This window comes from Amycolatopsis jejuensis (assembly GCF_000717335.1).
GTDB lineage: Bacteria > Actinomycetota > Actinomycetes > Mycobacteriales > Pseudonocardiaceae > Amycolatopsis > Amycolatopsis jejuensis.
Genome location: NZ_JNYZ01000019.1, coordinates 1 through 115343, shown reverse-complemented (window position 1 = coordinate 115343; position 115343 = coordinate 1). Strand labels below are relative to the sequence as shown.

Here is a 115343-nt window from a genome sequence, read left to right as displayed (position 1 = left end):
CTGGTGTACCGGTTCGCCTCGCGGAACTTCAACCCGCTGGTGGCTACGTGCGGGAAAGTGACCGTGGTCGAGGCTGAGCAGGTGATTTCCGATTATCTCGATCCGGAGTCGGTGGTGACGCCTGGGTTGTATGTGCAGCGGTTGATTCAGGCTACTGCGCGGGAGAAGCAGATCGAGAAGCGCACTGTGCGGGCGCGTGAAGGGGTGTCGGCGTGAGCTGGAGCCGGGATGAGATGGCGGCGATCGGTGCCCGGGAATTGCGGGACGGGGATTATGTGAATCTCGGGATCGGGATTCCCACCCAGGTGGCGAATCATCTGCCACCGGGGGTGCACGTCACATTGCACAGTGAGAACGGGATTTTGGGGTTGGGGCCGTTTCCCTGGGAGGGGGAGGAGGATCCTGATCTCGTCAATGCCGGGAAACAGACGGTGACTTTGCAGCCCGGGGGGAGTTTTTTCGATTCTGCCGAGTCGTTCGCGATGATTCGCGGGGGGCATCTCGACTTGGCCCTGCTGGGGGCGTTGCAGGTCGGGGCCAATGGGGATTTGGCCAACTGGACTGTCCCTGGTGCGTTGGTCAAGGGGATGGGTGGGGCGATGGATCTTGTCGCCGGGGCTCGGCGAGTGGTGGTGTTGACTGATCACGTTGCCAAGGACGGGTCGCCGAAAATCGTTTCCCAGTGCACGTTGCCGTTGACCGGGACCGGGGTGGTGAATCGGATCATCACCGACCTGGCGGTGCTGGACGTTACTCCGGATGGGTTGCGGTTGGTGGAGACCGCGCCGGGAGTGTCGGTGGATGACATCCGCTCCCGCACCGGCGCCCCGATCGCCGCTTGAGTGGTCCGTGAAGGGAACCATGACGGAATAGGATTCCCTCATGGTTCCCTTCACGGACTTCACCGGGCGGGCAGGATGCGGCCGCTGACATCGCCGAAGCTCAGCCGGCTCCCGTTGGCTGCCGGTGCCGAGGCGGTGATGGTGATTTCGTCGTTGTCGTCGAGGAAGGTTTTTGGTTTTCCGTTGATGGTTATGGGGGTTTTGCCGCCCCAGCTCAGTTCCAGGAAAGAGCCTCGTTGGTCTTGGTTCGGGCCGGAGATGGTGCCGGAGCCGTAGAGGTCGCCGGTGCGGGCGGAGGCTCCGTTGATGGTCAGGTGGGCCAGCATTTGGGCGGGGGACCAGTACATTTCCCGGTATGGGGGGTGGGCTACCGGCTGGCCGTTCCAGGTGACAGTGAGGTCGATGTTCAGGCCCCACGGATCCGTTTCCCGGAGGTAGGGCAGGGGTTTCGGGGTGGTTTGGCCGGGTAGGGGGACTCGCGCGTTTTCCAGGGCCAGGATGGGGACTACCCACGGGGATATCGAGGTGGCGAAGCTTTTGCCGAGGTTCGGGCCCAAAGGTACGTATTCCCACGCTTGGATGTCGCGGGCGGACCAGTCGTTCAGGATTACCGCGCCGAATACATGCTGGGCGAAATCGTCGGGGCTGATGGGGGTGTTTGCGGGGGTTCCGGTGCCCACGATGAAGCCCAGTTCCGCTTCGATGTCCAGGCGTTGGCTCGGGCCGAAGACCGGGCCGTTTTCGCCCTTGCGCTGGCCGCTCGGGCGGACGATGTCCCGGCCGGAGACGTACACCGTTCCGGCGCGGCCGTGGTAGGCCACCGGGAGGTGTTTCCAGTTGGGCAGCAACGGTTCTGCGTCTGGGCGGAACAGGCGGCCTACGTTCGAGGCGTGGTGTTCCGAGGCGTAGAAGTCGACGTAATCGGCGACTTCGATGGGGAGGTGCAGGGTGACGTCGTCCACCGCGTGTAGTGCTTCCGCGGGGACGTCGCCGGTGATCAGGTCCTGGATTTGCGCGCGGGCGGCCACCCAGCGGTCGTAGCCCTGCGCCATAAAAGGGTTGAGGGAACCTGCGGCGAAGACCGGGTCGTCCAGTACCGCCGAGAGGTCCAGTACGTGCTCGCCCACCCGCACGCCTGCTCGCGGTGTGCCTCCACCTGCCGAGAAGATGCCGTACGGCAGGTTGTCGACGCCGAAGAGGGAGCCGGGTGGGATGTCGGGCACGGTCATGCGGGGGCTCCGATCAGGCCTAGATCCGTGAGTTCGGTGAGGGGGTCGGTGATGCTGCAGGTGCCGAAGGAGGTGAACTGGGCGCGGGCTGCGGCCAGGCGCTCCGGTGTCAGAGCGGCTACGTGCTTGGCAACGGCGGCGCCATCGCGTTCGGCCAGCAGGTCTACGGCGTCTTCGCCGCGGGTGATCGCTTCGGTGGCCAGGAGCAGGTTCAGGAAACCGTGCTGTTCGAAGCCCGTGGTGGGGTCGGTGTTGCGGATGGCGTGGTGGAGTCCGGCAGTTGCTTTGAAGGGGACACCTGCCTCGACGGCTGCGCGGATTGCGGCGGCCAGTTCGGCCTCATCCGGGTAGTACTCCGCGGAGGTGCCTCCGGTGCGGAACTTGGCCTTGTACGGAGTGCCGGACAGTGCTTGCAGCAAAGGGATCCGGCGGTCGTCGCGCGGGATTTCCACGGCGATCGGGGCCGGGCAATCGGCAATCGAGGACAGGAATTCGCCGACGCCGGAGGGTACGGCGACTTCCAGCATCTCGACTGTCACCGGCAGGTCGGCGACAGTGGCGAGCGCGGGTGCGATGCCGTCGGGGCCGCCGGGGAAGGTGATCGCGAGTGGCAGCGGCGTTTCCCGGCCCCTGACCAGGGTGGCGAGTTCTCCCAGCCCGGACGCGGCGATCACCAGCGGGCCGACCATCTCCGCGTACCAGGCGGCGGTGTGCCGGTCATGGGCGGTGATGGCGTCCGGCAGCGGGGCGAGGCCAGGGGGGAAGACTGCTGCGTCGTCCAACAGGCCGTCGGTCAGCGCGGTCATGACAGCGGCCCCCGGCCTGCCCAGGTCCAGGCGTAGCCGGGGTCCTCGCTGGCGAAGCCGCCTTCGCCGAGTTCCAGGGGGCGGAACGTGTCCACCATGACGGCCAGCTCGTCGAAGAATTCCACGCCCAGCGAACGTTCCACCGCGCCCGGCTGCGGGCCGTGGCTGTGCCCGCCGGGGTGCAGGCTGATCGACCCCTGCGCGATGCCGGAACCCTTGCGGGCCTCGTAGTTTCCGCCGCAGTAGAACATCACCTCGTCGGAGTCCACATTGGAATGGTAGTACGGCACCGGCACCGACAGCGGGTGGTAGTCGACCTTCCGGGGTACGAAATTGCAGATCACGAAGTTGTTGCCCTCGAACACCTGGTGCACGGGCGGCGGCTGGTGCACGCGGCCGGTGATCGGTTCGAAATCCGAGACATTGAACGTGTACGGGTAAAGACAGCCGTCCCAGCCGACCACGTCGAACGGGTGCGTCGGGTACACGTACCTGGTGCCGGTGACGCCACGCGAGCCGCGGTGTTTCACCAGCACCTCGACGTCGGTGCCTTCGGCCAGCAGCGGTTCAGCCGGTCCGTGCAGGTCACGTTCGCAGTACGGCGAGTGCTCCAGCAGCTGGCCGTAGCGCGACAGGTACCGCTTCGGCGGCGCGATGTGCGAGTTCGCCTCGATCACGTAGGCACGCAACGGTTCCGGACCCTTGGGTACCCAGCGGTGGGTGGTCGCGCGGGGGAGGATGACGTAGTCGCCGGTGCGGGCGGGCAGCGCGCCGAACACGGTCTCGACGATCGCCTCGCCGGACTCGACGTACACACATTCGTCGCCGATTGCGTTGCGGTACAACGGCGAAGCCTCACCTGCGGCGACGTAGGAAATCCGCACGTCGCCGTTGCCGAGCACCAGCCGGCGGCCGGTGACGACGTCCGCGCTCTTCCACTCCTGGCCCGCGAACAGGGTGTGCAGCTTCAGGTGCCGCGGCATCAGCGGGCGGTTCTCGGTGAGCGTCTGGTCCGGGAGGTCCCACGGCGTCGCATCGACGATCGCCGACGGCACCCCGCGGTGGTACAGCAGCGACGAATCGGACGAGAAGCCCTCCTCGCCCATCAGCTCCTCGGAGTAGAGCCCGCCTTCGGGGGTGCGGTGCTGGGTGTGCCGCTTCGGCGGGATGCTGCCCGCGCTGCGGTAGTACGCCATGGGTCGCCTCCTTGAAACCAAAGATAGTTAATATGTGAACTACTTTGGGTCCAGCCTAGTCCAGGACGGGAGCGGGTGGAAGGGGTCAGCGGCGGGTGGCGAACCCGGCACGCGCGGTGATGAGCTTGTCCAGCAGCATCACGAGGACCCGCTGCTCGGCCTCGGTGAGCACCTCGACCCAGCCCGCCTCGCGCTCGTTCTGCGCCTCGAACACCTGGAGCATCTCGGCGTGCCCGCCCTCGGTGAGCGAAAGCTGCACCGACCGGCCGTCGCGCGCGGCCGGGGTCCGCGCCAGCAAACCCTCGCCGACCAGGGTTTTCGCCAGGTTCGACACCGCGGCCCGGCTCATCCCGGTGAGCCGGGCGGCCGCGGACGGTTCCATCGGCCCGGCCAGCCACACCACGAAGAGCAGCCGGAACGCCGACCACGAACGTCCGCGCGGCCGGTGCACGGCGGATTCGAAGTCGTAGGTGACGAGGTTCGACGCCCGGTTGAGAGTGAGCAGCACCTCGGTCGCGAGCTGGTGGCGGAACCCGTATTCCTGCGCCAGCCTGCGGTTGGCCAGCGCGACGAACGACCAGAAGTCGAGCGAGTCGGGGTCGGGCGGCGCGACGGGGTCCGGCATGCCGAGCACTGTAGCCGCGCCGCCGGGATAGTCAAACCCGAAACTAGTTCCGGCTCAGACGGTCGGGATGATGCCGCCGTCCACCCGGTACTGCGCGCCGGTCAGCCAGCGCGCCCGGGCGGAGGCGAGGAAGGTGATGAGCTCGGCGGCGTCCTGCGGGGTGCCCGGACGGCCCATCGGCACGTTCAGCCTGTCCACCAGGTCCTGCTGCACCTGTTCGACGGTCACGCCACGGTTCTCGGCCATCTCCCGGTGGTACGCGAGCGCTCCCTCGGTGGCGATGAACCCGGGCAGCACACACACCACGCGCACGCCGAGCGGTCCGATCTCGGCGGCCAGCGACCGGCTGTAGGAGTTCAGCGCCGCCTTCGCCGCCGCGTAGGAAGCCTGCCCGGGGATCGGCGTGTGCGAGGTGATCGACGAGACGTGCACGACGACCCCGTCGTGGCGCTCGACCATCCCCGGGACCAGGTGGCGGTCGAGCCGGACGGCGGCGAGCAGGTTCATGTCCAGGTCCGTGGCCCACGACGAGCCGGGCCGGTCGAGCGCGGCCGCCGGCGGGGTCGTCGAACCGGCGTTGTCGACGAGGATGTCGATGCCCCCGGCGCGCTCGAGCACTTCGCGTGCCAGCGCCGCCGCACCGTCCTCAGTGGACAGATCGGCCCGGATGAACGTCGCGGGAAGGTCTTCGGCAGGGTCGGTTCGCGAAGCGGTGAACACGGTGGCCCCGGCCGCGGCGAAACGGCGTACGGTGGCTTCCCCCAGCCCGCGGCTGCCCCCGGTGACCAGCACCCGGCGTCCGGACAATCCCTCGTCGGCGGTCATGGCCGCAGGCTAGCGAGGAGCGCGCGGTCACCGTCCGACGAGGCCCGCTTCGTGCGCGAAAAGCCCGGCTTGCGTCCTGTTCGTGCACCCGAGCTTGACCAGCATCCGCGACACGTAACTCTTCACCGTCGCCTCGGCCAGGTGCAGCCGGGCCGCGATGTCCGCATTGGACAGTCCTTCGCCAAGACAGGCCAGCACGTCGCGTTCGCGCTCGGTCAGTTCCGCAGTGCGGCGACGGGCTTCGTCGTCGCGCCGGTGCGCGTCGGACGACAACGCGACCAGCCGTCGTGCGGCCGAGGGCGACAGCACGGTGTGCCCGTCCGCGGCGACGCGCACGAGGCCGATCAAGTCCTCCGGCGGCGTCGATTTCACCAGGAATCCCGAAGCGCCTGCCCGGAGCGCGCGGAGGACGTACGTGTCCGCATCGAACGTCGTGAGCGCCACGACCACCGGCGGTTCCGGCAGCGCACAGATCCGTTCGATCGCGGTGAGCCCGTCGACGCCCGGCATCCGCAGGTCCATCAACACGACCGCGGGCCGGTGCCGGATGACCTCCTCGACCGCCTCCGCGCCGTCCTGCGCCTGCGCGACCACCTCGATGTCGCCCGCCGAGCCGAGGATCGTGCGCAGGTGCGCGCACACCATCGGCTCGTCGTCGGCCACCACGACCGTGATCACCGTGCCGCACCCTCCGTGGTCGGGACGTAGGCGGGCAGTATGGCACCGACCCGGAACCCGCCGCCCGGCGCCGCACCCGCTTCGAAAGTCCCGCCGACGAGTTCCACCCGCTGCCGCAGCCCGCTCAGCCCCGCTCCGGAGCCGCTGCCCGCGAGCGCCGGATCGGGCGGCCGGGCCGCGCGGGTGTTGGTGACGGTCACGTCGAGCCCGCCGGGGTGGTACCGCAGCGAAACCGCGGCCGAGCAGCCCGGCGCGTGCTTTCGGATGTTGGTGAGCGCTTCCTGTACCACCCGGTACGCGGTGCGGGCGACGGTCGGCGACACCGACGTCCGGTCGCCGGTCACCGAAAGCTCCGTCGCGACACCGACGGCCGTCGACTCCGCCACCAGGTCCGAGACATCCGTGGGCTGCGGCGGGCTCGGCTCCGGCGGTTCGGCCCCCGGGCCGTTCCGCAGCACGCCGACGAGGTCGCGCAGTTCGTCGAGCGCGTGCGCGCCCTCGCGCCGGATGTCCTCGGCCGCGGTCCGCACGGCCGGATCGGCGGACGTCACGCCGAGCGCTCCGGCATGCAGCACCATCAGGCTGAGCCGGTGGGTGACCACGTCGTGCATTTCCCCGGCCAGCCGGCGGCGTTCCTCCGCACGGGCCTGTTCGGCGAGCAGAAGCTGCTCGCGTTCCGCGCGGTCGGCCCGGTCCCGCAACGACCGCAGCAGCTGCCGCCGGGCCTCGAAATACAGCGAGATCGCCACCGGCAGCGCGGTGCTCAGCAGGCCGAACGGCGTCGTGTTCCAGGCCGGGTTCCACGGTCGCGTGGCCAGCAGCGCGAGGATTCCGGCAATCCACAGCAGCCGCCGCCGGTCCACCCGGCAGACGAGCTGCGCCAGCACCACCGGCGTGATCGTCGGCACCGTCATCAGCGTCGGCTGTTCGGTGGGGACGAGCAGGCCGGGGGAGACGAGGTCGGACGCAAGCATCGCCGCGGACACCACGATCAGCAGCCCGGCGACGACAGTCGGGTACCGCGGCAGCAGCAGGAGCGACAGGTCACAGCTAAGTTCCAGGACGAGCAGCGCGTTCGGCCCGAGGAACCCGGTGGTGGGCCCGGCGGCGAGGAAGAGCCCGACGTCGAGACAGGCGAAGGCGAGCGTGGCGGCCGCGAGCCAGATCCAGTCGGCGGGCCGCGGCCAGACGGATCCGGTCACCCCGGACACGGTATCCGCTCGTCCCGTGCCACCCGGCTCGATTACCACCGAAAGTTGTCGCCTTGATCGGCTTTGGTCGGTGGAGGACGCTACCGATCACGCTTACGCCACGCGGTCCCGCTGCGGTGCACTCGACCCCATGATGATCGAGGGGACCGCGCCGCCGTTCGCCCGGCTGCCGGTGCTGGCGGTCGCCGCGGCGGTCGCGGCGGTGCTGGTGGCGATGAGCATGCGGGATGCGCACGGGTTCGACGAGCTGTATTTCCTGGTGGCCGGTCGAGATCACCTGAGCTGGGGGTATTTCGACCAGCCACCGCTGGTCCCGCTGCTGGCCGGCACGCTCGACCGGTGGTTTCCCGGGTCGCTGCTCGCGTTCCGGCTGCCGATGGCGCTCGCCGCGGCAGCCGGGGCGGTGGTGACCGCACTGATCGCTCGCGAGCTGGGTGGCGGCCGTGGAGCGCAGGTGATGGCGGCTGGCGGGTACGCGACTTCGGGGCTGGTGATCATCAGTCACTGGGTTGCCACGTACGCGCTGGACCCGTTTTTCTGGACCCTTGTGGTGTTCTTGCTCGTGCGCTGGACCCGCACCCGGCGCGACGGCCTGCTCGGGTGGGCCGGAGTGGTCACCGCGGTGTCGCTGCAGACGAAGTTCCTGATCCCGGCGCTGTGGGGCGCGGTCCTGGTTTCGGCGCTCGTACTCGGTCCACGAGACCTCGTGCGGCGCCCGAAACTGTGGCTGGGCGCGTTGATTGCGGTGGTGGCCACGGTGCCCGCGCTCGTCTGGCAGGCCACGCACGGCTGGGCGTACACGCGGATGGGCGAGGTGGTCGCGGCGGAGTTCCCGGGGTACCTCAGTTTCGCGCGGGACGGCTTGCTCGGCGCAGGCATCGGGGTGGGCGTTCTCGCGCTGCTGTACGGGATGTGGCGGCTGCTGCGGTCTTCGGACGTTCGCTACCTGGCGGTGGCGTTGTTGCTGGTCGTGGTGGTGATCGTGCTGACGCACGGCCGCGCGTACTACTTGATGAGCCTGTACGCGCTGCCGTTCGCCGCGGCCGCGACGGAGCTGTCGCGGCGGAATCTGGTGCGCTGGTGGAAGATCCCGGTCGGGATCGCGTTCGTCTTGTCGGCCGCGGTCACCGTGGCCGGGCTCGGCACCGCGTTCGCCGCGGGAGAGACGGCGCAGCGGCAGGTGGCCGACGGCGTCGAGAAGGCCTACCTTGCGCTCCCGGAACCAGTGCGCCGTCAGACCACGGTGTACGCGGAGATCTACCCCTTCGCCGCGGCCGTCGAGTACTACTGCGGACCTTGTTCTGTCTACAGTGGACACCGAGGGTACTGGTATTTCGGCCACCCACCGGATTCCGCACGGAACGCGCTCTTCGTGGGCTTCGACCCGGCGCTGCTGCGGCCGTACTTCTCCTCGGTGACCGAGGTGGTACCGGGCCTGATGTGGCTGTACACCGGGCGTAACCAGCCCTGGGAAGCGATCTGGCCGGAAATACAACGGCAGTGACGCTTCGGCGGCCACCGAAACGTCAGCCTCGTACGGTGACAGCCATGACCTCCTTCGCCGCCCTGCACGTGCCTGGCCGACCGCTGTTACTTCCGAACGTCTGGGAGTTCGGCTTCGCCGCTTCGCTCGCCGCGGCGGGCTACCCGGCTGTCGGCACCACGAGCCTCGGCGTGTCCGCAGCCGCCGGGCTTGCCGATGGCGCACCGGCTTCGCGCGCCGCGACCGTCGCGCTGGCCCGGACGCTCGCGCCCCTTGACTTGCTGGTCAGCGTCGACATTGCCGACGGCTTCAGCACCGATCCGGCAGCCGTCGCCGACCTGGTCGCCGAGCTCGCCGAAGCCGGTGCCGTGGGGGTGAACCTCGAAGACAGCCGCGCTGACGGCACTCTCGTACCCCTCGACGTCCAGCTCACCTTGCTGCAGACGGTGCGCGAGCGGGTCCCGGGCATCTTCCTCAACGCCCGCACGGACACGCAGTGGCTCGGCGCCGGGCCGGTCAGCGAGACAATCACCCGAGCCCGGATGTACGCCGATGTGGGCGCCGACGGCGTGTTCGTACCCGGTCTCGCCGAACCCGCGGACGTGACAGCGCTCGTCGAAGCCGTCGAGGTGCCGGTGAATCTCCTTTACCTGCCAGGCAAAGTGACGTTATCCGGCTTGGCTTCCCTTGGCGTGGCAAGGGTGAGCCTCGGTTCGACGCCGTATCGGGTGTCCCTTGCCGCTGCGCTGGCCACAGTGGACGCCGTCCAGAACGATGCCGAACTGCCGCTGGCTCCGCCGTCCTACGGCAATGTCGTGGCGCTGCTTCCGGAGCATTCCTCGTAGCCTGGCGGCATGACCTTCGCCGTTCCCGCCGGATACCTCAACACGCCCAGCATCGGAATCCCGCCGGCCCCCGTCGCGGACGCGGTCGCAGCGGCGGTCGAGCAATGGCGCGGCGGGCAGGCGACGCCGTCTGGCTTCGATGCGTCCGTCGCCCGGTCTCGTGCCGGATTCGCGCAGCTGGCCGGGGTCCCGGTGGAGCGGGTGGCGATCGGCGCGTCGGTGTCACAGCTGGTGGCGAACGTCGCGGGCGGGCTGAAGCCGGGTGCGCGCGTGCTGGCAGCGGAGGGCGATTTCACCAGCGTCACGTTCCCGTTTGCGCAGCTCACCGACGTCACCGAGGTACAGCTGGGCAAACTGGCGGACCACGTCGAAGGTCACGACCTCGTCGCGGTCAGCCTGGTGCAGTCCGCCGACGGCGCCATCCTGGACACGGCCGCCCTGCGCGCCGCCGCCGAGGCCGCGGACGTCCCCGTGCTCCTCGACGTCACCCAGGCCGCCGGCTGGCTGCCGCTCGACGTCGAGTGGGCGGACTGGATCGTCTGCGCCGGTTACAAATGGCTGTTCTCCCCGCGTGGCTGCGCCTGGCTCGCCGTGCATCCGCGAGCCGCCGAGCGGACCCGCCCGGTCGCCGCGAACTGGTACGCCGGCGACGATCCGTGGTCCACGGTGTACGGAATGCCACTGCGGCTGGCCGGGGACGCGCGCGCGTTCGACCTGTCGCCGGTCTGGCTGTCGCACATCGGCGCCGCGGAAGCCTTCGCCCACCTGGCGTCCCTCGACCTCGCGGCGGTGCGCGAGCACAATGTGGGGCTGGCGGATTCCCTGCTCAGGGCGGTCGGGCTCGAACCGCGGGGGAGCGCCATCGTGTCGCTGGCGGCCGATCCCGCGCGGGTCGCCGGAGCCGGGGTGGTGGCGAGCGTCCGCAACGGGCGGGTGCGCGTCGGTTTCCACCTCTACAACGGGCCTGACGACGTCGAACGCGTTCTCCGTGCATTCGGCTGAGCCTCCCCGAAGCGGTGAACTACGGTGTTCGGGTGGCCAACCCGCACTTCACCCCCGGCCCCTCGGACACCGCCCCGCTGGCGCCGGTGCCCGGCGGGCCGACCCGTCCGCCCGGCAACCGTGCCCTGCTGCTGCGCGGCGCCGGGCTCGTGGCGATCGCCGTGGTGGCCGGGCTCGTCTGGTTCCTGATCCGGCACGACAGCACCCCGGACCAGCCCGTCGCCCGGCCGGCGGAGACCAAGCCGGCGTTCGACTTCAAGCTCGTCGAAGGCCCGGCCAAGGCCACCGACTGCGCCGCCAACGCCTACTCCGGGGCGAAGAAGTACTTCCAGGACAACCCGTGCACCTCGCTCTCGCGGGCGTTGTACACGGTGCAGTCGGGCGACGCGAAGGCGCTGGTGTCGGTGGTGCTGGTGACGATGCCGAGCGCGGAGAAGGCCACCGAACTCAAGCAGCTCACCGACCGCGACGGCACCGGCAACGTAAGCGACCTGGTCCGCGACGGCACCTACCACGAATCCGGCGCACCGAAGCTGAGCGGCGAACAGGCAGACTACGAATCCCAGACCTCGGGCGCGGACGTCACCCTCGTGCTGACCGACTTCTACGGCGGTCACCGCGATCCCCAGCTGCTCAACCGCATCGCCAAGAACGCGCTCAAGCTGTCCGGCAACCTCCGCTGACCCTGATTGGCGTCAGGTGGGTAGCGCGACCGCAGTGGGTTTCTTGCCCGCTTCCTGCCGCGAGGGCGTGCCTCGTCGCGGGGCCGCGGTGGTGGCTTTGGCGCTCGCCACGAGCGAAGCAGCCGACGCGGTGTCCGTGACCGGCTTCGCCGGGAACACATTGAAATTATCCAGCAAACTCCGCTGAACCGGTTAGCTTCAGCCGGGTTGACTCAGCCAGCCTGACCAGGCAGCGCAACCGCAGCGGGCTTTTCGCCCGCTTCCTGCCGCCAAGGCGTCCCTCGTCGCGCAGCCGCCACCAGGGCCTGCACCGCCATCTGCCGTAACCCGGCGTCGTCGGTATGGGTAACCACGCCCAGCCACGCGGCCGCCGTGTCACCCTCGGCGCTCGCCACCAGCGAAGCGGCCGACGCGGTATCCGTAACAGGCTTAGGCGGCACGTACGCGGCTTCGGGCGCGACAGGCGTTGCGGAAGCCGTGCTGATCATCTGCGTGACCGCGTCGCGGCGCGCGGTGTGTTCGGCCCGCCCAGACTTGAGCGCGTCCCCGAAATCGCCCGGAAGGAACGCCGTCACGAGCCCGTACACCCACAGCGCGGCGTGCTCGGCGGCGAGCGCCTTCTGCAGCGGGTCGACGGCTTCCTGCGCCACCGTTCCCGAAGGCGCGGCCACTGGCTTCGCGTCCTCGCCCGGACCCAGCTGTGGCGCGATCCGTTGCAGGCCCGCGCATCCCGCGGCCACCGAAGCGACCAGCCCCGCCCGGTACGCGGGCAGCGCGGGCACCATGTCCTCCGCCTGCTTGCGCGCAGCCGCCAGCCGGTCCTTGAACCCGCCGAAATCGGCCGGGGCAGGCGGGACCGAGGGCGTCGAAACCGGCCGGTTCAGCCGGTCGACCTCGGCCTTCAGCGCGGCCGCCTGCGCTGCGCGCGCGTCGGCGAGCTGGCCCGCCGCATCCCCGCCTGCAGGGAGCTTCCGGGCTGCGGCGGCGTCCGCTTCCGCCATCGCCAGCAGCGGCGCGAGGGGGTCGGGACTTTCGTCGTAACCACCCGAGCAGGCGGCGAGCACGGCAGGGACACCCAGAGCACCCAAGGCACCCAGGCGCAGCACCCCGCGCCGGGAGAGGTCGGTCGATCGTGCGGTCACGTCGGCCCATCCTGCCAGGCCCGCCGACGGCACCGCCGCTCGCGCGTCCCCGCGGGTGCGCAGGATAAGCTTGACCTTCACCGACCATCCGGCCGAACAGGAGTGCTCCACGTGACCGACGAACTCGCCAGCCGGCTGCAGCCGATCGTGGCCGCAGCCGTCACGACCGCGGGTTTCGACCTCGACTCGCTCGAGGTCCAGCGAGCCGGAAGGCGCCAGCTGGTGAAGGTCGTCGTCGACTCCGACGACGGGGTCGGGCTGGACGAGGTGGCCGAGGTCAGCCGCACCGTCTCGGCCGCCCTCGACGAGAACGAGCACGTGCTGGCGAGCGCCTACACGCTGGAGGTCACCTCCCCGGGACTGGACCGGCCGCTCACGCAGCAGCGGCACTGGCGCCGCGCGCGGTACCGGCTGGTCAAGATCACCCCGGTCGAAGGTTCCGCGTACCTCGCGCGGGTCGGGCACGCCGGAAAGCAGCGCGTGCGGGTGCTGGCCGAGGGCCGGATCAAGGACGTGCACTACCAGTCCGTGGCCAAGGCGGTCGTGGAGGTCGAGTTCAAGCAGCCCCCTGCCGACGACCTCAAGGTGCTGGCGGACGACGCCGACCACACTGCTGCCGCGACGGAGAAGGAGGAGTCGAAGTGAACGTGGACATCGCCGCGCTGCGGGCGATCGAACGGGACAAGGACATCCCCTTCGACACGGTCATCGAGGCCATCGAGACCGCGCTGCTCACCGCGTACAAGCACACCGAAGGCCACCAGCCGCACGCCCGCATCGACATCGACCGCAAGACCGGGCTCGTCCGGGTCCTCGCGCACACCCTCACGCCCGAGGGCGAGGTCGACGAGGAGTGGGACGACACCCCCGAGGGCTTCGGCCGGATCGCCGCCACCACCGCGCGCCAGGTCATCCTGCAGCGGCTGCGCGACGCCGAGCACGAGAAGACCTTCGGCGAGTTCTCCGCGAAGGAGGGCGAGATCGTCGCCGGGATCGTGCAGCGTGACGCGCGGGCCAACGCCCGCGGCATGGTCGTGATCCAGGTCGGCGGAACCGAAGGCGTGCTGCCGCAGGCCGAGCAGGTCGCGGGGGAGTCCTACGAGCACGGCACCCGGATCAAGGCGTTCGTCTTCGGGGTGTCGCGCAGCAACCGCGGCCCGCAGATCATGCTGTCGCGCTCGCATCCGAACCTGGTGCGCAAGCTCTTCGCGCTCGAGGTACCCGAGATTGCCGACGGCACGGTCGAAATCGCCGCCGTCGCGCGTGAGCCGGGGCACCGGTCCAAGATCGCGGTGCGCTCCACCGTGCCGGGCGTCAACGCGAAGGGCGCCTGCATCGGCCCGATGGGCGCGCGCGTGCGCAACGTGATGAGCGAGCTGGCCGGCGAGAAGATCGACATCATCGACTGGTCCGAGGATCCGGCGCGGTTCGTCGGGAATGCCTTGTCGCCGGCGAAGGTTGTGTCCGTCCGTGTCGTGGACGAACGCGCGAAGACGGCCCGGGTCGTGGTGCCGGACTTCCAGCTGTCGCTCGCCATCGGCAAGGAGGGCCAGAACGCGCGGCTCGCGGCCCGGCTCACCGGCTGGCGCATCGACATCCGCAGCGACGCCGCCCCCGCCGAACCGCAGAGTGAGCAAGACCACGCCGGCCAGGCGCGGCCCGCCGCGGCAACCGGTTCGGCCGACTGAAGGTGCAGGCGCTAGACTCGACGAAGGTTCAAGACCCGCGACGGGCCATCTCCGACCTCCAGCGTCACCGGCACCTCCCGGTACGCACCTGTGTCGGCTGCCGGAAGCGGGCCTTGGCCGGCGAACTGCTGCGCGTGGTCGCGGTGGACGGGCGGCTCGCCGTCGACGAAGGTCGGCGGCTGCCGGGCCGGGGTGCGTGGCTGCACCCCGGGCCGCACTGCCTGGCCAGGGCCGAGCGGAAGCGGGCGTTCCCGAGGGCCCTCCGGGCTGCGGGCGCGCTCGACGCCGCGAGGCTGCACGAGCACGCGGCATTCGCCGCCGACATCGGTTCCGGGACGTTCCCGGGGCCGCGGGAAACAAGGAAGCAGGTCGACCCGTCATGAGTCAGCCGTGAAGCTGAAGCCATGAACGCGCGACGATAAGGACGAGGTCAGCGGGTCACCGCCTGGCCTCCCCTAGATGAGGAGAGCTGTGCCAGGCAAGGCCCGTGTCCACGAGCTCGCAAAGGAGCTCGGTATCACCAGCAAAGAAGTTCTCGCGAAGCTCAAGGAGCAGGGCGAGTTCGTGAAGTCCGCGTCGTCCACCGTCGAGGCGCCCGTCGCCCGCCGGCTGCGCGACGCGTACCCCGCCAAGGGCGGCAAGAAGCCCACGCCGGGACCTCGGCCCGCTCCGGCGCCGCCGTCCGGCGGCAGCACGCCCCGGCCCCCGCAGCAGAACGCGGCGCCGCAGGCTCCCGCCCAGCAGCAAGGGAAACCGGCGCCGCAGGCCGCGAAGCCGGCCGGCCCGGGTGGCCGTCCCGGCCCGGGACCGCGTCCCGGACCGCGCCCGCCCGCGCCGTCCCCTGCGCAGCAGGTCCCCGCGGCGAAGGCCGAGCCCGCTGCACCGGCCGCTCCGGCCGCTTCGGCCGCGCCCAAACCGGCGCCGAAGCAGCAGGACTCGTCGGCAGGCTCGGTCGTGCCCCCGAAGCCGCAGGGCCCCAAGCCCAGCGGCCCGAAGCCCGGTCCGCGCACCCCGCGGGTCGGCAACAACCCGTTCGGCGTCGGCTCCGGTGCCCCGGCCCCGCGTCCGCCCGCCCCGCGTCCCGGCGGTGGCCAGGGCGGCGGCGGTGACCGGCCGCCGCGGCCCGGTGGTGGCGGCGACCGGCCTGCCCCGCGTCCCGGCGGTGGCGCCGGCGGCAACCGGCCCAGCCCGGGCAACATGCCCCCGCGGCCGAACCCCGGCATGATGCCGGGCCGGACCGCCCGTCCGGCCGGTCCTGGCGGTCCCGGTGGCCGTGGTGGCCCCGGCGGCGGTCGTGGCGGACCCGGTGGTGGCGGCGGCCGTCCCGGTGGTGGCGGCGGCGGTTTCCGCGGCGGTCCCGGTGGTGGCGGCGGTGGCGGCGGTTTCCGTCCCGGTGGCGGCGGCGGAGGCGGTGGCTTCCGCGGTGGTCCCGGTGGCGGTGGCGGTGGCGCCCCGGCCGGTGGCGGCGGCGGTTTCCGCGGTGGCGGCGGCGGTCGTGGCGGCCCCGGTGGCCGCGGCGGCACGGCCGGTGCCTTCGGCCGTCCCGGTGGACCCTCGCGCAAGGGCCGCAAGTCGAAGCGGCAGAAGCGCCAGGAGTACATGGACAACATGCAGGCGCCCAGCGTCGGCGGCGTCCGCCTGCCCAAGGGCCAGGGCGAGACGATCCGGCTGCCGCGCGGTGCCTCGCTCACCGACTTCGCCGAGAAGATCGACGCCAACCCGGCTTCGCTGGTGCAGGTGCTCTTCCACCTCGGCGAGATGGTCACGGCAACGCAGTCGGTGTCCGACGACATCCTCGAGCTGCTCGGCGGCGAGATGAACTACGTCGTCCAGGTCGTCTCCCCCGAGGAGGAGGACCGCGAGCTGCTCGAAACCTTCGACATCACCTACGGTGAGGACGAAGGCGGCGAGGAAGCCCTGCAGGTCCGCCCGCCGGTCGTGACGATCATGGGTCACGTCGACCACGGTAAGACCCGGTTGCTGGACACGATCCGCAAGACGAAGGTCCGCGAGAGCGAGGCCGGCGGCATCACCCAGCACATCGGTGCCTACCAGATCGAGACCGAGCTCGAGGGCACCCCGCGGCTGATCACCTTCATCGACACCCCGGGTCACGAGGCGTTCACCGCCATGCGTGCCCGAGGCGCGAACTCCACGGACATCGCGGTGATCGTGGTGGCCGCCGACGACGGCGTCATGCCGCAGACGGTGGAGGCGATCAACCACGCGCAGGCCGCCAAGGCCCCGATCGTGGTCGCGATCAACAAGATCGACAAGGAGGGCGCGAACCCGGACAAGATCCGGCAGCAGCTCACCGAGTACAACCTCATCGCCGAGGAGTACGGCGGCGACACGATGTTCGTCGAGATCTCCGCACGGGAGAACATCAACATCGACGGGCTGCTCGAGGCGATCCTGCTGACCGCGGACGCCGCGCTGGACCTCCGGGCCAACCCGGACATGGAGGCCCAGGGTGTCGCGATCGAGGCACACCTCGACCGCGGCCGCGGCCCGGTGGCCACGGTGCTGGTGCAGCGCGGCACGCTCCGGGTCGGCGACTCGGTCGTGGCGGGCGACGCGTACGGCCGCGTCCGCCGGATGGTCGACGAGCACAACGAGGACGTCACGGAGGCCCTGCCCTCGCGTCCGGTCCAGGTCATCGGGTTCACCTCGGTACCGGGCGCGGGCGACACCTTCCTGGTGGTCGACGAGGACCGCGTCGCCCGGCAGATCGCCGAGCGCCGCTCCGCGCGCACCCGCAACGCGCTCAACGCGTCGCGGCGCAAGCGGGTCAGCCTCGAGGACCTCGACTCCGCCCTGAAGGAGACGAGCAGCCTCAACCTGATCATCAAGGGTGACAACTCGGGTACGGTCGAGGCGCTCGAGGCGGCACTGCTGCAGCTGGACGTCGGCGAAGAGGTCGAGCTGCACGTGGTCCACCGCGGCGTCGGTGGCGTCACCGAATCGGACATCGACCTGGCGACCGCGTCCGACGCGATCGTGCTCGGGTTCAACGTCCGGGCACAGGGCAAGGCGACCGAGCGGGCCGCCCGCGAGGGCGTCGACGTCCGCTACTACACGGTCATCTACCAGGCGATCGACGAGATCGAGCAGGCTCTGAAGGGCATGCTCAAGCCGGAGTACGAAGAGGTCGAGCTGGGCCGCGCCGAGGTCCGCGAGGTCTTCAAGTCCTCCAAGATCGGCACGATCGCCGGTTGCCTCGTCGTGTCGGGCGAGATCCGCCGCAACGCCAAGGCCCGCCTCCTGCGCGACGGCGCCGTCGTCGCACAGAACCTGCCGGTCGGCTCGCTGCGGCGGTTCAAGGACGACGTGGTCGAGGTCCGGGAAGGGTACGAGTGCGGCCTCACGCTGGGCTCGTACAGCGACATCAAGGTCGACGACGTGATCGAGACCTACGAACAGCGGGAGAAGCCCCGTGCGTGAGTGACCGGTCCGGGGTGCTTTTCACGGGCACCCCGGACCGCTCTCGCGGCACAACTTCGCTGCCTATGTTTGTCGGAGCCCTGGAGCTCGACCTGTTGCTCGACGACGTGCATTCGCTCAAGCAGAAGCGATCCGTGGTGCGCCCGGTGGTGGCCGAGCTGCGGAAGCGGTTCGACGTGTCCGTCGCCGAGGCGGGCCACCTCGACCTGCACCGGCGCGCGCTCATCGGCGTCGCCGCGGTCGCTGCCGGTGGCGAGCACGTCCGGGACGTGCTCGACTCGTGCGAGCGATTCGTGGCCGGCCGCCCGGAGTTCGCGCTGCTGTCCGCGCGGCGCCGGCTGCTCGGCCCCGACGACTAGAACCACGGAAACATCCGAAGGAGACCACAGCCATGGCCGATCCCGCTCGAGCCCGCAAGCTCGCCAAGCGGATCTCGCAGATCGTGGCCTCGGCGATCGAACACGACGTCAAGGACCCGCGGCTGGGAGCGGTGACCATCACCGACGCCCGCGTCACCGCGGACCTGCACGACGCCACGGTGTACTACACGGTGCTCGGCGAAAGCATCGACGCCGCACCGGATTTCGCGAGCGCCGCAGCCGCGCTGGAAGCCGCACGCGGAGTCCTGCGCACCAAGGTGGGGCAGGGCACCGGAGTCCGCTACACGCCCACGCTCACCTTCGTCGCGGACAGCGTCCCGGACGACGCCCGCCGCATCGAGGAACTGCTCGCGAAGGCCCGCGAGGCCGACGCGGAGGTGGCCCGCCAGGCCACCGGCGCCCAGCACGCGGGCGAGCCAGACCCGTACAAGGCCCCTCGTGCCGAGGACGACGAGGAGCCCGCAGAAGAGGAGACGCGCGGCTGAAGCGATGCGGTGGAGTCCCGGTGTCACGCGACGCGGAGTGCTGCTCGGCAGTGCCGCGGCGGTCCTCTCCGCCTGCTCCGGGCGCTCCGCCCCGGTGGCTCCGCCGTCCGCGCCTGCCCCGCCCTCCCGCCCGCCGGCCCTGACCGCACCGGTCACGATCACCCGGCAGCACTCCGCCGCCCGCGGCCGCGAGGTCGACGTCGTGCTCGTCGTGCCCGAAGGCGTCCCCAGTACCGGCTTGCCGGTCTGCGCCGCCCTGCACGGCCGCGGCTCGACCGCGCGCACGTTCCTGGATCTCGGCCTGCCCGCGGCCCTCACCGCCGCGGTGCGGTCCGGGGTACCGCCGTTCGCGGTCGCCGCAGTCGACGGCTCGCACTACTGGATCCCCGACGGCGCCGACGATCCGCACCGCATGCTCACTGACGAACTCCCCGGCTGGCTCGCCTCCGCCGGACTCCGCCCGATGACCGGCGCGATGGGCATCTCGATGGGCGGCTTCGGCGCGTTGAACCTGGCCCGGCGTCGCCGCGATGTGACCGCGGTGGCCACCTGCAGCGCAGCCCTGTTCCGCACCTGGCCGGAAGCCCGCGCCCGGCACATCTTCCCGTCACGGGACGAGTGGGCGGCCGTGGAACCGTTGCAGCACCTGACCGATCTCCCGGCGACCGGCCTCGGCGTGTGGTGCGGCGCGAGCGACCCGTTCGCGGCGGCCAACCGGAAACTGATCGAGGGGGCGCATCCGGAGGAAGCGCGGGTTTCCCCGGGTGGACACACGGGGGAGTACTGGCGGAGCATCCTGCCGGAGGTGCTGCGGTTCCTGGGTCCGCGGCTGTGATCTAGCCGGGTTTGCTCGCCACCACCAGGTCCCGCACGATCGCCTGGTCCACCCGATGCGCGAAATCGTCATACGGCCCACCGGACCGGACCTCGAGCCCGGCGCGTTCCAGGATGGTCACCAGGTCCGCGCGCGGCAGCACATGCGTATTCCACGAGATGCCCAGCGCGCCGCCCGGTCGCAGCACGCGGGTCCACACTGGGACCGCTGCGGCGAGGAGGTCGCGCGGGCTGCGGGCCAGGTCGGCCTCCCGGTGGCTGCCGTGCTGGACGCCGTACGGGGCGTCGGTGACCACGAGGTCCACAGAGGACGGACGGAGTACCTCGTCGGTGGTGAGCGTGTCCGCGTTGAGGTAGCTGAGCTTGCGAGTCCGGCCGGCTTTGTAGTCGTCCTTGCCGAAGGCGTACTCGACGTCGAGGCGGCGGCCGAGGCGGACCTTGTTGCGGCGCAGCTGCCCGGATTCCGCGGTGTGCTTCACGCGTTTCGTGCGCAGCCACGTCTTCACGAACTGTTCGTACGCCTCGAAATCGCGGCCGTCGACGTCGAGGCCGGTCGCGTCGAAGCCGTACATCATGGCCTGGTTGAGGGTGGTTCCGCGGCCGCACAGCGGGTCGAGTACGTGCAGCGGACGGTTCGGCCAGTCCGCGGGATGCGCGGTCGCCAGGAGAGTGAGGTTGAGCAGGAGTTTGGTGAACTGCTCGTTGGTTTTGCCCGGGTACTTCTGGATCGTGAGCAGGTCGGAATCCGCTGCGGCGAGCGGATGCACGGGGACCGGCCGCAGCAGGTCGCCGGTGAGTTCGAAGAGGGCGTAGAGCGAGGACAGGTTCGACAGCAGGGTCAAGTCCCGCTCGCCGAGCGGTTCCGTCGAGGTGAACTTCACGTACCCGACGCCGCCGAGCTCGATCTCCTCGATCGCGGTCACGTCGGCGTCGAGACCCGCGCCGAAAGCCGCCAGCTCGGCGCGCAGCAGCGCCGGTGACGACGCGGCGTACACGCGGTTGGCGGACGGTAGATTGAGGATCACGTACTCGGGCATCCCGCAGAGCGTAGCGTGACGCTTTGTGACAGGTATCCAGGAGGACATCGAGGCCGCCGCCGCGCTGCTGGCCGCGGCCACCGACGTGACGCTGCTCGGGCACGTACGCCCCGACGCGGATGCGCTCGGCAGTGCGCTCGCCCTCGGCCACGTGCTGCACCGGCAGGGCGCGCGAGTCCGGGTTTCGTTCGGCGAGCCGGACGAGGCACCGGAAACGCTGGCCTGGCTGGACGCCGACGGCCTGCTGACCCCCGCCGACGCCCTGCCCCCGACCGACGGCCTCCTGGTCGCCCTCGACACCCCCGCTCCCGCACGCCTCGGCCGGCTCGCCCCGCGGGTCGCCGCCGTGCGGGCGGCAGGCGGATCGGTGCTGGTGGTGGATCATCACGCGACCAACGCGTACTACGGCACCCACCACGTCGTCGACGAATCCGCCGAAGCCACGGCTGTGCTCGTGACGCGGATCATCGAGGCAATGGGCGCCGAACTCGACGAGCCCGCCGCGCGCGGCCTGTACGCCGGGATCGTCACCGACACGAGCGGTTTCCGCCGCGCGAGCCCGGAGACCCACCGGATCGCCGCCCGCTTGCTGGAGGCAGGGGTCGACCCGTCAGAGGTAGCGCGCCGGATCATCGACGACCACCCGTTTGCATGGCTGCCCATGCTGTCGGCGGTCCTGTCGGAGGCTCAGCTGGAACCCGAAGGGGCACAAGGGTTCGGCTTCGTGCACACCGTGGTCCGCGCGGCTGAGGTGGCGTTGGTGCGGAGCGAGGAAGTGGAGTCGGTGATCGACGTGGTCCGCGCAACCCGGGAGGCAGGCGTGGCGGCAGTCCTGAAAGCCGCGGGTCCGGTCGACGGGAGTCCAGTGTGGACGGTGTCCCTGCGCTCGGCGGGTGACGTGGACGTGTCCGCAGCCGCCGCAGAACTGGGCGGCGGCGGCCACCGAATGGCGGCGGGCTGCACGGTGACGGGAAGTGCGGAGGAGGTCCTGGCCCTCCTGCGAGAGGCATTGGGGCGGGCACCACTGCTGCGTGCTTCGTAACCGGCCGTTTGGGGGGTCTTCCTGACCAGGGTGTGGTGCCGGGCCGGGTTTTTGCTGTTGCGGGTTTGGTAGCTGGGGCGGGTTGTCGGTTGGGCGCCGCTGCATGCTTTGTTATCAGACGGCGCGTTGTCGGTTGGGTGCCGCTCCTTGCTCCGTGATGAGACGGCGTGTCGTCGGTTGGGTGCTGTTGCTTGGTTCGTGACCAGATGGCGCGTTGTCGGTTGGGTGCTGTTGCGTGCTCAGTGACGAGATGGCGGGTTGTCGGTGAGGCGCTGCTGCGTGCTCAGTGACCAGATGGCGCGTTGTCGGCTGGGCGCTGCTGCGTGCTCCGTGATGAGACGGCGTGTCGTCGGACTGGATCTGCAAGCCAGCCCGCACGCGTGCCGACTCGCCCGGCTCCTCATCGAGGGCCCACAAGCCTCACCAGTCCCACGAGCCCGGACAGCCTCATGAGCCCCAGCATCCCCACGAGCCTCGCCGCACATGAGCCCCATGGTCAAGCAGCCCTTCGCACGAGCTAGACGAATCCCCCCGCGCCCCCGTCACCGGACGCTGACCGAGGTCGCCCGTTCAAGCCGCGAACACAGGCCCTCTCGCCCTGGAACCTGCCCGTCATTCTGCCCACGCGGTTCCCGGTTAGCGGTTGTGCTCGCGGCCCCGACGGGTGGTTCGTCCGCGGATCCCGGCCAGCAGCCCTCCTCGGTCTTGGCCCGGAACCCCGGCGGTGATTCCGCCCCACGGTTCAGCCAGTGGTCATGCCCGCGATCCCGGCGGATGATCCCGCGCCGAAACCCCGCTGCGAACCCAACCTCTCGACCCGACCCATCCGGCGCTCACCACCCGGTCCGCCAGCCCCACCACACCCAAGATCACCCCCGGCGATCCTGCCCTCCGGAATTGTCGGTGCCGGTCGCTAGGCTCCTTTGCGTGTCCGAAGAAACCACGGTCTCCGCTGCTCGCGGTGACCGCATTCCGCCCCGCCGGGTGTTCGGGCTCGCCGTGCCTGCGCTCGGCGTGCTCGCCGCCGAACCGCTCTACGTGCTGGTCGACACTGCTGTCGTCGGGCATCTCGGGGCCTTGCCGCTTGCCGGGCTTGCGCTCGGCGGGGTCGTGCTGTCCCAGATTTCCACGCAGCTCACCTTCCTGTCGTACGGCACCACCTCCCGCACCGCCCGGCTGCACGGCGCCGGCCGCCGCAACGACGCCGTCCGCGAAGGGGTGCAGGCCACCTGGCTTGCGGTGCTGGTCGGGCTGGTGCTGCTGGTCGCGGGGCAGTTGCTGGCCGGGCCGATCGCGCGGGCGCTGTCTGGCAGTGACGAAATCGCCGCGTCGGCCGTGTCGTGGCTGCGGATTGCGTTGTTCGGCGCGCCGCTGATCCTGATCACCATGGCCGGCAACGGCTGGATGCGCGGCGTGCAAGACGCAGCCCGACCACTGCGCTTTGTACTGGCGGGCAACGGGATTTCGGCGGTGCTGTGCCCAGTGCTCGTCTACCCAGCGGGGCTGGGTCTGGAGGGGTCCGCGATCGCGAACGTTGCGGCGCAGGTCGTGTCCGCGTCGCTGTTCATCGCCGCGCTGGCGCGGGAACGCGTGCCCCTTCGGCCGGATTTCCGCGTGATGCGGGCACAACTGGGCCTCGGCCGCGACCTCGTGTTGCGCAGCTTCGCGTTCCAGGCATGCTTCGTGTCGGCCGCCGCGGTGGCGGCCCGTACGTCCACCGAGGCGGTCGGCGCACACCAGGTCGTGCTGCAGCTCTGGACGTTCCTCTCCCTGGTCCTCGACTCGGTCGCCATCGCCGCGCAATCGCTCGTCGGCGCAGCGCTGGGCGCAGGAGCGGCCCGGCAGGCCCGCGGGGTCGCGACGCAGATCACCGGATACGGCCTGGTGTTCGGCTGTTTCCTGTGCGCGCTGTTCGCCGGATTGTGGAGCGTCCTGCCCCACGCGTTCACCAGCGACCCGGGCGTACTGGGCGAAATCCCGCACGCATGGTGGTTTTTCGTGGCACTGCAACCGATCGCCGGAGTGGTCTTCGCCCTCGACGGCGTCCTCCTAGGCGCAGGCGACGCCGCCTTCCTCCGCACCGCGACGCTCGTCAGCGCGGCCGTCGGCTTCCTGCCGCTGATCTGGCTGTCGCTCGCACTGGGCTGGGGACTGAGCGGAATCTGGACCGGCCTGTCACTCTTCATGGTGCTCCGGCTGGCCGCAGTGGTAGCCAGATGGCGCTCCGGCCGATGGGCGGTGGTGGGCGCGATCAGACAGGCGTGATCCGAGCTTGGCCGCCGCCGGGGACAAGTGGGGAGGGTCCGGAGAGCGACGCGCTGTACCGGTGGGGTGCCGGAGCCTGCGTGCGGTACCGCGCGGGAGGGTGCCCGGTTGGCGTGTGCGGGTCGCCGCTGGTGCTAGGCCGAGTGCGGTGGCGTGGCGACCGAAGCCAGGTGCCTGGGCGTGGCGAACATGCGCGGGTGCCCGGTGGCGCTGGGCCGACGTGCGGTGACGTGGCGAGCCCTGCCGAGGCTCCTGGGTGTGGCGGTCGCGCGGATGGCCGGAGGCGCAGAGACCGGCGCTGTGCAGTGCGTTCATCCGGGCCGGCTGCCCGGACTCAGCCGGAGTAGGGCCCGGACGTGTGCCCGCCCTCGCCCAAGCCGCCCGGGTCCCCGCCGAAGTCCTTGCCTGAGCTCTCGCCGTGCGGAGCAACCCCCCCGGCGATGGCTGTGGGCAATCCCACCTGGCAGCGCGCTATGGAAAGCCGTCGCTGAGGCGATACAACCATTGAGGCGGCAGCGTCGTCGTCCGGAACCCGAGAATCCGAAACCGAGAACCGAAAACGACACCCACAACTCAGACGCTCGCTCGCCTGCTCCCGGGAGGAACCCTTGTCGCCCGCCGGTCGCGCTTCTGTCCGGTCCTGGCTCATCTGGCTCACCGCCGTTGCGGTGTACCTGCTCGCCGTCTTCCATCGCACCTCCTTCGGCGTCGCCGGGTTGCAGGCGGCGGAACGGTTCGGCGTCGGGTCTGCTGCGCTCGGTGTCTTCACCGTTCTGCAAGTCGGCGTGTACGCGGCCATGCAGATCCCCACCGGAGTCCTCGTCGACCGCTTCGGTTCGCGCCGCGTCCTGACCGCCGCCGTGCTCATTCTCGGCAGTGGGCAGCTCCTGCTCGGGCTCGCCGACAGCTATGCGCTCGGCCTCGTCGCGCGCGGCGTTCTCGGGCTCGGCGACGCGCTCACCTTCGTCAGCGTCCTCCGGCTCGTCGCCGCGCACTTCCCTGCGCACCAGTACGCCCTCATCGCCTCCTTCACGTCCGCCGTCGGCTACATCGGCAACCTCGCCGCCACCGTCCCGCTTACGCTCCTTCTCGACGGTCCCGGATGGACAGTCACCTTCCTCGCCGCCGGCGCCGTCACCGTGCTCTACGCGGTCCCGGTCGCGATGCGCGTGCGCGACACCCCGGCGGGCGCGCCCGAATCAGTGCGGGAATCCGTGCCCGCAACCGAACTCGCGCGGCGGGTGCGCGTCGCCTGGCGGATACCGGGGACTCGGCTGGGATTCTGGGTCCACTTCACCACGATGTTCGCGCCCAACGTCCTCACGCTCCTGTGGGGCGTCCCGTTCCTGGTGCAGGGACAGGGTTTCCCGGCCGCGACTGCGAGCGCGATGCTCACAGTCTTCGTGTTCGGCTCGATGGCGGGCGGTCCGCTGCTGGGCGCGGTGATCGGCCGCCGCCCGTCGTTGCGGATGCCGCTGGTCGGCGGGTACCTCGGCGGCGCGGCGCTCGTCTGGGCGGTGCTGCTCGGCTGGAACGGCCAGGTCCCGGTCGGCGTTCTGGTACCTGCGTTCGCGTTCCTCGCCCTCGGCGGCCCGGCGTCGATGATCGGGTTCGCGCTGGCCCGTGACTACAACCCGCTGTCCCGCGTCGGCACCGCGACCGGCGTGGTGAACGTCGGCGGCTTCGTCGCGACCACGGTCACCGCGCTCCTGATCGGCGTCCTGCTCCAGGCGACCGGCGGCAACTTCCGGATCGCGCTGCTGTCCGTCGTCGGCGTCCTGGCGCTGGGTACCTTCCGGATGCTCGTCTGGTGGCGCCGGGCGCGCGCCTGCGTGTTCGAGGCGGAGGCCCGCGGCGAAGCCGTCCCGGTCCGGATCCACCGCCACCGCTGGGACCGCGAACCGCAGGAGGCGCTGGCCTGACCCGACAAGCCAACCCCGGCCCGGCCCCCGGACCGCCGTGTCACAAGCCGACCCCGACAAGCCGACCCCGACAAGCTGACCCCGGCACCGAGCTGACCCCGGCCCGAGCCGACCCCGGCATCGCCCAGCACCATCCGCCGGACCGCCGCCGCCACAACCCGACCCGACCCAACCCAACCGCCCCCAGAGCCACCTTCCCGCCCGCTATCCGGCGCTGGGTAGGGTTTCCGCCGTGTCCCGCCCGAAAGAACCGCGTCGCCCCGCCGCTGCACCCGGACTGCTCATCGTCGACAAACCGGCGGGGATGACGTCGCACGACGTGGTCGCCAGGGCGCGGCGGATCGTGGGTACCCGCAAGGTCGGCCACGCCGGCACGCTCGACCCGATGGCGACCGGCGTGCTCGTGCTCGGCATCGAACGCGCGACCAAGCTCCTCGGCCACCTCGCCCTCGACCGCAAGACCTACCTCGCCACCCTGTCCCTCGGCCGCTCCACCACCACCGACGACGCCGAGGGCGAATCCCTCACCGACGCTGCCCCCGAAGCCCTCGAAGCCGTCACCGACGGGCAGATCACCGAAGGCGTCGCAGCGCTGACCGGTGATATCCAGCAGGTCCCCAGCGCCGTCTCCGCGGTCAAGATCGACGGCAAACGCGCCTACGCCCGCGTGCGTGCCGGGGAAGACGTCGTGCTCCCGCCGCGGCCGGTCACCGTGCACCGGTTCGACGTCCTGGACCTCCGCCGCGAGGACGACCGGATCGAGCTCGACGCCGTCGTCGAATGCTCGTCCGGTACCTACGTCCGCGCGCTGGCCCGCGACCTCGGCGCCGGGCTCGGCGTCGGTGGGCACCTGAAAGCGTTGCGCCGCACCACAGTCGGCCCGTTCACGCTCGCCCGCGCCCGCACTCTCGACCAGCTCGAGGAGACCCCCGAGCTTTCGCTGGACCTCGACGCCGCGGTCGCCGCGGCCTTCCCGAGGCGGGACCTCGACGCCGCCACCGCACGCGCGGTCCAGTACGGCAGGCGCATCCCCGCGGGCGGCATCGACGGCACGTACGGCCTCTTCGACCCGGACGGGCACGTGCTCGCGCTCGCCGCCGACACCGAGGGAGTGACCCGCTCGGTGGTGGTACTCCTGCCCGCATAGGGTGGGGGCAAAGGCACCGGCGCGGGGAGAGTTGACGGCAGTGCAGCGGTGGCGTGGTCTCGGGGATCTACCCGGCGGGTGGGGACGGTGCGTCGTCACCATCGGCGTGTTCGACGGCGTGCACCGCGGGCACCAGGAGCTGATCAAGCGCACTGTGCGCGCGGCCGCCGAACGCGGCGTGCCCAGCGTGGTGCTCACCTTCGACCCGCATCCGTCCGAAGTCCTGCGCCCGGGCAGCCATCCCGCGCAGCTCACCACGTTGCGGCGCAAGGCCCAGCTGGTCGAGGGGCTCGGCGTCGACGTGTTCTGTGTCCTGCCCTTCACCCTCGAACTGTCGCGGCTCACCCCGCACGAGTTCGTGCACGAGATCCTGGTCGACCGGCTGCACGCGGGGGCGGTGCTGGTCGGCGACAACTTCACCTTCGGCGCCAAGGCCGCTGGCAACGTCGCGCTGCTGCGCGAGCTCGGCAAACGCTTCGGCTTCGTGGCCTACGGCGCCGAGCTGCAAGGCCGTTCGCTGGCCGAAAGCGGCGAGGACGCCAACGACATCACCTTCTCCTCCACGTACGTCCGCTCGTGCATCGACGCCGGTGACGTGGTCGCCGCGGCCGACGCGCTCGGCCGTCCGCACCGGCTCGAAGGCATCGTCGTCCGTGGCGACGGCCGGGGCCACGACCTCGGTTATCCGACCGCCAACCTGTCCACCGCGCGGTTCGCCGCAGTGCCCGCCGACGGCGTGTACACCGCCTGGTTCACCCGGCTGTCCGATCCGGACCGGCGGCTGCGCGCGGCGGTGTCGGTGGGCACGAACCCGACGTTCTCCGGCCGCGAGCGCACGGTGGAGGCGTTCGTGCTGGACGTCGACGAGGACTTCTACGGCAGGCATGTCGCGCTGGACTTCGTCACCCGGTTGCGGGACCAGGAGCGGTTCGGCACGCCGGACGGCCTGGTCGCCCGGATCGACGAGGACGTGGTCCGGACCAGGGAGGCACTCGGGTCGGACGGCTGACCGCCCGCCCGGAGCGGGGGAAATCGGGCGTTCGGGCCGTGCCCGGGCGCGCCGGGTGGCAAGATGACCCCGGCGGCACCGGCGTGGCGAGCACGTCCGCGCGGCAGCCGCCGCGGGACGACAGTGCTAGGGGAGCGGAGCAGGTGGAGGACCACAAGATCGTCCAGCGGAACGTCGCGCTGCAGCGGGAGTGGTACGGGGAGCCGCTGGGGGATCGGGTGCGCCGGCTGGTGGTGGCCTTCGACGTGTCGCAGGCGTTCCTGGCCGAGGTGCTCGGGATCAGCGCGCCGATGCTGAGCCAGGTGATGAGCGGGCGGCGGGCGAAGATCGGCAACCCGGTGGTGCTGGCCCGGATGATCATGCTCGAACGCAAGATCCTCGTGCCCGAGGTCGCCGCGGGGGACCGCGACGCCATGCAGGCCGCGCTGGAGGACGTCCGCGATTCCCGGCCCACCGTGGGCCGCGACAACATCCCGGTCAGCTCCGACGAGAAGGCCCTGCTGGCGTCCATTCGCGACATTGCCGAGGAGGAGGACCTCGGCGAGGCCGCGAAGGTGCTGGACGAGGAGTTCCCGGCGATCGCCGATCTGCTCCGCCGCGCGGGAGCGGCAGGCGAGTAGTCCGTGCGGCTGTTCTCCGCGCTGGTGCCGCCCGCCGACGTCGTGGCGGAAGTGGCCGCCGCGCTCGGCGACCGCGACGACGCCCTGCGCTGGTCCGCTCCGGAAGACTGGCACGTCACGCTGGCCTTTTACGGCGAGGCCGACCTCGCCGAGCGCACTGCATTCCTGACCGAAGCACTCGACGGTCGCCCGCCGATCGACCTGCGCCTCGCCGGAGCGGGAACATTCCCGGGCGTCCTGTGGTTGGGAGTGACGGGGGAAGGCCTGGCCGAGCTGGCGGAAGCCGCGGGAGCACAGGAGTACCGAGCGCACGTCACGCTGGCCCGCTATTCGCGCGAACACCCGGGCCTGGCAAAGCGGTGGGAGAAGCGGCTCACCGGGTTCGAAAGCCGGAGCTGGACCGCGGACGAGGTCGTGCTGATGCGCGGTGGCAGGCCGTATCGCACGCTCGCGACCAGGTCTCTGCACCGTGCGTGAAGGCCTGACGCACCCTGCTGGTAACCTCGGCAATCGGGTCCGGCTGCAGTCCGTGGCGGCCGTGACCGGCTCACCCGGCCGCGTGGTGCGGTACGGGCCCCACGGCACCTAGGTACAAGGAGCAACACCAGTGGCGCTGTCCACCGACGAGAAGAAGACGATCCTCGCCGAGTACGGCTTGCACGACTCGGACACCGGATCCCCCGAGGCCCAGGTCGCTTTGCTGACCAAGCGCATCATCGGCCTCACCGAACACCTCAAGACCCACAAGCACGACCACCACTCCCGCCGCGGGCTGCTGCTGCTGGTCGGCCGCCGCCGCCGGCTGCTGAACTACACGGAGAAGGTGGATGTGGCGCGGTACCGCGAGCTGATCAAGAGGCTCGGGCTGCGTCGCTGACGCGGACGACGAGGGGGAGTGGCTGACGGCCGCTCCCCCTCGCTGCAAAAACAGGCGCGAGCGCGCTGGAGGAGAAGACTTCGCCGGTCCTCGGTAGTGGTTCCCGGGTACGGACCCGGGGGCTTCGATCGAAGACCGGCCGCACTCCTCGAGCGTCCCCGGCGAAACGGGTCCCACGATGGGAGACTCGCGCCACGGAGAAGGAACCAAAGAGGAGATTGACCCTATGACCGACTCCACCGGAGTCACCGTGCACGAAACCGAAGCCGTTCTCGACAACGGCCGGTTCGGCACCCGCACCGTCCGGTTCGAGACCGGCAGGCTGGCCAAGCAGGCCGCCGGCGCCGTCGTCGCGTACCTGGACGAGGAAACGATGCTGCTGTCGGCGACCACGGCGTCGAAGCACCCGAAGGAGCACTTCGACTTCTTCCCGCTCACCGTGGACGTCGAGGAGCGGATGTACGCCGCGGGCCGCATCCCGGGCGCGTTCTTCCGCCGCGAGGGCCGCCCGTCGACCGACGCGATCCTCACCGCCCGCCTGATCGACCGCCCGCTGCGCCCGTCGTTCGCCGACGGCCTCCGCAACGAGATCCAGGTCGTCATCACGGTGCAGAGCCTCAACCCGGACGACCCGTACGACGTGCTGGCGATCAACGCCGCGTCGGCCTCCACCCAGATCGCCGGGCTGCCGTTCTCCGGCCCGGTCGGCGGCGTGCGCGTCGCGCTGATCGAGGGCCAGTGGGTCGCGTTCCCGACCTGGTCACAGCTGGAGAAGGCCACGTTCAACATGGTCGTAGCGGGCCGGATCGTGGGTGACGACGTCGCGATCATGATGGTCGAGGCCGAGGGCACCGAGCACACGCTCGACTTGATCGCCGCGGGCGGCACCGCGCCGGACGAGACCACGGTCGCCCGTGGCCTGGAGGCCGCAAAGCCGTTCATCCGTGCGCTGTGCGAGGCCCAGCAGCGCCTGGCCGCCGACGCCGCCAAGCCGACCGGCGAGTTCCCGGTGTACCCGGCCTACCAGCCGGACATCTACGACGCCGTCGCCGCGATCGCCGCCGGCGACCTGGCCGCTGCCCTGCAGATCGCCGGCAAGCAGGACCGCGACAACGCCACCGACGCGGTGAAGACCGCGGTGCTGGAGAAGCTCGGCCTCGGCGATGGCGAGGCTTTCGAGGGTCGCGACAAGGAGGTCGGCGGTGCGTTCAAGGCGCTGACCAAGAAGATCATGCGCAAGCGGGTCCTCACCGAGAAGATCCGCATGGACGGGCGTGGCCTCACCGACATCCGCCAGCTCTCGGCCGAGGTCGCGGTGATCCCGCGGGCGCACGGCTCGGCGCTGTTCGAGCGCGGCGAGACCCAGATCCTGGGCGTCACCACGCTGAACATGCTCCGCATGGAGCAGCAGATCGACTCGCTCTCCCCGGAGACGCACAAGCGGTACCTGCACCACTACAACTTCCCGCCGTTCTCCACCGGCGAGACCGGCCGCGTCGGCTCGCCGAAGCGGCGCGAGATCGGCCACGGCATGCTCGCCGAGCGCGCGCTGGTGCCGGTGCTGCCGAAGCGCGACGAGTTCCCGTACGCGATCCGCCAGGTCTCCGAGGCGCTCGGCTCCAACGGGTCCACCTCGATGGGCTCGGTCTGCGCGTCCACCATGGGCCTGTTCAACGCCGGGGTGCCGCTGAAGGCGCCGGTGGCGGGCATCGCGATGGGCCTGGTGTCCGACGAGGTCGACGGCGAGACGCGCTATGTCGCGCTCACCGACATCCTCGGCGCCGAGGACGCGCTGGGCGACATGGACTTCAAGGTCGCCGGCACGAAGGACATCATCACCGCGCTGCAGCTGGACACCAAGCTCGACGGCATCCCGTCCGAGGTGCTCGCGGCCGCGCTGAACCAGGCGAAGGACGCCCGGCTCACCATCCTGGAGGTCATCGCCGAGGCGATCGACGGCCCGGACGAGATGAGCCCGTACGCCCCGCGCGTCACCAGCGTGAAGATCCCGGTCGACAAGATCGGCGAGGTCATCGGGCCGAAGGGCAAGATGATCAACTCGATCACCGAGGAGACCGGCGCCGACATCTCGATCGAGGACGACGGCACGATCTACGTGGGCGCGGCCGACGGCCCGTCGGCGGAGGCGGCGATCGGCAAGATCAACGCCATCGCGAACCCGCAGCTGCCGAAGGTCGGCGAGCGCTTCCTCGGCACCGTGGTGAAGACGGCCGCGTTCGGCGCGTTCGTCTCGCTGCTGCCGGGCAAGGACGGCCTCGTGCACATCTCGAAGCTGGGCAACGGCAAGCGGATCGCGAAGGTCGAGGACGTGGTGAACGTCGGCGACAAGATCCGCGTCGAGATCGCCGACATCGACAACCGCGGCAAGATCAGCCTGATTGTCGTCAAGGAAGAGGACGCTGCTGCGGCGGCGGCCCAGCCCGCCGAGGGCGAGGCCGCGGCCGAGGAGAAGGCCGAAGCCAAGTAAGGCCGCTTCACACGGCGCAAGGTCCGGGAAGGCCCCCTCTCCGCCGGGGAGGGGGCCTTCCCCGCAGGTGAGCAAAGGAATCCCGTGGCACGGCAGGTTTCCGGGCACGAGCAGCCCGTCGGCACCACCCGCACGCTCGAGTCCACTGTGGATGGTGCGGTCGTCAAGCGGAGTGTGCTGCCGGGCGGTCTGCGGGTGATCACCGAGCACGTGCCCGCGTCGCGGTCGGCGACGGTGGGGCTGTGGGTCGGCGTCGGTTCGCGCGACGAGCCGTCCGCGGTCGCCGGTGCCGCGCACTACCTGGAACACTTGCTGTTCAAGGGAACCAGCCACCGCGACGCCACCCAGATCGCGGAGGAGATCGACGCGGTCGGCGGCGAGTTCAACGCATTCACCGCGAAGGAACACACCTGCTACTACGCGCAGGTCCTCGACGCCGACCTGCCGCTCGCGCTCGACCTGGTCACCGACGTCGTCTTCGACGCGCAGTGCACCGACCGCGACATGAACACCGAGCGCAGCGTCGTGCTCGAAGAGATCGCAATGCGCGACGACGACCCCGAGGACCTGCTGCACGAGACGTTCGTCGGCGCGATCCTCGGCGATCATCCGCTCGGCCGTCCGGTGCTGGGTACCGAGAAGTCGATCACCGACATGTCGCCGGTCGCGCTGCGCGGTTTCTACCGGCGCCGGTACTCGCTGCCGCGGATGGTGCTCGCGGTGGCCGGGAACGTCGACCACGCGCAGGTCCTGCGGCTGGTCCGGCGCGCGCTGCGGGACCGGCTCGACGGCGCCGCCACTCCGGTCGCGCCGCGGACCGGCCGCGCGCGGCTGCGGGCCATCCCGAAGCTGGCGCTGCACCCCGACGACACCGAGCAGGCACACGTGATGCTCGGCTTCCGCGCGCTGCCGCGGCACGACGAGCGCCGGTTCACGCTGTCGGTGCTCAACGCGGCGCTGGGCGGGGGCATGAGCTCCCGGCTGTTCCAGGAGATCCGGGAGCGGCGCGGGCTCGCGTACCAGGTCTATTCGTCCGTGGCGAGCTACGCCGATCTGGGGCACATGTCGGTGTACGCGGGCTGTCAGCCGGAGCGGCTCGGCCAGGTCGCGGGCGTGATCCGCGAGGTGCTCGACGCGGTCGCGGCCGATGGGCTCACCGACGCCGAGGTCGCGCGGGCCAAGGGCCAGCTGCGCGGCGGGCTCGTGCTGGGGCTGGAGGACACGTCGTCGCGGATGTCCCGGATCGGCAAGAACGAGCTCAACTACGCCCGGTACCTGGGCGTCGACGACACGGTCGCCCGGATCGACGCGGTGACCACCGAAGAGGTGTGTGCGCTCGCTCGCACTCTGCTGCGCCGTCCCGGCGGGGTGTCCGCCGCGGCGGTGGTGGGGCCGTACGCTCACGCCGACGACCTGCCCGACGATCTGCACGAGGTGATCGCGTCATGACCGAGTCCCCGATCCGCGTCGGCGTGCTGGGTGCACGCGGCCGTATGGGCGCGACCGTGGTGAAGGCCGTCGAAGGTGCCGCGGACCTGGAACTGGTGGCCGCGCTCGACACCGGCGACGACTTCGCCTCGCTGGCCCGCGCACAGGTGGTCGTGGACTTCACGCATCCCGACGCGGTGATGGACAACCTGCGGTACTTGGTTTCCCGCGATCTGCACGCGGTCGTCGGCACCACCGGCTTCAGCGAGGAGCGGCTGGCCGAGCTGCGTGGCCTGCTGGCGGACAAGCCGTCGCTGGGCGTGCTGATCGCGCCGAACTTCGCACTCGGCGCGGTGCTGGCCATGCGGTTCGCGGCGCAGGCGGCGAAGTACTACGCCTCGGCGGAGATCATCGAGCTGCACCACAACCGCAAGGCCGACGCCCCGTCCGGTACGGCCGCGCACACCGCGCGGATGATCGCCGCCGCACGCGCTTCCGCCGGTGTCGCACCGGGTTCGGACGCCACGACGTCCGAATTGGACGGTGCCCGCGGCGCGTCGGTCGAGGACGTCCACGTGCATTCGGTCCGGCTGCCCGGTTTGGTGGCGCACGAGGAAATCCTGTTCGGCGGCGAGGGTGAGACCCTCACCATCCGGCACGATTCCCTCGACCGGACGTCGTTCATGCCCGGCGTGCTGCTCGGCGTGCGTTCGGTGGTGGCGCGCCCCGGCCTCACGGTCGGCCTGGAGAACGTGCTCGACCTGTGAAGGCCCGCAATGTCGCGCTGCTGATGACCGCGGCGCTGGTGGTGTACCTGGTGCTGCTGGCGAGCCGGGCGGTGGCGCTGCTGCGCACCGGGACCCCGGCCGGCATCGCGCTCGGCATCGGCGTGTTCCTGTTGCCGCTGCTGGGGATCTGGATCGTGGTGGTCACCTGGCGGTCCGGGGTGCAGATCCAGCGGCTGTCGCGGCAGCTCGACGCCGAGGGCGGCCTGCCGGACGTTTCGGACCTGCCGCGCCGCCCGTCCGGCCGGGTGGACCGCACCGCCGCGGACGCGTGGTTCGAGCAGCGCCGCGTCGAGGTGGAGGCGAACCAGGAGGACTGGCGGGCCTGGTACCGGCTGGCGTATGCGTACGACATCGCGGGTGACCGTCGGCGCGCTCGGGCGACGATGCGCAAGGCTGTGGAGCTGGAAGCGGCGGAGCGGAAGTAGCAGCCCGCCCGCTCCGCTTCGGCTCGCCCGCGGCAAAGCACCCCAATGTGGCATTGGGTGCATGCGACGCACCGAATGCCACATTGGGTGCATCTGACGCACCGAATGTGGCATTGGGGCGATCAGGGTCAGTGCAGCCACCCGGCGAAGATCGCCGGGGAGGCAGCGAGCAGGCTGAACCGGAGCCAGCGGCCGGCGAGACCGGCGGCGAGGAAGGTGCTCAGCCGCATCCGCACCATCCCGGCGAGCACGCTGGTCGCCATGAACGGCGGCAGCCCGATCACCGAGCTGACCCCGTACGTGCCCGCCATCCAGTGCGGGTGCCGGTGACAGCGTTCGCGCAGCGCCTCGACCTTGCTGCGGAGCACCTTCGTACGCCGCTGCCAGCGGACGCGCCGTGGGGTGAGCGGGCGTTCGCGGTGCAGCCGGTCGTGCAGGAAGCGCGGCAGCCGGATCGAACCGCGCGCGGCCAGGTAGTACAGGAGTTTCCCGGCCATCTGGCCGACCGCGACGGCGCCGCCGAGCCAGAGCCAATGGACGTCGTGCTGGCTCGCGCACAGGCCGAGCACGAACAGCTCGGCGTTGACCAGCGGCACGATCGCCGAACCGAAGGCGACGCCGAGGGTCACGAGCAGCCAGCCCATGGGGTCCCCTTCCTGTCGCCCGTTCCACGCTAGCAGCTGTCACGAAAAGGTCACGGGGGTTGGCCCTACCCTTTCCCCGGGTGGTGACACCCGAAGATCACCTGGTCGTCCGGTGCCGGACACCTTGTCCTGCCAAGATCGGACCCGTGCCGATCGCCGACCGTTTTGCCCGACTGTGCACCGCGATCGTGGCGATTCTGCCCTTCGGGCTCTCCCGGATCGTCGCGCCGAGCTTTCTCGGGTTCGCGGTGATCAACGGCTTCACCTTCGGGGTCGACCTGCTGTTGCTGACGTTGTTCCACGGCGGGCTCGGGTGGCCGGTGTGGCTGGGGATCAGCCTCGCGTACGTGATCGCGTTCGGCCTGAGCTTCGTACTGAACCGCACGTTCAACTTCCGCTCGCATGCGCCGGTCGGCCGTCAGACGGTGCTGTACGCCGTGGCGATTGCCGTGAACTACGTGGCTTTCCTGCTCGGGCTGGGGGCTGGGTTGTCCGCGCTCGGCATCGAGTACCACGTGTCGCGGATCATCGCCGGGGCGTGCGAGGGCGTGTTCATGTACTCGGTGATGCGCTGGGTCGTGTTCGCGAAGCAGGCCGAGCCGGTCAGCGCGTGAGTTCGAGTTCCAGGGTGCCGGTGAGGCGGACCTCGCGCAGCGTGCCGCGGCCGGTGTCGAGGGTGCGGACGGTGCCGTCGGGGGACCAGCCGGCGCGGCGGTAGAAGCCGAGCGTGGCGTGGTCGGACTGGGCGACCCAGGTGATGCCGCGGTCGAGGCCGTCCGCGCGCAGATCGGCGGCAGCGGTGGCGAGCAGGCGCCCGGCATGGCCGCGGCGGCCCCAGCGCGGCTCGACCACGAGCGATGCGATCAGTCCCGGCGCGTCCTGCGGCGGGGACCCGTCGGCTCCCGCCGCTTCGTCCTCCGGTGCCCGGCCCGCGACGCAGTAGCCGACCGTGAAGGTGCCCTCGGTGGCCAGGTAGACGCGGGAATGCGGGTACACGATGGTTTCGGTCCAGGTGCCTTCGAGGTCGGCGCTGTCGAGCTCGTCGATGGCTTCGGTGCCGAGGAGGCTGGCGTACGCCGCACGCCAGGTCAGCCGCTGGATGCGGGCGATCTCGGCGGCGTCGGACGGCTTTGCGGGGCGGACTTCGGCGGCACTCACGCGGGCAATGTACCGAAACTGTCGGGGGTGGCTGGCACCATGGCGGCATCATGCAGACGATCAGCCTTTCCACCGCCCGCCGCACCGCACTCGCCGCGCAGGGATTCGCCGACCCCCGCCCGGCCGCCGACCCCACCCGGCGGCACCTCGCCAAGGTGCTGTCGCGCGTCCAGCTGCTGCAGCTGGACTCGGTCAACGTCGCCGTGCGCGCGCACTACATGCCGCTGTTCTCGAGACTGGGCGCATACGACCCGGCGCTCGTCGACGATGCGGCCTGGACCCACCGCGCCCGCCGCCCGCGGCTGCTCGTCGAGTCATGGGCGCACGAGGCAAGCCTGCTCCCGATCGAAGACTGGCCGCTGCTCCGCTCGGGCGCGAAACGCGACGGCTGGTGGCGGCATTACACGAAGGTCGTCGACACCGTGCCGGGTTTGCTCGACGACGTGCTGGCCGTGGTCAAGGAACACGGCCCGATCGGCGCTGGTGGGATCGAGAAGGCGCTGGAGGCTGGTGCGGTCCGCCGCGCCCCGGGTTCGTGGTGGGAACGCTCGGTGGTGAAGAAGGCGTGCGAGTACCTGTTCGGTCTCGGCGAGCTGACCACCGGCACGAGGCGATCGTTCGAGCGGCTCTACGACCTGACCGAACGCGTGGTGCCCCCGGAAATCCTTTCCCGCACGGTCTCTTCGGCCGACGGCGCACGCGCGTTGATCGACCGCTCGGCGCGCGCCCTGGGCATCGCCACGGAAACCGACCTGCGCGACTACTACCGGCTGGGCCCGGACGTCACCCACGCCGCCGTCCAAGAGCTGGTCGAAGAGGGCGTCCTCGAGCCAGTTCAGGTGGCGGACTGGCGCGCCGTGGCGTACCGGCACACTTTCGCCCGCACCCCGCGCTCGATTTCCGGACGGGCCTTGCTGTGCCCGTTCGACCCGCTCATCTGGGAACGCGCCCGCACCGAGCGCCTGTTCGGCTTCCGGTACCGCATCGAGATCTACGTCCCGGAACCGAAGCGGGAGTACGGATATTACGTATTCCCGTTCCTCCTGGACGGTGCCCTGGCGGCCCGGGTGGACCTGAAATCCGACCGAGCGTCGGGCGTACTGCGTGTACAAGGCGCATTCGCCGAACCGGACACCGCACCCGGCCGGGCAGCCACGGAACTGGCAGGCGAACTCCACACGATGGCGGCATGGCTGGGTCTGGAATCGGTCGCAGTGGGGGAGAGGGGGAATCTGGCGAAGGCATTACGCCGAGCGGTGAAGTGAGCCGGGGTTTCGGTTTGGGTTAACCGCGAACCGCGAACCGCGAACCGCGAACCGCGAACCGCGAACCGCGAACCGCGAACCGCGAACCGCGAACCGCGAACCGCGAACCGCGTGTGCCTTCCTGCCCCTGCCGGGTCGCCGTTACGTTGTGCTCGGGTGCTCGGGTGCTCGGGTGCTCGGGTGCTCGGGTGCTCGGGTGCTGCGGGCGACGCGCTCCGCCCCGTGAACGCGCACTCCACGCCATCGCCCGATGCGCCGGGCCTGAGGTCTGGTCGGCCGCCTGTTTCTGTTGCCACGTACGGCAAGTGGCGTCGATGCCTGCTGCCATGCTTCCGGAGTGTCGCGCAGATCGCTGGCTCGCGCCGGTACCGAGCGCTGTTCCCAGGTTCCGTGATTCCCTGCGCCTGCCGAGATTGCGTCCTTGCCGGGCTATGCAACGTCGCCGCGTCCAGCGTCTTGCGGCGGTGCTTGACGCTGCCTCCGTCGCAGCCTCGTGCTGATGCGCCCGTCATGTCGCCCAAACCTTTACCGTGGTGCCATGGCGGGCCCTTCCTGCGATTCAACCGGCTCTCGCTGCGGTCGCCGCCTGCCGTCCCGTCGCAGTCGGCCGGTCCCTGCCGCGTAGCCCCGCCCTGCCTGGCGCCGTTGTCCCACGGGGAGCCAGTTCTGCCGAGCCCGCCATGCGCCGGGTCTCGGCCCGTTCCGGTGTGAAATACCGGCCGCAGCGCGAAGCGGCGGGCCGCCCGGATGTCCGGTGCGGCCCGCCGCCTCCCCCTTGCAGCCGTCCGCTCGGCGCACCCGGGGGTGTGGGGTGGCGGGTGTGCTCGCCGCCGCGGACGGGGTGTTCGGTGGGTGCGGGGGTGTCAGCCCGCCGCGCGGGTCACGACTGCGTTGCCGGTGCCGGTGCGGGCGCGGACCTTCAGCGCGACCACACCCTCTGGCGGAGTGTCCGATACGTCCAGTTCGCTCGACACTCGCCCCGCTGCCGACGCCAATTCCACCTCTGCTCGGACGCCGCCGCGGATGCCCACGCGCACTTCACCCGATCCGGTGATCAATTCGAGCGATCCCGAAGCCGCTTCGGCCACCGACAGGTCCCCGCTGCCAGTGCGGGCCATCACGTCACCTGTGACGGCGCCCAGCCACACGTTGCCGGTCCCGGTGGCGAGCGTGGCCGATCCCGCGATCGACGACGCCTCCACCGAACCGCTTCCGGACCTCAGCTGCAGCCCGGCGAGGGTCGGGCCGAGCTTGATGGTCCCGGTGCCCGTCCGGACGGTTGCCGCGCCGTCCGCGCGTTCCAGCGACACCTCGCCCGAACCGGTGAGAATGTCCGCGCGACCTGCGGCGCCGCTCACCCGGACGTCCGCCGACCCGGCGCGCACCTCGAGATGCGACCCCGCCGGCGCGCGCACCGTCACCGCCACCGGGACGTTCCGCAACTGCCAGGCCTTCGCCGCCCGCACGACGACCCGGTTGCCCGTCTTCTCGATCCGCGCCTGCCGCACCGCGTCGGCCGCCGAGTACTCCGGCAGCCCCCCGAACTGATCCCCGAACCGCTCACCGACCCACGACAGCAGACTGCTGACCCCATTCACCCACGACGGCTGCTCACCCGAGTCGTGCTCGAGCCGCACAGTCACGCCGGGCTCCTGCCCGAGCACGACCTCGACGCGCCCGATCGTGACCCCGAGGTCCAGCTCCACCGGTCCGTCGGCCTCGAAATCCTGCACCCGCACGGAGGGTCCGTGATCCGGCCCGGGTCCGTCCGAAGTGGACCCGTCGGCGGACTCGGCAGCGGGCGCTGCCGGAGTGTCCGAAGTGGACTCTCCGGTGGACGCCGCCGTGGGTCCGGCCGGAGTGTCCGAAGTGGGCTCTTGCCCGGTCTCGCCGGAAGCAGCTCCAGCTTTGGTGCCCGACGGTGTACCGGCACCCGATTCCGCTCCGGGTGTGCCGTCCGGCTCGGCTCCGGCGTTCTCGGCTCCCGAAGCCGCGTCTGCCGTATCTCCGGTTCCGGCGCTCGTGGCCTCGGTGCCTGCCCCGGCCACGCGGTCCGAAGATGACCCCTGCTTGGCCGAATCTGCGTCGCCCAGAACCGCCTCGCCCGAACTCGCAGCGCCGGAACCAGCCTCGCCGGCCGTGGTTTCGCGGTTGTCGAAGCCTGTGCCGGTCCGGTTGTCTTTCCCCTGGTCTTCCCTGTTTTCGCCCATGGTGATCCCCCTTCTAGCCTTCCACCCAGCCGTGCAGCTTGGTCTCCGAATGACCCCCGCTGTCGTGCCACCGCTGGTGTCGTTGCTGGTGTTGCTGCGCCTGGCCCAGTGCCCCCTGCACCGCCTGCGCCACGAACGTGTTCAGCGAAACCCCCTGCGCCGCCGCTGCCTGTTCGGCCTGTCCCTTGATCTGCTCGACCAGCCGCAGCGTGATGCGCGAGATGTCGCCGCCGTCGACCGGCGGTGGGGGTGGCGGCGGCGGGGGCGGTGGCGCGTCCCGGGGTGGCTCCCCGGCTCCGGTCACGACCACGCGGACGTCGCGGCCCTCCAGCCGGACGTCCACCACCTGGCCGGGCAGCGCGGCCGTCACCTCGGCTGCCAGGTCGGCCAGCGCGTTCATCAGCGTGAGCCGGACCGACGGCTCCAGTGCCGACGACAGCAGGGCGGCCGCCCGCCGGGTCTGCTCGTCCCCGGCGGAGGCCGTGTTCGCGAGGTCTTCGCGGAGGTTCGCGATGTACGGCGTCAAGTCCATGACACCACTATGGCGTCATCATGACGTCACGTCAAGGCGCGGGTGATGTCACCCCGCCCGGCCGGTTAGGCTGGCGGAGCCGGGAGAGAGGGGAGTGAGGCCGTGCCGCCCAGGGTGCAGCTGATCGCGAAGACGGAGTTCTTCCCGCCGGAGGACGTGCCGTGGTCCACCGATGCCGACGGCGGCCAGGCGCTCGCCGAGTTCGCCGGCCGCGCGTGTTACCAGTCGTGGAAGAAGCCGAACCCCGCCACCGCCACCAACGCCGGCTACCTCGAGCACATCATCGACGTCGGCCACCTTTCCGTGCTGGAGCACGGGTCGGTCACCTTCTACCTCACCGGGATCTCCCGCTCCCTCACCCACGAGCTGATCCGGCACCGGCACTTCTCCTACTCCCAGCTGTCGCAGCGGTACGTCCCCGAGCGCAACGCCGAGTTCGCCGAGCCGGACGTGATCGCGAACGACCCCGAGCTGCACGCGAAATTCGTGGCGGCGACCCAGTCGAGCGTCGACGCCTACACCGCGCTGCTCGCCGGTCTGGAGGAGAAATTCGCCTGCGCGCCGAACGCGACCCTGCGTCGTAAGCAGGCGCGCCAGGCCGCGCGCGCGGTGTTGCCCAACGCCACCGAGACCCGCATCGTGGTCACCGGGAATTACCGTGCCTGGCGCCATTTCATCGCGATGCGCGCCACCGAGCACGCGGACGTCGAGATCCGTGCGCTGGCCATTGAATGCTTGCGGCAGCTGCAAAAGGCGGCTGCCAACGTGTTCGCGGACTTCACCGTGTCGACGCTGCCGGATGGCACCGAGGTCGCGTCGAGCCCGAAGGTGCTGGAAGGCTGAATGAAACACCTCACGATCGACCTCCGCCCCGGCCCGTACTCCGTCGTGCGGCTCCCTGCCGACGCACCGGTTCCCGCCGACCTCCTGGAACCCGGGGAGCCTGCACTCGTCTCGGCTACCCGGACGCCCGACGAGTTGTCGGTGATCTGCCCGACCGGGCGGGAGCCTGACGGTGGCACGGTCGAGGACGGCTGGCGGTTGTTCACCGTGCGGGGGCCGTTGGAGTTCACGCTGACCGGGATCATTTCCGCGCTGGCGTCGGAGCTGGCGGCGGCGGGGGTTGCGTTGTTTTCGTTGTCTACTTACGACACGGACCATATTTTGGTGCGCGCTGATGATCTTGAGCGGGCGGTGGCTGCGTTTCGCGGTGCGGGGCATGAGGTTGGTCCGGATTGAGGTTGTTCCGCTTTAGGGAATTGTTGCGTGGGGGCACCCCGAAGCCGGAATTGTGACTACGTGCGGAGGGTGCTTGTCAAGGCGGGAAAGATGCCTTGACAAGCACCCTCCGCACGTGTTTTGGCTTCGTATCGGGGTGCAGGGCCGGGTCTGGGTGCCCGGGTCCTGGTGAGTGCGCGGGCGGCGGTTGGGGTGGTGGGTGAAAAGCCGTGATGGTTTCCCTTGGGTTTAACCATGGTCCGGCAGCCCAAGGTGACGGTTGCTGCCTTGGGGCAGGTCCCGGGGGTTGGGCGGCTGCCGAGAGGTCGCGCTGGGCATTAACGCAGGGTTCGCGCTGGCCAGCAGGTTTCCGTGAACCTGCAGTAATTCTCGTGACTCGTCTGGCTCCTCATCCAGTATCACCGGCCCGTGGCCCTACGCGAGAGAACGGGGACTGACCAGCGCCAACGGTGACCGCGGAGCCTGAGCCAGCCGACCATGGCTAGCAGCGCAGCCACACCTCAACCCGCCCGAGGCGGTACCCCACGCTTAACCCAAGGGGAACCATCACGGAATGTAGGTCCGTGAAGGGAACCATCACGGAATCTGGGGCCGTGAAGGCCACCTTCACGGAACGGAACGGAACGTGAGGCGGGGGTGGCGCAGGCCACTCTTGCCAGGCAAAGTTCGGCATGCCTAAACTTCGAGTTGGGGTGACCTATACCAGAAGGTGGGCGGCATGACGGTGGCGGAAGCGGCACGTCCGCGCAGGGCGGCTCGGTTGCGGGCGGGCGGGGCGCTGCTCGGGCCGGCGTTCGTCGCGGCCGTTGCGTACGTCGACCCGGGCAATGTCGCTGCCAACGTCAGCGCTGGGGCGCGTTATGGCTACCTGCTGGTGTGGGTCATCGTCGCGGCGAATCTCATGGCTGTGCTCGTTCAATACCTGTCCGCGAAGCTCGGGCTCGTCACCGGGCGTTCGCTGCCTGAGGCGCTGCGTGACCGGCTGTCCCGGCCCGCCCGGCTGGCGTACTGGGCGCAGGCCGAGGTCGTCGCGGTCGCCACGGACCTGGCCGAGGTCGTCGGCGGGGCCATTGCGCTCAACCTGCTCTTCGACCTTCCATTGCTGGCCGGTGGCCTGATCACCGGCGTCGTGTCGCTCGTGCTGCTCGCGGTGCAGGACCGGGGTGGCCAGCGGCCGTTCGAACGCGTCGTCACGGGGCTGCTGGCGGTCATCGCGGTCGGGTTTCTGGCGAGCTTGTTCGTCGAACCGCCGTCTGCGGCCGGGATTGCGCAGGGGCTCGTGCCGCGGTTCAGTGGCAGCGACAGCGTCCTGATCGCCGCCGCGATGCTCGGTGCCACCGTGATGCCGCATGCGGTGTACCTGCATTCCGGCCTGGTCCGCGACCGGCACGGGATTCCCGACCCGCAGCGCAGGCGCCGGTTGCTCAAGGCGACGCGCTACGACGTCGGGTTCGCGATGTTGCTCGCCGGTGCGGTGAACCTGGGCATGCTGCTGGTCGCCGCCACGAATCTCCAGGGGCAGGAAGGCGTCGACTCCATCGAAGGTGCCCACGGGGCTGTCGCCCAGGCGCTGGGGCCGGGGGTCGCGCTGTTGTTCGCGATCGGGCTGCTGGCGTCCGGGCTGGCTTCCACGTCGGTGGGCGCGTATGCGGGCGCGATGATCATGCAAGGCTTGCTGCGCAAGCGAATTCCGATCGTGCTGCGCCGCCTCGCCACGCTCACGCCTGCCATCGTCGTGGTGGCCGTCGGTGCCGACCCGAGTACGGCGCTGGTGGTGTCGCAGGTGGTGCTGTCGTTCGGGATTCCGTTCGCGCTCGTGCCGCTGATCCGGCTCACCGCCGACCGCGGGCTCATGGGCACCGACGTCAACCGCCGCACCACCACCGTGCTGGCCTGCGTGATCGCCGCGGTGATCATCCTGCTGAACGTCGTGCTGATCGCGCTCACTTTCCTCGGCTGAGCGGAGTCCGTGAAGGGAACCATGAGGGAATCAGATTCCCTGATGGTTCCCTTCACGGACTTGCGCTGAAAGCACGGCAGAACCGGACGGAACCGGCGGCACCGCGAAAGGGTCCGACTAGCATCTGCGCGAACCCGACCGAGGAGCCCGCCCCCGTGACCGACGAACAGACCCGCCCGCACGATCCGACCCTTCCGGCCCCCGCGGGCCGCGTCGTGGCCGGCCGCTACCTGCTGCTCGGGGAGCTCGGCCGGGGCGGCATGGGCGTCGTGTGGCGGGCGCAGGACCAGGTGATCGGGCGGCAGGTCGCGATCAAGGAACTGCGGCTGCCACTGGAAAACAGCGGGCACGCGACCGAGTTCTCCCAGCTTTCCGAGCGCGTCCTGCGCGAGGTGCGCGCCGGCGGGCGGCTCAACGACCCGGCCGTGGTGACCGTGTACGACGTCGTCAGCGACCAGGGCACCACGTGGATCGTCATGGAGCTCGTCGAGGCGCCCACGCTGGCGGACCTCGTTCGCCACCACGGGCCGATGCCCGCGCGGCAGGTCGCGATCGTGGGGGAGCGGGTGCTGGCCGCGCTGCAGGCCGCGCACGCCGCCGGGATCGTGCACCGCGACGTGAAACCGGCGAACATCATGGTCGCGCCGGACGGCCGCGTGAAGCTCACCGACTTCGGCATCGCGCACGCCATCGACGACCCGCGCCTCACCACGAGCGGCATGATCGTCGGCTCGCCCGCGTTCATGGCCCCGGAGCGCGTGCAGGGCCGCGAGGCGATGCCGGAATCGGACCTGTGGTCGCTGGGCGCAACGCTGTACTTCGCGGCCGAAGGCATTGTCGCGTTCGAACGGGCCACCACGGCCGCGACGTTGCACGCGATCATGACCGAAGCCCCGTACCTCACCCGCACGCAGGGCCCGCTCGCCGCGGTCATCCTCGGCCTGCTGGTCGCGAACCCGGAAGCCCGGCTCACCGCAGCGCAGGCGCGGGCGATGCTCACCACCGCGGCGGGCCAGACCGGGCCGCAGCCGATGCCCCAGCAGACCCGGGTCGCGCCCCAGCCGCGCCCGAAGCGGACCGGCTGGTGGGTCGCCGCGGTCGCCGTGCTGGCCGTCGCCGCCCTGGCCGGTGGCTTCTTCCTCGGCCGCCCGGTGTGGTCGGCCGCCGGGGACCCGCAGCAGCTCGAAACCGTCACCTACGGCCCGGACGGCTTCCTCAAGACCTCGATCTCCTCCTACGAGCGGTGCTACAACGCGGTGATCCAGCAGGGCGTGGTGATCAGCTCGGACAACAACGTCGACTGCAAGAAGAACCACACCCTCGAGGTCTACGACAGCGCCGAGCCGGTGCCGCTGGAGAGCTGGAGCGACGACGACGCGAAAGCCGCGCCGTACCCGGGGCTCAAGGAGGTCAGCCGGGCCGCCGAGGCGCGGTGCGCGGCGACCTTCCACTCCGCGGTCGTGCCCGAACAGCAGCGCGAGAACCTGTCGTACCGCGCCATCGTGCCGACCCAGCAGGAGTGGCAGCTGCGGCCGGAGCGCGGCAGCGGCAGCCCGAGCCGGGACTTCTACTGCGTCCTGTCCCGCACCGGCAACGAACAGATCCCGGCGCAGATCACCACCAAGGTCAAGTAGCTTCGCGCGAGATGTTCCGCCGCAGGCGCGGCGGGAACGGAAATTCTCCGCAGTTGCCGGTGGCACACCAGGTCGGGGCCGAATTCGTCGGTGCAAGGAGGTACCGTCGTCACCATGTCCACCCCACCTGCCGCCGCGCCCGGACGCCCGTTCGGCCGCGTGCTCACCGCGATGGCCACTCCCTTCGACCGGGACGGCGCGCTGGACGTGAAGCGGGCCCAGGAGCTCGCCGAGTACCTCGTGGACCTCGGCAACGACGGCCTGGTCGTCAACGGCACCACCGGCGAGAGCCCCACGACCACCGACGAGGAGAAGGTCACGCTGATCCGCGCGGTCGTCGAGGCAGTGGGCGACCGGGCGACCATCGTCGCCGGAGCGGGCACCAACAACACCGCGCACAGCATCGAGCAGGCGCGCGCCGCCGACAAGGCAGGTGCGCACGGCCTGCTGGTGGTCACGCCGTACTACTCGCGGCCGAGCCAGGCCGGGCTGTATGCGCACTTCACCACGGTCGCCGACGCCACCGAGCTGCCCGTCCTGCTGTACGACATCCCGCCGCGCTCCATCGTGCCGATCGAGGTCGACACGCTGCAGCGGCTGGCCGAGCACCCGCGGATCGTCGCGGTGAAGGACGCCAAGGGCGACCTGATCTCCGGCTCCGAGGTGATCGCCAGCACCCACCTGGCGTACTACTCCGGCGACGACGGCCTCAACCTGCCGTGGATCTCGGTCGGCGGCGTCGGCGTGGTCAGTGTGATCGGGCACGTCGTGGCCGGCCGGATCGGGGCGATGATCGACGCCTACGAGAGCGGGGACACGTCCACCGCGCGCACCAACCACCGCGCGATGCTGCCGGTGTTGCGGGCGATGTCGCGCGTCGGCGGGGTCACCTTCGTCAAGGCCGCGCTTCGCTTGCGTGGCTTCGACATCGGCGACCCGCGGCTGCCGATCGTCCCGGCCACCGAGGAGCAGTTCCAGCTGATCGCGGCCGACCTCGCGCAGGGTGGCGTGCCGCTCGAGGACACCGCGGCCTCGGACTGGCACGGTGCCCGTGTGGCGCAGGCCGATTCCCAAGCGGCGTACGTCGCTCCCACGTCGCACACCAGCGTCGGTACCCTGCCCCGGTGAGTTCATTACCCGCCGGACCCGGCCCGGCCCACCTTCCGCCGCCACTGCCCGAAGGTGCCCTGCGCGTGGTCGCGCTCGGTGGCATCGGCGAGGTCGGGCGCAACATGACCGTCTTCGAATACGGCGGCAGGCTGCTGATCGTCGACTGCGGCGTCCTCTTCCCCGAGGACGACCAGCCGGGCGTCGACCTGATCCTGCCCGACTTCCGCGCGATCGAGGACCGGCTCGACGACGTCGACGGCCTCGTGCTCACCCACGGGCACGAGGATCACATCGGCGCCGTCCCGTTCCTCCTCCGGCTGCGCCCCGACGTGCCGATCTACGGTTCCCGCTTCACGAACGCGCTGCTCGCCGCCAAGGCCAAGGAACACCGCCAGCGCCCCAAGCTGATCGAGGTACGCGAGGGTGAGCGGCGCCAGGTCGGCGCCTTCGACCTCGAGTTCTTCGCGGTGAACCACTCGATCCCGGACGCGCTCGCGGTCGCCATCCGCACGCCGGCCGGGGTCGTGCTGCACACCGGCGACATCAAGCTCGACCAGCTCCCGCTCGACGGCCGCCTCACCGACCTGGCCGGGTTCTCCCGGCTCGGCGACGAGGGCGTCGACCTGTTCTGCGTCGACTCGACCAACGCCGAGGTACCCGGGTTCGTCACGCCTGAGCGCGACATCGGCCCGGTGCTCGACGACGTGATCCGCAAGGTCGACCAGCGCGTGATCGTCGCGTGTTTCGCGAGCCACGTGCACCGCGTGCAGCAGGTGCTGGCGGCCGCGGTCCGGCACGGCCGCCGCGTCGCGTTCGTGGGCCGGTCGATGGTCCGCAACATGGGCATCGCGGCCGAGCTCGGGCTGCTGGACGTCCCCGAGGGCCTGCTCGTCGACCTCGACCAGGCCAGCAACCTGCCGGAGAGCAAGGTGCTCTTCGTGTCCACGGGTTCGCAGGGCGAGCCGCTTTCGGCGCTGTCGCGGATGGCCCGCGGCGAGCACCGGCAGATCTCGATCCGCGCCGGCGACACCGTGGTGCTGGCCAGCTCGATGATCCCGGGCAACGAAACCGCCGTGTTCGGCGTGGTCAACGGCCTCACCCGGCTGGGCGCGAACGTGGTGCACCAGGGCAACGCGAAGGTGCACGTGTCCGGGCATGCGTCGGCGGGGGAGCTGCTGTACCTCTACAACGCGGTGCGCCCGAGCAACGTGATGCCGGTGCACGGCGAGTGGAAACACTTGCGCGCCAACGGCGAGCTGGCCGTGCGCACCGGGGTCGCGCCGGACAACGTGGTGATCGCCGAGGACGGCGTGGTCGTGGACCTGGTCGACGGCAAGGCTTCGCGCACGGGCCGCGTCGAGGTGGGGCACGTGTACGTGGACGGGCTGTCCGTGGGTGACGTCGGCGAGTCGACGCTGTCCGACCGGCTCGTGCTCGGCGAGGGCGGCTTCATCGCGATCACCGTGGTGGTGGATTCCAGCACCGGCCGCGCGAAGAGCAGCCCCACGATCTCCGGACGCGGTTTCTCCGACGACCCCAAGGCGCTCGACGCCGTGGTGCCGCTCGTGGAAATGGAACTGGCCCGCACGGAAGCCGAGGGCATCACCGACACGCACCGCATCGCGCAGGCCGTGCGCCGGGTGGTGGGCCGCTGGGTGGCCGACACCTACCGCCGCCGCCCGATGATCGTGCCCACGGTGATCCCGGTCTGACCCCGGCTCTGCGAAAAGGCTCTGCGAAAAGGCTCAGCGCCGCGCGCCCGCCAGCAGCAACGCGAACACCACGGTTGCGGCTTGGCGGGCGAGCGCGTTGCGGGCTCTGCGCTGTTCGGCACGGCTGGGCTTGTTCATGGTTCCCCCTGGTGGTCTCGGTGGACCGGTCCAGTTTCCCGGTTCCGCACGTAAGACACATCCCGCGCGCGGTGGGTTCCCGTCTCCACCGAAAGGTGGAGTCAGGCGACCGCGGCGGTCTGCCGTTGGACCAGGTACGCGCCGCCGAGCAGGATCACCGCACCGAGCGCCTGAGGCCAGGCGAGGGCTTCGCCGAGCAGCGCCCACGCGAAAGCCGCGGCGGCGACGGGTTCGGCGAGGCCGACCACGCTGGCCACCGACGCGGGCAGATGCCGCAGCGCGGAGATCCCCGCCAGGTAAGCGATCACGGTGGACAGCAGCACCAGGCCGATGAGCAGCAGCCACAACGGCGGCGTCCAGGGTCCGAAGGCGACAGTCTGGCCCGTCATCCCCAGCGGCAGTGTCCACGGCGGCGCGGTGACGCACACGATCACCCCGCCGATCACCATGCCCCAGGTGACCAGCCCAAGCGGTTCGCGTTCGGCCACCGCGCGCTCGCCGATCAGGAAGTACCCGGCCGAGCAGACCGCCGCGCCGAGCCCGGCCAGCAGGCCGATCGCGTCGAGCCGCAGCCCTTGCCACACCTGCGCGACCAGCGCCAGCCCGAGGGTCGCGAGCGCGATCCCGAACCACATCGCGCGCGGCAGATGGGTGCGGCGCACCACGCGGACCCACAACGCGATCAGCACCGGCGACGTGAACTCCAGCAGGATCGCGATCCCGACCGGAATCCGGTTGGCGGCGATGAAGTACATCAGCTGCGTACCCGCCACGCCGAGCGCGCCGTACGCGAGCAGCATCGGCCATTCGCCACGCCGCACCCGCAGCGTGCGCGGCGCGAAAATTGCGGTACCGACCAGCAGGAGCACCGCGGCGAAGCCGATCCGGATGGTGGTGACCTGCTCCGGTGTCATCCCCGCGGTCATGACCGGTTTCGCGAGTGCGCCGGACGTGCTGAAGAAGATCGCGGCGAACACGACGAGGGTGAGCCCGCGGCCCCGGTGGGTGATCCGGGGTGGCGCGGTGACGGGCAATTCGGTGGTCACCGAGCGACTTTACTGAGCCAGTGCCGCCCGGCGAAACCGAGTTATCCGGCGGTTTTCAGTCCCGTTGCGACGTGCGTGGTGATCGTCGCCAGCCGCCGTCCCTGGAGCCGGAGGGCACCCAGCGCGGTCTCGTCCGGCGCGGCCGACTTGCGCGAGACGAACGAGCCGCCGTACGGGTTGCCGGACTCCATCAGGTGCGGATCGGCGTAGCCGAGCGGCAGCACGATCGCACCCCAGTGGTAGAAGATGTTGTTGATGGCCAGCACGGTCGCCTCGAGCCCGCCGTGCGCGGTGGACGCCGACGTGAACGACGTCGCCACCTTGTCGGCCAGTTTCCCTTGCGCCCACAGCCCGCCGGTGGTGTCCACAAAGGACTTCAGCTGCGCGGCGGGCCCGCCGAACCGGGTCGGGCTGCCGAGCGCGAGGCCGTCGGCCCATTCGAGGTCGGCGAGCGTGGCGAGGTCGTGGTGCGGACCGGCGTCGACCCACGCCTGCCAGCGCGGATTGCCGGCCACGGCAGCCGCGGGCGCGGTTTCGGGCACCGTGCGGACCCGCACCTGTGCGCCGGTTTCGGTGCCGCCTTCGGCGAGGGCCCCGGCGAGGGCGGCCGTGTTGCCGGTGGCGCTGTAGTAGACGACGAGAATGCGGGTGCTCACGTCCCGAGACCCTAGTGGGGCCTGCGGCGCCGTCTCATGATCCGGACGGTTTCCAGGGGCTGACGGTGTCGGTGGGCCGCGTCGGGTCGTGGAACCGCGGCTTGTCGAGCTCACCGCGGCGCAGCGGGATCAGCCCGTCGGTGATCGCCTGCATGATCTTGGCGTGCGCGCGGACCCCGGCGCCCGGCCGCTCCGGCTCGACGGCCGAGAGGTCCACCGGCGCGCCGAAGTGCACCTGGAACCGCGGCCGGCGCAGCGGCGCGCTGAGCCCGGAGCGGGCGAGCGGCACCAGGTCGGCCGGTCCGTTCACGGTTTCGGTGCCCCAGTACACCGCCTCGTGCGCGCCCCACTGGCTGATCGGGATCACCGGCACGCCCGCGGCGAGCGCGAGCCGGGCCGCGCCGGTCTTGCCGCGTTCGGGCCAGAGGCCGGGGTCGTGGCTGATCCGGCCCTCGGGGTAGACGATGATCGGCTCGCGGGTGGTCCGCAGCTCCTGCGCGGCCTCGGCGAACTGCCCGATCGCGGTGGACGCCTGCTTGCGGTCCACGCGCAGATGCCCGCTGACCCGCAGCGCGGGCCCGATCACCGGCGCGTCGAGGATCCCGCCGGCCAGCATGAACCGCGGGTTGATGCCGATCCGCTTGCATGCCGCCATCAGCACGAACGCGTCGAACACGCCGATGTGGTTGGCCACCATGAGCAGCGGTTTGCCGCGCAGCTCCCGCGGCACCGCCCCGGACACGGTGAGCCGCCCGACGAAGTTCACCAGCCCGCGGTCGATGTTCAGCATCGTCCGCCAGATCGCCGGAGCACGGCGCGGGACATCGTCCTGATGCAGCGCGAACATGCGGGAGAGCATTTCACGCGGTGATCCGGCGGGGGACACCCTGGTTGCGATGGAGTCCGTCGCCGCAGGTCAGGTGCTTGTCAAGGCCGTGAAGGGAACCATCACGGAATCAGATTCCGTGATGGTTCCCTTCACGGAGCGCGGAAGCCGCCCCGCTGGTCCCTGCTCCGCGCCCGCCTACCCCTGATCGGGTGGTTACCCGGGGGAGCCGTGGCGATTGTTTCCCCTGTGCTGCGAGTGGCACGTGGGACTATCGCCTCCGGGCCGTTACCGTGGAGGCATGGCTGGGTCGGCGACGAGGAAGCGGAGTACGGCGGGAAGCGGCGGGAAGGCACCGGCGCGGGGTTCGCGTACGCCCGCGAAGCCACGGTCCACGTCGTCCGGCAGGTCGGCTGCGGCCAAGGCCACCGCGAAGGCCAGGTCGGGATCCAGGTCACGACCGGCGCGGCGGACGTCCCGGCGCAAGTCCGGTGCCTTCGGGCGCGGGGTGCGCGGCACCTGGAACCTCGCGGCCAAGGGTCTCGGCTCGCTGGCCCGCACCGTAGGCCGCACCCGCGAACTCGAGCCCGAACACCGGCGCGACGGCTTGGCGCTCGGCCTGATCGCGCTCGCCATCGTCGCCGCCGTCGGGGTGTGGTGGCGGGCCGCGGGGCCGATCGGGGCGGGAGTCGAGGTCGCCACGCGGACCGTGCTCGGGGCGGGGGCGGTCACGCTTCCGCTGGTGCTGCTGGTGGTCGCGGTTGCGTTGATGCGGTCGGAACCGCAGCCCGAAACCCGGCCGCGGATGGTCATCGGCACCCTGCTCGTGGTGCTGTCCGTGCTCGGGATGCTGCACATCTTCACCGCGCTCCCGGACACCAACGACGGCCGGATGTACGCCGGCGGCATCATCGGCGCGTTCTCCGGCGGGCTGCTCACCCAGGGTGTCACCACGTGGGTCGCGGTGCCGCTGCTGATTCTCGCGCTGCTGTTCGGCATTCTCGTCTTCACCGGCACCCCGGTCCGCGACATCCCGCACCGCCTGCGCACCTGGGGTCTCGACGAGGAGGAGCTCGCCGAATACGAGGCCGCACAGCAGGGAGAAGAACCGGACCCGGTCACCGAGACCGATCCGAAGGCCGTCCGGCTGCGCAAGCCGTCGCGGCGGCGGCAGGGCACCGGCGACAAGGACGGCGAACAGCTCGACCTCGACGCTGCGCTCGCCGAACCGGCCATGCCGATCCGCCCGCCCAAACCCGCGCCGCCCGCCGAGGTCCCGGAGAAGAAGCCCAAGAAGGCCCCGGAACCGGCGATGTCGGTCACCCGCGCAGTCGAGGGCGACTACGCGCTGCCGCCGCCCGACCTGCTCAAGCTCGGCGACGCCCCGAAGTCCCGCAGCAAGGCCAACGACGCCATGATCGAGGCGATCACCGGCGTGCTGGAGCAGTTCAACGTCGACGCCCAGGTCACCGGCTTCACCCGCGGGCCCACGGTGACCCGGTACGAGGTCGAGCTCGGACCCGGCGTGAAGGTCGAGAAGATCACCGCGCTCACCAAGAACATCGCCTACGCGGTGGCCACCGACAACGTCCGGCTGCTCGCGCCCATCCCCGGCAAGTCCGCGGTGGGCATCGAGGTCCCGAACTCCGACCGCGAGATGGTGCGCCTCGGCGACGTGCTGCGCGCGCCCACCACGGTCAAGGACAACCACCCGATGCTGGTCGGGCTCGGCAAGGACATCGAGGGCCAGTTCGTCACCGCGAACCTCACGAAGATGCCGCACCTGCTGGTGGCAGGCTCCACCGGTTCCGGTAAGTCGAGCTTCGTCAACTCGATGCTGGTGTCGCTGCTGGCCCGGGCGACCCCGGACGAGTGCCGGATGATCCTGATCGACCCGAAGATGGTCGAGCTGACGCCGTACGAGGGCATCCCGCACCTGATCACGCCCATCATCACGCAGCCGAAGAAGGCCGCCGCGGCGCTGGCCTGGCTGGTGGAGGAGATGGAGCAGCGCTACCAGGACATGCAGGTCAACCGGGTCCGGCACATCGACGACTTCAACGCCAAGGTGCGCTCGGGCGACATCACCGCGCCGCCGGGAAGCGAACGCGAGTACCGGCCGTACCCGTACATCATGGCGATCGTCGACGAGCTCGCCGACCTGATGATGACCGCGCCGCGCGACGTCGAGGATGCGATCGTCCGCATCACCCAGAAGGCCCGCGCGGCGGGGATCCACCTGGTACTGGCCACGCAGCGGCCGTCGGTGGACGTCGTCACCGGCCTGATCAAGACCAACGTGCCGTCGCGGCTGGCGTTCGCCACGTCGTCGCTCACCGACTCGCGGGTCATCCTCGACCAGCCGGGCGCGGAGAAGCTGATCGGCATGGGCGACGCGCTCTACCTGCCGATGGGCGCCGGGAAACCGGTCCGCATCCAGGGCGCGTTCGTCGGCGACGAGGAGATCTCCGCGGTCGTCAACTTCGCCAAGGAGCAGGCGCAGCCGGACTACACCGACGGCGTCACCGCGGCCAAGGCGGGCGAGAAGAAGGAGATCGACCCGGACATCGGCGACGACCTCGACGTGCTGCTGCAGGCCGCCGAGCTCATCGTCACCTCGCAGTTCGGGTCCACGTCGATGCTGCAGCGCAAGCTCCGGGTCGGGTTCGCGAAGGCCGGACGGCTGATGGACCTGCTGGAAAGCCGCGGCATCGTCGGTCCGTCGGAGGGTTCGAAGGCCCGTGACGTGCTGATCAAGCCGGAGGAGCTGGAGTCGGTGCTGTTCATGATCCGGGGCGGGGACGCACCGGCGGCCGGTGGCGAGGACGAGGACTTCTGAGCCGCGCGTGCAACCCCGCGGCGGTCCGGTCCCGTCCGGGGCACATGGACGTCAGGAAACTCGCGGCCGGGATCGGGACGGCCGTCGCGCTGACCGCGGGCGCGGGCTGTTCGGTCGCCCTCGCACAACAGCCGCGGGCCGCGGAACCGGACCGCGACGTGGTGCTCACCCGCGGGCAGGAGGTCCAGGTCGCCGGGCGCGACTTCACGGTGCGCTACCGCGGCTTGGTCTCGGATTCCCGCTGCCGCCCGGGCCTGCAGTGCTTCGTCGCGGGGGACGCGGTGGTGGCGCTGGTACTCGCCGAGCCCGGACGCGGCGAGCGCATGGGGGTCCACCTGCACACCGACCACCCTGGCCCGCGCGAAACGACGTATGCCGCGGTCAGGGTGGAGCTGCTCGACGTGAGTTCGACGGGCGACCAGGTCACCCTGCGTCTGTCGTGAAGTCCAGCAGCATCCGCGAGTTGCCCAGGGTGTTCGGCTTGACGTAGGGCAGGTCGAGGAACTCCGCGACCCCCGGGTCGAGCGAACGCCGCATTTCCTCGTACACGTCGTGCGACACCGGCGCGCCGTCGATCTCGACGAACCCGTGGCCGGAGAAGAACGACGTCTCGAAGGTGAGCACGAACAGCCGCTTCAAACCCAGCTCGCGGGCCTCCTGCACGAGCCGGCCGACCAGCGCGTGCCCGATCCCGTGGCCACGGGCGGCTTTGTCGACCACCACCGTGCGCAGCTCGCCGATGTCCTCCCAGAGCACGTGCAGCGCGGCGGCGCCGAGCACCTCCTCCGCCTCCCCGGTGACGACCCAGAACTCTTGCACCGCCTCGTAAAGCGTGACCAGGTCCTTCTCCAGGAGCACGCGGCCGGCGTCGGAGTCGACGAGGGCCTTGATCTTGCGGACGTCGGCGATCCGCGCGCGGCGGACGGACGGACGGGGGGAATCGAGCGGCACCCGGTCACGATATCGAGCGCACCGGCCGGGGGACGGCGTCGGCTCCGCCTCGGACCCCGGTTGCACTTGGCCGCGAGGTGTCACGTATAGCTAGTGGGCGCACATGACCAGTAGCCGGTGCGGTCCGGCCGGCTACCGGCCCTTGGGAGGATGCGCATGTCCGGCACCACCGTGGCCGCGCCGGCGCGGTCCGGCAAACCACCGCCGGGACCCGGCGCCCAGGCCCGGTTCCGCCCCGAGCTGCAGGGCGTGCGCGCGCTCGCCTCGGTGCTGGTGGTCGTGTACCACGTGTGGTTCGACCGGATTTCCGGCGGCGTCGACGTGTTCTTCCTGGTCTCCGGCTTCCTGATCACCGGCCAGCTCTACCGGGCGCTGCTGCGCGGCCGGATCGACCTGCGCGCCACCTGGGGCCGGATGATCAAACGGCTCTTCCCGGCCGCGATGACGGTGCTGCTGACCGTCGTCGTGGTCTCCCAGCTGCTGCTGCCGCAGGACCGCTGGTTCCAGACCATCCGCGAGGTCGTCGCGTCGGCGCTCTTCTACGAGAACTGGCAGCTCGCCGCGGATTCGGTGGACTACTTCGCCCAGCACAACAGCGCAAGCCTGGTACAGCACTTCTGGTCGCTGTCCATCCAGGGCCAGTTCTACCTGCTGTGGCCGCTGGTCTTCGTCGCGCTCGGGCTGCTCGTGCGCCGGGCAGGCTGGTCGCTGCGGCGCACGGTGAACCTGCTGCTGTTGGCCGTGTTCACGGTCTCGCTCGCGTATTCGATCTACCTGACCGCCGCCGACCAGCCGCTGGCCTACTTCCACGGTTTCACCCGGCTGTGGGAGTTCGCGCTCGGCGGACTGATGGCGATGTTCCTCGACGCGGTCAGCCTGCCGCGGCTGCTGCGGATCGCGCTCGGCTGGATCGGCGTGGCCGGGCTGGTGCTGTGCGGGGTCCTGCTCGACGTCGACCAGGTCTTCCCCGGTTTCGTCGCGCTGTGGCCGACGCTGTCGGCCGGGCTGGTGCTGGTGGCCGGGCAGACCGGCAGCGGGGTGGGCGCGGACCGCTGGCTCAGCTCGAAATTCCTGGGCTACCTGGGCAATCTCAGCTACTCGCTCTACCTGTGGCACTGGCCGGTGCTGGTGTTCTACCTCGTCGCCCGCGAGCGGGTGGCGGTCGGCCTGCTCGGCGGCACGGTCGTGGTCGGGCTGTCGTTCGTGCTCTCGATGCTCACGTATCACCTGATCGAGGATCCGATCCGGCGGTCGAAGATCGGCACGGTGCACTCGTGGGGCGCCTATCGGTTCGGCGTGCTCGCGCTCGCCCCGGTGCTCGTCGCGAGCGGGATCTGGCAGGGCGTGAGCAGCGCGGAGGCGAACTTCGAGATCGCGGTCGGCGACCCGGACCACCCGGGCGCGGTCGCGCATGCGCAGGGCTTCACCTACCGCGGCGAGCCGTCGCCTGCGATCCTGCCGCCCACCGTCCAGCTCACCGACGACTGGGCCCGGATGCCGCCGGACCGGTGCCGGATCTCGCCGCGCAGCAAGGAACTGCAGATCTGCACGCAGAATCCGGCCCGGAAGCCGCGCAAGCGGGTGGTCCTCGTCGGGGATTCGCACATCCAGCAGTACCTCGCGACCTACCTGCCCGCGGTCGTCTCCGACGGCTGGCAGGTGTCCACGATGCTGAAGGGCGCCTGCCCGTATTCGGCCACCTCCGACCTGATGCCCGGGGACAAGGGCTGCCAGGACTGGAACAAGGCCGCCACCGACGAGATCCTCGCCACGCGCCCCGACGCGGTGATCACCCTCGCCAGCATCAACTCCAAGCCCGGCCTCCACGAACGGACCCCGGACGGCTTCGTCGACATCTGGTCGCGGCTCGACCGCGCCGGGATCCCCGTGGTCGCGCTGCGAGACAGCCCGCGGTACTCCTTCAACCTGGCCGCCTGCGTGGCCCAGCGGAGCCCTGGCGACCTGGCGTGTTCGACCCCGCGGGCGGCCGCGGTGCCGGAGGTCCCGTCGTACGAAAGGGCAGCGGACGTCCCGGACAACGTCACCTTCATGGACTTCACCGACTACTTCTGCGACGACCGCCGTTGCCGCGCCGTGGTCGGGAACGTGCTGGTGTACATGGACGACAACCACCTCACCGCGACCTTCCACACCACGCTGGCCCCGATCGCGGTCAAGCAGCTGAAGCGCGAGCTGCAGTGGTGAGCCCGGCGGCGGCCCCGTCAGGGTGACGCCGTCGCCGGGGTGCCCGGCCGCGACGGCTACCCTGAACGTCGTGCCTTCCCCAGCCGCTGAGTCCGCTCGTACCCGCCGTGTCTCGCTCGTGACCTTGGGCTGCGCCCGCAACGAGGTCGACTCCGAGGAGCTCGCGGGCCGGCTCGCCGCCGGGGGCTGGGAGCTGGCCGCCGATCCCGAGGACTCGGACGTCGTCGTGGTCAACACGTGCGGGTTCGTGGAGTCGGCCAAGAAGGATTCGGTCGACACGCTGCTCGCCGCCGCCGACACCGGCCGCAAGGTGGTCGCGGTCGGCTGCATGGCGGAGCGGTACGGGCACGAGCTGGCCGACAGCCTGCCTGAGGCCGACGCAGTGCTCGGCTTCGACCACTACGCCGAGCTGTCCGACCGGCTCGACGAAGTGGTCGCCGGTCGCACGATCGCCTCGCACACCCCGTCCGACCGGCGGAAACTGCTGCCGATCAGCCCGGTGCAGCGCCCGGCCGCGGCGGTCGAGGTCGAGGTACCCGGGCACGCGCAGCACGGCTGGGGCCCGCGGGTCCTGCGCACGCGGCTCGACGACGCGCCGGTGGCGGCGCTGAAGATCGCGTCCGGCTGTGACCGGCGCTGTTCGTTCTGCGCGATCCCGTCGTTCCGCGGGTCGTTCGTGTCGCGGCAGCCGGACGAGGTGGTCGCCGAGGCCGCGTGGCTGGCCGAGAACGGCGTGAAGGAACTGTTCCTGGTCAGTGAAAACTCCACGTCGTACGGCAAGGACTTCGGCCGAGACGGCACGCGTGCGCTGGAGCAGCTCCTGCCGCGGCTCGCGGAGATCGACGGCATCGAGCGCGTCCGGGTGTCGTACCTGCAGCCTGCCGAAACGCGGCCGCAGCTGGTGAAGGCCATCGCGACCACGCCGGGGGTCGCGGACTACTTCGACCTCTCGTTCCAGCACTCCAGCGAGCAGGTGCTGCGCCGGATGCGCCGGTTCGGCTCCACGGATTCGTTCCTCGCGCTCACCGAGCAGATCCGTGAGTACGCGCCGGAAGCGGGGATCCGCACCAACGTGATCGTGGGCTTTCCCGGCGAGACGGCCGAGGATCTGGCCGAGCTGGAGCGGTTCCTCACCGGCGCCCGGCTCGACGCGGTCGGCGTGTTCGGGTATTCCGACGAGGACGGCACCGAGGCCGAAACGTTCGACGGAAAGCTGGACCCGGCGGAGGTCGCCGAGCGGGTCACGCGGATTTCGGCGCTGGTCGAGGAGCTCACCGCGCAGCGCGCCGAGGACCGGATCGGCACTTTTGTCGACGTCTTGGTGGAGAACGACGGTGCCGATGGCGACGACGCCGTGGGCCGTGCCGCGCATCAGGCACCCGAGGTCGACGGCGAATGCGTCATCCTGGAGTCGGACGACACCAAACCGCTCGCGGTGGGCGATCTCGTCCGCTGCGAGGTGGTCGACTCCGCCGGGGTCGACCTGATCGTCCGCCCGGTACCGGAGCACGGCCGGTGAATGCGGTGCCCAGCGGGGCAGGCGAGGGCGTGCCCCGCGCCGCGTCCCCGGCCGGGCCGGAAGGGGGTGCCCAGGTGCCCGACGCGACGCCGGTCCCCACGCTGAACCTCGCGAACCTGCTCACCATCTCGCGGCTCGTGCTGGTCCCGCTCTTCGTCCTGGCGCTCTTCACCGGCGACGGCGTGGACACCACCTGGCGGGCGATCGCCACCGGGCTCTTCGCGATCGCGTCGGCCACCGACCAGGTCGACGGCTGGGTCGCCCGCCGCTACGGGCTGATCACCGACTTCGGCAAGATCGCCGACCCGATCGCGGACAAGGCGCTGATCGGCGCCGCGCTCGTCGGGCTCAGCGTGCTGGGGGAGCTGGCCTGGTGGGTCACGATCGTGATCGCGGTGCGCGAGATCGGCGTGACGCTGCTGCGGTTCTGGGTGATCCGGCACGGCGTGATCCCGGCCAGCCGCGGCGGCAAGGCGAAGACGATGACGCAGATCCTCGCGATCGTGGTGTACCTGCTGCCGCTTTCGGCCGCCGCGGACCCGGCGCGCTGGGCGCTGATGGGCCTCGCCGTGGCGCTCACCGTGATCACCGGCGTCGACTACCTGATCCGCGCGATCCGGCTGCGCGCGGCCGGCCGCCGCGCGACGGGATCCTGATGCCCGAAGCCCGCGACCTCGTGGCGATCCTCACACGCCGGGGGGAAACCGTGGCGACGGCGGAGTCGCTCACCGCCGGGCTGGTGTGCGCGACGCTCGCCGGGGTACCCGGGGCGAGCGCCGTCCTGCGGGGCGGGCTCGTGGTCTATGCCACCGAGCTGAAAACCACGCTGGCCGGAGTCGACGCGCAGCTGCTGGCCGACCACGGCGCGGTCCACCCGGAGGTGGCTGCGCAGCTGGCCACGGGCGCGCGGACGCGCTGCGGGGCGACCTGGGGGCTTGGCCTCACCGGGGTCGCCGGGCCGGATCCGCAGGACGGCGTGGCGCCTGGCACGGTGTACGTCGCGCTCAGCGGGCCTGGCGTGGATACGGTGCGTGAGCTTGCCGAGGGTGGTGATCGCGACACGATCCGCGTCGCGTCGGTCCGCGCCGCGTTCGCGCTGCTCGGGGAACATCTAGACTGAAAGGGGCGTTCGCCCTTGGCGTACGCACGTGTCAAGTCCTGCACCCGGGGCGCCGCTCTGGGTAACGTAGGAGGCACCTGTTCGGGAAGGGAGGCGCGTGATGACCGTGCTGTTGCGTGAGGCGATCGGTGATCGGCTCCGTCATGCCCGCACCAACCAGCGTCGGACGCTGCGTGACATCTCCCGGTCCGCCCGGGTCAGCCTCGGCTACCTGTCCGAGGTCGAGCGCGGCCAGAAGGAAGCTTCGAGCGAGCTGCTGGCGTCCATCTGCTCCGCACTGGACCTTCCGCTGGGCGAGCTGCTGCACAAGGTCGCCGCCGACGTGTCGGCCCTCGACAAGGTCGAGGTCGCCCCGGTGGTGGACGAGGTGGAGACCACTCCGCGGGACGCGGTGGCCGACCGCGACGCGGCGTCCGGCGGGTTCGAGGGCGGCCGCCTGGTGTCCGAGCTGATCGGCGACGACCTCTCCGACCTGCGGCTTCAGCCTGCTCCGCGGATGAACACCACGCTGCGTACCACGATCGGCGCGCCGAAGCTGGCGTCCACGATCGCGGCGTAACGCTGCTCTGCGCGACTGCACGGCCCCGGGGAGTGACCCCCGGGGCCGTCGCCGTCCCGCCCCGGTCAGTGCCTCTTGGGGCCGATCGGGTCAGGGCCGACCCTGAATTCCCCCGGGGTCGCCTGGAACGCGCGGGGCCGACCTGACACGATGGAACCCAACGCCGGGGTAGGGACGTTGGGTGACTAGTTGGTTCTGGGAGTGACGACCCCACCTCGAGGTAACTCAAGGCCCGTGGGACGCAAGAAGGCAGGCGGAGGAGATGGCCAACCCGTTCGTGAAGTTCTGGAAGTACATGATGGCGGCGTTCTCGTCGAAGATCGACGAGCATGCCGACCCGAAGGTACAGATCCAGCAGGCCATCGAGGAGGCGCAGCGCAACCACCAGGCGCTCACGCAGCAGGCCGCCTCCGTGATCGGCAACCAGCGGCAGCTGGAGATGAAGCTCAACCGGCAGCTCGGCGAGGTCGAGAAGCTGCAGGCGTCCACGCGCCAGGCGCTGGTGCTGGCCGACGAGGCCCGCGGCAAGGGCGACGAGGCGAAGGCCACCCAGTTCGAGACGGCGGCGGAGAGCTTCGCCGCGCAGCTCGTCACGGCCGAGCAGAGCATCGAAGACCTGAAGACGCTGCACGACCAGTCGCTGCAGGCGGCGGCGCAGGCCAAGCAGGCCGTCGAGCGCAACGCCACGATGCTGCAGCAGAAGCTGGCCGAGCGCACCAAGCTGCTCTCGCAGCTGGAGCAGGCGAAGATGCAGGAGCAGGTCTCCGCTTCGCTGAACCAGATGAGCCAGCTGGCCGCGCCGGGCAACACGCCGTCGCTGGAAGAGGTCCGCGACAAGATCGAGAAGCGCTACACCACGGCGCTGGGTTCGGCCGAGCTGGCGCAGAACTCGGTGCAGGGCCGCATGATGGAGGTCCAGGAGTCGGCCACGCAGATGGCCGGGCACTCGCGCCTGGAGCAGATCCGCGCCTCGATGCGCGGGGACTCGGTCGCGCAGGTCACCGACGGCGGCGCCGCCGCGGCGAAGGCGCCTTCCGGCAATGCGGCCGGCACCGGCGGCGCGGACATCCAGCGGGAGATCCAGGCCCGCGTGCAGGCCGAGCAGGGCAAGAACCCGGCCTGAGCGGCCGGGCACGGGCAGCGCAGGGGGCGGGATGACCAAGCGGCGGGACTTCAGCGAGTTCAACGCCAAGCTCGAGAAGCACCTCGAGCGGCTGCCCGACTACGCCCAGCGGGCCCAGGAAAAACTGCAGCGGTACTTCCCGCCGGTCGAGCAGACCGGCGGGAAGCCCGCTCGGCCCCAGCCTCCTGCTCCGCGGCCGTCCTTCTCGGCGGTCGCCGACCAGGTACCCGCGGTCGCCGAGGCCCGCGCGAAATGGCAGCGCTGGAACGAGCCGACGGCCAAGCACCAGCGTCGCGTCCGGCGTACCTCGCGGGTGCTCACGCTGTGGATTCTGGTCACCATCCTGCTCGGGGTGATCACCGTCCTGGCCGGGACCGGCCTGATCGGCAGCGCGACCGGTCCGGAAATCGGGCAAGCAGTGTTCGCCGGCTTCGCGACGCTGGTGTTCGGCACGTTCAGCGTCCGCACCGGCTTGCGGCTGCGGGAACTGAAGAAACTCGAACTGCCCGCGGCCCCGAGTGCCCCGCCGCCGCTGCCACCGGCCGGGTCGATCGCCCGCGAGCCGATGGAACGACTGGCCGAGTCGGAGGCGTCACTGCGCGAACTCCTGCGTCAGCTGTCGGTGCCCACGTCGCTGGGTACCACGGCCGTACCCGAGGTCTCGGTAGCCGACGCCCGCGCCACGGCCGACGAGGCGGCCCGCGCACTGCGCTCCCTGGCCGACCGAATCCAAGCCATCGAACGCGGCCGCAACGCCGCCCCGGAACGCGAACGCGCCGCCCTGCACACCGCAGTCACCAAGCTGCGCGAACAACTGGACGACGGCCTCGACGGCTACGGCGGCCTGGTCGCCGCAGCAGGCCGCGCGGTGGCGGCAAGCAGCAACGGAATGGGCACGTCGAGGGATTCACTGACCGACGCTACGGACCGCCTGGCCGGGCTGGCGCTGGCGCTGAAAGACCTGGGCTGAGCCGGGGACGGACTCCGGTCGCGAGTGGGCCTGGCGAAGGCGGGTTGACCGCGGCGCCGATCGATGCGGCGCGCGGCGGGAATGTGCAGATGACACCTGGTGAGGGCCGGTCCGGCGGGCATGGGCTCGCCGCTCGACACCCGGGCTGCTCTCGCGCGGTCGGGCCGTCGCGCCCGGCCAGAGGGTGATCACCCCAGCTGCAACCTCCGGCTTCCGGTCGAGCCCGCCACTGCCCCGAACGGCCGCACCCCGGCCCCGAACCTTGCCCGCCGCCGACCTCGCCCGAAACCCGGCCACGCCCGCCACCCTCCCCGACCTGCGCCGGAACACCGTCCTGATGGCCGAGTTTCGGATTCCGGCCGGCGCAGCGGCCGCACCGGGCCGCGACGGTGCGTGATTTCTCCCCGCACACCGCAACAATCGTGTAATCCGATCCTGCTGGTGGTGGAAACCTTTGCGGTTTAACGTTTTTCCCATGAGGTTGGCGAACGCACCCGCCAGGTCCGGCGCCGTGGGCTGAGGTTCCGCGGTGCCGGACAGTGGACTCCTCCGATCCCGCCGAGGAAAGGATTCCCGATGACCACGCTCCCGCCGGAACCGGAACCCATTCCCCTCCCGCCGCCCAGTGCGCACGAGCGTGTGCGGACCGCGTTCGAGCGGATCGCCAAAGCCGATCGTCCCGAGTTGTGGGCTGCTCTGCGCACGATGGAGGAAGTCCTCGTCGAGGCGAAGGCCGTCGACGAGCACGTCCATGCCGGGGAAAACCTCCCGCTCGCCGGGATCGTCTACGCGGTCGACGGGTGCTTCGACGCCCAGGCCACCGCGGTCGCGCGGCTCACCGGCGCCGGTGCCGTGGTGCTCGGGACGACCGCCGCGGACCCGGAAATCACCGTCGTCGAAGCATTTGCCGACCTGGCGCTCAGCACGTCCGCGCGGGAACTCACCGCGCCGTCCGGCGTGGTCGGCCTCAAACCGACGAAGGGTCTCATCCCGCGCACCGGCGTGCGCCTGGACGCGGCGGACTGCATTTCGGTCTTCGCGCACAGCCTCACCATCGGCCAGCGTGCCGTCGCCGCGATGATCGGGCCCGATGGCGCCGACCCGGACGTCCGCGCGTGGCCAGCGGACCTCCGGCTCGCTGCCGGGAACCGGCCGCGGCTCGGGATTCCCGCGAAGACCAGGCTTCCGCTACCCGCGCGGAGGGTGCTCGACGTGGCAGCAGCGTCGTTGGAGGCCTCCGGTGCGGTGCTGGTCCCGAGCTCCGGCCTCACCCTGGGCGCGCTCGACGCGCTCCTCCTGCCGACCTCCGGCATCCGCGAAACGGCGTTGAACGTCCTCGACCTCGCCGCGGTGACCGTGTCGGGGGAGCGGCGGCCGTACGGGATCACGGTGGTCACGCGGGCGTTCGAAGACCAGATCGGCATCGACCTCGCCACCGTGCTCACCGGCGAGCAGGCGCCGGAGCCGTACTCCGCGGAGGTCGTCGACGTCGTCGTGTTCGGCGCGCATCTCTGCGGCCAGCCGTTGCACAGCGAGCTGCGTGGCGCCCGTTTTGGCGGATTGGTCCGGACCGCTGAGCGCTACCGGCTCGTGCTGCTCGAGAACGTCACCCCGGTGCAGCCCGGCGTGATCCCCGGCTCGGCCGGGATCGACGGCGAGCGCTGGCAGCTGTCCCCGGCAGCGCTCGGCCGGTTCACGGCGGGCTTGCCGGCGCCGTTCGTGCTCGGCCGGGTCGAACTGGAGGACGGCAGCACGCCGCTCGCGGTACTGTGCGAACCGGCCGCGGCGGCGGGCGGTGAAGGCCTGGACCGCTATGCGTCGTGGCGGGGCTACCTGCGGTTCGTCAGCACGGCCGGCCCGCGATTCCCCGGCTGACCCGGCGCACGAGCCCCGGCCCGTGCAGCGCGAATCCGGTGTAGAGCTGCACGAGGCTGGCGCCGGCGTCGAGCATGCGGAGGGCGTCGTCGGCGCCGAGAATGCCGCCGACGCCGATGATCGGCAGCTTCCCGCCGGTCTCCTTGCAGACGAAGCGCACGACCTCGGCCGAGCGCTCGGTGAGCGGACGACCGGACAGCCCGCCGGTCTCCGCGGCCAGCGTGGCCTCGGCAGGCGCGATCCCGGTACGGGCGAGTGTCGTGTTGGTCGCGATGATCCCGGATACGCCGTGCTCGAGGCACACGTCGAGGAGTTCGGTGAGCGCGTCGTCGGTGAGATCGGGGGCGACCTTGACCAGCAGCGGAGTGCTGCCACTGATCGTCTTCAGCTCGGCAAGCAACCCGGCGAGCGCGGCTTTGTCTTGCAGCGCACGGAGTCCCGGGGTATTCGGAGAGCTGACGTTGATCGCGAAGTAGTCGGCGTAGGGATGCAGAACGCGCAACGAGTACCGGTAATCCTCGACGGCCTCCTCCAGCGGCGTGACCTTCGACTTGCCGATACTGACCCCCAGCGGCACGCGAGGTTTCCCGCCCCTGGCGAGCCGGTCGGCCAGCGCCTGCGCCCCGTCGTTGTTGAACCCCATGCGGTTGATGACGGCGTCACTGGCCGGAAGACTGTAGAGCCGAGGCTTGGGATTACCGGGCTGCGCATGCCGGGTGACCGTGCCGACCTCGACGAACCCGAACCCGAGCGCAGGCCACGCACCGAGCGCCCGCCCGTCCTTGTCCATCCCGGCAGCCAGCCCGACCCGATTGGGAAACCGAAGCCCGAGCACGGAGACGGGATCGTCGGTGCGATACCACCGCGAGACCGGCCGAAGCGCACCCCCCGCCCGGCTCAGCAGCGAAACCGTGCGCTCGTGCACGACCTCCGGGTCGTGAAACGCCAGCCGATACAGGGAGGGCCGAACAATCCGATCGAAGAGCACGCCCCTCATGCTGCCCCATCACCCCGCCCCAGCACGAACGACCCACCCGCACATGTGTCCCGCATCGCCCACGCGCATCTGCCCGGCCGCCCGCCGTCCGTGAAGGCCACCTTCACGGAACCAAAACACGTGCGGAGGGTGGTTGTCAAGGCATCTTTCCCGCCTTGACAACCACCCTCCGCACGTAGTCACAATTCCGGCTTCGGGGTGCCCCACCGCGACTCACAACGGCCGACCAGACCCCTCCCACTCGCGCTCGAGCATCGCGTACACCAGTTCGTCGGTCCACTCGCCCTTGACCCGCTCGTTCTCCCGCAAATGCGCCTCCCGTCGCATCCCCAGCCGCTCCATCAACGCCGCCGAAGCCGCATTCCGCCCATCGCACCGCCCGACCACCCGATGCAGCCCCAGGTCCTCGAACCCGAGCCGCAGCAGCTCACGGGCGGCTTCCAGCGCCAGCCCCTTCCCATGGTGATCCGGATGGAACACGAACCCGATCTCGCCCTGGCGGTGCTCCGCGCTGAGGTACTCGAGATTGAGGTCGCCGATCAGCTGCCCGGTTTCGACGAGTTCCACGGCGACCGCAAGGAACTGCCCCTCCCGCGTCAGCGTCGCGCTGTGGATGCGCTTGGCGAGGGCGGCGGCGGATTCGGCGCGGCTGCGCGGGCCCCAGTAGAGGTAGCGGGCGACGTCCGCGCGGGACTGGAAGGAGTTCAGGGCGTCGAGATCATCGGCCCGGAAGGGGCGCAGACGGAGGCGCTCGGTGCTGATCGGGTAGTCCGGCCTGAGCATGCCCCGAGCCTAGCCACCTGCGCCGTCCGCAGGGGGGAGAAAGGGGAAATTCCCGGGGTGCCTCCCGGACGCCGTCAGCGTCCGGGCCCGAGCCGGACCGGTGCTCGAGAACCCCGGGAACCCGGTGACTGCCTGGTTTTCACTCGCAGGCAGCACGCGAAGCAGGCGATGAGCCGAAGGTGGCTCTGGTTGTATCGCTGCTCAAAGTCCCTACGCGCGCCATCCGCTAGCGGACAGCCACCTCACGAGTCCTGTGTGAATACAACTTAGGACCACCTCCTCTCTCGTGTACTGCCACGCTAGCCGCGAACCTCGCCGTCCGGCAACATCATTTGCGCGGCGGTCACTCCGGGGGCACCGGACCGGGCTGACAGCGCGGGCAGCACCAGGTCGGCCTGCGATACGGTCCGTCACCCTGCTGCCGCACCAGCACCGGCCCGCCGCAGCGGAAGCAGCCCTGCCGGGTGCGCTCGTAGACCCAGGTCCGCCGTCCGCGGCGGAGGTCGCCGGTGGTCACCTGCTCGTGCCGCCATGCGTTGGCCACCAGCAGCTTCCGGGCGAGCGCGACGGCGCGTCCAGTGTCCACTTCGGACACCCGGGTCCACGGGGAAACGTGCAGCAGAAAGCAGATCTCCACCTTGTACAAGTTGCCGACGCCGGCCATGACCCGTTGATCGAGCAGTGCGTCGCCGAGTTCGCGGTCCGGTTTCGCGGCCAGGTTCGCTGCCGCGGTGGCCGCGTGTTCGTCCGTCCATTGTGGATCGAGCAAGTCCGGGCCGAGGTGCGCGACGAGGTCGTGTTCCCCGGCAGTCGGGACCAATTTCAAGTCGTGCAACCGGAATCCGATGGCCTGGACGTCCGTTGTGGTCAGCACGACCCGTGCGTGGTGCGCGGGCATCGGCCACTTCGCCCCCGCGGGCTGGATCTGCCAGCTGCCGTCCATTCGCAGGTGGCTGTGCAGGGTCAGGTCGCCGGAGAAACGGGTGAAGAGGTGTTTGCCGACGGTGCCGACACCGTGTACCTCGCGGCCGGAAAGGTCCACAGTGGCCAGTTGCGGATGCCGGAATTCGCCGCGCACCAAGGTTTTCCCGGCGAGCGCGCGGTCGAGGAGCTTTCCGGCGAGGAATACGGTGTCACCCTCGGGCACGGTTCAGCCCGCGGTTTCCGACACTTCCGGCTGCGCGGCGTCGTCCTCGCCGCGCACGCGGTGCCGCCCGGCCCGGCTGGAACGCAGGATTTTGGCCAGCACCATGTTGAACGTGAGCGCGATCTCCTGCGCACCGGGGGAGTGCCACTCGTGGATTGGGCTGCACGCGCCCTGCGCCTGCTGCACAGCGAGCCGGTCCGGGATCGCCGTCGGCATCACGAGCGACCCGAAGTTCTCGCGCAGTTCGCCGACCCGGAACTGATGCTCGTACGACCGCACGCGCAGCTTGTTCACCAGCACGCCGATCGGGCGCAGCGTCGGGTTGCTCTCCTCGCGGATCCGCTCGATCGCCTCGAGCGCGCGCTGGGCGCCGGCCACCGCGTACATCGTGGGCTCCGTCACAATCAGCGCGCTGTCGGCCGCGACGAGCGCGGATTTGGTCAACCTCCCGAGCGAGGGCGGGCAGTCGACGATCACCAGCTCGTACGGGTCCTCGCGCAGCGGATTCTGATGCAGCTCGTCGAGCGCGCGGGACAGGTTTTCCAGCCGCCGTCCGTCGGAGCCGGGCTCGTTGAGCGCCTCCAGATCCTCGGCGCCGACGAGCACGTCGATGTCCTCGCTCCACACGCTCGGCGCGATCGCGCGTTCGAGCACGGCGCGGGCCGGGGTCTCGAGCACGTCGGCGAGTGTCGCGTCGGTGTAGGGCGGATCGAGCGAGGTGGTGGCGTTGCCCTGGGGGTCGAGGTCGGCGACGAGCGTGCGGGTACCCCTACGCAGAGCGGCCGACGCGATACCGAGCGCGACCGTCGTTTTGCCGACGCCACCCTTGAGGCTGAGAACGGCGACCGTGTGCACTCGACACAGCCTACGGGCCGCGCGCGGAGGCGGTAGCCCGGAAGGTGGCGAACGCGACGCCCACGCGGGTCACGGCGGGTGACCGGCGGCTACTACCCTGTCGCCCATGAAGACCGACACCGTGGCCGCCCGGGGTTCGGGCGCCGTTCGCCGGGCGCTCGAGGCCGAGCTGCGGGCCGCGCGCGCCCGTGGGGTGGAGCAGCCGGTCGTCGTCGACGTCGGCGGCGGGAGCGGTGGCTGGGCGGTGCCGTTCGCGTCGGCCGGATGCCTGGTGACCGTGGTCGAGCCGAATCCGAACGCGCTCGCGACGCTGCGCCGCCGCGCCGAGGAGGAGGGGGTCTCGAACCGCATCACGGTGATCGCGGACGACTCCGATGCGCTCGGCGCGCACGTCCCCGCGGGTTCTGCTGATCTGGTGCTGGCGCACGGCTTGCTGGAGGTGGTGGACGAACCGCGCGCGGTGCTCGACGCTCTGGCGACGGCCGTCTCCGCAGGTGGCGCAGTGTCGGTGCTCGTGGCCAACCGCAACGCGGCCGTGCTGCATCGCGCGCTGGCCGGCCGGATCGGGGAGGCACAGCGGTTGCTGGAAAGTGCCGAGGGGATCGTCACGGGCGACACCGTACTGCGGCGGTACGACAGTTCCGGGCTCACCGAATCGCTGGTCGCCGCGGGGCTCGAGGTCACGCTGCTGCAGGGCGACCGGGTGATCTCGGACGTGGTGCCGGGCGAGGTCCGCGAGGACGAGCTGGCGGAGTTCGAGCTGGCGTCCGCGAAGGTTCCGGCGCTGCTCGACGTGGCCGGGCGGCTGCACGCGATCGCGCGGCGCGCCTAGCGGGCGATGCGGCGGGGTTTACGGGTGATGCGGCGCGTCTAGCGGGTGATGCCGCGGGGCTTGCGGGTGATGCGGCGGGGTTTGCGGTAGCCGGCCCAAGCGACGACGCCGCGCCCGGCGAAGATGGCCAGTCCGAGGGCGCCGATGCCGATCCCCAGGTAGCCCTGGTTCTTCTGCCGCGCTTCGGTGGCACGGACTTCCTCATAGCTGGCGCCCTCGCCGCCGCCACCGCCGTAGACGCAGTGATCGTCGGGCTGCATCCGGTTGTGGCCGCACTCGACGGCGTCGCCGTTGATGACCGGGTTGATGTTGCTGAAAAACCCCGCCATCCCCACGACGACCAGGCAGCCGGCGACGAACATGAGTACCCGGGACCACCACGGCGAGCCGTTCATGCGGAGACCGTAGCGCTGATCGCCCCGGAATTGTCGGGGGTGGGCGGTAACGTCCGCGGGGTGGGGAGAAACGCAGAACTGCCGAGCGGGATGGCCCGCTACCGCGTCACCACGGGCGCCACCGCGCTGCCGGACGACACCGGCTGCGCGATCTTGCACGTGGACATGGACGCGTTCTTCGTGTCATGTGAACTGCGCACGCGACCAGAGCTGGCGGGCTTGCCGGTGGTCGTGTCCGGCGGGGGCCCGCGATCGGTCGTCGCCGCGGCCAGCTATCCGGCGCGGCGCTTCGGCGTGCGCTCGGCGATGCCGTTCGCCACGGCCAAGCGGCTGTGCCCGCAGCTGGTGTGCATCCAGCCCACCGCGGGGTTGTACGGCGAGGTGTCGCGGGGAGTCATGGGGATTTTCCGGGAGCTGACACCGCTGGTGGAGCCGCTGAGCCTGGACGAGGCCTTCCTGGACGTCGGCGGCGCCCTGCGGAGGCTGGGGGCCACTCCGGGCGAGCTGGGGGCACGAATCCGTGCGCGGGTGGAGGCGGAACACGGGATCACGTGCTCGGTCGGGGTCGCGAAGGTGAAATTCGTGGCCAAACTGGCGTCCGGAATGGCGAAACCGGACGGGATGGTGATCGTCCCCGCGCCGGAGACGGTGGAGTTCCTGCATCCGCTGCCGGTGTCGGCGCTGTGGGGAGTCGGAAAGCGCACGGAGGAGCAGCTGCGCAAACACGGGTGGCACACGATCGCGGACGTGGCAGCCACCCCGCCCGCCCGGCTGCGGCGCGCAGTGGGCCGCGCGGCCGGGGATCACCTGTGGGCTTTGGCGAACGGCCACGACGAGCGAGCGGTGGAACCGGAGTCGGCGGAGAAGTCGATCGGCGCGGAACACACTTTCGACGTGGACGTCCAGGCCCGCGACCACCTGGGCGTGGAACTGCTGCGCCTGTCCGAACGCGTCGGGGCGACGCTGCGGTCACGTGGCCTGCGCGGCCGTACGGTGTCGATCAAGGTCCGCTTCGCGGATTTCCGCACGATCACCCGAGCCCGCACAGTGCCCACGTCGACGGACGTGGCCCGCGACATCCACCGCACGGCCGTGGAACTGCTGGCGGAACACGCCCCGACGGGAGCGGTCCGCCTGATCGGCGTGCGAGTGGAAGGCCTCGAAACGGCGGAGGAGGGCCAGCAGCTGACGTTCACGACAGCCGAACCCCGCTGGCGCGACGCCGAAGTGGCGGCGGACGGGGCCCGGTTGAGGTTCGGGTTGGGCGCTATTCGGCCCGCTTCACTGCTGGCGCCACGGGAGGAGTGAGCGGTACGGCGCTGGTTCCGGCTGGGCTGGGCTGGGCCGGGTCGGAGCTTGGCCAGGTTGGGTTGGGCTGGGCCGGGCTTGCGGAGGTTGGCCGGGCTGCGCTGGGTGGCCGGGTTGGGCTGGGCCGGGTGGGGCCGGTGGGTCGGTTGACCGGCGGACTCGGCTGGGTGACTGGGCTCGGCTGGGTTGGGCTGGGCCGGTTGACCGGACTGGGCTGGGCCGGGTTGGCCGAGCCGCGCTGGCTGGGCCGGCCAGTTTGGGTACGGCCGAGTCGGAGGAGGTTGGCTTGGCTGGGCTGGCCAGTTTGGGCACTGCCGGGTCGGGTTGGTCGGCGGGGTTTGGTGGGTGCCGCTTGTGGCTTGGGGATCAGCAGGACTGCGCTGGCTCGCCGAAGGGGCGACGACCTCCGGCGACCGGGATCGGGCGGGCGTACCCGCGGCTCGCCCGGTTGCCCTGACCGTGTCGTCGAGTCGCGGCTGAGCCCGATCGAGCCGCCAGGTTCTTGATGCCCGGGCCGTTCACCGAGCCCGACTCACCCCATCGACCGATCCGATCGCACTCCAGCCTGCGGGCCGTTCCAGCCGACATCCACCCCAGCGGAGTGCGGGCCGCGCGTAGGTGGGATTTGCTTGTGTCTCCCGGGTTCTCCGCCGACGAAGTCACTGCGGCAAGGACGGCCGGTGCAATGCTGGTCGCCCGCCGACTTCTGTCGCGTGAGTGCAGCGGTACCGGGCTGCCGTGGCTCATCCGGTGCGAGGTCGGGGTGCGGTAAGTCGTCGAGCGGAGGCGGGCGATGCGCATCGCCGCGGTGTTCGTGGTCGGGGTTTGCCGGGATCGCCGGCAGGTGGTCAATTCGTGACCGAGGGGACCTTTCGCGCCGGTGCCGATCGGGTTCGGTTTTCCGGATCGTGGTTGCGCTGAGTCACTTTTGTCCGCGCCTGGCAGGGCGTGGGTGATTGCCGGACTTCGACGTGATGACGTGAGATCGTGGCGGGTGGTATCGATCGGCGGAAGATCGGGCCGGAATCGTCGTCAGGTCGTCGGGAAAGCAGTGCAGAGGCGGGTGCTCTCCGTGACGAGGGACCCCGCCCGGGGGAGGCCGGTCGGGCGGCTACCGGTCTTGAACTGGGCTGATGGGGGTGACTTCGGTCGCGGTGACCCACTGTCAACCCCCTTCTGCCGGGATTTCCCCCGAATCGATCATTTCCGGATCGGGGATCGGGTAGTCGGACGCGCGCGGGGCTCGTATCCTGGACAGTGCCACCCCGCCTGGGGTTGGCTGTTGGGTCCAGGACGTTGCGCGGCCCGGCGCCCGCGACAGCTGTGCCGGAGGAGGAAAGATGCCACTCTCCGAGCATGAGCAGCGGCTGCTCGACCAGATCGAGCGCGAGCTCTATGCCGAGGACCCCAAGTTCGCATCCACGGTGCGTGGCACCCGGTTGCGCCGTCCCGCGCGCCGTCGGCGCATCCAGGGGATCGCCCTGTTCGTGGTGGGCGTTGCGCTGCTGGTGCTCGGTGTCGTGCTACCCGTGCTGCGGGTCGCCGACATCCCGGTGGTCAGCGTGCTCGGGTTCCTCGTGATGTTCTTCGGGGTCATGATGGCCGTGACGTCGCTCCGTCAGAGCGACAGCGGCTCCAGCTCCCACGACGACGGTGGCGGCGGAGGTGGCAAGCAGCCCGGTCGCAAGAGCTCGTTCACGCAGCGGATGGAAGAACGGTTCCGCCAGCGCTTCGAAGGGCAGTAGCGGCACGCCCGGATCCGCGCTTCGCCCGCTGGGTGGAGCGCGGATTTCTCGTGGGCGGCCTGCGCGCACCGATTAGCGGGACACAGATCATGGGTGGGCGGTGGGCCGCGCGGGAGGACTCCGCTTGCGTTGAGCTGTGGCGGCCGCGCGGTTCCGGCGGACCGGTTGGCGGTGACGCGGCGGAAGATCGGCTCCGGTACGAGGCGGCGACGCGCGATCGGCTTCCGGTGGCGAGCTGCGGATGGTCGGGTGTCCGGAGACGCGCGGTGCGCGATTGGCCTCCGGTGGGCGCGTTGTGGATGGTCGGGTGTCCGGCGACGCGTGCGGGGAAGATCTGCTTCCGGTGACCGGCATCGTCTCGGGCGGTGTGGTGGCGTTTCGGGCTGGTGGCGACGGAAGCTGGTTTCGGCTGGGACTGCGCGCACAGGCAGGGCTGGCGTCCCTGGCGGGAGCCTGCCGGGGACCGTGAGGTGAGGGACCTGCCGCGGTGGGGAGTGTCCGTCCGGCGAGCGCGGTTCGGAGGACGGGTCAGCCTTCGAGTCGGCGCAGTTCGGCGGTACAGGCGACCTGGCGCGGCGAAGGCAGCTACGGCAGACCCTGGCCGGACGCGAGGGCGGACCGGCAGGGCACAACCCAAACCCCGCAACCCCGCCACCAGGACTACCGGCGTCGGCGTAACACCGATCGTGGGAAGAGCCTTCCCCGGAACGACAGCGGTGCCGTACGGCGCAAGCTCTCCCGCAAGCGCCCGAACGCGGGCTCCAGCGTCGGGTCCGGCGTGGTCTCCTCGCCGTACCAGTCGCGTTCCACGGCGCTCAACACCACCCGCAGGCTTTCCCGCCCCGAGTCGTCCAGGTGGTGCCGTTCGGCGATTTTCCCGCCTGCCACGCGGATTGTGTCGCTGTCGGCGATCGGCAGGTCGCGGTCGGTGCATTCGGCTTTCAGCTCACGCCACGCGGCGTCTGCGGCGCCGGGGGAGTGGGTCGCGATCGTGTGCAGGTGGCGGCGGCGCATGAGGTCCCGGAGGGCGGCCGGGCCGCCCGCCACTATCAGCACCAGCACCACGAACACCGCGAACCACCAGGACACCATCCCCGCCAGGAAGCCGAGCGCGGCCACCAGCAGCACCGCTCCGGTGAGCGGCAGCCACAGCACCGCCAGCCGCAGCGGGGACTGCTGGGCTACCGGGGTGCGGACGAGCAGGTCGCCGTCGGGGGGGACGCCGGACATCGGCACCGGACCGGCGGGGGCCGGGCGGCGGCGGAGGACGTACGACGTCACCACGGCAGCTCCGCCAAGGGCGGCCAGGGTCAGGGCCAGCCAGACCAGCCAGCTGTCGTCCGGGGTGGTGTCTGCGGGAGTGGCCGGCGTGGCCTGGTCCTGGCTCTTGTCGACCGAACCGCCTGCGGACGGGGTGGTCGTGCGCGGGGCGGTCGGCAGGTCGTCGGCCGAGTTGGGCTGTTGCGGGTTCTGGCTGTTCTGCTGCAGGTACGGCGGGACGATGCCGCGGCCGTCCGCGAGCGGCGTCGGGTCGAACGTGACCCAGCCCTTGTCCCCGAAGTACGCCTCGACCCACGCGTGTGCGTCCTGCGAGCTGATCGACTGGTAGTCGCCCTTCCGCACGCCCGGGGTGAACCCGATCGCGACCCGCGCCGGGATGTGTGCGACCCGCAGCATCACGGCCATCGCCGACGCGTATTGCTCGCAGTAGCCCCGTTTTCCCTTGAGGATGAAGTCGGCGAGCGCGTCGGAGTCGGTGGCGGCGGCGGTCTTCGTGTCGTACACGAAACCGTTCTGCGCACTGAAGAACTGCCACAGCGCCGAGGCCCGGTCGAAGTTGTTCGTCTTGCCCGCGATGAGCTGCTCGGTCTTCGCGACCACGCGCGGGTCGACCCGGTCGATCCGAGAGTACGACGCGGGTACTTCATCCGATTTCGGTGCGACGTTCCGCAGTTCCGCGGCCGTCGGCTCCTTCAGCGACGCGGTTTCCACATAGGGCGGCGCCGGTTCGCTCGACGTGGTGAAGACCGAACCGCTCACCCGGTCGTACAGCCATTGCGGCGGGACCCCTTGCAGCGAACGGGGAGCACCGTAGATCGGCAGCCAGTTGTCGACCCAGCGGGTGGGCTGGATCTGGATCTGCCGCGACACCCCGGTCCCGTCGTCGCCGGGCGCGGCGGGCAGCGTGCTGTTCGCGAGCACGCCGGACTGCGCCTGTCCGCCCGCGCGCAGGCCCCAGCCCTTGTTCGGCGTGTACGTGTCGAGGGTGAACGCGCGCAGCATCCGCCGGTCCGAACCGAGGCCGCGGACCTGGAACAGCTCGGTGTTCTGGCCCTGGTCGAGCAGGCCGCGCAGCTGCGTGAACGGCGCGATGCCGAACCCGCCGGTCCCGTCGCCGCTGCCGCCGGGCCCCGAGCCGAACGGGATCTTGCCGACCGTGCCGACCCACGTGATCCCGCCGCCGAGCAGGCCCAGCACGATCGCCGCGCTCACCACCGCGACCGGCGCCTGGACGAGCTGCGCGGTGCCGCCCGACCCGGGTGCGTCGCGGTTGCGCCAGCGGCGGTGCCGGTGGTTGCCGTCGAGCACGAGCAGGCCCGCGAAGGCCGCCGCGCCGAGCAGGAACGTCCACCAGGGCAGCACTTCGTCCGACAGCGCCGCCGGCACCGCGTACACGCACAGCAGCACCAGCCCGGTGGCCGCCGGTGCCGCAGCAGCCACGGCGAGCGTGTCGACGAGCACCGCGACCAGCCCGATCGCGATCGTGACCAGGCACAGGATCGGCTGCGTGCTGTCCACCGGCGCAAGGCCGACCCGGATCTGGTCGGCCGCCGCGGCGAGCGTGGCCTGCAGTTCGCCGAACGCCGTCGGGCCGGGGAAGATCTTGAGCACGCCCTGCGTCGTGAACGCCCCGGTGATCAGGAACAGCAGCACGAACAGCTGCCCGAACCCGGCGACGACGGTCGGTGCGCGCAGTGACCGCAGCGCGAGCCCGGTGGCCGCGACCAGCACCACCGCGACGATCAGGTACCCGAACCAGGCCCAGCCGGAGACGACGCTGGTGAGCGACGTGGCCGCGCACAGCGTCGCGACCCCGGCGGCCAGCGGCGGCAGCAGGCTGCTGCGCCACGCGGGCGGCGGGTCCGACGGCTGTGGCGTGGGCGTGTGCGGAATCGGCGGCGCGACCGGCGGCCGGGGAGCGGTGGTGGTCATCGCGGACCCCCGGCCCCGGGTCCGTCTCCCCATCGCGTGACCCGGTTCATCGCGTGCCGCCGATCACCGTGGAGCGGTTGGTACCGGTTCGGCAGAGCTGACCCCACACCTGGGGCATCGGCGTCTGCGGACCGGCCACCACGACGCCCCATCCGGCACCGCGGAGCAGACCTGCCGAATCCTCCGTCGCGGCCGCCAGATGACCGGGGGAAGCGGAGCCCGCCCAGCTCGGCGTGTCCAGCAGGACCGCGAGGCTGCGGATTCCCCGCGGCCGGTAGCGCGTCAGCTCGTGCACCGACTCCGCGCTCACCGTGCCCAGGATCGCGATCAGTTCCTGTCCTTCCGCCGGATCGTGGCCGAGCGTGATGTCGCGCTGGTGCGCCGGTTGCAGCGCGGCCAGCGCGTCGAGCACGACGTTGTCGTAACCCTCTCCGGCGTCGCCCGGGGTGTCGGCCAGCGCGACTGCGTGCTCGGTGACCAGCCGGACGCGGTGCCCGGTGCGGCGCAGGTGCAGCGCCACCGACGCGGCGAACGACACCGCCCACTCGAGGCTCGCGGCCGGTCCGCTGCCGTGGTGCGCGGCCGCGCGATGGTCGAGCAGGACCGTGGTACCGCCTCGCCACGGGCGTTCTTCCACGCGCACCATGATCTCGTCGCGGCGCGCCGTGGAGCGCCAGTGCACCTTCCGCATGTCGTCGCCGGTGCGGTAATGCCGCACGATCACGTCCGGCTCACCCTGCCCGGCGTGCAGCCGGATGCTCCCGTCGTCCCCCGCGCCGACGCCCGCGCCGCCCGGCAGGTCCCACAGCGGCACCACGCGCGGGACGACCACCAGCCGCGAATGCCCGATCAGCTCCCGTTCGAACTCGCACAGCCCGAACGGGTCGGTGATCGTCGCGCGCAGCGGGCCGACCTGCTGGATCCCGCGCATCCCCGGCTGCAGCGGGTACCGCAGCAGCACGCGGCGGTCGTGCGGCAGCCGCTCGACCACGAACCGCGGCCGGGTGCCCAGGCCGTACGGCACGCCGTCCTCCAGCAGCACCTCGCCGCCGGGCAGCCGTCCGCTGCGCCAGAGCTCCAGGTCTGCCTCGCCGGTGGCACCGACCGACACGCGGTCCGGCCGCAGCGTCCGCGCGGCACCCAGGCGCAGCCGGGTCGCCGAGATGTAGGCGGCGACCAGCAGCGGCAGGGCGATCACGAACACCGCGACCCGCAGCAGGTCGCGTTCGTTGAGCACCAGCGAGCACACCGCGGCCGCGATCCCGGCGGCCAGTAGGCAACGGCCACGGGTGGTGAGGCCGGACAGCGCGCGCAGCATGCGGTTTCTCGAATCGGGTAGCGGGGACGCCTCAGCGGGCCGAGCCCTGGGGGACGGGAACGCGGTGCAGCACCGCGCGGACCACGTCGGTCGCCGAACGGCGGGCGGCGTGCGCCTCGGTGGTGAGCACCAGCCGGTGCGCCAGCACGGGGACCGCGACCGTGTGCAGGTCGTCGGGCACCACGTACTCGCGTCCGGACAGCGCGGCCTGCGCCCGTGCTGCCCGGACCAGGTGCAGCGTCGCCCGCGGCGACGCACCCAGCCGGATCTCCGGCACCTGCCGCGTCGCGGCTGCGATGTCGACTGCGTACCGGCGGACCTCCGGCGCCATGTGCACGGCGCGGACGGTCTCGATCAGCCGCAGCACGGTGGCCCCATCGGACACCGGCTGCAGGTCCGCGAGCGGGTTGTGCCCCGCGTGCTCGTCGACCATGGCGAGCTCGGCCTGCTGGTCGGGGTAGCCGATGGACACCCGCGCGGTGAACCGGTCGCGCTGGGCTTCCGGCAGCGCGTAGGTGCCTTCCATCTCGATCGGGTTCTGCGTGGCCAGCACCATGAACGGCGCGCCGAGCAGGTACGTGCTCGTGTCGACCGTGACCTGGTGCTCCTCCATGCACTCCAGCAGCGCGGACTGCGTTTTCGGCGAGGCCCGGTTGATCTCGTCGCCCACCACGATGTTCGCGAACACCGGGCCGGGCCGGAACTCGAACTCGCCGGTCTGCCGGTTGTAGATGGAGACGCCGGTGACGTCGCTGGGCAGCAGGTCGGGCGTGAACTGGACGCGGCTGACGGTGCAGTCGATCGACCGGGCGAGCGCCTTGGCCAGCGACGTCTTGCCGACGCCCGGCACGTCCTCCACGAGCAGGTGACCCTCGGCCAGGAGGGTCACCAGCGCGATCCGGATGACGTCCGGCTTGCCGACCAGGACTCGCTCGACGTTCGCGGCGATCCGGCGGGCCGTGTCGTGCAGCTCGTCGAGAGAGGCTCTCGGCGCGCGGTGCTCGCCTCGCCCGTCCGGGCCGCCTGCCGCCGGGTACAGCGGCTGCCCCGTCGCGTTCCCCTGCGGTCCGGCAGGGGAGGCGGACTGGATTCTCGACGTCACTCGACCTCCTGGTGGCGCATGGCTGAACGGGACCGCCGGTCGTTCGCAGCGCCCAGCCTTCCCTCCAGTGTGTCAAACCCGGGCGAGCTCGGCGGCGGAACCCCGCGATCCTCCGATGCTGACGGACGGCAATACCCATTCTGCTTCTTCCGGGTGATTATGAGGCATTTTCGGGTGCTCCCGCTGACCGTCCGCGCTGTCGTATGCTGCGTAGCGAGAACACGTGGTCAGCACGTCGTCACGGAGAGGCGCACCCGCAGATGAGCGAGGCCGAGGCGGTACGGCTGCCCGGGATCCCCGGACTGCCCGGCGGCCGGTTCTCGGTCACGCCGGAGCTGGCCACGGCCACGTACGCGAAGCTGGGTGAGCTGCAGGACGTCGTCGGCGAGATGGTGCGCGAGGCGGCCGTGCTCGGCCGGTCGGTGCCGCTGGGCGGTGGGTACGCCGGCGAGGTCGGCGTGTTCATGGCGCGGTACGGGCTCGGCGGCGACGGCTCGGCGGTCGAGCAGCTCACCGCGTTCGGCAAGGAGATCGCCGGGCTCAAGAAGCGCATCGGCCGCGCGCTGGAGCGCTACCGCGAGCAGGACGGCGAGGCCGCCGAGGGAGTGGACTGCACTGGTGGCTGACCGCGCCGCGCTTCTGCTTCTCTGCGCCGTCGTGCTGTCCGCCTGCGGCCGGGCGCCTGCCGCACCGCACGCGGCTCCGGCTCCTGCTCCGTCCACGCCTTCGCTGGCCGCGCTCGACCCGTGCACACTGCTGTCGCCCCAGGACCGTTCCACCGCCGGGATCAGCACGGTGGGCAAGGCGAAGACGATCGGCGAGGCGCGCGCGTGCGACTGGACGGTGCCGTCCACCTTCGGCCTCACGATCACGCTCGACGAGACCAATGCGCTGGCCAACCTCGACGTCTCCGAGGGCAAGCGCACGAAGAAGGACGTCGGCGCGCATCAGGCGGTGCAGGTGTCCGGCCGGGGCACGTGCGCGGTGCTGCTCGACATTCGCGGGAAGTCGAGTGTGCAGGTGGACGTCAGCAATGCGAGTTTCACCGACACCACGCTCGCCTGCTCACGGGCGTCGGCGGTGGCCGGGCTGGTCGAACCGAAGCTGCCGTGAACCTCGTGCGAGGAGGACTGTCGTGACCGATTCCCCGGCCGCTCCCGAGCCGACGGCGCGCTACGAAGCGTTGAGTCACGCCGCGCTCGCCGCACTGGCGCTGGACGGCAACGACCCGGCTGCGGCAGGCCAGTCGGGTGCGCAGTGGGCGGAGTTGTCGCGGCGGCTGCGGGAGTCGATCGGCGGGCTCGTCGCGCTGTCGACCGGCAGCGAGGAGACCTGGCAAGGCGGATCCGGCGACGCGATGCGGGCGCTGCTCGGGAAGGCGGCCGGCTGGCTGGCCGAGACGTCGTCGGTGTCGGCGGCGGTCGGGGAGGCCGTCGGCGGGCAGGCCGAGGTCGCCGCGCGGGCGCGGGCGGACATGCCGGCGCCGGTCGGCTTCGACCCGGCGGCGATGATCCGCTCCGCCGCGGCGAGCGGGAACCTGGCGGAGCTGGCCGGGCTGTCGTTCACCATGGACGCGCGCCGCGCCGAAGCCGATGCGGCCCGGCAGAAGGCGATCGACGTCCTGCGCACCCGCGACACCGCCCTGCGCGGGCTCGTGCCGGGCCACGAGTTCCCGGCGGTCCCGGCCCTCGGCGCGGAGCCGGCTTGATCCGGCTGTCGGCGTCGGCGTTCGACATCGTCTGGGCCGACCTCGGCCTCGACCGCCCGCCGGTGCCGCTTTCGGTACCCAGCGTGGGGGAGACCGCGGCCGCCCGCGACGCGATCCGCACGGAGGTCTACCGCAACCTCGGCGAGCGGGGCCTTTTCGACGGCCGCCTCGACGCGGCACTGGAGAACCGCTTGCGGCTGCTGGCTTCCGCGGACGTGTATGTGTCGTGCGAGGCCCTTGCGGACATGACCGCCGACGAACCGTTCCGCGCCGTGGCCGCGCTGCGGGACAGGACCGCGGTGCTGGCGGTCCAGCCGTCGCGGACGATCGGCGTGAGCGGTATCGGGGAAAGCGAGCTGGCGTCGTCGATCGTGGACGTCCTGCCGGAGCTCACCCCCGGCCCCGGCTACGGCGTCCGCCTTCCCACGGAGGGCCCACCTCCGGACAGTGCGGAACTGCGGACGATCCAGTCCCGGCCGGTGTATGCGGCGGGTCAGTTCACGGTGCACACGCGTACCCGCGACGGGCGGCTTTCCCGCGTAGGCGGGCTGACCTGGTTCGACACCGACGCGGGCGCGTACTCCGCGGTCCCTTCGGCGGCCGCGGACTGGGTGACAGTGTCCCCGGTGGACGGTGCGCGGCTTTCCGAGCGGGTGCTGCAGCTGGTGCGGTGACGGAGGTCTGAAGTGGACTGTCGCACGTGGACGGCCACCCCTGCTCCCCACCCCGGCTCCCCACTGAGCCCCACCGCCACTCCCCACTGAGCCCCACCCCCGTCCCCCACCAGGCCCCACTGCGCCCGCCATCCTGGGGAAACACGGACGTTTCACGTCCCGCGAGGTTGCCCGGGACCCCGGTGCGGGGGATCTTCACCACGGTCCCCCCACCCACCCCCCACCGTCACCCACCTTCGTGACCTGCACAAACACCTGACACGACGGAGTGGCGCGCGCGGCAGACTCGTTGACTGTGGTGAAAAGTGGGGTACGGTGGTGCGCAGTGGGGCGGAAGGGAGCCCCGGGGCCGGATCCGGGTGGGGAGCCAACCGGAAATGGCAGGGAGGTGGTGGCCGGTGTTCCTCGGCACCCACACCCCGAAACTGGACGACAAAGGGCGGCTCACGCTGCCCGCGAAGTTCCGCGATGCCTTGGCCGGCGGGCTGATGGTCACCAAGGGGCAGGACCACTGTCTCTTCGTCTTCCCCCGCGCCGAGTTCGAGCAGATGGCTCGGAAGGTCGCCGAAGCCCCGTTCACGAACGAGGCGGTACGGGCCTACCAGCGCTACCTGTTCGCCGGGACGGACGAGCAACGCCCGGACGGGCAAGGGCGCATCGCCATTGCGCCGGAGCTGCGCCGCTATGCCGGGCTGAACAAGGAATGCGTGGTGATCGGCGCGATCACGCGGCTCGAGATCTGGGACGCCCAGGCGTGGCAGGGCTACCTGGACGAACACGAGGACAGCTACGCACAGGCTCGGGAGGAAGTGCTACCGGGCGTCTTCTAGGAGACGGCCGAGCGCACCTGTGTCGTCGGGGGACGCGGGTACGCCGTACCACGCGGATGCCGTGAGGCCTCTGTCCGCTCTTTGGCCCTGGCGCACCTTCCCCGGTGCCAGGTCAGCAAGCGGGCGGGCAGGGACCTGACGGCATCCGCCGCATCTCCCCCGGGAAGCACGCGCAGGAAAGGGGGAAGGGATGACGGGCGCACCCGAGCACGTTCCGGTGCTGCTGCAGCGGATCGTCGAGCTGTTCACCCCCGCGCTGGGCGACCGGGACGCCGTGCTGGTCGACGCCACCGTCGGTCTCGGCGGCCACTCCGCCGCGCTGCTCACCGCCTTTCCCCGGCTCCGCCTCGTCGGGCTGGACCGCGATCCCGCCGCGCTCGAGCGCTCCGCCGAGCGGCTCGCGCGGCACGGTGACCGCGTCGACCTCGTGCACACGGTCTACGACGGGCTCCCCGAAGCACTGTCCGGGCTGGGACTGTCGCATGTGGACGGAATCCTGTTCGACCTCGGGGTCTCGTCGATGCAGCTGGACCGCACCGAACGCGGGTTCGCCTACGCCCACGACGCGCCGCTCGACATGCGGATGGACCCGACGACCGGGTTCACCGCGGCCGACGTGCTCAACACCTACGCGCCCGGCGAGCTGATCCGGATCCTGCGTGACTACGGCGAGGAACGCTTCGCGCAGCGGATCGTGCGGGCTGTGGTGGCGGAACGGGAGAAGGAGCCGTTCACTCGCAGCGGGCGCCTGGTCGAACTGCTCTACAGCGCGGTGCCGGCGGCGAGCCGGCGCACCGGCGGGCATCCGGCGAAGCGCACGTTCCAGGCGTTGCGGATCGAGGTCAACGGCGAGCTGGAAGTCCTGCGCCGGGCGATGCCCGCGGCGCTGGGTGCGCTGGCGATGGACGGCCGCATCGTCGTCGAGTCGTACCAGTCCCTCGAAGACCGGCTGGTGAAGCAGGCACTCGCGGAACTGGCCAAATCCCGGACCCCGGAAGGACTTCCGGTCGAGCTGCCCGGGCACGGGCCGGAGCTGAAGCTCCTCACCCGGGGAGCGGAGAAGGCCGGAGAGGGCGAGATCGAGCACAACCCGCGCGCAGCCTCGGTACGGCTGCGGGCCGCACAACGGATCGGAGAGCCGCGATGACCGCACCCACGAAGTCCCGCCGCGCGTCGGCGTCGACCACGGTCGAGCGGGAAACGCAGAACACGATCACCCAGCCGGAGGCGCCGGTACGGAAGCGCACGACGGCTGCGGAGCGCGCGTACGCCCGGCGTGCGCAGCGTGCCGATCTGCTGCGGCAGCGTGCGCCGAAGAAGCCGACGGTCGAGCCGGAGCCGCTCGAGACCACGACAGTGCGTACGCGGCTGAAGCTGCACTGGCCGCGGTCGCGCGCGTCGTTCGTGCTGGTGATGATGGGGCTGCTTGCGATAGGTGTCGCTTCCACGCTGTGGCTCACCACGCAGGCGATCGCCGACTCGTACCGGCTCGAGAAGCTGCGTACGGAGAACGCTTCTCTCGCAGAGGCGAAGGACCGGCTGGTGCGCGAAGTCGCGAAGGCGCAGTCGCCCGCACAGCTGGCACCTGCGGCCAAAGCGCTGGGCATGGTGCCCGGCGGTGACCCGGCGCGCATCATCGTCGGCAAGGACGGCAAGACGACCGTGGTCGGCGACCCGACGCGGGCCCAGCCGCAGGAGCAGGACGTGACCGCACCGCCCGCGGGGCCGTCCGCCCCGCAGGAAGGCGGGATCGAAGGCGACCTGTCGGGTACTCCGGCGGGCACCGGGGGAGGACAGTAATGGCAGGCCGTTCGAAGGCGGCGGGGAGCGCGCGGCGCACGTACGCCGCGGGCACCCGCCGCGCGGTCGCGAAGCGGGGCAACGGGGGACAGCGCAGCCGGTTTTCCGCCGTCCGCATCATGCTCGTCGCGCTCATGGTCGTTGCTGGCGCGAAACTCGTGCAGGTGCAGTGGTTCGAGGCGCCCGCGCTGTCCGCGGCGGCCGAGCGGCAGCGTTCGCTCACCATCGACATCCCGGCGCAGCGCGGGTCCATTGTGGACCGCAACGGCGCGAAGCTCGCGTTCAGCGTGGAAACCCGCACACTGTCGGTGAATCTGCGGGCACTGCACAAAACGATGGACGAGTACGCGAAGAAGTACCCGGACAAGGGCCGGAACTTCGAAACCGAGGTCACCGGCGCGGCCAAGTACATCGCCGCGAAGGTGCCGCACCTCACCACCGAGGCCGAGCAGTCCGCGCTGCTGCACAAGCAGCAGTCGTTCACCTACCTGGTCAACGACGTCGAGCCTTCGGTGGCCGACGACATCGTGAAGAAGTACGCGTGGATCAGCGTGGAGAAGCGCGCCAAGCGCGAGTACCCGGGGGACACGCTGGCGTCGAACATCGTCGGCCTCGCGAACTGGCGGATGGACGACCCGGACGTGTCCAAGCACAACCTGCACGGCGTGCTCGGGCTCGAGCGCTCCCGTGACGAGGACCTGGCAGGCAAGCCCGGCCGCGAGATCGTGAACACCCAGAACGGCAACGACAACCTGTACCTGCCGGGCTCCGAGCACGTGCTGCAGGCCGCCGTCCCGGGGTCCGACCTCGAGCTCACCCTCGACTCCGACCTGCAGTTCGAACTGCAGCGGCAGTTGAGCGACTACGTCGCGCAGTCACACGCCAAGGGCGGCCAGGCGGTGATCATGGACGCGAAGACCGGCGAGGTCTACGCGCTCGCCGACGACCGCACCTTCAACCCCAACGACCCGTCCACGGTCAAGGACGACCTGCTCAACAACCGCCCGGTCACCACGCCGTACGAACCCGGTTCGGTGAACAAGGTCGTCACCGCCACCGCGGCCATCGACGACAAGATCGCCACGCCCGAGTCCACGCTCGAGGTGCCCGGGTCGATCAAGGTCGCCGACCGCACGGTGCACGACGCGTGGCAGCACGGCACGCAGACGTTCACCACCACCGGGGTCTTCGCGAAATCCTCCAACGTCGGCACGCTCGAGCTGGCCCAGCAGGTCGGCCCGGACCGGTATCTGGCGCTGCTGAAGAAGTTCGGCATCGGGCAGAAGACCGGGATCGGGCTGCCCGGCGAGAGCGCCGGATACGTGCCGCCGCGCGACAAGTGGTCGGCGTCCACGTTCGGCAACCTGCCGATCGGCCAGGGTCTTTCGATGACCGTGGTGCAGATGGCCGGGATGTACCAGGCGATCGCGAACGACGGGCTGCGCGTGGAACCGCGGATCGTGAAGGCGAAGAAGAACCCGGACGGCACCGTGGTGCCCGAGCCGGCCCCGAAAACCGAGCAGGTGGTGAGCCCGCAGACGGCGAAGACCGTCCGCGACATGCTGCGCTCGGTGGTGCAGAACGCGAAGAGCCCGAACACCGGCACCGCGCCGTCGGCCGCGCTGGAGGGGTACCAGATCTCCGGCAAGACCGGTACCGGCCAGCAGATCGACCCGCGTACCAAGGCGTACAGCTCGAGCCTCGCGAACATCACCTTCGCCGGCATCCTGCCCGCCGACCACCCGCGGTTCGTCGTCGGCATCCGCCTCGACGCACCGGACACCACGCTGCCCGCCGGGCATTCCGCCGGGCCGCTTTTCCACTCGATCGCGTCCTATCTGTCGCAGCGGTACCAGATCCCGCTGTCGGACGGGCCGTCGCCGGTGGTTCCGCTCGTGCTGAGCTGACCGCGGAACGCGCGCGCCGGAAGCGACCCCAATGTGGCATTGGGTGCATGTGACGCAGCGAATGTGGCATTGGGTGCGTGGGATGCAGCGAATGTGGCATTGGGTGCGTGGGATGCAGCGAATGCCACATTGGGGCGATGACGCGCGGGGTGTCCACTTGGGCTGGTGCGCGGCGGGAGAAAGGCTTGCGCCGCAATGACCTTCGCCGGACGGCATAGCACACCGCCATCGCGGGGGCGCGTTCGCCGTACCGGCTTGGGTCACCCGGATGCGGCCTCGGTAACCTCTCCGGCGTGTCCGTGTCCTCGTCCCAGCCCCAGAGCGGGCCCGCCGCCGCGTCGCTGCCGGACAGCCCGGTGAAGGCGGCCGCCGCGCCGCCGCGCCCGGACCGGATTGACCCGGTCCCGCTGGCCACCTTGCTCGCCCGCGCGGGTGCGCGGCTCATCGCCGACCGCCCCGAGGCCGCCGACCTCACCGTCACCGGCACCACGCTGCGCGCACAGCACGTGCTTCCCGGTGACCTCTTCGCCGGCTTGCCCGGCGCCCGCGCGCACGGCGCCGACTTCAGCGACCAGGCGCTCGCCGCCGGTGCCGCCGCGGTGCTCACCGATCCCGAAGGCGCCGAGCGGCCGGTGCTGCGGGACGCGCCGGTGCCGGTCCTCGTGCACCCGGACCCGCGGGCCGCGCTCGGCGAGATCGCCGCGTGGATCTACGGCGAGCCGTCGCTGAACCTGGCCGTCCTCGGCGTCACCGGCACCGCAGGCAAGACCACGACCTCGTACCTCGTCGACGCGGGCCTGCAGGCGGCCGGGCTCACCACCGGGCTGATCGGCACGGTCGAGACCCGCATCGCCGGGGAGCGCCTCGCGAGCGGGTTCACCACGCCGGAGGCACCGGACCTGCAGGCGCTGCTCGCGGTGATGCTGGAGCGCGGCGTCACGCACGTGCCGATGGAGGTGTCGAGCCACGCGCTGGCGCTCGGCCGCGTCAACGGCACGCGGTTCGCGGTGGGCGCGTTCACCAACCTGTCGCAGGACCACCTCGATTTCCACCAGGACATGGAGGAGTACTTCGCCGCCAAGTCCTTGTTGTTCGACGGACGGTCGACCACCGAGGTCGTGGTGATCGACAGCGCGTGGGGGCAGGCGCTGCTGACGCCGCAGACGGTCACCGTCTCGATCGAACCGGGCATCGAAGCGGCGTGGCGCGCGGCCGACATCGACGCGACCCCGGCCGGGGAGCAGACCTTCACCCTGCACGGCCCGGACGGCATCGTCCGCGCGGCGAAGATCCCGCTGCCGGGCACGTTCAACGTCGCCAACGCGGTGCTCGCGGCCGCGATCCTGGACAGTGCGGGGGTCGGCGCGGACGAGATCGTCGCCGGGCTCGCCGCGGTCGAGGTGCCCGGCCGGATGGAACGCGTGTTCCTCGGCCAGGAGTTCACCGCGGTGGTCGACTACGCGCACAAGCCGGCCGCGGTCGCGCAAGGGCTCGACGCGCTGCGTGCCCGTACCGACGGCCGGATCATCACCGTGCTCGGCTGCGGCGGTGACCGTGACACCGCGAAGCGCCCGATGATGGGGGAAGCCGCCGCGCGCCGCAGTGACGTGCTGATCGTGACCGACGACAACCCGCGGTCGGAGGACCCGGCCGCGATCCGCGCCGCGATGCTCGCCGGTGCCCGCGGGGTCGGACCGGCGTTGGGCGGCGAGGTACAGGAAATCGGCGACCGGCGGGAGGCGATCGCGCACGCGGTCGAGCTCGCCGGGCCGGGCGACATCGTCCTGATCGCCGGAAAGGGCCACGAAACCGGCCAGGAAGCCCAGGGGGTCGTGCATCCGTTTTCCGACCGTGACGAGCTGGAGGCGGCCATCCGCAAGCGTCTCGAGGTGACCGCGTGATCGAGCTGAGCCTCGCCGAGATCGCCGACGTCGTCGGCGGGCGGCTGCATCGCACCGACGGTGCCGCGATTGTCACCGGCAGTGTCGAGTTCCACACCGGCAAGATCGGGCCCGGCGGGTTGTTCCTCGCCCTGCCCGGCGAGAGCCTCGACGGCCATGACTTCGCCGCGCAGGCCATCGAGGCCGGTGCGGCCGGCGTACTCGCCGCCCGCGAGGTCGACGCGCCCGCGATCGTCGTCCCCCCGCTGCCGCCGGGGCAGGCGCACGAGCGGTCGGTGGCGCTCACCGGCGACACCGACGGGTCCGGCGCCGCGGTGCTGGCCGCGCTGGGCAAGCTCGCGCGCTACGTCGTCGACCGGCTGGCGTCCGGCGGGCTCACGGTCGTCGGGATCACCGGGTCGTCCGGCAAGACCTCCACCAAGGACGTCATCGCGCAGCTGCTGGAGCCGATGGGCGCCACGGTGGCGCCGCCCGGGTCGTTCAACAGCGAGCTGGGCCACCCGTGGACCGCGCTGCGGGCCGACCGGTCCACGAAGTTCCTCGTGCTGGAGATGTCCGCCCGCGGGGTCGGGCACATCGCCGACGCGGCCGCGATCGCGCCGCCGCGGATCGGGGTGGTGCTCAACGTGGGCAGCGCGCACGTCGGCGAGTTCGGCTCGCGCGAGGGCATCGCGAAAGCCAAGGGCGAACTGGTCGAGGCGCTGCCGGACACCGGTCTCGCGGTGCTGAACCTCGACGACCCGCTGGTCGCCGCCATGGCGAACCGGACGAAGGCCCGCGTCGTCGGCGTCGGGGAGTCGGCCGGTGCGCAGATCCGGGCCGCCGACATCACGATCGACGCCGAGGCCCGCGCGTCCTTCCGGCTCGTCACGCCCGAGGGCGAGGCTCCGGTCACGCTTCCGCTGTACGGCGAGCACCACGTCGGCAATGCGCTTTCCGCGGCAGCCGTCGCGCGTGAGCTGGGCGCCACCACCGAGGAGATCGCGCAGCGGCTGTCGTCGCTGCAGCAGCGTTCGGCGCGCCGGATGGAGGTCACCACCCGCGCGGACGGCGTCACGATCCTCAACGACGCCTACAACGCCAACCCCGAATCGGTGCGGGCCGGGCTCAAAGCACTGGCCTCGATGGGCCGGTCGGGCCGCCGGACCTGGGCGGTGCTCGGCGTGATGGGCGAGCTCGGCGAGGACTCGGTGACCGCGCACGACGCGATCGGCAGGCTCGCCGTCCGGCTCAACATCGAGAAGCTCGTCGTGGTCGGCCCGGAGGCGGCCGCGATGCACCAGGGCGCGTTCCAGGAGGGTTCCTGGGGCGAGGAGTCGGTGCTGGTACCCGATGTCGAAGCGGCCGTCGCCGTGCTGCATGATCAGCTCCGTCCCGGGGACGTGGTGCTGGTCAAGGCCTCCAACTTCGCCGGTCTCTGGCGGGTGGCCGATGCGCTGCTCACCGGTCCCGGGGCCGCTCCCACTCCGTCCTCCGAACGCTCGAACGGTGGTCACGCGTGATCAACATCATGATCGCGGCCGCGGCGGGTCTGCTGATCTCGATCCTGCTCACGCCCTACCTGATCCGGGTCTTCTCGCGGCAGGGCTTCGGCCAGGAGATCCGCGAGGAAGGCCCGCAGGGGCACAAGTCGAAGCGCGGCACGCCGACCATGGGCGGCGTCGCGATCATCATCGCGATGGTCGCCGGGTACTTCGTCGCGCACCTGATCACCTGGATCGGCAACTCGCGTTCGGCGGCGCCCTCGGCGTCCGGGCTGCTCGTGCTGATGCTCGCGGTCGGGCTCGGCGTGGTCGGGTTCCTCGACGACTTCATCAAGATCCGCAAGCAGCGCAACCTGGGGCTCAACAAGACCGCGAAACTGGTCGGCCAGCTCGTGGTCACCATCCTCTTCGCGGTGCTCTCGCTGCAGTTCGCCGACGAGCAGGGGCTCACCCCGGCGTCGCAGAGCCTGTCCTACGTCCGGGACCTCGCGCTCATCACGTTCCCGTCGATCGTGTTCGTGATCTTCTGCTACGTCGTCATCTCCGGCTGGTCGAACGCGGTCAACTTCACCGACGGGCTCGACGGGCTGGCCGGTGGCGCGGCGGCGATGGTGCTCGCGACGTACGTGGTGATCTCCTTCTGGCAGGCCCGGCTTTCGTGTGCGACCCAGCCGCTGCCCGCCTGCTACGACGTCCGCGACCCGCTCGACCTCGCGGTGGTCGCCGCAGCGGCCACCGGCGCGTGCGTCGGATTCCTGTGGTGGAACGCGGCCCCGGCGAAGATCTTCATGGGGGACACGGGTTCGCTCGCGCTCGGCGGTCTCGTCGCCGGGCTGTCCATGACCACGCGCACCGAACTGCTCGCCATCGTGATCGGCGGCCTGTTCATGGTCGAGATGATCTCGGTGGTCACACAGATCGCGGTGTTCCGCACGACGCGGCGCAGGCTCTTCCGGATGGCGCCGTTCCACCACCACTTCGAGCTCGCCGGGTGGGCGGAAACCACGGTGATCATCCGGTTCTGGCTGCTGTCGGCGATCTGCTGCATGTTCGGGCTCGGTCTGTTCTACAGCGAGCAGCTCGGGGTCGGGAGCTGACCGCCGTGGATCTTGACGGCAAACATGCTCTCGTCGCGGGCGCCGGGGTCACCGGGAAATCCGTCGTGCCCATCCTGCAGGAGCTGGGCGCGCACGTCACGGTCACCGACGGCAACGCCGAGCGGCTGCAGGAGCTGGCGGGGCTGGGTTCCGAGCTGGTTCCCGGCCTGACCGAACCGCCGCCGGGTACCGCGCTCGTGGTCACCAGCCCGGGCTGGCGGCCGACCGCTCCGCTGCTGGTCGCGGCGGCCGAGGCGGGGGTCGAGGTGATCGGCGACGTCGAGCTGGCGTGGCGGATCGGGCAGCTGCGCGAGCATCCGCCGGCGTGGCTGGTGATCACCGGCACGAACGGCAAGACGACCACCGTCGGCATGCTCGAATCGATTCTCCGTGCTGCCGGATCCGACGCCGTGGCCTGCGGAAATGTCGGCTACCCGGTGCTCGACGCGGTGCAGAGCGGCCACCAGGTGCTGGCCGTGGAGCTGTCGAGCTTCCAGCTGCACTGGTCGTCCACGATCGCGCCGGACGCGTCAGTGGTGCTCAACCTCGCCGAGGACCACCTCGACTGGCACGGCTCGATGGCCGAGTACGCCGCGGCGAAAGGCCGGGTCTACGAGCGTTCCCGCGCCGTGGTGTATAACGCCGAAGACAGCTGGTCCACGCAGATCGCCGGAGAGCATGCGCCGGAAGGCACGCGGCGGATCGGTTTCCGGCTCGATACTCCGGCGGCCGGTGAGCTGGGCCTGGTCGAAGACCTGCTGGTGGACCGCGCTTTCGTGGCCGATCCGGCGACGAGCGCGGAGGAGCTGGCCGAGGTCGCCGACGTCCGCCCGGCCGGGCCGCACAACATCGCCAACGCGCTCGCCGCGGCTGCGCTGGCCCGCGTGCACGGGGTGCCGCTGGCGGCGGTCCGGAAGGGGCTGCGCACGTACGAGCCCGCGCCGCACCGGGCGGCGGAGGTCGCCGAGATCGGCGGGGTCCGCTACATCAACGACTCCAAGGCCACCAACCCGCACGCCGCACTCGGGTCGCTGCTCGCGCACGAGAGCGTGGTGTGGATTGCCGGTGGGCAGCTCAAGGGCGCTTCGGTGGACGAGCTGGTCGCCGCGGTCGCCGGGCGGCTGCGCGGGGCCGTGCTGCTGGGCGTCGATTCACCCGTGATCGAGGCCGCTCTCGCGCGACACGCGCCGGATGTCCCGTGCAACCGCCTTCTTCCGGGTGACGATGAGCCCATGACTGCGGCGGTGAATGCGGCCAGCGCCCTGGCTCGTCCTGGTGACGTGGTGCTGCTCGCGCCCGCCGCCGCCTCGCTGGACATGTTCCCCGGCTACGGCGCGCGCGGTACCGCGTTCGCCGCCGCGGTGGCAGTCCTGGCCGGTGGTGCGGCGGGGGCGGCGGATGACGGTCGTTGACGACAAGAAAGACCAGGCGCGCACCCCGCGAAGGCGCAAAGGCCGCAAGGAAAGCCCGTTCGTCGCGCTGCGTACCGCGCTGACCGCCTGGCTTTCCCGCCCGCTCGCGTCGTTCCACCTGGTCCTCGCGCTCACCGGGGTGCTCACCGTGATGGGCATCGTGATGGTGCTGTCCGCGTCGTCGGTGGCCTCTTACGACCCGAAGACCGGCAGCGGCGTGTACGCGCTGTTCTCCAAGCACCTGATGTTCGTGGCGCTCGGCGCGATCGTGTTCTGGGTCGGCCTGCGGATCAAGCTCGAGCGGATCCGGCGGATGTCGGCGACGCTCACTGTGCTGTGCCTCGGCCTGCTGATGCTGGTGCTGACGCCGCTCGGGTCCACCGTGAACGGGTCGCAGGGCTGGTTCAAGCTCGGCGTGTTCACCTTCCAGCCGGTGGAGGCGGCGAAGGTGGCGCTGGCATTCTGGGGCGCGCACATCCTGGTGATCAAGTACAACGTGATCCACCAGTGGCGGCATCTGCTGGTGCCGGTGGTCCCGGTGGCGCTGCTGATGTTCGCGCTGGTGATGATGCAGCCCGACCTCGGCGGCACGATCACGCTCGCCGTGGTGCTGCTGGCCCTGCTGTGGTTTGCCGGTGCGCCGAAACGGCTTTTCGCGGTGATCCTCGCGGGCGGCCTGAGCGGGGTGCTGGTGCTGGCGATCATCGCGCCGTACCGGCTGGCCCGTGTGATGAGTTTCCTGTCGCCGGACGCGGACACCTCGGCCGAGGGATTCCAGGCGAACCAGGCGAAACTGGCGCTCGCCGACGGCGGCCTGTTCGGCAAGGGGCTCGGGCAGGGCGCGTCGAACTGGGGCTACCTGCCGAACGTGCAGAACGACTTCATCTTCGCCCTGATCGGCGAGGAACTGGGGTTCGTGGGCTGCGCGGTGGTGCTGGCGCTGTTCGCCGGAGTGGCCGTGGTCGGGCTGCGGATCGCCACCCGCAACATCGACCCGTGGATCCGGATCGTCGCGGGCACGCTCACGTTGTTCCTGGTCGCGCAGGCGGCCATCAACATCGGGTACGTGGTGGGATTGCTGCCGGTCACCGGCGTCACGCTGCCGTTGATCTCGTACGGCGGCACGTCGCTCGTGATCACCATGCTCATCATGGGCGTGCTGGCCAACGCCGCGCGGCACGAACCCGAGGCGGTGGCCGCACTGCGTTCGCACGGCCCGGGTAAATTCGGACGCCTGCTGCGGCTGCCCGCGCCCGACCCGTACCGCCCGCCCTCGCCCCGCAAGGGCCAGCGCGGTTCCGGGAACGGGGCGAAGGCGGCCCGGCCGGCGCCGCGAGCGGCCCGGCCCGCACCGGCGCAGGAACGGCGCCGGTCGCCGCGGCGGACGACAGGCAACCGCGGTGCCCGGGGCACCGCGAACCGGAGAGGTCATTGGTGAGTAAGCCCGTCAAGGGAACCGAGCGGTCGGCAGCGGGCCGGGCGCCCGTCGTGGTGGTCGCCGGAGGCGGCACCGCGGGACACATCGAGCCGGCGCTCGCGCTGGCCGACGCCGTGAAACGGCTGCGCCCGGACGCCGAGGTGATCGCGCTCGGCACGGCCCGCGGCCTGGAGAACAAACTGGTCCCGGCACGCGGGTACCAGCTGGAGCTGATCCCGCCGGTCCCGATGCCGCGCAAACCGACCCCGGAGCTGCTGCGGCTCCCGCTCAAGGTGCGCGATTCCGTCCGCCGTACGCGCGAGGTACTGGACCGCGTGCACGCCGACGTCGTGGTCGGCTTCGGTGGGTACGTCGCGCTGCCGGCGTACCTGGCCGCGCGCGGACGTACGCCGATCGTGGTGCACGAAGCGAACAAATCGGCCGGGCTGGCCAACAAGGTCGGCGCGCGGTTTGCTTCGCGGGTTGCCGTGGCAGTGCCCGGTACGCCGCTGCCGAAGGCAGAGGTCGTCGGCATTCCGCTTCGCCGGTCGATCACGTCGCTGGACCGGGCCGCTCTGCGCGCCGAAGCCCGCGCGCATTTCGAGCTCGATCCGGATGCGCCCACTCTGCTGGTGTTCGGCGGATCGCAAGGCGCGCAGTCGATCAACTCCGCAGTGTCCGGTGCGGCGAAGGATCTCGCCGAGGCGGGCGTCGGCGTGCTGCACGCGCACGGGCCGAAGCACACCCTTGTGGTACAAGAGTTTCCGGGCCATCCGGCGTACGTACCGGTGCCGTATCTGGAGCGGATGGACCTCGCGTACGCGGCGGCTGACGCGGTGGTGTGCCGGTCCGGTGCGATGACCGTGGCCGAGGTGTCCGCGGTCGGGCTGCCCGCGGTGTTCGTGCCGCTGCCGCACGGAAACGGCGAGCAGGCGGTGAATGCGCAGCCTGCGGTGGAAGCCGGGGCGGCGTTCCTGGTGCCCGACGCCGACCTCACCCCGGCGAAGATCGCCGAGCTGGTGATCCCGCTGGTCACCGACGCGGACCGCGTCGCGAAAATGAGCTCGGCCGCGGTCGGGCTCGGCCACCGCGAGGCCGACGAAACCCTCGCCCGGATCGTCCTGGAGGCTGCCGGTGCCTACCCCGCTTGAGCTGCCCGCGTCACTGCGCCGGGCCCACCTGATCGGGATCGGCGGGGCCGGGATGTCCGGTATCGCGCGGATTCTGCTGGCCCGCGGCGCCGCGGTCTCCGGGTCCGACGCCAAGGAATCGCGAGCGCTGCTGTCGTTGCGGGCACAGGGCGCGACGCTGTTCGTGGGGCAGCGCGGGGAAAACCTCGCGGAGCTGCCCGAGCCGCCGTCGGCCGTGGTGGTGTCCACCGCGATCAAGGAGACCAACCCGGAGCTGGCCGCGGCCCGCAGCCGCGGCATCCCGGTGCTGCACCGCGCGCAGGCGCTGGCCGGGCTGATGGCCGGGCACCGGGTCGCGTGCATTGCCGGTACCCATGGGAAAACGTCGACCACGTCGATGCTCACGGTGGCGCTGCAGCACTGCCGGATGGACCCGTCGTTCGCGATCGGCGGTGACCTCAACGAGTCCGGCGCCAACGCGCACCACGGCGAGGGCGGCGTGTTCGTCGCGGAGGCCGATGAGAGCGACGGCTCGTTCCTCACGTACACGCCGTCGGTCGCGGTCGTGACGAACGTGGAGCCCGATCATCTCGACCACCACGGCACGGCCGAGGCGTACGTGAAGGTGTTCAGCGACTTCGCCGGCCGGATCGAACCGGGCGGGCTGCTGATCGTGTGCGCGGACGACCCGGGTGCGGCGCGGCTGGGCGACGAAGCTGCTGCGGCCGGGGTGCGGGTGCGCCGGTACGGGCGCGCTGCCGCCGCCGACGTCCGCGTGCTGGACTACACGCCTGCGCCGGACGGCGGTGTGGTGCGAGTGCTGCTGGACGGTGCCGAGCGTGAGCTGCGGGTCGCGGTGCCGGGGGAGCACATGGCGCTCAACGCGGTCGCTGCGCTGCTGGCCGGGCTCGAACTGGGCGCGCCGGTGGACGGGATGGCCGAGGGGCTCGCCGCGTTCGGCGGGGTGCGCCGCCGGTTCGAGTTCAAGGGCCGCGCGGGCGACGTGCGGGTGTACGACGACTACGCGCACCACCCCACGGAGGTCGACGCTCAGCTGCGGGCGGTGCGCGTGGCTGCGGGTACCGGGCGGGTCGTGGTGGTGTTCCAGCCGCATTTGTACTCGCGTACGAAGACTTTCTCGGCCGAGTTCGCCGAGGCGCTGTCGCTGGCCGACGAGGTCGTGGTGCTGGATGTGTTCGGGGCGCGCGAGGATCCGGTGCCGGGGGTGACCGGGGCGCTGATCGCCGACCGGGTCCGCGTGCCGGTGCACTACCAGCCTGCGTTCGACGCGGCCGCCGCGCTGGTCGCGGACCTCGTGCGGCCGGGCGACCTCGCGGTCACCATGGGTGCGGGCGACGTGACGCAGCTGGGTCCGGAAATCCTGGCCGAGCTGGACCGGAGGGCCGCCGGAGCATGACCGGGACCCGGCAGCGCCGCCGCCCGTCCTCCCCCCGGGTGGACGAGCAGAAGCGGGCTGCCCTTGCCCGGGAACGACGGGGGCGGCGGTCGGAGGAAGACCGCCGCCGCACGCGGTCGCGCCGCACCGCCTCGCGGCGGGCGCGGCCGACGCGGGGCAAGGAAATCCGCCGCCGGTGGGTGGCGCTGCTGACCGTGGTCACCGTGCTGGCGCTGGGATATCTGCTGTTCTTCAGCTCGCTGCTCGCAGTGAAGACGGTGACTGTCGAGGGCGCGAAAACCGTGCCGGCGGACCAGATCCGTACCGCCGCCGAAGTGCCCGCGGGGCTGCCGATGCTGCGCGTGGACGTCGACGTGATCCGCGACCGGGTGGCCCGGATGCCGGGGATCGCGACGGTCGACGTGTCGCGCTCGTGGCCGACGACGCTCGAGATCGCGGTGACCGAACGCACCGCGATCGCGTTCTTCGACAGCGGCCCGGGCGGCGACGGCGTGCACCTGGTCGACGGCGGTGGTGTGGTGTTCAAGACGGTGCCGAACCGACCGTCCGGGCTGCCGGAGCTGAAGCTGCCGAAGGTGTCCGCCGACGATCCGGTCACGCGGGCGGTCACCGCAGTGCTGGGCGTGCTGCCGGAGCCGCTGCTGAAGCAGGTCAAGACCACGACGGCGCAGACCCCGGCGAGCGTCGCGTTCACCCTCGCCGACGGCAAGACAGTGCGCTGGGGGAATGCCGAGAACACCGACCGTAAGGCGAAAGTGCTGGCTGCGCTGCTCACCCAGCCCGGCAAGATCTACGACGTCTCCGCTCCGGAACTGCCCACCATCACGCCCTGACGTCTTTTGACGGGGTTTCCCGTATGCCGTACGCTGTCCTTTTTCGTACGCCATACGGGAAGGTGGGGGCATGACGATCCTGGTGACGGGCGCGACGGGCAATGTGGGGCGCCTGGTGGTCGACGAGCTGGTGTCGCGCGGGGTTCCGGTGCGGGCGCTGACGGTCGACCCGGAACGGGCGGCGCTGCCGGAAGGGGTCGAGGTGGTCGTCGGGTCGCTGGCTCGGCCGAAGACTTTGCCGGGTGCGCTGGATGGGGTCGAGGCGGTTTATCTGGCGCCGTATGCGCGGACTGTGTCGCGGTTTTGTGAGCTGTCCGTCGAGGCTGGGGTGCGGCGGGTGATTGCGTTGTCGGGGAGCAGCATCGGGGACACGCATCCGGCGTCCAGCGGGCATGACTTCGCTGCTGTCGAGAAGGCGGTTTCGGCGGCCGGGTTTGCGTGGACGTTCCTGCGTCCGGGTGCGTTCATGGACAACTCGCTGGGGTGGTCGGCGTCGGTGCGGGAGCGGGGGGAGGTGCGGTCGGTGTTTGCGTCGGCCACGCAGACGCCGATCGATCTCGGGGATATCGCTGCGGTGGCCGGGCATGTGCTGACCACTGAAGGGCATGCCGGGCGGACGTATGTCCTCAGTGGACCTGAGGGGTTGTCTCTTGCGCAGATGGCGGTGGCGATCGGGGAGGCGGTGGGTCGGCCGGTGCCGTTCGTGGAGCTGACGGTGGAGGAGCAGGTCGCGGAGTGGGTCGGGGCGGGGTATCCGGCGGATATTGCGGAGTGGCTGGTGGAGGGGTTTGCGGAGACGGTGGCGCATCCGCAGGTGCCGACTGGGGTGGTGGAGGAGTTGCTGGGGCGGCCTGGGGTCACTTATGCGGAGTGGGCGAAGGCTCATGTGGCGGCGTTTGCTTGAGTGGGCCCGTTGCTGGTGGGGCACCCCGAAGCCCGAGTGTCACTACGGTCGGAGGGGCTTGTCAAGGCGGGAAAGATGCCTTGACAAGCCCCTCCGGAATGGGGGCGGGGCGGGGCGGTGGGTGGGTGCGAATTGTCGGGGGTGTGCGGCACACTGCGACGCGTGACTACTACTGCACCTCAACGTCCTGATCCGCCGATGGACGGGGACGAGCGTACTCAGCTCACCGGGTTTCTCGATTTCCTGCGGGCCAGTGTGGAGTGGAAGTGTTCCGGGCTCACGGACGAGCAAGCGCGCCGCGTTCATCTGCCCAGTGAGCTCACCACCATCTCCGGTCTGTTGTGTCATCTGACTTTGGTGGAGAACTACTGGTTCTGTGTCGTCCTCGATGGGCAGCCGGACGAGTGGGCGGAGCGGCTCGAGGTTGATCGGGACGCGGAGTTTCGGGTGGCGCTCGAGGTTCCGATCGAGCAGTTGCTCGCCGAATACCGAGCCGAGACCGAGCGTTGCCGGGCGGTCGTGGCGGCGCGGGGGTTCGGGGACACTGTGCGGTACAAGGGCGATCGGCCGCTCACGGTGCGCTGGGTGATCGAGGAGACTGCCCGGCATTTGGGGCACCTCGACCTGCTGCGTGAGCTCACCGACGGGCTGACCGGCGAATGAGTCCGGGCGGCAAGGGTACGAAGCCGGAGGTGCGTTCCACGTAGTCCGCGTAGCCGGGGCGGGATTGCCGCAAACTCTGTTCCAGCATGGGTTTTCCGGTGCCGCGGGCCAGCAGTGCCGTCATCACGATCGGCGACAGGACGGTCGCCGCGCCGGGCCACGAAGAGCAGGCCAGCAGGTAGAGGCCCCACCAGACGCAGGCGTCGCCGAAGTAGTTCGGGTGGCGGGTGTAGCGCCATAATCCCGTGTCGAGGACTTGGCCGCGGTTGGCCGGGTCGGCGCGGAAGCGGCGTAGTTGTTCGTCGCCGGTGGTTTCGAACGTGAAGCCGACCAGCCAGACGGCGATGCCCAGCCAGGCGGTCACCCCGAAATCCTTGCCGGACATGGCGAATTGCACCGGTAGCGAAATGAACCACAGGAGCACTGCCTGGAGAAGGTATACCCGGACGAACATTCGCGCGCCCGGGTTCGGTCCGGCGCGGTCCAGCATTCGTTGGTAGCGCGGGTCTTCCGGCTTGCCGTGGTTGCGTAGGTGCAGGTGTACGGCCAGGCGGACGCCCCAGATCACGGTGAGTGCGGCGGTCACCAGCCGCAGGGGAAGCGGGCCGGTGCCGAAGGGGAAGGCCACTACGGCCACGAGTGCGAAACCCAGTCCCCAGAAGGTGTCGATGGTGTCGTAGCGGCGTCGCCGCCGGGCGATGGCGAAGGTCAGGGTGACGGCGACCAGCGTGACTGCGGCGGTGAGACCGAGGATCATGTCCACTCCCGGGCAAGGGGCAGTCCGCTGCGGCCGGTCGCGTCCGGGCGGACGGCCAGGATCTGGTCCACGCCCATGCGGTTCTCCTCGAAAGCGAGCGCTCCGCCGACGAGGTACAGCCTCCACACTCGTGCGCTTGTCTCGCCGATGAGGGCGACGGCTTCGCTCCAGTGTCGCTCCAGCGTGGCCGCCCACGCGCGCACGGTCGGGACGTAGTGCTCGCGCAGCGCGTGTACGTCACGGATCTCGAAACCGGCGGTCTCCAAGTGCGCGAGGGTACGGCTGACCGGGCGCATGGTCATGTCCGGCGCGATGTACCGCTCGATGAACGCGCCGCCACCGGGGGCGACAGCGCCGCGCGACATCTGTTGCAACAACAGTCGTCCGGTGGGCTTGAGCATGCGGAACAGGGTGGCCGCGTACGTCGGATAGTTCTCTTCGCCCACATGTTCACCCATCTCCACCGACGCCACCGCATCGAAGGGTTCCCCGGTCAGCTCACGGTAATCCTGCCGACGCACCTCGACGCGGTCGCCGAGGTCGTGTGCCGCCAGCCGCCCTCGGATGTGCTGCACCTGCTCGGCGGAGATCGTCACGCCGACTGCGTGGACGCCGTGGTGTTTGGCCGCATGCACGAGCAGCGAGCCCCACCCGCAGCCGACGTCCAGCAGCCGCATGCCGGGGCGCAGGCCGAGTTTCCGGCAGATCAGCTCCAGTTTGTCGTGCTGTGCCTGTGCCAGGTCACCGGTGGTCCAGTAGCCCGCGGAGTAGGCCATCGACTCGTCGAGCAGCAGCTGGTAGAAGGCGTTCGACAGGTCATAGTGGTGCGCGATCGCCGACCGGTCCCGGGCGAGGGTGTGCCGGACACCCCGCAGCCGCGCTTCTTCCGCGGGCGGCTTCGGCGGCGGACCGAGCACGCCGAGCCGAAGGGCGAGCCGGACCGCCTCGGCCCGGTCCCGCATGGTCGGCCGGACCGGGTTCAGTGCCCGGACCTGCCGGAACGTCTCGGTCAAATCGCCTTCGACATTCAGATCTCCGGACACATAAGCCCGCGCCAGACCCAGCTCGCCCGGCGCGTAGAGCAGCCATCGCAGCGCGCGGCGGTTGTTGAGGACGACGGTCGGCCCGGCAGGTCCGGCGCGGTGGCCGTCCCAGGTCCGGAGGGCCACCGGCAGCGGGGTGCCGAGCAGCCGTTCGGCGAAGTCGGCGAGGCGGTGTGCAGCGGAGTTCGGCATACCCGGGGTTCGGAGCGGCCCGGCGCGCGGATGGGTACCAATCCAGGCCACGACCGGCGCCGAATCCCCGTCGTGCACCACACCACGGGACAACGCATCGCAGTCATCGGCAGCGGGGTCGCCGGTCTTACCGCCGCGTACCTGCTGCAACGCCGCCACGAGGTCCTGCTGTTCGAGGCCGACGACCGGCTCGGCGGCCACGCCCACACGCACGACGTGCCGAGCGCGCACGGCGGGACCGTCGGCGTCGACTCCGGGTTCATCGTCCACAACGAACGCACGTACCCGACGCTGATCCGGCTCTTCGGCGAGCTCGGCGTCCGCACGCGCGCGACCGAGATGTCGATGAGCATCCGCTGCGACGGCTGCGGCCTGCAGTACGCCGGGGCGAAGGGCCTGCCCGGCCTGTTCGCGCAACGGCGCAACACCACGTCCGGCCGGTACCTGCTCATGCTGGCCGAGGTCAAACGGTTCCACCGGCATGCCGCGAGGCTGCTCGCCCGTCCCGACGCCGGGGAGGTCACGCTCGGTGCGTTCCTCGCGATCGGCGGGTATTCCGGGTATTTCGTCGACCATTTCGTCCTGCCGCTGGTCTCGACCGTCTGGTCCGCCGACCGGGTCGACACGATGCAGTACCCCGCGCAGTACCTCTTCGAATTCCTCCGCAACCACGGCATGCTCACCGTCCGGAATTCGCCGACCTGGCGGACCGTCGTTGGTGGCTCGCGCGAGTACGTGGAGCGGGCGGCCAAGCAGCTGACCGCGGTGCATCTGTCCACGCCGGTCCGCGCGGTGCTGCGGACCGCGCACGGCGTCGAGGTGCGCGATGACGCCGACACGCCACACCGTGTCGACCGCGTCGTGGTCGCCACCCACGCCGACCAGGCCTTGCGACTGCTCGCCGATCCCACTGCGGCGGAACGACAACTGCTCGGCACCTTCCGTTATTCGCGCAACGAGGCCTGGCTGCACACTGACCCGTCCGTGCTCCCGACAGTCGCCGCGGCCCGGTCGTCCTGGAACTACCGGACCCCCGAATGCGGTGCCGACGTCGACGCCGTCCAAGTCACCTACGACCTCAACCGGCTCATGGGCCTCGACGAGACCACGACGTACGCCGTCACCCTCAACCCCCGCGCGCACCCGGAGAGCGTGGTCGCGAAGATGTCGTACCAACATCCCATCTACACCCCGGAATCCGTTGCTGCGCAACGACGTCTCAGTGAGCTCAACGACGGCGTCCTCGCCTACGCGGGCGCGTACCAGGGCTGGGGATTCCACGAGGACGGCTGCTCGTCGGGTGTCCGCGCAGCAGCCAGTTTCGGGGTGGCTTGGTGAACACCGCGACTGCCGTCCTATACGACGCCACTGTCGCGCACGTCCGGCGCGCCGACCCGCCGTACTCCTTCGCGCACCGGATGTACTTGTGGCTCACCGATCTCGACGACCTGCCCCGCCTGCCGTGGTGGCTCCGGCCATTCGCCCGTTTCGACGGACGCGACCACTTCGCGCGCGGTGAACCCGGCGACATCCGGTCCAAACTGGACACTTGGCTCGCGTCCCGCGGGGTGGACCTGCACGGCGGCCAGGTCGTCATGCTCGCTTCGGCGCGGGTGCTCGGGTACGTGTTCAACCCGATCACCGTGTACTGGTGCCACACGCCGGACGGCGCGCTCGCGTGCGTCGTGGCCGAGGTGCACAACACCTACGGCGGCCGCCACGCGTACCTGCTGCACGAAGACCTGAAGGCGGACAAGGAATTCTACGTGTCGCCGTTCCAGGAAATGACCGGCGAGTACCGCATGCACCTGCCGCGTCCGGACGAGTTGCTGGCGCTCACCGTCGTGCTGCACCACGGCGGCGACCCGGCGCTGACCGCTACGCTGCGAGGCGTCCGGCGTCCGATCGGGACTCGTACGCTCGCGCGGTTCCTGCTCGGCAGGCCGCTGCAACCGCAGCGCGTCGCCGCGCTGATCCGCCGCCACGGGCTCGCGCTGTGGCGGCGCAAGGCCCCGATCGCCGCCCGGACCGGGCAGAACACGGCAGGAGCCCTTCATGGATGAGAGCGCACGCATGGCCGCGGTGCCGCCGGACGGCCAGCCGGGTGCCGAGGGCTTGATGGCGCTGGTCGCCAAGGGGGACGAACGCGCCTTCGAACGGCTGTATGACCAGCTCGCCGGACCGGTGTACGGCCTGGTCCGCCGGATCGTCCGGGACCCGGCGCAGTCCGAGGAGGTCGCCCAAGAGGTGCTCGTGGAGCTGTGGAAGACCGCGACGCGTTACTCACCGGCGAAGGGCAGCGTGCTGAACTGGGCCATGACGCTCGCGCATCGCCGCGCCGTAGACCGCGTACGGTCCGCGCGGGCCAGCACCGAACGCGAGCGCAAGGCGACGTTCGAAGCCGCGCGCGGACGGCCGTTCGACGAAGTGGCCGAGTCCGTCGCGACGCGGCTGGAGCGCTCGCAGGTACGCCGCTGTCTGAAGGTGCTCACCGAACTGCAGCGCGAGTCCGTCCTCCTGGCGTACTACCAGGGCTACACCTACCGCGAGGTCGCCGACGTGCTCGACACGCCACAGGGGACCGTGAAGACCAGACTGCGTGACGGATTGATCCGGCTGCGCGACTGCCTGGGGGTGACGGCATGAGCAGTCCGGACATGCACACCTTGGCCGGCGCGTACGCGCTCGACGCGCTGTCGGAAGTGGAGCGGGCACAGTTCCGCCGTCACCTCGAACAGTGCGAAGCGTGCGCGCAGGAGGTACGCGAGCTTCGCGAGACTGCGGCCCGTCTCGGCGCAGCGATGGACGAACAGCCACCGTCCGGTCTGAAGGACCGCGTACTGGCCGAAATGCGCACCACGCGTCAGCTGCCGCCGCGGTCCGAGCCCGACGAACCGGGGGAGCGGACCCGCGGACCGCGCCGCTGGCCGATGCTGATCGCCGCCGCGGCAGCCGTCGTTGGTCTTGCGCTCGCGGGTGTGTTCGGCGGGATCGCCCTGCACACCAGCAGCGAGCTGCACAGCGCACAGTCCCAATTGGGCCAGGCACGCGACCGGTACCGCCCGGTCGCCGAACTGCTCGCCTCGCCGGACACGCGCACCGAGCACGTCACCTCGCCCCGCGGAGGCGGCGGCACGGTGATGGTGTCCCGCAAGCTGGACCGCGTGATGTTCCTGCAGTCGGGACTGCCGCCGGTGCCGCCGGACCGGGTCTACGAGGCCTGGCTGATGGGCCCGGACCTCGCGCCGCGCCCGGCCGGTCTGCTGCCCGGCGGGCCGTCGGGTTCGCTGGTCGTGGCGGACGGGCTGGCCGGGGCACAGCAGTTCGCGATCAGCATCGAACAGGCCGGTGGATCAGCCACCGGAAAGCCGTCGGCCGACGTCGTGCTCGTGACGCCCGTACCCGCATAACAGCCCGCATAACAGCCGTCATAGCAGCCCGGACCGCAGACCGCGAAGCAGGGTCCGGGAGGGGTTCCGGCCTTGCGCACGGGTTCGCGTTGTGGCAAAACACCTTTGCCGCATACGGCGTGGCTACTGGATTCGAGCCTGCCCGGTGCCTACCGTCCTGCCTTGACGCTGGTGGTTGACATAACTCTCACTCTCGAGTCGAGGGTGAGAGTTCCGGCCCCGGCGGGCGGTACGTGCACATCACGAGTCAGGAAGGCGGACCCGATGACGCCCCCGCACAACTACCTTGCGGTGATCAAGGTCGTCGGCATCGGCGGCGGCGGCGTGAACGCCGTGAACCGGATGATCGAGGTCGGCCTCAAAGGTGTCGAGTTCATCGCGGTGAACACCGACGCGCAGGCACTGCTCATGTCCGATGCCGACGTCAAGCTCGACATCGGCCGGGAACTCACCCGCGGCCTCGGTGCCGGCGCCGCCCCCGAGGTGGGGCAGAAGGCCGCCGAGGACCACCGCGAGGAGATCGAAGAGGTCATCAAGGGCGCCGACATGGTGTTCGTGACCGCGGGCGAGGGCGGCGGCACCGGCACCGGCGGCGCGCCCGTGGTGGCCCAGATCGCCCGCAAGCTCGGCGCGCTCACGATCGGCGTGGTCACCCGCCCGTTCACCTTCGAGGGCAAGCGCCGCGGCAAGCAGGCCGAGGACGGCATCCAGCAGCTGCGCAACGAGTGCGACACGCTGATCGTGATCCCGAACGACCGGCTGCTGCAGCTCGGCGACATCGGCGTGTCCCTCATGGACGCGTTCCGCTCGGCCGACGAGGTGCTGCTGTCCGGTGTCCAGGGCATCACCGACCTGATCACCACGCCCGGCCTGATCAACCTCGACTTCGCCGACGTCAAGAGCGTGATGTCGGGCGCGGGGTCGGCGCTGATGGGCATCGGCTCGGCCCGTGGCGAGGGCCGCGCGATCCAGGCCGCGGAGAAGGCGATCAACTCGCCGCTGCTGGAAGCGTCGATGGACGGGGCGCACGGCGCGCTGCTGTCCATCGCGGGCGGGTCGGACCTCGGGCTGTTCGAGATCAACGAGGCCGCGTCGCTCGTGCAGGAGTCGGCGCACCCGGACGCGAACATCATCTTCGGCACGATCATCGACGACTCGCTCGGCGACGAGGTCCGGGTCACGGTGATCGCGGCAGGCTTCGACGCCGGCGCGCCCACGCACAAGAAGCTCGACCCGCCCGCGTTCGGCGGACGGCAGGGCAACGGCAGCGGGTCCACCGCATCCGCCGCGGCAGGCCAGGTCGGCGGCGGGGCCACCCCGGTGCCGTCGTCCGCTCCGCAGGGTGGCGCCACGCCGGTGCCGCCGTCGGGCAGCTCGGGCTACCCGGTCGCGCCGCCGCGCACCCCGCCGGGCGGCCTGCCCCAGCCGGGCGGGACCTCGGGCGGCCTGCCGCAGCCGGGCACCTCGCGCGGGTACTCGCCGATCGGGTCCGGCAGCGCCGCGAACGGCGGCCTGCCCAGCCGTCCCGCCACGGTGCACGACGACCCGACCGACGACGACGTTGACGTGCCGCCCTTCATGCGCCGCTGACCCCCGGTTCGCCTGCGACCGGTTCCGTGAAGGGAACCATCACGGAATCAGATTCCGTGATGGTTCCCTTCACGGACTTCAGCCCAGCACCTCCGGCAACCGGGCAGCACAGGCTTCACCCGGAGCCCGCCCCGACTCACCCGGGGCGGGCTCCGGTGTTTTTGGCAGGATGACGGGGTGCGAGTACGACGAGTCGTCACGACCAGGGCGGGCGGGGCTTCCCGGCCGCCGTACGACACCTTCAACCTCGGCGACCACGTCGGCGACGACGCGGGCGACGTGTATGCCAACCGCAAGCGGCTGGCCACCGAACTCGGCCTCGCCGAAGACCGGCTGGCCTGGATGGAACAGGTGCACGGCCGCACCGCGACCATTGTGGACGGCACCGAAACCGCGGCCGCCGAAGCCACCGACGCGCTGGTCACGAACCGGCCGGGCGTCGCGCTCGTGGTGCTGGTCGCCGACTGCGTGCCGGTGCTGATGGCCGATCCGGAGGCGGGGGTGGTGGCCGCGGTGCACGCCGGTCGCGTGGGCGCCCGCGTCGGCGTGGTCCCGGCCGCGCTGGCGGCGATGCGTGACCTGGGTGCGGAGCCGGGCCGCGTGGAAGCGTTGCTGGGACCGGCAATCTGCGGCGAGTGCTACGAGGTCCCGGCCGCGATGGCCGCGGACGTCGAGCAGCATCTGCCCGGCAGCACGAGCCGCACCCGGAGTGGATCGACCGGGCTCGACCTGCGCGCCGGGCTGTGGCAGCAGCTAGCCGACCTTGGCGTCGGGCGCGTCGGCGCGGATCCGCGCTGCACGGCCGAGGAAAAGACGCTGTTCAGCTACCGCCGCGACGGCACCACGGGCCGGATCGCCGGGATCACGTGGCTGGAAGAGGCGATCGCGTGACTGAGCCCGACATCGCTCGGCGCAAGGAGCTGGCCGCCGCAATCGCCGAGGTCGAAGAGCGCATTGCGGCGGCCTGTGCGGCAGCCGGGCGCGCCCGGGACGAGGTGCGGCTGATCGGGATCACGAAGACCTTCCCGGCCGCCGACGCGGCCCTGCTCACCGACCTCGGGCTCCGGAACCTGGGTGAGAACCGTGACCAGGAAGCGGGTCCCAAGGCCGCTGAAGTCGCCGAGCTGCGTCCGGACGCGGCGCCGCGCTGGCACATGGTCGGGCGGCTGCAGCGGAACAAAGCCCGCTCGGTGGTCCGCTGGGCGGACGAGGTGCAGTCGGTCGATTCGGCGCGGCTGGCCGATGCACTCGGCCGCGCGATGGCCGCCGCGCGGGACGCGGGGGAGCGCACCGAACCGCTCGACGTGCTGATCCAGGTGAGCCTCGACGGTGACACCGCACGTGGTGGTACCCCCTTGGGCGAGGTTCGTGCCCTTGCTGACCACATCACTCACGTGGGGGAGCTGCGACTGCGTGGCGTTATGGCCGTCGCTCCACTGGGGGATGACCCGGGCACGGCTTTTGCCCGCCTGGCCCAGGCCGCGGAAAGTCTCCGGGCGGATTACCCGGAAGCGGATGTCGTGTCCGCCGGGATGAGCCATGATCTGGACCAGGCGATCCGGCACGGCTCGACGTGTGTGCGTGTCGGAACCGCGTTGCTCGGCAGGCGCGGTTTAGCCTCGCCGTAGGGAGTTCGCCCGGTGGTCACGTTTCGTGTCCGCCCGGGCGGGGCACAACGGTGCGGGAGCGGCTAGGGCTAGGGAGAGGCATGAGCGCGCTGCAGAAGCTGAAGGCCTACTTCGGGATGGTGCCCGCGGACGAGCACGGCTACGACGACGAGTACGACGACTACGACGACCGCTACGACCGGGCGCCGGCACGCTCGAGGGAACGGTACCGCGACCGGCCGGACCCGACGGAACCCGCCTACGACGCCTACGACGAGCCCGCCGCGCGCATGCGGTCCCGGTCCTCCGTCGCGGCCGAGCCGTCGACCCACGGAGCGCTCGCCGTGGACCGCCAGCCGGAACCGGTCGCGCGGCTGCGGCCGGTCACCGAGCCGGTCGCGCCGCCGGTGCGCGACCCGCTGAGCCGGATCACCACGCTGCACCCCACGAGCTACCTCGAGGCCCGCGCGATCGGGGAGCACTACCGCGAGGGCATCCCGGTGATCATCAACCTCACCGAGATGGAGAACGCGGACGCCAAGCGGATCGTGGACTTCGCCGCCGGGCTCGCGTTCGCCGTGCGCGGCTCGATGGACAAGGTCACCAACAAGGTGTTCCTTCTCTCACCGCCGGACGTCGACGTGACCGCCGAGGACCGCAGGCGGATCGCCGAGGGCGGATTGTTCCTGCGCGGGTGAAGACCACCGGACCGCTGGGCGCAGCCAGACGTGATTTTGTCGACTCGCGGGCACGCCGGGCGGCTGGCTGCGGCTTCTCCGGCCGTCCCCCGCTAGAGTGGTCGCCGTGAACGCTGTGTGGCTGGTGATCTGGTACGTGCTGTTTGCCTTCTGGCTGCTGCTCACGGCCCGGATCGTCATCGAGCTCGTGCGGACCTTCGCACGGGAGTGGCGTCCCGCCGGAGGGGTTGCGGTGACGCTCGAGACCATCTACACAGTGACCGACCCGCCGGTGCGGCTGTTCCGCAGGATCATTCCGATGGTCCGTATCGGCGGCGTGGGACTGGACTTGTCGATTATGGTGCTGCTGTTGGTTGTGTTCTTCGCGATGCAACTGGCGACGCCCAGGTGATCGGGGAAACCCGGGTGTGTCCTGCAGGCCATGGAGTGCGTGAGGTGATCTGATGTCGTTGACCCCCGCTGACGTGCATAACGTCGCGTTCAGCAAGCCGCCCATCGGCAAGAGGGGCTACAACGAGGACGAGGTGGACGCGTTCCTCGACCTGGTGGAGACCGAGCTTGCCCGGTTGATCGAGGACAACAACGAGCTGCGGCAGCAGGTCGAGCAGCTCGACAACGAGCTCGAATCGACCCGTTCCGAGCTGGAGAACGCGAAGGTGAGCGGTCCGCCACCGGTGCGCGACCCCGAGCCGTCCCGCCGGCTGGCGCCGGTTCCGCCGCCCGCGTCGGCGATGGAGCAGACCCAGTCGCACTCCATGGTCGGAGCCGACAACGGCGAGCCCAACGTGCAGGCGGCGAAGGTGCTCGGCCTGGCACAGGAGATGGCCGACCGGCTCACCGCCGAGGCCAAGACCGAGTCCGACGGCATGCTGGCCGAGGCCCGGACCAAGTCCGAGCAGCTGCTGTCCGACGCGCGGGCGAAGTCCGACTCGATGGTCAACGAGGCCCGTACGCGTGCCGAGACCATGCTGAACGACGCGCGGACCCGGGCCGAGACGCTGGAGCGCCAGGCCCGCGACAAGGCGACCACGATGGAACGCGAGTCGCAGCGCAAGTACACCGAGACGATGAACAGCCTGAACGCCGAGAAGGGCGCGCTGGGCAAGAAGATCGAGGAGCTCCGCACGATCGAGCGGGAGTACCGCACGCGGCTGCGCGGGTTCCTCGAGTCCCAGCTGCGTGAGCTCGACGACCGGGGCTCCGCGGCACCGGCGTCGGCTTCGTCCGGATCGGGCCAGTCGTCCTCCGGTAGCAGCGGTCAGGGCTACTCGTTCGGCCCGCGCGCCGAGGCAGGCTGACCGTACGTTCCGCGCCGCCCCGCCGGATCCCTCGTGGACCCGGCGGGGCTTCGGCGTGCCTGCACCCGGGTCCGCGCCGGGTCCGCCACGGGTCCGCCACGGTGGGGAACCGGCGCGGTACCGCGCGTGGGCGGGTCGCGCTCCCGTGCCGGAGCTGCCGTGTTGTAATTCAGCGTGCTTTACATCGTCCTCGTTCTGGTGCTCGCAGCGCTCGGGCTGCTCGTCACGGCCCTCATCACGGCCACCTCGCTGTGGGCCTGGGTTTCGATCGGGCTGTCGGTGCTCGCCGGTCTGCTGCTGTTGCTCGACTGGCTGCGGCGGCGCAAGCGCGAAGCCCCGGCCGAGTCTTCGGAAGACTCGAAGGACGACGCCGCCGCTGCGCCCGAGGAAGACGCCGAGCAGACCGAGCTGATTCCGGTCTCCGGTGAGCTGGGCGACCCGGCGGAGGTGCCGGAGCCGGTGGTCGAAGAGGACTCCGGAGAAGAGACCGCCACGCCCGAGCCGAAGGCCGCGGCCAAGGCGGTCCGCGACACCCCACCGGGCGTGGAGGAGACAGACCCGGAAGACCTCGAGGTGGTCAAGGAGCTCGAGGACGAGGTCGTGGTCGTCGACGAGTATCCGCGCTACCACCTGGTGGACTGCGGCTGGCTCTCCGGCCGCGACACGATCCCGATCGGCGTCGGCGAGGCGCGGCAGCTCGGGTTCACGCCGTGTGCGCGCTGCGGTCCGGACACGGTGCTGGCGGCAGCGCACCGCTGATCCCCAGCACGTCGCCGAGCACGGCGGCGCCCTCGTCGGTCAGCCGGACTGCCCGGTGTGCTTTCGCGCGGCTGCGGAGCCATCCGGCGGCCAGGAACCGCTGCGTCACGGCGGCACCCAGCGCGCCGGCGAGGTGGTGGCGCTGCTCCGTCCAATCGAGACAGAAGCGCAGCAGCGGACGGCGGCTCGCGATGGCGAGGTCGACTCCGAGCGCGCCGAAGACCTCGGGCGCAGCGGGACCCAGTGTGTACGGATGTTCTTGCAGCTGCGCGGAAATCCGGTCCCCGGCGCGGCGGCGGGTGGTCGGGTCACCATCCACAGTGGCCAGTGCGCCGCGGTCGAGCAGCGCGGCGGTGACGGTGACCCCGAGGCGTCCGGCCAGGTGGTCGTAGCAGAGCCGGGCCGTGCGCAGGGCCTCGGCGCGAGTGCCTTCGCGCAGCGACCGGACCGGCCGGGCGGGGGAGTGCCGGGCGAGGGCTTCCAGGAGTTCCGGGGCCGCTCCGGCGATGCGGTAGAAGCGGTGCCGCCCGGATTTCTCGGCGGTCACCAGGCCCGCCGCGAGCAGTTTCGCCAGGTGCGCGCTCACTCCCTGTGCCGAAAGACCCGCCTCACCGGCGAGTACGGATGCCGCGAGCGACCGTCCGTCGGCCAGCGCCATCAGCACCCGGACCCGCGCCGGGTCGGCGAACAGCGCCGCGGTGCGGGCGACGTCGGCGTCTCCTTCCATGAGTCCCAGCATGCCCCCGCGACACTTCCAGCGCGACGGAAGTGTTTCCGCGGTCTGCTGTCCCTATGCGCAGCGCGATCTTGTTCACCATGTGCGCCGGGATGTTCTTGGTGCAGCTCGACGTCACCGTTGTCAACGTCGCCCTCCCGGCTCTCGGCAACGGGCTGCACGCGGATCTTCCGCAGCTGCAGTGGGTGGTGGTCGGGTACTCGGTGGTGCTGGCCGCGTTCCTGCTGACCGGCGGGGCGCTCGGGGACCTGCTCGGCCATCGCGGGGTGGTGCTGGCCGGGCTGGCGGTCTTCGGGGTGGCGTCGGCGGCGTGCGGGCTTGCGCAGTCCGCGGGCTGGCTGGTCGGGGCCCGGGCGGTGCAGGGGGCCGGCGCTGCGTTGCTGCTGCCCGGCACGATTGCGGTGCTGACCGGGACCTTCCCGGACCGGGTGGAACGCGCCCGGGCGCTGGGGATCTGGGCCGGAATCTCGGCGCTCGCCCTGCCCGCCGGACCGCTGCTGGGCGGGTTTCTCGTGTCCGCGGCCGGATGGCGGCCGGTGTTCTGGCTGAACGTGCCGATCGTGGCCGCGGCCATCGTGGCGACCCGTCGGCTGGTGCCGCCGGACGTCCGGAGACCGGGCCGCGTCGACCTTCCCGGCGCGGCTGCGGCGGCCCTTGCACTCGGGTCCGGGGTGTACGCGGTGATCGCGGGAACGCCGTCGGTCGCGTTGCTCGCGGGCGCTGCGGCGGTGGCTTTCGTTGTGGTGGAACACCGTTCTGCCGAACCGATGCTGCCGTTGTCGCTGGTGCGCGCGTGGCAGACCGCAGGCGCGAATCTGGTGTCGGCGGCGATGAACTTCGTCGGTCTCGGTTCGGTGCTGGTGTGCACGCTGTACCTGCAGGACGTGCTGGGTGCGAGCCCGATCGCCGCGGCCGTCGCGCTGCTCCCGATGTTCCTGCCGCTGGCGCTGGTCAGCCCGGTCGCCGGACGGCTCACCGCGCGGTTCGGCCCGCGGCCGCTCGTGGTGGCCGGGCTCGGGCTCGGTGCGGTCGCGATGCTGAACCTGCTGCGGGTCGGCACCACGACCGGGTACAGGGAGTTGCTGCCGACGTTGCTCGTGCTGGGCGTCGGGATGGGGGTGCTGACCCCGGCGGTGGTGACGGCGGCCGTGGCGGACGCGCCGGGGTCTGCGGCCGGGGTCGCGAGCGGGGTCAACAACACGGCGCGGCAGGCCGGTGGTGCGCTCGGGGTGGCGGTTTTCGGTGTGGTGGCGGGAGAACCGGCGGCGCACGAGAGGTTCGTCCACGGCTTGCATCTGCTGGGGATCGCCTCGGCCGGGCTCTGGGTGGTGGCGGCGATTCTTGCCGCAGTGACCGTGCCCGGGCGGGGCTGGCGGAAAGCCGCTTGTGCCCTGAAGTAACCTGATGTCAGCAAGGCGTCGATCCGGCCATCACCGGGGAGCCTCCGGAAGAACAGGGTGCGCGCACCCCCAGTAGAACCGGACGGGTACGGCCCGTCACAGCCGTTGAACGAGAGGCCCGGGAGCGTGTGCCGGGCAAGCGGGGTGGTACCGCGTGGCGCGCGAGCGTCTCGTCCCCGTGTGGGTGGCCGCCGGTCGCCCGTACGAGCGACGAACGCAAGGAGCGCACCGGATGTACCCCCAGGCCTCGCCGGGCGGAGAGACCACGGTCCCGTCCCAGCCGTCGTTCCCCGCGCTGGAGAAGCGCGTTCTCGAGTACTGGGAGTCCGACCGGACGTTCGCGGCCTCGATCGGCGGGCGCCCGGCGGGGGTCAACGGCGACAACGAGTACGTGTTCTACGACGGCCCGCCGTTCGCCAACGGCCTGCCGCACTACGGGCACCTGCTCACCGGGTACGTCAAGGACATCGTGCCGCGCTACCAGACGATGAAGGGCCGCCGCGTCGAGCGCCGGTTCGGCTGGGACACCCACGGCCTGCCCGCCGAGCTCGAGGCGATGCGGCAGCTCGGGATCACCGAGACCACCGAGATCGAAGAGATGGGCATCGCGAAGTTCAACGCGGCTTCGCAGGAGTCCGTGCTGCGCTACACCGACGAGTGGCAGGAGTACGTGACCCGGCAGGCGCGCTGGGTCGACTTCGAGAACGACTACAAGACGCTCGATGTCACGTACATGGAGTCGGTGCTCTGGGCGTTCAAGCGGTTGTGGGACAAGGGACTCGTGTACGAGGGCTACCGCGTCCTGCCGTACTGCTGGCGCGACGCGACGCCGCTGTCCAACCACGAGCTGGGCATGGACGCCGACGTGTACCGCAACCGCCAGGACCCGGCGGTCACCGTCGGATTCCGGCTGGAGGGCAACGGCAACGACCTCGACGGCGCGTACCTGCTGATCTGGACCACGACGCCGTGGACGCTGCCGTCCAACCTGGCCACCGCGGTGCACCCCCAAGTCGAGTACGTCGTGGTGGAAAGCGAGGGCAGGCGGTTCCTGCTCGCCGAGGCGCGCGCAGCCGCGTACGCCCGTGAGCTCGGCGAGGAACCGGCGGTGGTCGCGCGTTACACCGGCGCGGACCTGCTCGGAACCCGTTACGCACCACCGTTCCCGTACTTCGCCGGCACGGAGAACGCGCACCGCGTGCTGTCCGCGGACTACGTCACGACGGACGACGGCACCGGCATCGTGCACATCGCGCCGGCTTACGGTGCCGAGGACAAGGTGGTCACCGACGCGGCCGGGATCGCCCCGGTGACGCCGGTGGACGACCACGGCAAGTTCGACGCGACGGTGCCGGACTACGCCGGGCAGCTGGTGTTCGACGCGAACCCGAACATCGTGCGGGACCTCAAGAACGGCACCGGTTCGGCGGGCAGGCAGGGCGCGGTGCTGCTGCGGCACGAGACCTACGACCACTCGTACCCGCACTGCTGGCGCTGCCGCAACCCGCTGATCTACCGCGCGGTGTCGTCGTGGTTCGTGGCGGTGACGCAGTTCAAGGACCGGATGGTCGAGCTGAACCAGCAGATCACCTGGTACCCGGAGAACGTCAAGGACGGCCAGTTCGGCAAGTGGCTGGAGAACGCCATCGACTGGTCGATCTCCCGCAACCGGTACTTCGGCACGCCGATCCCGGTGTGGCGCTCGGACGACCCGGAGTACCCGCGGATCGACGTGTACGGCTCGCTGGACGAGCTGGAGCGCGATTTCGGCGTGCGGCTGGACAATCTGCACCGGCCGTACATCGACGAGCTGACCCGGCCGAACCCGGACGACCCCACCGGCCGCTCGACGATGCGCCGCGTATCGGACGTGCTGGACGTGTGGTTCGACTCCGGCTCGATGCCGTACGCCCAGGTGCATTACCCGTTCGAGAACGCGGAGTGGTTCGAGCACCACTACCCGAGCGACTTCATCGTCGAGTACATCGGCCAGACGCGCGGCTGGTTCTACCTGCTGCACGTGCTCGCGACGGCGCTGTTCGACCGGCCGGCGTTCCGGACGTGTGTCTCGCACGGCATCGTGCTCGGCTCCGACGGGCAGAAGATGTCGAAGTCGCTGCGGAACTACCCGGACGTGAACGAGGTGTTCGAACGCGACGGCTCCGACGCCATGCGGTGGTACCTCATGGCGAGCCCGATCCTGCGCGGCGGCAACCTGGTCGTAACCGATCGGGGGATCCGCGACGCGGTCCGGCAAGCCGTGCTGCCGCTGTGGAATTCGTACTACTTCCTGGCGCTGTACGCGAATGCGGACGGCAAGCAAGGTCAGTGGCGTACGGATTCGGAACACTTGCTCGACCGGTACGTGCTGGCGAAAACCCACGAACTGGTGACCGACGTCGAGTCCGCTTTGGACAGTTACGACATCGCGGGCGCATGCGCGCTGGCCCGCGGCTTCCTGGAGGTGCTGACGAACTGGTACGTCCGCCGCTCGCGGGACCGGTTCTGGGCAGGCGAGCAGGACGCGATCGACACGCTGCACACCGTGCTGGAGGTGACGTGCCGCGTCGTCGCGCCACTGCTGCCGCTCACGACGGAAACGGTGTGGCGCGGCTTGACCGGTGAGCGCTCGGTCCACCTCACGGACTGGCCGAACGCCCTCGACCTGCCCGCCGACGCAGCGCTGGTGACGGCAATGGACCGCGTGCGGCAGGTGGCGTCGTCGGCGCTGGCCCTGCGCAAGGCGAACAAGCTGCGCGTCCGGCTGCCGCTGGCGAAACTCGTGGTGGCCGCCGAGGACGTCGAGCCCCTGCGCGCGTTCACGGACATCCTCCGCGATGAGGTGAACGTGAAGTCGGTGGAGCTGACCACGGATGTTGCCGCGCACGGCACGTTCGAGGTCGCGGTCAATGCCCGGGCTGCGGGCCCGCGCCTCGGGAAAGCCGTGCAGCAAGTGATCAAGGCGGTCAAGGCAGGCGACTGGACCACGAACGCGTCCGGAGCCGTGGTGGCTGCGGGTGTGGAGCTCGTCGAGGGCGAGTACGACCGGCGCCTGGTGGCTGCCGGGGCGGCCGCGGAGCTGCCCGGCGGTGCGGGCCTGGTGGTGCTGGACACGGAGGTCACGGAGGACCTCGCCGCGGAAGGCGTGGCGCGTGACCTGGTGCGGGTGGTGCAGCAGGCGCGCCGTGATGCTGACTTGGATGTGGCCGATCGGATCTCGTTGACGGTCTCTGCACCGGAGGAGGTGGTTTCGTCGGTGCGGAAGCATGAGGAGTTCGTGACGTCGGAAACACTGGCGACTGCGGTGTCGTATGGGGAGGTCGGGGAGGGCTTCTTCGAGGGGACAGTGGGTGACGGGGTGAAGGTGCGGGTTTCGGTGGTGAAGGCCTGACTGTGCTCGGCGGGTTGGCTCGGCTGGGCTGGGCTGACGGGTTGGTCGGGCTGGCGGGTTGGTCGGGCTGGGCTGACGGGTTGGCTGGCCGGGTTGGCTGGGCTGGCTCGGCCGACGGCTTGGCTCGGCTGACGTGTTGAGCTGAGGGCACTTTCCGAGCTTGTGCTGGTTGGCTCGCGTCGCCAATGGCGTCCCGGGCTGGGCCTGGGTGATACCGGATGGGTCAGTCATCGCTCCAGCGGTGGGGTTGACCCCCGGTCCCAACCCACGTCCGGCGGCGGTCGGAGCAGGGACGCGACACTCCGCGCTGTGCTGCGGTTGCGTGCCGCAGTACCGACGTGCCTGCTGCCATACCTCATACCTCATGCCTGCAGTGCCGCGGTTGCGGTGCCGCGGCCGTGCCGCGGTGCCGTGCCTGCCTGTCGTGCCGCGGTGGCGGTTCTGCCGCCGTGCCATGCCTGCGGCCGTGCCGTGCCTGCCTGTCGTGCCGCGGTGGCGTGCCTGCCTGCCTGCCGCGGTTGCAGTGCTGCCGACGTGCCATGCCTGCTGCGGTGCCGGGCCTGCCGTGCCACGCCGCGGTTGCGGTGCCGCCGTGCCGTGCCGCCGTGCCGTGCCGCCGTGCCATGCCTGCCACGGTGCCGTGCCTGCCTGTCGTGCCGCGGTTGCAGTGCTGCCGCCGGGCCGCCTGCGCCTGGGCCATGCCTGCGGCCGGGCCATGCCTGCTTCGCCGTGCCACGCCGCGGTTGCAGTGCCGCCGTGCCTTGCCTGCGGTGCCGCCGTGCCGCTGTCTCGCGCCTTCGAGGCGAGTGAGCGCTCCACACCAACGTCGGTGAGGGTCTGATCGCCCGGTGTTCTGAGCCGCGACCGACCGGATTCTGTTGCCGTGGCGAGGTTTTCGCTGCGCAGAGTGAGCAGTTGTTCTCGCGTGAGTGACTCGACATCGACCGTTGTGAGTGATGCATGATCGAACACGCGTTCGATAATGTGGTGGTGTGTCCCCGACAGCAAAGATCCCGGCCTGGCAACTGTCCGACCGCGAATTGACCGAACATCTCGTTGCCGCTCAACAACAACAGAACACCGCTTACGCGTGGCAGCTGGAAGTCATCCGGGAAGTGGAAAGCCGGGGCATCGCACCCGAGGGTCACCCGTCGACGGCGGTGTTCCTGGCGACCGCCCTGCATGTGACTCCGCGTGAGGCCCGTGCCCGCGTTGCCCAGGCCACGGCCGAGGTGCCGTTGACCCGTAAGGCCGCGTCCGCCGGTGATGTGACTGCGCAGCATGTCGCGGTGATCGCCGAGGGTCTGGCTGCGGCTCCGGATTGGTTGACTCCTGAGGATTACACGGTGGCTGAGGACATGTTGGTTGCGTTGGCTGTCCAGGCCGACCACGCGACGGTCCGCCGTGCCGTGCGCCGGTTACGTGCGTATTGGGATCATGAAGGCACCCCACCCGCCGACCACGCGGAGGCGTCCGCGAGACCGTGGCGGGAATTCCGCTACCACTGGACCCGGGGCGGCCGATTCCACTTCACCGGCAATGTCGACCCCGAGACCGGCACTGTCCTCGAACAGTTGCTGGTCCCGCTCGCCGCCCCGGATCCCGCGGACCCGTCCGGCGCTCCGGATCCCCGCACGACCGCCGAACGGCACGGCGACGCGATTGCCGCGATCGCCGACCTGGCTGCCCGTGCCCCGGATCTGCCGGTGAAAGCAGGGGAGCGCGCCGTCGCGACCGTCACGGTGGCGTTGACGGACCTGCAGGCCGCGGCGAAAACGGTATTCCTCGACGACCACACCCCACTCCCCATCGCCGACCTACGCCGCCTCCTCTGCGACGCCAAGATCTACCCC

Annotated in this window: 108 protein-coding genes (1 of these 108 running past the window's edge); 78 read left to right on the top strand and 30 right to left on the bottom strand. The window is 70.8% G+C overall.

Annotation, left to right across the window (positions count from 1 at the left end):
* Both OO71_RS25475 and OO71_RS25470 read left to right on the top strand, forming a co-directional pair.
* On the top strand, positions 1 to 216 hold the 3' end of the coding sequence (locus OO71_RS25475) for a CoA transferase subunit A (RefSeq protein WP_033292413.1). 495 nt of this gene lie to the left of the window's left edge; the window shows 216 of its 711 coding nt (coding positions 496-711); its start codon lies beyond the left edge, outside the window; it ends in the stop codon at positions 214 to 216.
* Positions 213 to 842, top strand: coding sequence for a CoA transferase subunit B (locus OO71_RS25470; protein WP_033292412.1), 630 nt, complete (start codon positions 213 to 215; stop codon positions 840 to 842). Before OO71_RS25475 ends, OO71_RS25470 begins: the two co-directional genes overlap by 4 nt.
* A 59-nt stretch (positions 843 to 901) precedes the next feature.
* On the opposite strand, the gene fahA is transcribed toward OO71_RS25470, so the two are convergent.
* The 7 genes from fahA to OO71_RS25435 all read right to left on the bottom strand — a co-directional run bounded on the left by fahA (position 902) and on the right by OO71_RS25435 (position 7412).
* The gene (fahA, locus tag OO71_RS25465) at positions 902 to 2071 is read right to left on the bottom strand and encodes a fumarylacetoacetase (protein ID WP_033292411.1); all 1170 of its coding nucleotides are present in this window, start codon (positions 2069 to 2071) and stop codon (positions 902 to 904) included.
* Entirely contained in the window at positions 2068 to 2877 is an 810-nt protein-coding gene (locus OO71_RS25460) for a hypothetical protein (RefSeq protein WP_033292410.1), read from the bottom strand. The genes fahA and OO71_RS25460 overlap by 4 nt, the downstream gene beginning before the upstream one ends.
* The gene (locus tag OO71_RS25455; RefSeq protein ID WP_033292409.1) at positions 2874 to 4073 is read right to left on the bottom strand and encodes a homogentisate 1,2-dioxygenase; all 1200 of its coding nucleotides are present in this window, start codon (positions 4071 to 4073) and stop codon (positions 2874 to 2876) included. The genes OO71_RS25460 and OO71_RS25455 overlap by 4 nt, the downstream gene beginning before the upstream one ends.
* 85 nt (positions 4074 to 4158) lie before the next feature.
* Positions 4159 to 4698 (bottom strand): MarR family winged helix-turn-helix transcriptional regulator, encoded by a 540-nt coding sequence (locus OO71_RS25450; RefSeq protein ID WP_033292523.1) that lies wholly within the window; start codon positions 4696 to 4698, stop codon positions 4159 to 4161.
* A 54-nt stretch (positions 4699 to 4752) separates the two neighbouring features.
* Entirely contained in the window at positions 4753 to 5523 is a 771-nt protein-coding gene (locus tag OO71_RS25445) for an oxidoreductase (protein ID WP_033292408.1), read from the bottom strand.
* Positions 5524 to 5550: 27 nt separating this feature from the next.
* Positions 5551 to 6201, bottom strand: a complete 651-nt coding sequence (locus tag OO71_RS25440) for a response regulator (protein WP_033292407.1) — start codon at positions 6199 to 6201, stop codon at positions 5551 to 5553.
* Positions 6198 to 7412, bottom strand: coding sequence for a sensor histidine kinase (locus tag OO71_RS25435; protein ID WP_033292406.1), 1215 nt, complete (start codon positions 7410 to 7412; stop codon positions 6198 to 6200). The genes OO71_RS25440 and OO71_RS25435 overlap by 4 nt, the downstream gene beginning before the upstream one ends.
* A gap of 130 nt (positions 7413 to 7542) precedes the next feature.
* Here OO71_RS25435 and OO71_RS25430 point away from each other — a divergent pair, with 130 nt between their 5' ends.
* Genes OO71_RS25430 through OO71_RS25415 form a run of 4 tightly spaced genes read left to right on the top strand, consistent with a single transcriptional unit; the run spans position 7543 to position 11425 of the window.
* Positions 7543 to 8916, top strand: coding sequence for an ArnT family glycosyltransferase (locus OO71_RS25430; RefSeq protein ID WP_033292405.1), 1374 nt, complete (start codon positions 7543 to 7545; stop codon positions 8914 to 8916).
* A 44-nt stretch (positions 8917 to 8960) separates the two neighbouring features.
* On the top strand, positions 8961 to 9740 hold the full coding sequence (locus OO71_RS25425; RefSeq protein ID WP_033292404.1) for an isocitrate lyase/PEP mutase family protein: 780 nt from the start codon (positions 8961 to 8963) through the stop codon (positions 9738 to 9740).
* Between the two features lie 9 nt (positions 9741 to 9749).
* Complete coding sequence (locus tag OO71_RS25420) at positions 9750 to 10742, top strand: aminotransferase class V-fold PLP-dependent enzyme (protein WP_033292403.1); 993 nt, start codon at positions 9750 to 9752, stop codon at positions 10740 to 10742.
* A gap of 32 nt (positions 10743 to 10774) precedes the next feature.
* Positions 10775 to 11425, top strand: coding sequence for a hypothetical protein (locus OO71_RS25415; RefSeq protein ID WP_156096527.1), 651 nt, complete (start codon positions 10775 to 10777; stop codon positions 11423 to 11425).
* A gap of 12 nt (positions 11426 to 11437) precedes the next feature.
* On the opposite strand, the gene OO71_RS50305 is transcribed toward OO71_RS25415, so the two are convergent.
* Together OO71_RS50305 and OO71_RS25410 are read right to left on the bottom strand one after the other, a co-directional pair.
* Positions 11438 to 11584, bottom strand: coding sequence for a hypothetical protein (locus OO71_RS50305; protein ID WP_211260602.1), 147 nt, complete (start codon positions 11582 to 11584; stop codon positions 11438 to 11440).
* 53 nt (positions 11585 to 11637) lie between these two features.
* The gene (locus tag OO71_RS25410; RefSeq protein ID WP_033292521.1) at positions 11638 to 12567 is read right to left on the bottom strand and encodes a ferritin-like domain-containing protein; all 930 of its coding nucleotides are present in this window, start codon (positions 12565 to 12567) and stop codon (positions 11638 to 11640) included.
* 111 nt (positions 12568 to 12678) lie between these two features.
* Between OO71_RS25410 and rimP the strand changes: the two genes are divergently transcribed.
* The 7 genes from rimP to OO71_RS25375 all read left to right on the top strand — a co-directional run bounded on the left by rimP (position 12679) and on the right by OO71_RS25375 (position 19399).
* On the top strand, positions 12679 to 13212 hold the full coding sequence (rimP, locus tag OO71_RS25405) for a ribosome maturation factor RimP (RefSeq protein WP_033292402.1): 534 nt from the start codon (positions 12679 to 12681) through the stop codon (positions 13210 to 13212).
* Positions 13209 to 14255, top strand: coding sequence for a transcription termination factor NusA (nusA, locus tag OO71_RS25400; protein ID WP_033292401.1), 1047 nt, complete (start codon positions 13209 to 13211; stop codon positions 14253 to 14255). Before rimP ends, nusA begins: the two co-directional genes overlap by 4 nt.
* Before the next feature lie 113 nt (positions 14256 to 14368).
* The gene (locus OO71_RS25395) at positions 14369 to 14638 is read left to right on the top strand and encodes a YlxR family protein (protein WP_425388703.1); all 270 of its coding nucleotides are present in this window, start codon (positions 14369 to 14371) and stop codon (positions 14636 to 14638) included.
* 88 nt (positions 14639 to 14726) lie between these two features.
* Positions 14727 to 17699, top strand: coding sequence for a translation initiation factor IF-2 (gene infB / locus OO71_RS25390; protein ID WP_033292400.1), 2973 nt, complete (start codon positions 14727 to 14729; stop codon positions 17697 to 17699).
* Positions 17700 to 17764: 65 nt separating this feature from the next.
* On the top strand, positions 17765 to 18058 hold the full coding sequence (locus OO71_RS25385; RefSeq protein ID WP_033292399.1) for a DUF503 domain-containing protein: 294 nt from the start codon (positions 17765 to 17767) through the stop codon (positions 18056 to 18058).
* A 32-nt stretch (positions 18059 to 18090) separates the two neighbouring features.
* Complete coding sequence (gene rbfA / locus OO71_RS25380) at positions 18091 to 18564, top strand: 30S ribosome-binding factor RbfA (protein ID WP_033292398.1); 474 nt, start codon at positions 18091 to 18093, stop codon at positions 18562 to 18564.
* A gap of 4 nt (positions 18565 to 18568) precedes the next feature.
* Positions 18569 to 19399: an alpha/beta hydrolase gene (locus OO71_RS25375; protein WP_033292397.1), complete on the top strand. Its 831-nt coding sequence runs from the start codon at positions 18569 to 18571 to the stop codon at positions 19397 to 19399.
* A 1-nt stretch (position 19400) separates the two neighbouring features.
* On the opposite strand, the gene OO71_RS25370 is transcribed toward OO71_RS25375, so the two are convergent.
* Positions 19401 to 20435: a TRM11 family SAM-dependent methyltransferase gene (locus OO71_RS25370; protein ID WP_033292396.1), complete on the bottom strand. Its 1035-nt coding sequence runs from the start codon at positions 20433 to 20435 to the stop codon at positions 19401 to 19403.
* Between the two features lie 25 nt (positions 20436 to 20460).
* On the opposite strand from OO71_RS25370, the gene OO71_RS25365 reads away from it, so the two are divergent.
* From OO71_RS25365 to OO71_RS25310, 12 genes are all read left to right on the top strand, one after another.
* Positions 20461 to 21477 (top strand): DHH family phosphoesterase, encoded by a 1017-nt coding sequence (locus tag OO71_RS25365; protein WP_033292395.1) that lies wholly within the window; start codon positions 20461 to 20463, stop codon positions 21475 to 21477.
* Between the two features lie 927 nt (positions 21478 to 22404).
* Positions 22405 to 23742 carry an MATE family efflux transporter gene (locus tag OO71_RS25360; RefSeq protein ID WP_033292394.1) on the top strand — a complete coding sequence of 446 codons (1338 nt, stop codon included), beginning with the start codon at positions 22405 to 22407 and terminating at the stop codon, positions 23740 to 23742.
* A 608-nt stretch (positions 23743 to 24350) separates the two neighbouring features.
* Positions 24351 to 25664: an MFS transporter gene (locus OO71_RS25355; protein ID WP_033292393.1), complete on the top strand. Its 1314-nt coding sequence runs from the start codon at positions 24351 to 24353 to the stop codon at positions 25662 to 25664.
* Positions 25665 to 25896: 232 nt separating this feature from the next.
* Positions 25897 to 26811, top strand: coding sequence for a tRNA pseudouridine(55) synthase TruB (truB, locus tag OO71_RS25350; RefSeq protein WP_084145268.1), 915 nt, complete (start codon positions 25897 to 25899; stop codon positions 26809 to 26811).
* Positions 26812 to 26851: 40 nt separating this feature from the next.
* Positions 26852 to 27820: a bifunctional riboflavin kinase/FAD synthetase gene (locus OO71_RS25345; RefSeq protein ID WP_051792102.1), complete on the top strand. Its 969-nt coding sequence runs from the start codon at positions 26852 to 26854 to the stop codon at positions 27818 to 27820.
* 143 nt (positions 27821 to 27963) lie between these two features.
* On the top strand, positions 27964 to 28440 hold the full coding sequence (locus tag OO71_RS25340) for a helix-turn-helix domain-containing protein (protein WP_033292392.1): 477 nt from the start codon (positions 27964 to 27966) through the stop codon (positions 28438 to 28440).
* A gap of 3 nt (positions 28441 to 28443) precedes the next feature.
* Entirely contained in the window at positions 28444 to 28917 is a 474-nt protein-coding gene (gene thpR, locus OO71_RS25335; RefSeq protein WP_033292391.1) for an RNA 2',3'-cyclic phosphodiesterase, read from the top strand.
* Positions 28918 to 29047: 130 nt separating this feature from the next.
* Positions 29048 to 29317: a 30S ribosomal protein S15 gene (rpsO, locus tag OO71_RS25330; protein WP_033292390.1), complete on the top strand. Its 270-nt coding sequence runs from the start codon at positions 29048 to 29050 to the stop codon at positions 29315 to 29317.
* Positions 29318 to 29543: 226 nt separating this feature from the next.
* Positions 29544 to 31805, top strand: coding sequence for a polyribonucleotide nucleotidyltransferase (locus OO71_RS25325; protein WP_033292389.1), 2262 nt, complete (start codon positions 29544 to 29546; stop codon positions 31803 to 31805).
* A gap of 84 nt (positions 31806 to 31889) precedes the next feature.
* Positions 31890 to 33254, top strand: coding sequence for a M16 family metallopeptidase (locus tag OO71_RS25320; protein WP_033292388.1), 1365 nt, complete (start codon positions 31890 to 31892; stop codon positions 33252 to 33254).
* Positions 33251 to 34000, top strand: a complete 750-nt coding sequence (dapB, locus tag OO71_RS25315) for a 4-hydroxy-tetrahydrodipicolinate reductase (RefSeq protein ID WP_033292387.1) — start codon at positions 33251 to 33253, stop codon at positions 33998 to 34000. The genes OO71_RS25320 and dapB overlap by 4 nt, the downstream gene beginning before the upstream one ends.
* The gene (locus tag OO71_RS25310) at positions 33997 to 34446 is read left to right on the top strand and encodes a tetratricopeptide repeat protein (RefSeq protein ID WP_033292386.1); all 450 of its coding nucleotides are present in this window, start codon (positions 33997 to 33999) and stop codon (positions 34444 to 34446) included. Before dapB ends, OO71_RS25310 begins: the two co-directional genes overlap by 4 nt.
* Before the next feature lie 128 nt (positions 34447 to 34574).
* Here the strand turns inward: OO71_RS25310 and OO71_RS25305 are convergent, their stop codons facing one another.
* The gene (locus OO71_RS25305) at positions 34575 to 35090 is read right to left on the bottom strand and encodes a YqaA family protein (RefSeq protein WP_033292385.1); all 516 of its coding nucleotides are present in this window, start codon (positions 35088 to 35090) and stop codon (positions 34575 to 34577) included.
* 146 nt (positions 35091 to 35236) lie between these two features.
* On the opposite strand from OO71_RS25305, the gene OO71_RS25300 reads away from it, so the two are divergent.
* Positions 35237 to 35704 carry a GtrA family protein gene (locus tag OO71_RS25300; RefSeq protein ID WP_033292384.1) on the top strand — a complete coding sequence of 156 codons (468 nt, stop codon included), beginning with the start codon at positions 35237 to 35239 and terminating at the stop codon, positions 35702 to 35704.
* On the opposite strand, the gene OO71_RS25295 is transcribed toward OO71_RS25300, so the two are convergent.
* Positions 35694 to 36248 (bottom strand): GNAT family N-acetyltransferase, encoded by a 555-nt coding sequence (locus OO71_RS25295; protein ID WP_033292383.1) that lies wholly within the window; start codon positions 36246 to 36248, stop codon positions 35694 to 35696. The genes OO71_RS25300 and OO71_RS25295 overlap by 11 nt on opposite strands.
* 50 nt (positions 36249 to 36298) lie before the next feature.
* Between OO71_RS25295 and OO71_RS25290 the strand changes: the two genes are divergently transcribed.
* Positions 36299 to 37513: a winged helix-turn-helix domain-containing protein gene (locus OO71_RS25290; protein WP_033292382.1), complete on the top strand. Its 1215-nt coding sequence runs from the start codon at positions 36299 to 36301 to the stop codon at positions 37511 to 37513.
* 863 nt (positions 37514 to 38376) lie between these two features.
* Here the strand turns inward: OO71_RS25290 and OO71_RS25285 are convergent.
* Positions 38377 to 39252 carry a DUF4097 family beta strand repeat-containing protein gene (locus OO71_RS25285; protein ID WP_033292517.1) on the bottom strand — a complete coding sequence of 292 codons (876 nt, stop codon included), beginning with the start codon at positions 39250 to 39252 and terminating at the stop codon, positions 38377 to 38379.
* A 484-nt stretch (positions 39253 to 39736) separates the two neighbouring features.
* Positions 39737 to 40255 (bottom strand): toxin-antitoxin system HicB family antitoxin, encoded by a 519-nt coding sequence (locus OO71_RS25280; protein WP_033292381.1) that lies wholly within the window; start codon positions 40253 to 40255, stop codon positions 39737 to 39739.
* 102 nt (positions 40256 to 40357) lie between these two features.
* Here OO71_RS25280 and thyX point away from each other — a divergent pair, with 102 nt between their 5' ends.
* The 6 genes from thyX (at position 40358) to OO71_RS25250 (ending at position 47910) form a co-directional block, all read left to right on the top strand.
* Positions 40358 to 41098 carry an FAD-dependent thymidylate synthase gene (gene thyX, locus OO71_RS25275; RefSeq protein ID WP_033292380.1) on the top strand — a complete coding sequence of 247 codons (741 nt, stop codon included), beginning with the start codon at positions 40358 to 40360 and terminating at the stop codon, positions 41096 to 41098.
* A complete protein-coding gene (locus OO71_RS25270; RefSeq protein ID WP_033292379.1) occupies positions 41099 to 41494 on the top strand; it encodes an ACT domain-containing protein in 396 nt (131 codons plus the stop codon).
* A 718-nt stretch (positions 41495 to 42212) separates the two neighbouring features.
* Positions 42213 to 43454, top strand: a complete 1242-nt coding sequence (locus tag OO71_RS25265; RefSeq protein ID WP_033292378.1) for an Nramp family divalent metal transporter — start codon at positions 42213 to 42215, stop codon at positions 43452 to 43454.
* Positions 43455 to 43609: 155 nt separating this feature from the next.
* Complete coding sequence (locus OO71_RS25260; RefSeq protein WP_033292377.1) at positions 43610 to 45088, top strand: serine/threonine-protein kinase; 1479 nt, start codon at positions 43610 to 43612, stop codon at positions 45086 to 45088.
* Between the two features lie 114 nt (positions 45089 to 45202).
* Complete coding sequence (dapA, locus tag OO71_RS25255; protein ID WP_051792100.1) at positions 45203 to 46216, top strand: 4-hydroxy-tetrahydrodipicolinate synthase; 1014 nt, start codon at positions 45203 to 45205, stop codon at positions 46214 to 46216.
* The gene (locus OO71_RS25250; RefSeq protein WP_033292376.1) at positions 46213 to 47910 is read left to right on the top strand and encodes a ribonuclease J; all 1698 of its coding nucleotides are present in this window, start codon (positions 46213 to 46215) and stop codon (positions 47908 to 47910) included. Before dapA ends, OO71_RS25250 begins: the two co-directional genes overlap by 4 nt.
* A 239-nt stretch (positions 47911 to 48149) precedes the next feature.
* On the opposite strand, the gene OO71_RS25245 is transcribed toward OO71_RS25250, so the two are convergent.
* The 4 genes from OO71_RS25245 to OO71_RS52365 form a co-directional block, all read right to left on the bottom strand.
* Positions 48150 to 49094 carry an EamA family transporter gene (locus tag OO71_RS25245; protein WP_033292375.1) on the bottom strand — a complete coding sequence of 315 codons (945 nt, stop codon included), beginning with the start codon at positions 49092 to 49094 and terminating at the stop codon, positions 48150 to 48152.
* A 41-nt stretch (positions 49095 to 49135) separates the two neighbouring features.
* Positions 49136 to 49750 (bottom strand): NAD(P)H:quinone oxidoreductase, encoded by a 615-nt coding sequence (wrbA, locus tag OO71_RS25240; protein WP_033292374.1) that lies wholly within the window; start codon positions 49748 to 49750, stop codon positions 49136 to 49138.
* Between the two features lie 34 nt (positions 49751 to 49784).
* Positions 49785 to 50597 carry a lysophospholipid acyltransferase family protein gene (locus OO71_RS25235; protein WP_033292515.1) on the bottom strand — a complete coding sequence of 271 codons (813 nt, stop codon included), beginning with the start codon at positions 50595 to 50597 and terminating at the stop codon, positions 49785 to 49787.
* Between the two features lie 267 nt (positions 50598 to 50864).
* Positions 50865 to 51095: a hypothetical protein gene (locus OO71_RS52365; protein WP_245633769.1), complete on the bottom strand. Its 231-nt coding sequence runs from the start codon at positions 51093 to 51095 to the stop codon at positions 50865 to 50867.
* Between OO71_RS52365 and OO71_RS25230 the strand changes: the two genes are divergently transcribed.
* Together OO71_RS25230 and OO71_RS25225 are read left to right on the top strand one after the other, a co-directional pair.
* Positions 51085 to 53415 (top strand): FtsK/SpoIIIE family DNA translocase, encoded by a 2331-nt coding sequence (locus OO71_RS25230; protein WP_245633768.1) that lies wholly within the window; start codon positions 51085 to 51087, stop codon positions 53413 to 53415. The genes OO71_RS52365 and OO71_RS25230 overlap by 11 nt on opposite strands.
* A gap of 44 nt (positions 53416 to 53459) precedes the next feature.
* The gene (locus OO71_RS25225) at positions 53460 to 53858 is read left to right on the top strand and encodes a hypothetical protein (protein ID WP_033292372.1); all 399 of its coding nucleotides are present in this window, start codon (positions 53460 to 53462) and stop codon (positions 53856 to 53858) included.
* On the opposite strand, the gene OO71_RS25220 is transcribed toward OO71_RS25225, so the two are convergent.
* Positions 53839 to 54366, bottom strand: a complete 528-nt coding sequence (locus tag OO71_RS25220) for an amino-acid N-acetyltransferase (protein ID WP_033292371.1) — start codon at positions 54364 to 54366, stop codon at positions 53839 to 53841. The genes OO71_RS25225 and OO71_RS25220 overlap by 20 nt on opposite strands.
* Before the next feature lie 156 nt (positions 54367 to 54522).
* On the opposite strand from OO71_RS25220, the gene OO71_RS25215 reads away from it, so the two are divergent.
* From OO71_RS25215 to OO71_RS25180, 8 genes are all read left to right on the top strand, one after another.
* A complete protein-coding gene (locus OO71_RS25215; RefSeq protein ID WP_084145266.1) occupies positions 54523 to 56571 on the top strand; it encodes an acyltransferase family protein in 2049 nt (682 codons plus the stop codon).
* 70 nt (positions 56572 to 56641) lie between these two features.
* Positions 56642 to 58090 carry a 30S ribosomal protein S12 methylthiotransferase RimO gene (rimO, locus tag OO71_RS25210; RefSeq protein WP_033292370.1) on the top strand — a complete coding sequence of 483 codons (1449 nt, stop codon included), beginning with the start codon at positions 56642 to 56644 and terminating at the stop codon, positions 58088 to 58090.
* Positions 58087 to 58746: a CDP-diacylglycerol--glycerol-3-phosphate 3-phosphatidyltransferase gene (gene pgsA / locus OO71_RS25205; RefSeq protein WP_033292369.1), complete on the top strand. Its 660-nt coding sequence runs from the start codon at positions 58087 to 58089 to the stop codon at positions 58744 to 58746. Before rimO ends, pgsA begins: the two co-directional genes overlap by 4 nt.
* Positions 58746 to 59210, top strand: a complete 465-nt coding sequence (locus OO71_RS25200; RefSeq protein WP_033292368.1) for a CinA family protein — start codon at positions 58746 to 58748, stop codon at positions 59208 to 59210. The genes pgsA and OO71_RS25200 overlap by 1 nt, the downstream gene beginning before the upstream one ends.
* A gap of 100 nt (positions 59211 to 59310) precedes the next feature.
* Positions 59311 to 59769 (top strand): helix-turn-helix domain-containing protein, encoded by a 459-nt coding sequence (locus tag OO71_RS25195; RefSeq protein ID WP_033292367.1) that lies wholly within the window; start codon positions 59311 to 59313, stop codon positions 59767 to 59769.
* 262 nt (positions 59770 to 60031) lie between these two features.
* Positions 60032 to 60892 carry a PspA/IM30 family protein gene (locus OO71_RS25190; protein WP_033292366.1) on the top strand — a complete coding sequence of 287 codons (861 nt, stop codon included), beginning with the start codon at positions 60032 to 60034 and terminating at the stop codon, positions 60890 to 60892.
* 31 nt (positions 60893 to 60923) lie between these two features.
* The gene (gene pspM / locus OO71_RS25185; RefSeq protein WP_033292365.1) at positions 60924 to 61862 is read left to right on the top strand and encodes a phage shock envelope stress response protein PspM; all 939 of its coding nucleotides are present in this window, start codon (positions 60924 to 60926) and stop codon (positions 61860 to 61862) included.
* 576 nt (positions 61863 to 62438) lie between these two features.
* Positions 62439 to 63737: an allophanate hydrolase-related protein gene (locus tag OO71_RS25180; RefSeq protein ID WP_033292364.1), complete on the top strand. Its 1299-nt coding sequence runs from the start codon at positions 62439 to 62441 to the stop codon at positions 63735 to 63737.
* Here OO71_RS25180 and OO71_RS25175 read toward each other — a convergent pair.
* From OO71_RS25175 to OO71_RS25160, 4 genes are all read right to left on the bottom strand, one after another.
* Entirely contained in the window at positions 63706 to 64725 is a 1020-nt protein-coding gene (locus tag OO71_RS25175) for a quinone-dependent dihydroorotate dehydrogenase (protein WP_033292363.1), read from the bottom strand. The two genes, OO71_RS25180 and OO71_RS25175, sit on opposite strands and share 32 nt — an antisense overlap.
* A 222-nt stretch (positions 64726 to 64947) precedes the next feature.
* On the bottom strand, positions 64948 to 65517 hold the full coding sequence (locus tag OO71_RS25170; protein WP_033292362.1) for a GNAT family N-acetyltransferase: 570 nt from the start codon (positions 65515 to 65517) through the stop codon (positions 64948 to 64950).
* 343 nt (positions 65518 to 65860) lie between these two features.
* Positions 65861 to 66664 carry a DNA-formamidopyrimidine glycosylase family protein gene (locus OO71_RS25165; RefSeq protein WP_033292361.1) on the bottom strand — a complete coding sequence of 268 codons (804 nt, stop codon included), beginning with the start codon at positions 66662 to 66664 and terminating at the stop codon, positions 65861 to 65863.
* A gap of 3 nt (positions 66665 to 66667) precedes the next feature.
* Positions 66668 to 67519 carry a ParA family protein gene (locus tag OO71_RS25160; RefSeq protein ID WP_033292360.1) on the bottom strand — a complete coding sequence of 284 codons (852 nt, stop codon included), beginning with the start codon at positions 67517 to 67519 and terminating at the stop codon, positions 66668 to 66670.
* A 106-nt stretch (positions 67520 to 67625) separates the two neighbouring features.
* Between OO71_RS25160 and OO71_RS25155 the strand changes: the two genes are divergently transcribed.
* Positions 67626 to 68351 carry a methyltransferase domain-containing protein gene (locus OO71_RS25155; RefSeq protein ID WP_033292359.1) on the top strand — a complete coding sequence of 242 codons (726 nt, stop codon included), beginning with the start codon at positions 67626 to 67628 and terminating at the stop codon, positions 68349 to 68351.
* A gap of 38 nt (positions 68352 to 68389) precedes the next feature.
* On the opposite strand, the gene OO71_RS25150 is transcribed toward OO71_RS25155, so the two are convergent.
* On the bottom strand, positions 68390 to 68746 hold the full coding sequence (locus OO71_RS25150; protein WP_051792098.1) for a hypothetical protein: 357 nt from the start codon (positions 68744 to 68746) through the stop codon (positions 68390 to 68392).
* 90 nt (positions 68747 to 68836) lie between these two features.
* On the opposite strand from OO71_RS25150, the gene dinB reads away from it, so the two are divergent.
* Both dinB and OO71_RS25140 read left to right on the top strand, forming a co-directional pair.
* Positions 68837 to 70054, top strand: a complete 1218-nt coding sequence (dinB, locus tag OO71_RS25145; RefSeq protein WP_033292358.1) for a DNA polymerase IV — start codon at positions 68837 to 68839, stop codon at positions 70052 to 70054.
* Positions 70055 to 71394: 1340 nt separating this feature from the next.
* On the top strand, positions 71395 to 71799 hold the full coding sequence (locus OO71_RS25140; protein WP_033292357.1) for a DUF3040 domain-containing protein: 405 nt from the start codon (positions 71395 to 71397) through the stop codon (positions 71797 to 71799).
* Positions 71800 to 72459: 660 nt separating this feature from the next.
* Here the strand turns inward: OO71_RS25140 and OO71_RS25135 are convergent.
* From OO71_RS25135 to OO71_RS25125, 3 genes are read right to left on the bottom strand one after another with little or no spacing between them, the layout of a single operon-like run.
* A complete protein-coding gene (locus OO71_RS25135; RefSeq protein WP_033292356.1) occupies positions 72460 to 75012 on the bottom strand; it encodes a transglutaminase TgpA family protein in 2553 nt (850 codons plus the stop codon).
* Between the two features lie 46 nt (positions 75013 to 75058).
* On the bottom strand, positions 75059 to 76330 hold the full coding sequence (locus OO71_RS25130) for a DUF58 domain-containing protein (RefSeq protein WP_033292355.1): 1272 nt from the start codon (positions 76328 to 76330) through the stop codon (positions 75059 to 75061).
* A gap of 31 nt (positions 76331 to 76361) precedes the next feature.
* Positions 76362 to 77432 (bottom strand): AAA family ATPase, encoded by a 1071-nt coding sequence (locus OO71_RS25125; RefSeq protein ID WP_033292354.1) that lies wholly within the window; start codon positions 77430 to 77432, stop codon positions 76362 to 76364.
* A gap of 260 nt (positions 77433 to 77692) precedes the next feature.
* Here OO71_RS25125 and OO71_RS25120 point away from each other — a divergent pair, with 260 nt between their 5' ends.
* The 18 genes from OO71_RS25120 to OO71_RS25035 all read left to right on the top strand — a co-directional run bounded on the left by OO71_RS25120 (position 77693) and on the right by OO71_RS25035 (position 96609).
* Positions 77693 to 78058, top strand: coding sequence for a hypothetical protein (locus tag OO71_RS25120; protein WP_033292353.1), 366 nt, complete (start codon positions 77693 to 77695; stop codon positions 78056 to 78058).
* Complete coding sequence (locus OO71_RS25115; RefSeq protein ID WP_084145264.1) at positions 78051 to 78545, top strand: DUF3558 family protein; 495 nt, start codon at positions 78051 to 78053, stop codon at positions 78543 to 78545. Before OO71_RS25120 ends, OO71_RS25115 begins: the two co-directional genes overlap by 8 nt.
* Positions 78546 to 78567: 22 nt before the next feature.
* The gene (locus OO71_RS25110) at positions 78568 to 79140 is read left to right on the top strand and encodes a PE-PGRS family protein (RefSeq protein ID WP_033292352.1); all 573 of its coding nucleotides are present in this window, start codon (positions 78568 to 78570) and stop codon (positions 79138 to 79140) included.
* Entirely contained in the window at positions 79137 to 79814 is a 678-nt protein-coding gene (locus OO71_RS25105) for an ESX secretion-associated protein EspG (protein WP_033292351.1), read from the top strand. Before OO71_RS25110 ends, OO71_RS25105 begins: the two co-directional genes overlap by 4 nt.
* Before the next feature lie 398 nt (positions 79815 to 80212).
* Positions 80213 to 80644 carry a division/cell wall cluster transcriptional repressor MraZ gene (mraZ, locus tag OO71_RS25100; RefSeq protein ID WP_033292350.1) on the top strand — a complete coding sequence of 144 codons (432 nt, stop codon included), beginning with the start codon at positions 80213 to 80215 and terminating at the stop codon, positions 80642 to 80644.
* A gap of 190 nt (positions 80645 to 80834) precedes the next feature.
* Positions 80835 to 81791 carry a 16S rRNA (cytosine(1402)-N(4))-methyltransferase RsmH gene (gene rsmH, locus OO71_RS25095; RefSeq protein WP_033292349.1) on the top strand — a complete coding sequence of 319 codons (957 nt, stop codon included), beginning with the start codon at positions 80835 to 80837 and terminating at the stop codon, positions 81789 to 81791.
* Entirely contained in the window at positions 81788 to 82444 is a 657-nt protein-coding gene (ftsL, locus tag OO71_RS25090) for a cell division protein FtsL (protein WP_033292348.1), read from the top strand. The genes rsmH and ftsL overlap by 4 nt, the downstream gene beginning before the upstream one ends.
* Positions 82444 to 84351 (top strand): peptidoglycan D,D-transpeptidase FtsI family protein, encoded by a 1908-nt coding sequence (locus OO71_RS25085; protein ID WP_033292347.1) that lies wholly within the window; start codon positions 82444 to 82446, stop codon positions 84349 to 84351. Before ftsL ends, OO71_RS25085 begins: the two co-directional genes overlap by 1 nt.
* 356 nt (positions 84352 to 84707) lie before the next feature.
* Positions 84708 to 86252, top strand: coding sequence for a UDP-N-acetylmuramoyl-L-alanyl-D-glutamate--2,6-diaminopimelate ligase (locus tag OO71_RS25080; RefSeq protein WP_156096534.1), 1545 nt, complete (start codon positions 84708 to 84710; stop codon positions 86250 to 86252).
* Entirely contained in the window at positions 86249 to 87754 is a 1506-nt protein-coding gene (locus OO71_RS25075; protein ID WP_033292346.1) for a UDP-N-acetylmuramoyl-tripeptide--D-alanyl-D-alanine ligase, read from the top strand. Before OO71_RS25080 ends, OO71_RS25075 begins: the two co-directional genes overlap by 4 nt.
* Positions 87751 to 88833: a phospho-N-acetylmuramoyl-pentapeptide-transferase gene (mraY, locus tag OO71_RS25070; RefSeq protein ID WP_033292345.1), complete on the top strand. Its 1083-nt coding sequence runs from the start codon at positions 87751 to 87753 to the stop codon at positions 88831 to 88833. Before OO71_RS25075 ends, mraY begins: the two co-directional genes overlap by 4 nt.
* Positions 88834 to 88838: 5 nt before the next feature.
* A complete protein-coding gene (murD, locus tag OO71_RS25065; RefSeq protein WP_033292344.1) occupies positions 88839 to 90245 on the top strand; it encodes a UDP-N-acetylmuramoyl-L-alanine--D-glutamate ligase in 1407 nt (468 codons plus the stop codon).
* Positions 90232 to 91683, top strand: coding sequence for a putative lipid II flippase FtsW (gene ftsW, locus OO71_RS25060; protein WP_033292510.1), 1452 nt, complete (start codon positions 90232 to 90234; stop codon positions 91681 to 91683). The genes murD and ftsW overlap by 14 nt, the downstream gene beginning before the upstream one ends.
* Positions 91680 to 92813, top strand: a complete 1134-nt coding sequence (gene murG, locus OO71_RS25055; protein WP_033292343.1) for an undecaprenyldiphospho-muramoylpentapeptide beta-N-acetylglucosaminyltransferase — start codon at positions 91680 to 91682, stop codon at positions 92811 to 92813. The genes ftsW and murG overlap by 4 nt, the downstream gene beginning before the upstream one ends.
* Positions 92797 to 94209, top strand: coding sequence for a UDP-N-acetylmuramate--L-alanine ligase (gene murC / locus OO71_RS25050; RefSeq protein ID WP_033292342.1), 1413 nt, complete (start codon positions 92797 to 92799; stop codon positions 94207 to 94209). Before murG ends, murC begins: the two co-directional genes overlap by 17 nt.
* On the top strand, positions 94206 to 95042 hold the full coding sequence (locus tag OO71_RS25045) for a cell division protein FtsQ/DivIB (protein ID WP_033292341.1): 837 nt from the start codon (positions 94206 to 94208) through the stop codon (positions 95040 to 95042). The genes murC and OO71_RS25045 overlap by 4 nt, the downstream gene beginning before the upstream one ends.
* Positions 95043 to 95112: 70 nt before the next feature.
* The gene (locus tag OO71_RS25040; protein ID WP_033292340.1) at positions 95113 to 95946 is read left to right on the top strand and encodes an NAD(P)H-binding protein; all 834 of its coding nucleotides are present in this window, start codon (positions 95113 to 95115) and stop codon (positions 95944 to 95946) included.
* A gap of 198 nt (positions 95947 to 96144) precedes the next feature.
* Positions 96145 to 96609: a DinB family protein gene (locus tag OO71_RS25035; protein ID WP_033292339.1), complete on the top strand. Its 465-nt coding sequence runs from the start codon at positions 96145 to 96147 to the stop codon at positions 96607 to 96609.
* Here OO71_RS25035 and OO71_RS25030 read toward each other — a convergent pair.
* Together OO71_RS25030 and OO71_RS25025 are read right to left on the bottom strand one after the other, a co-directional pair.
* Positions 96584 to 97366 (bottom strand): DUF1295 domain-containing protein, encoded by a 783-nt coding sequence (locus tag OO71_RS25030; protein ID WP_033292338.1) that lies wholly within the window; start codon positions 97364 to 97366, stop codon positions 96584 to 96586. The genes OO71_RS25035 and OO71_RS25030 overlap by 26 nt on opposite strands.
* Positions 97363 to 98601 carry an SAM-dependent methyltransferase gene (locus OO71_RS25025; RefSeq protein ID WP_033292509.1) on the bottom strand — a complete coding sequence of 413 codons (1239 nt, stop codon included), beginning with the start codon at positions 98599 to 98601 and terminating at the stop codon, positions 97363 to 97365. The genes OO71_RS25030 and OO71_RS25025 overlap by 4 nt, the downstream gene beginning before the upstream one ends.
* A gap of 30 nt (positions 98602 to 98631) precedes the next feature.
* On the opposite strand from OO71_RS25025, the gene OO71_RS25020 reads away from it, so the two are divergent.
* The 11 genes from OO71_RS25020 to OO71_RS24970 all read left to right on the top strand — a co-directional run bounded on the left by OO71_RS25020 (position 98632) and on the right by OO71_RS24970 (position 107963).
* Positions 98632 to 99939, top strand: coding sequence for an NAD(P)/FAD-dependent oxidoreductase (locus OO71_RS25020; protein WP_051792096.1), 1308 nt, complete (start codon positions 98632 to 98634; stop codon positions 99937 to 99939).
* On the top strand, positions 99936 to 100664 hold the full coding sequence (locus OO71_RS25015) for a DUF1365 domain-containing protein (RefSeq protein ID WP_033292336.1): 729 nt from the start codon (positions 99936 to 99938) through the stop codon (positions 100662 to 100664). The genes OO71_RS25020 and OO71_RS25015 overlap by 4 nt, the downstream gene beginning before the upstream one ends.
* On the top strand, positions 100657 to 101247 hold the full coding sequence (gene sigK / locus OO71_RS25010; protein WP_033292335.1) for an ECF RNA polymerase sigma factor SigK: 591 nt from the start codon (positions 100657 to 100659) through the stop codon (positions 101245 to 101247). Before OO71_RS25015 ends, sigK begins: the two co-directional genes overlap by 8 nt.
* Positions 101244 to 102011 (top strand): anti-sigma factor, encoded by a 768-nt coding sequence (locus tag OO71_RS25005; RefSeq protein ID WP_033292334.1) that lies wholly within the window; start codon positions 101244 to 101246, stop codon positions 102009 to 102011. Before sigK ends, OO71_RS25005 begins: the two co-directional genes overlap by 4 nt.
* Before the next feature lie 264 nt (positions 102012 to 102275).
* Positions 102276 to 103601 carry a cell division protein FtsZ gene (gene ftsZ, locus OO71_RS25000; protein ID WP_033292333.1) on the top strand — a complete coding sequence of 442 codons (1326 nt, stop codon included), beginning with the start codon at positions 102276 to 102278 and terminating at the stop codon, positions 103599 to 103601.
* Between the two features lie 177 nt (positions 103602 to 103778).
* Positions 103779 to 104492, top strand: a complete 714-nt coding sequence (gene pgeF / locus OO71_RS24995; RefSeq protein ID WP_033292332.1) for a peptidoglycan editing factor PgeF — start codon at positions 103779 to 103781, stop codon at positions 104490 to 104492.
* Positions 104489 to 105229, top strand: a complete 741-nt coding sequence (locus OO71_RS24990; protein WP_245633767.1) for a YggS family pyridoxal phosphate-dependent enzyme — start codon at positions 104489 to 104491, stop codon at positions 105227 to 105229. The genes pgeF and OO71_RS24990 overlap by 4 nt, the downstream gene beginning before the upstream one ends.
* A gap of 80 nt (positions 105230 to 105309) precedes the next feature.
* Positions 105310 to 105906 (top strand): cell division protein SepF, encoded by a 597-nt coding sequence (locus OO71_RS24985; protein ID WP_033292331.1) that lies wholly within the window; start codon positions 105310 to 105312, stop codon positions 105904 to 105906.
* A 115-nt stretch (positions 105907 to 106021) separates the two neighbouring features.
* Positions 106022 to 106297 (top strand): YggT family protein, encoded by a 276-nt coding sequence (locus OO71_RS24980; protein WP_033292507.1) that lies wholly within the window; start codon positions 106022 to 106024, stop codon positions 106295 to 106297.
* Positions 106298 to 106349: 52 nt separating this feature from the next.
* The gene (wag31, locus tag OO71_RS24975; protein WP_033292330.1) at positions 106350 to 107204 is read left to right on the top strand and encodes a DivIVA-like cell division protein Wag31; all 855 of its coding nucleotides are present in this window, start codon (positions 106350 to 106352) and stop codon (positions 107202 to 107204) included.
* Between the two features lie 174 nt (positions 107205 to 107378).
* On the top strand, positions 107379 to 107963 hold the full coding sequence (locus OO71_RS24970) for a hypothetical protein (protein WP_033292329.1): 585 nt from the start codon (positions 107379 to 107381) through the stop codon (positions 107961 to 107963).
* Here OO71_RS24970 and OO71_RS24965 read toward each other — a convergent pair.
* A complete protein-coding gene (locus tag OO71_RS24965) occupies positions 107908 to 108690 on the bottom strand; it encodes an ArsR/SmtB family transcription factor (protein ID WP_033292506.1) in 783 nt (260 codons plus the stop codon). The genes OO71_RS24970 and OO71_RS24965 overlap by 56 nt on opposite strands.
* Before the next feature lie 65 nt (positions 108691 to 108755).
* Here OO71_RS24965 and OO71_RS24960 point away from each other — a divergent pair, with 65 nt between their 5' ends.
* From OO71_RS24960 to OO71_RS24950, 3 genes are all read left to right on the top strand, one after another.
* Positions 108756 to 110099 (top strand): MFS transporter, encoded by a 1344-nt coding sequence (locus OO71_RS24960; protein WP_033292328.1) that lies wholly within the window; start codon positions 108756 to 108758, stop codon positions 110097 to 110099.
* 232 nt (positions 110100 to 110331) lie between these two features.
* Positions 110332 to 113490 (top strand): isoleucine--tRNA ligase, encoded by a 3159-nt coding sequence (gene ileS, locus OO71_RS24955; protein ID WP_033292327.1) that lies wholly within the window; start codon positions 110332 to 110334, stop codon positions 113488 to 113490.
* Positions 113491 to 114482: 992 nt separating this feature from the next.
* The coding region (locus tag OO71_RS24950; protein WP_033292326.1) for a DUF222 domain-containing protein at positions 114483 to 115343 on the top strand (861 nt) is incomplete at its 3' end.

What these genes read in the sequence shown, in the direction of transcription:
- fahA (WP_033292411.1), bottom strand. Translation starts at nt 2,071, where the DNA reads ATGACCGTGCCCGACATCCCACCCGGCTCCCTCTTCGGCGTCGACAAC.
- OO71_RS25460 (WP_033292410.1), bottom strand. Translation starts at nt 2,877, where the DNA reads ATGACCGCGCTGACCGACGGCCTGTTGGACGACGCAGCAGTCTTCCCC.
- OO71_RS25455 (WP_033292409.1), bottom strand. Translation starts at nt 4,073, where the DNA reads ATGGCGTACTACCGCAGCGCGGGCAGCATCCCGCCGAAGCGGCACACC.
- OO71_RS25450 (WP_033292523.1), bottom strand. Translation starts at nt 4,698, where the DNA reads ATGCCGGACCCCGTCGCGCCGCCCGACCCCGACTCGCTCGACTTCTGG.
- OO71_RS25445 (WP_033292408.1), bottom strand. Translation starts at nt 5,523, where the DNA reads ATGACCGCCGACGAGGGATTGTCCGGACGCCGGGTGCTGGTCACCGGG.
- OO71_RS25430 (WP_033292405.1), top strand. Translation starts at nt 7,543, where the DNA reads ATGATGATCGAGGGGACCGCGCCGCCGTTCGCCCGGCTGCCGGTGCTG.
- OO71_RS25425 (WP_033292404.1), top strand. Translation starts at nt 8,961, where the DNA reads ATGACCTCCTTCGCCGCCCTGCACGTGCCTGGCCGACCGCTGTTACTT.
- OO71_RS25420 (WP_033292403.1), top strand. Translation starts at nt 9,750, where the DNA reads ATGACCTTCGCCGTTCCCGCCGGATACCTCAACACGCCCAGCATCGGA.
- OO71_RS25385 (WP_033292399.1), top strand. Translation starts at nt 17,765, where the DNA reads ATGTTTGTCGGAGCCCTGGAGCTCGACCTGTTGCTCGACGACGTGCAT.
- rbfA (WP_033292398.1), top strand. Translation starts at nt 18,091, where the DNA reads ATGGCCGATCCCGCTCGAGCCCGCAAGCTCGCCAAGCGGATCTCGCAG.
- OO71_RS25375 (WP_033292397.1), top strand. Translation starts at nt 18,569, where the DNA reads ATGCGGTGGAGTCCCGGTGTCACGCGACGCGGAGTGCTGCTCGGCAGT.
- OO71_RS25370 (WP_033292396.1), bottom strand. Translation starts at nt 20,435, where the DNA reads ATGCCCGAGTACGTGATCCTCAATCTACCGTCCGCCAACCGCGTGTAC.
- OO71_RS25325 (WP_033292389.1), top strand. Translation starts at nt 29,544, where the DNA reads ATGACCGACTCCACCGGAGTCACCGTGCACGAAACCGAAGCCGTTCTC.
- dapB (WP_033292387.1), top strand. Translation starts at nt 33,251, where the DNA reads ATGACCGAGTCCCCGATCCGCGTCGGCGTGCTGGGTGCACGCGGCCGT.
- OO71_RS25305 (WP_033292385.1), bottom strand. Translation starts at nt 35,090, where the DNA reads ATGGGCTGGCTGCTCGTGACCCTCGGCGTCGCCTTCGGTTCGGCGATC.
- OO71_RS25290 (WP_033292382.1), top strand. Translation starts at nt 36,299, where the DNA reads ATGCAGACGATCAGCCTTTCCACCGCCCGCCGCACCGCACTCGCCGCG.
- OO71_RS25280 (WP_033292381.1), bottom strand. Translation starts at nt 40,255, where the DNA reads ATGGACTTGACGCCGTACATCGCGAACCTCCGCGAAGACCTCGCGAAC.
- OO71_RS25270 (WP_033292379.1), top strand. Translation starts at nt 41,099, where the DNA reads ATGAAACACCTCACGATCGACCTCCGCCCCGGCCCGTACTCCGTCGTG.
- OO71_RS25265 (WP_033292378.1), top strand. Translation starts at nt 42,213, where the DNA reads ATGACGGTGGCGGAAGCGGCACGTCCGCGCAGGGCGGCTCGGTTGCGG.
- dapA (WP_051792100.1), top strand. Translation starts at nt 45,203, where the DNA reads ATGTCCACCCCACCTGCCGCCGCGCCCGGACGCCCGTTCGGCCGCGTG.
- OO71_RS25235 (WP_033292515.1), bottom strand. Translation starts at nt 50,597, where the DNA reads ATGTTCGCGCTGCATCAGGACGATGTCCCGCGCCGTGCTCCGGCGATC.
- OO71_RS25225 (WP_033292372.1), top strand. Translation starts at nt 53,460, where the DNA reads ATGGACGTCAGGAAACTCGCGGCCGGGATCGGGACGGCCGTCGCGCTG.
- OO71_RS25215 (WP_084145266.1), top strand. Translation starts at nt 54,523, where the DNA reads ATGTCCGGCACCACCGTGGCCGCGCCGGCGCGGTCCGGCAAACCACCG.
- OO71_RS25200 (WP_033292368.1), top strand. Translation starts at nt 58,746, where the DNA reads ATGCCCGAAGCCCGCGACCTCGTGGCGATCCTCACACGCCGGGGGGAA.
- OO71_RS25195 (WP_033292367.1), top strand. Translation starts at nt 59,311, where the DNA reads ATGACCGTGCTGTTGCGTGAGGCGATCGGTGATCGGCTCCGTCATGCC.
- OO71_RS25190 (WP_033292366.1), top strand. Translation starts at nt 60,032, where the DNA reads ATGGCCAACCCGTTCGTGAAGTTCTGGAAGTACATGATGGCGGCGTTC.
- pspM (WP_033292365.1), top strand. Translation starts at nt 60,924, where the DNA reads ATGACCAAGCGGCGGGACTTCAGCGAGTTCAACGCCAAGCTCGAGAAG.
- OO71_RS25180 (WP_033292364.1), top strand. Translation starts at nt 62,439, where the DNA reads ATGACCACGCTCCCGCCGGAACCGGAACCCATTCCCCTCCCGCCGCCC.
- OO71_RS25170 (WP_033292362.1), bottom strand. Translation starts at nt 65,517, where the DNA reads ATGCTCAGGCCGGACTACCCGATCAGCACCGAGCGCCTCCGTCTGCGC.
- OO71_RS25155 (WP_033292359.1), top strand. Translation starts at nt 67,626, where the DNA reads ATGAAGACCGACACCGTGGCCGCCCGGGGTTCGGGCGCCGTTCGCCGG.
- OO71_RS25150 (WP_051792098.1), bottom strand. Translation starts at nt 68,746, where the DNA reads ATGAACGGCTCGCCGTGGTGGTCCCGGGTACTCATGTTCGTCGCCGGC.
- dinB (WP_033292358.1), top strand. Translation starts at nt 68,837, where the DNA reads ATGGCCCGCTACCGCGTCACCACGGGCGCCACCGCGCTGCCGGACGAC.
- OO71_RS25140 (WP_033292357.1), top strand. Translation starts at nt 71,395, where the DNA reads ATGCCACTCTCCGAGCATGAGCAGCGGCTGCTCGACCAGATCGAGCGC.
- OO71_RS25135 (WP_033292356.1), bottom strand. Translation starts at nt 75,012, where the DNA reads ATGACCACCACCGCTCCCCGGCCGCCGGTCGCGCCGCCGATTCCGCAC.
- OO71_RS25130 (WP_033292355.1), bottom strand. Translation starts at nt 76,330, where the DNA reads ATGCTGCGCGCGCTGTCCGGCCTCACCACCCGTGGCCGTTGCCTACTG.
- OO71_RS25120 (WP_033292353.1), top strand. Translation starts at nt 77,693, where the DNA reads ATGAGCGAGGCCGAGGCGGTACGGCTGCCCGGGATCCCCGGACTGCCC.
- rsmH (WP_033292349.1), top strand. Translation starts at nt 80,835, where the DNA reads ATGACGGGCGCACCCGAGCACGTTCCGGTGCTGCTGCAGCGGATCGTC.
- ftsL (WP_033292348.1), top strand. Translation starts at nt 81,788, where the DNA reads ATGACCGCACCCACGAAGTCCCGCCGCGCGTCGGCGTCGACCACGGTC.
- OO71_RS25085 (WP_033292347.1), top strand. Translation starts at nt 82,444, where the DNA reads ATGGCAGGCCGTTCGAAGGCGGCGGGGAGCGCGCGGCGCACGTACGCC.
- ftsW (WP_033292510.1), top strand. Translation starts at nt 90,232, where the DNA reads ATGACGGTCGTTGACGACAAGAAAGACCAGGCGCGCACCCCGCGAAGG.
- OO71_RS25045 (WP_033292341.1), top strand. Translation starts at nt 94,206, where the DNA reads ATGACCGGGACCCGGCAGCGCCGCCGCCCGTCCTCCCCCCGGGTGGAC.
- OO71_RS25040 (WP_033292340.1), top strand. Translation starts at nt 95,113, where the DNA reads ATGACGATCCTGGTGACGGGCGCGACGGGCAATGTGGGGCGCCTGGTG.
- OO71_RS25035 (WP_033292339.1), top strand. Translation starts at nt 96,145, where the DNA reads ATGGACGGGGACGAGCGTACTCAGCTCACCGGGTTTCTCGATTTCCTG.
- OO71_RS25030 (WP_033292338.1), bottom strand. Translation starts at nt 97,366, where the DNA reads ATGATCCTCGGTCTCACCGCCGCAGTCACGCTGGTCGCCGTCACCCTG.
- OO71_RS25025 (WP_033292509.1), bottom strand. Translation starts at nt 98,601, where the DNA reads ATGCCGAACTCCGCTGCACACCGCCTCGCCGACTTCGCCGAACGGCTG.
- OO71_RS25020 (WP_051792096.1), top strand. Translation starts at nt 98,632, where the DNA reads ATGGGTACCAATCCAGGCCACGACCGGCGCCGAATCCCCGTCGTGCAC.
- sigK (WP_033292335.1), top strand. Translation starts at nt 100,657, where the DNA reads ATGGATGAGAGCGCACGCATGGCCGCGGTGCCGCCGGACGGCCAGCCG.
- OO71_RS25005 (WP_033292334.1), top strand. Translation starts at nt 101,244, where the DNA reads ATGAGCAGTCCGGACATGCACACCTTGGCCGGCGCGTACGCGCTCGAC.
- ftsZ (WP_033292333.1), top strand. Translation starts at nt 102,276, where the DNA reads ATGACGCCCCCGCACAACTACCTTGCGGTGATCAAGGTCGTCGGCATC.
- OO71_RS24985 (WP_033292331.1), top strand. Translation starts at nt 105,310, where the DNA reads ATGAGCGCGCTGCAGAAGCTGAAGGCCTACTTCGGGATGGTGCCCGCG.
- wag31 (WP_033292330.1), top strand. Translation starts at nt 106,350, where the DNA reads ATGTCGTTGACCCCCGCTGACGTGCATAACGTCGCGTTCAGCAAGCCG.
- OO71_RS24965 (WP_033292506.1), bottom strand. Translation starts at nt 108,690, where the DNA reads ATGGAAGGAGACGCCGACGTCGCCCGCACCGCGGCGCTGTTCGCCGAC.
- OO71_RS24960 (WP_033292328.1), top strand. Translation starts at nt 108,756, where the DNA reads ATGCGCAGCGCGATCTTGTTCACCATGTGCGCCGGGATGTTCTTGGTG.
- ileS (WP_033292327.1), top strand. Translation starts at nt 110,332, where the DNA reads ATGTACCCCCAGGCCTCGCCGGGCGGAGAGACCACGGTCCCGTCCCAG.